This is a genomic window from Autumnicola psychrophila, from assembly GCF_031846645.1.
GTDB lineage: Bacteria > Bacteroidota > Bacteroidia > Flavobacteriales > Flavobacteriaceae > Autumnicola > Autumnicola psychrophila.
In genome coordinates this window covers 115,343-230,685 of the sequence record NZ_JAVRHN010000006.1, presented here as the reverse complement: position 1 = coordinate 230,685, position 115,343 = coordinate 115,343, and the positions used below count along the sequence as shown (strand labels likewise).

General features: G+C 37.8%; 107 protein-coding genes (2 of these 107 running past the window's edge). 81 read left to right on the top strand and 26 right to left on the bottom strand.

Annotation, left to right across the window (positions count from 1 at the left end; genetic code table 11):
• On the bottom strand, positions 1 to 19 hold the 5' end (the start) of the coding sequence (locus RM541_RS09805) for a SanA/YdcF family protein (protein ID WP_311499988.1). It extends 614 nt beyond the left edge of the window; only the first 19 of its 633 coding nucleotides appear in the window; it begins with the start codon at positions 17 to 19; its stop codon lies beyond the left edge, outside the window.
• A 132-nt stretch (positions 20 to 151) separates the two neighbouring features.
• Between RM541_RS09805 and RM541_RS09800 the strand changes: the two genes are divergently transcribed.
• Positions 152 to 784 carry an NAD(P)H-dependent oxidoreductase gene (locus RM541_RS09800; RefSeq protein ID WP_311499987.1) on the top strand — a complete coding sequence of 211 codons (633 nt, stop codon included), beginning with the start codon at positions 152 to 154 and terminating at the stop codon, positions 782 to 784.
• Here RM541_RS09800 and ribB read toward each other — a convergent pair.
• From ribB to RM541_RS09780, 4 genes are all read right to left on the bottom strand, one after another.
• A complete protein-coding gene (gene ribB, locus RM541_RS09795; RefSeq protein WP_311499986.1) occupies positions 781 to 1,929 on the bottom strand; it encodes a 3,4-dihydroxy-2-butanone-4-phosphate synthase in 1,149 nt (382 codons plus the stop codon). The genes RM541_RS09800 and ribB overlap by 4 nt on opposite strands.
• Positions 1,930 to 1,957: 28 nt before the next feature.
• Entirely contained in the window at positions 1,958 to 3,406 is a 1,449-nt protein-coding gene (locus tag RM541_RS09790) for an LptF/LptG family permease (protein WP_311499985.1), read from the bottom strand.
• A gap of 1 nt (position 3,407) precedes the next feature.
• Positions 3,408 to 4,049, bottom strand: a complete 642-nt coding sequence (gene lolA1 / locus RM541_RS09785) for an outer membrane lipoprotein periplasmic chaperone LolA1 (protein ID WP_311499984.1) — start codon at positions 4,047 to 4,049, stop codon at positions 3,408 to 3,410.
• Between the two features lie 61 nt (positions 4,050 to 4,110).
• Positions 4,111 to 6,486 carry a DNA translocase FtsK gene (locus tag RM541_RS09780; RefSeq protein ID WP_311499983.1) on the bottom strand — a complete coding sequence of 792 codons (2,376 nt, stop codon included), beginning with the start codon at positions 6,484 to 6,486 and terminating at the stop codon, positions 4,111 to 4,113.
• Between the two features lie 207 nt (positions 6,487 to 6,693).
• Here RM541_RS09780 and RM541_RS09775 point away from each other — a divergent pair, with 207 nt between their 5' ends.
• The gene (locus RM541_RS09775; protein WP_311499982.1) at positions 6,694 to 7,521 is read left to right on the top strand and encodes a universal stress protein; all 828 of its coding nucleotides are present in this window, start codon (positions 6,694 to 6,696) and stop codon (positions 7,519 to 7,521) included.
• Positions 7,522 to 7,772: 251 nt separating this feature from the next.
• Here the strand turns inward: RM541_RS09775 and RM541_RS09770 are convergent, their stop codons facing one another.
• From RM541_RS09770 to nhaC, 7 genes are all read right to left on the bottom strand, one after another.
• A complete protein-coding gene (locus RM541_RS09770) occupies positions 7,773 to 8,780 on the bottom strand; it encodes an alpha/beta fold hydrolase (protein ID WP_311499981.1) in 1,008 nt (335 codons plus the stop codon).
• A 25-nt stretch (positions 8,781 to 8,805) separates the two neighbouring features.
• Positions 8,806 to 9,171: a diacylglycerol kinase gene (locus tag RM541_RS09765; protein WP_311499980.1), complete on the bottom strand. Its 366-nt coding sequence runs from the start codon at positions 9,169 to 9,171 to the stop codon at positions 8,806 to 8,808.
• Positions 9,171 to 9,671 (bottom strand): thiol peroxidase, encoded by a 501-nt coding sequence (tpx, locus tag RM541_RS09760; protein ID WP_311499979.1) that lies wholly within the window; start codon positions 9,669 to 9,671, stop codon positions 9,171 to 9,173. Before tpx ends, RM541_RS09765 begins: the two co-directional genes overlap by 1 nt.
• Positions 9,672 to 9,803: 132 nt before the next feature.
• On the bottom strand, positions 9,804 to 10,052 hold the full coding sequence (locus tag RM541_RS09755; RefSeq protein WP_311499978.1) for a DUF6952 family protein: 249 nt from the start codon (positions 10,050 to 10,052) through the stop codon (positions 9,804 to 9,806).
• A complete protein-coding gene (locus tag RM541_RS09750) occupies positions 10,033 to 10,347 on the bottom strand; it encodes a thioredoxin family protein (RefSeq protein ID WP_311499977.1) in 315 nt (104 codons plus the stop codon). The genes RM541_RS09755 and RM541_RS09750 overlap by 20 nt, the downstream gene beginning before the upstream one ends.
• Before the next feature lie 16 nt (positions 10,348 to 10,363).
• Positions 10,364 to 11,002, bottom strand: a complete 639-nt coding sequence (locus RM541_RS09745; protein ID WP_311499976.1) for a peroxiredoxin — start codon at positions 11,000 to 11,002, stop codon at positions 10,364 to 10,366.
• Between the two features lie 194 nt (positions 11,003 to 11,196).
• Positions 11,197 to 12,678: a Na+/H+ antiporter NhaC gene (gene nhaC, locus RM541_RS09740; protein ID WP_311499975.1), complete on the bottom strand. Its 1,482-nt coding sequence runs from the start codon at positions 12,676 to 12,678 to the stop codon at positions 11,197 to 11,199.
• Positions 12,679 to 13,121: 443 nt separating this feature from the next.
• Between nhaC and lpdA the strand changes: the two genes are divergently transcribed.
• Positions 13,122 to 14,528, top strand: coding sequence for a dihydrolipoyl dehydrogenase (gene lpdA, locus RM541_RS09735; RefSeq protein WP_311499974.1), 1,407 nt, complete (start codon positions 13,122 to 13,124; stop codon positions 14,526 to 14,528).
• Between the two features lie 319 nt (positions 14,529 to 14,847).
• On the opposite strand, the gene RM541_RS09730 is transcribed toward lpdA, so the two are convergent.
• Positions 14,848 to 16,191 (bottom strand): DEAD/DEAH box helicase, encoded by a 1,344-nt coding sequence (locus RM541_RS09730; protein WP_311499973.1) that lies wholly within the window; start codon positions 16,189 to 16,191, stop codon positions 14,848 to 14,850.
• Positions 16,192 to 16,718: 527 nt separating this feature from the next.
• Positions 16,719 to 17,597 carry an aldose 1-epimerase family protein gene (locus RM541_RS09725; RefSeq protein ID WP_311499972.1) on the bottom strand — a complete coding sequence of 293 codons (879 nt, stop codon included), beginning with the start codon at positions 17,595 to 17,597 and terminating at the stop codon, positions 16,719 to 16,721.
• A gap of 104 nt (positions 17,598 to 17,701) precedes the next feature.
• On the opposite strand from RM541_RS09725, the gene RM541_RS09720 reads away from it, so the two are divergent.
• The 7 genes from RM541_RS09720 to RM541_RS09690 all read left to right on the top strand — a co-directional run bounded on the left by RM541_RS09720 (position 17,702) and on the right by RM541_RS09690 (position 27,583).
• Entirely contained in the window at positions 17,702 to 18,244 is a 543-nt protein-coding gene (locus RM541_RS09720; protein WP_311499971.1) for an NADPH-dependent FMN reductase, read from the top strand.
• A 125-nt stretch (positions 18,245 to 18,369) separates the two neighbouring features.
• Entirely contained in the window at positions 18,370 to 19,668 is a 1,299-nt protein-coding gene (gene pabB / locus RM541_RS09715; RefSeq protein WP_311499970.1) for an aminodeoxychorismate synthase component I, read from the top strand.
• A 76-nt stretch (positions 19,669 to 19,744) separates the two neighbouring features.
• Positions 19,745 to 21,070 (top strand): tRNA lysidine(34) synthetase TilS, encoded by a 1,326-nt coding sequence (gene tilS / locus RM541_RS09710; RefSeq protein ID WP_311499969.1) that lies wholly within the window; start codon positions 19,745 to 19,747, stop codon positions 21,068 to 21,070.
• Between the two features lie 70 nt (positions 21,071 to 21,140).
• The gene (locus tag RM541_RS09705) at positions 21,141 to 22,994 is read left to right on the top strand and encodes a CocE/NonD family hydrolase (RefSeq protein ID WP_311499968.1); all 1,854 of its coding nucleotides are present in this window, start codon (positions 21,141 to 21,143) and stop codon (positions 22,992 to 22,994) included.
• Positions 22,987 to 24,822: a DUF885 domain-containing protein gene (locus tag RM541_RS09700; RefSeq protein ID WP_311499967.1), complete on the top strand. Its 1,836-nt coding sequence runs from the start codon at positions 22,987 to 22,989 to the stop codon at positions 24,820 to 24,822. The genes RM541_RS09705 and RM541_RS09700 overlap by 8 nt, the downstream gene beginning before the upstream one ends.
• Positions 24,823 to 24,832: 10 nt before the next feature.
• Positions 24,833 to 25,831 carry an aldose epimerase family protein gene (locus RM541_RS09695; RefSeq protein ID WP_311499966.1) on the top strand — a complete coding sequence of 333 codons (999 nt, stop codon included), beginning with the start codon at positions 24,833 to 24,835 and terminating at the stop codon, positions 25,829 to 25,831.
• Between the two features lie 75 nt (positions 25,832 to 25,906).
• Positions 25,907 to 27,583, top strand: a complete 1,677-nt coding sequence (locus RM541_RS09690) for a sodium/sugar symporter (RefSeq protein ID WP_311499965.1) — start codon at positions 25,907 to 25,909, stop codon at positions 27,581 to 27,583.
• A gap of 79 nt (positions 27,584 to 27,662) precedes the next feature.
• On the opposite strand, the gene RM541_RS09685 is transcribed toward RM541_RS09690, so the two are convergent.
• Both RM541_RS09685 and galK read right to left on the bottom strand, forming a co-directional pair.
• Entirely contained in the window at positions 27,663 to 28,706 is a 1,044-nt protein-coding gene (locus RM541_RS09685) for a UDP-glucose--hexose-1-phosphate uridylyltransferase (RefSeq protein WP_311499964.1), read from the bottom strand.
• Between the two features lie 15 nt (positions 28,707 to 28,721).
• Positions 28,722 to 29,891 (bottom strand): galactokinase, encoded by a 1,170-nt coding sequence (gene galK / locus RM541_RS09680; protein WP_311499963.1) that lies wholly within the window; start codon positions 29,889 to 29,891, stop codon positions 28,722 to 28,724.
• Between the two features lie 110 nt (positions 29,892 to 30,001).
• On the opposite strand from galK, the gene RM541_RS09675 reads away from it, so the two are divergent.
• Both RM541_RS09675 and RM541_RS09670 read left to right on the top strand, forming a co-directional pair.
• The gene (locus RM541_RS09675) at positions 30,002 to 30,706 is read left to right on the top strand and encodes an NUDIX hydrolase (protein WP_311499962.1); all 705 of its coding nucleotides are present in this window, start codon (positions 30,002 to 30,004) and stop codon (positions 30,704 to 30,706) included.
• A gap of 90 nt (positions 30,707 to 30,796) precedes the next feature.
• Positions 30,797 to 31,696, top strand: a complete 900-nt coding sequence (locus RM541_RS09670; RefSeq protein ID WP_311499961.1) for a hydroxypyruvate isomerase family protein — start codon at positions 30,797 to 30,799, stop codon at positions 31,694 to 31,696.
• Between the two features lie 81 nt (positions 31,697 to 31,777).
• On the opposite strand, the gene RM541_RS09665 is transcribed toward RM541_RS09670, so the two are convergent.
• Positions 31,778 to 34,333 carry an adenosylcobalamin-dependent ribonucleoside-diphosphate reductase gene (locus RM541_RS09665; RefSeq protein ID WP_311499960.1) on the bottom strand — a complete coding sequence of 852 codons (2,556 nt, stop codon included), beginning with the start codon at positions 34,331 to 34,333 and terminating at the stop codon, positions 31,778 to 31,780.
• A 736-nt stretch (positions 34,334 to 35,069) separates the two neighbouring features.
• On the opposite strand from RM541_RS09665, the gene pfkA reads away from it, so the two are divergent.
• The 12 genes from pfkA to RM541_RS09605 all read left to right on the top strand — a co-directional run bounded on the left by pfkA (position 35,070) and on the right by RM541_RS09605 (position 48,665).
• Positions 35,070 to 36,056 (top strand): 6-phosphofructokinase, encoded by a 987-nt coding sequence (gene pfkA / locus RM541_RS09660; RefSeq protein ID WP_311499959.1) that lies wholly within the window; start codon positions 35,070 to 35,072, stop codon positions 36,054 to 36,056.
• Positions 36,057 to 36,072: 16 nt separating this feature from the next.
• Positions 36,073 to 37,071: a type I glyceraldehyde-3-phosphate dehydrogenase gene (gene gap / locus RM541_RS09655; RefSeq protein ID WP_311499958.1), complete on the top strand. Its 999-nt coding sequence runs from the start codon at positions 36,073 to 36,075 to the stop codon at positions 37,069 to 37,071.
• Positions 37,072 to 37,158: 87 nt separating this feature from the next.
• Positions 37,159 to 38,016: a BadF/BadG/BcrA/BcrD ATPase family protein gene (locus tag RM541_RS09650; RefSeq protein WP_311499957.1), complete on the top strand. Its 858-nt coding sequence runs from the start codon at positions 37,159 to 37,161 to the stop codon at positions 38,014 to 38,016.
• 251 nt (positions 38,017 to 38,267) lie between these two features.
• Positions 38,268 to 39,806, top strand: a complete 1,539-nt coding sequence (locus RM541_RS09645; protein ID WP_311499956.1) for a YifB family Mg chelatase-like AAA ATPase — start codon at positions 38,268 to 38,270, stop codon at positions 39,804 to 39,806.
• 70 nt (positions 39,807 to 39,876) lie between these two features.
• Positions 39,877 to 41,034, top strand: a complete 1,158-nt coding sequence (locus tag RM541_RS09640) for a DUF2891 domain-containing protein (RefSeq protein WP_311499955.1) — start codon at positions 39,877 to 39,879, stop codon at positions 41,032 to 41,034.
• Between the two features lie 437 nt (positions 41,035 to 41,471).
• Positions 41,472 to 42,209, top strand: coding sequence for a 5-oxoprolinase subunit PxpA (gene pxpA, locus RM541_RS09635; protein ID WP_311499954.1), 738 nt, complete (start codon positions 41,472 to 41,474; stop codon positions 42,207 to 42,209).
• On the top strand, positions 42,206 to 42,946 hold the full coding sequence (gene pxpB / locus RM541_RS09630; RefSeq protein ID WP_311499953.1) for a 5-oxoprolinase subunit PxpB: 741 nt from the start codon (positions 42,206 to 42,208) through the stop codon (positions 42,944 to 42,946). The genes pxpA and pxpB overlap by 4 nt, the downstream gene beginning before the upstream one ends.
• On the top strand, positions 42,933 to 43,790 hold the full coding sequence (locus RM541_RS09625) for a 5-oxoprolinase subunit C family protein (protein ID WP_311499952.1): 858 nt from the start codon (positions 42,933 to 42,935) through the stop codon (positions 43,788 to 43,790). Before pxpB ends, RM541_RS09625 begins: the two co-directional genes overlap by 14 nt.
• Positions 43,791 to 44,556: 766 nt before the next feature.
• The gene (locus RM541_RS09620) at positions 44,557 to 44,943 is read left to right on the top strand and encodes a hypothetical protein (RefSeq protein WP_311499951.1); all 387 of its coding nucleotides are present in this window, start codon (positions 44,557 to 44,559) and stop codon (positions 44,941 to 44,943) included.
• Between the two features lie 702 nt (positions 44,944 to 45,645).
• On the top strand, positions 45,646 to 46,428 hold the full coding sequence (locus RM541_RS09615; RefSeq protein WP_311499950.1) for a sensor histidine kinase: 783 nt from the start codon (positions 45,646 to 45,648) through the stop codon (positions 46,426 to 46,428).
• The gene (locus tag RM541_RS09610) at positions 46,421 to 47,053 is read left to right on the top strand and encodes a response regulator (protein WP_311499949.1); all 633 of its coding nucleotides are present in this window, start codon (positions 46,421 to 46,423) and stop codon (positions 47,051 to 47,053) included. Before RM541_RS09615 ends, RM541_RS09610 begins: the two co-directional genes overlap by 8 nt.
• A gap of 88 nt (positions 47,054 to 47,141) precedes the next feature.
• Complete coding sequence (locus RM541_RS09605; RefSeq protein ID WP_311499948.1) at positions 47,142 to 48,665, top strand: carbon-nitrogen hydrolase family protein; 1,524 nt, start codon at positions 47,142 to 47,144, stop codon at positions 48,663 to 48,665.
• A gap of 7 nt (positions 48,666 to 48,672) precedes the next feature.
• Here RM541_RS09605 and RM541_RS09600 read toward each other — a convergent pair whose 3' ends face one another.
• Positions 48,673 to 48,858: a hypothetical protein gene (locus tag RM541_RS09600; RefSeq protein WP_311499947.1), complete on the bottom strand. Its 186-nt coding sequence runs from the start codon at positions 48,856 to 48,858 to the stop codon at positions 48,673 to 48,675.
• A gap of 63 nt (positions 48,859 to 48,921) precedes the next feature.
• Between RM541_RS09600 and RM541_RS09595 the strand changes: the two genes are divergently transcribed.
• The 3 genes from RM541_RS09595 to RM541_RS09585 all read left to right on the top strand — a co-directional run bounded on the left by RM541_RS09595 (position 48,922) and on the right by RM541_RS09585 (position 52,910).
• Positions 48,922 to 50,241 (top strand): family 8 glycosyl hydrolase, encoded by a 1,320-nt coding sequence (locus RM541_RS09595; protein ID WP_311499946.1) that lies wholly within the window; start codon positions 48,922 to 48,924, stop codon positions 50,239 to 50,241.
• Between the two features lie 510 nt (positions 50,242 to 50,751).
• On the top strand, positions 50,752 to 51,732 hold the full coding sequence (moaA, locus tag RM541_RS09590; protein WP_311499945.1) for a GTP 3',8-cyclase MoaA: 981 nt from the start codon (positions 50,752 to 50,754) through the stop codon (positions 51,730 to 51,732).
• Positions 51,729 to 52,910: a molybdopterin molybdotransferase MoeA gene (locus RM541_RS09585; protein WP_311499944.1), complete on the top strand. Its 1,182-nt coding sequence runs from the start codon at positions 51,729 to 51,731 to the stop codon at positions 52,908 to 52,910. The genes moaA and RM541_RS09585 overlap by 4 nt, the downstream gene beginning before the upstream one ends.
• 64 nt (positions 52,911 to 52,974) lie before the next feature.
• On the opposite strand, the gene RM541_RS09580 is transcribed toward RM541_RS09585, so the two are convergent.
• A complete protein-coding gene (locus RM541_RS09580) occupies positions 52,975 to 54,903 on the bottom strand; it encodes an apiosidase-like domain-containing protein (RefSeq protein ID WP_311499943.1) in 1,929 nt (642 codons plus the stop codon).
• Positions 54,904 to 55,087: 184 nt separating this feature from the next.
• Between RM541_RS09580 and RM541_RS09575 the strand changes: the two genes are divergently transcribed.
• The 4 genes from RM541_RS09575 (at position 55,088) to RM541_RS09560 (ending at position 59,197) form a co-directional block, all read left to right on the top strand.
• A complete protein-coding gene (locus tag RM541_RS09575; RefSeq protein ID WP_311499942.1) occupies positions 55,088 to 56,296 on the top strand; it encodes a hypothetical protein in 1,209 nt (402 codons plus the stop codon).
• A gap of 303 nt (positions 56,297 to 56,599) precedes the next feature.
• On the top strand, positions 56,600 to 57,541 hold the full coding sequence (locus RM541_RS09570; RefSeq protein ID WP_311499941.1) for an alpha/beta hydrolase: 942 nt from the start codon (positions 56,600 to 56,602) through the stop codon (positions 57,539 to 57,541).
• Positions 57,542 to 57,717: 176 nt separating this feature from the next.
• Positions 57,718 to 57,984, top strand: coding sequence for a cryptochrome/photolyase family protein (locus RM541_RS09565; RefSeq protein WP_311499940.1), 267 nt, complete (start codon positions 57,718 to 57,720; stop codon positions 57,982 to 57,984).
• Positions 57,971 to 59,197: a cryptochrome/photolyase family protein gene (locus RM541_RS09560; RefSeq protein ID WP_311499939.1), complete on the top strand. Its 1,227-nt coding sequence runs from the start codon at positions 57,971 to 57,973 to the stop codon at positions 59,195 to 59,197. The genes RM541_RS09565 and RM541_RS09560 overlap by 14 nt, the downstream gene beginning before the upstream one ends.
• Before the next feature lie 70 nt (positions 59,198 to 59,267).
• Here the strand turns inward: RM541_RS09560 and RM541_RS09555 are convergent, their stop codons facing one another.
• Positions 59,268 to 59,615: a DUF3140 domain-containing protein gene (locus tag RM541_RS09555; RefSeq protein ID WP_311499938.1), complete on the bottom strand. Its 348-nt coding sequence runs from the start codon at positions 59,613 to 59,615 to the stop codon at positions 59,268 to 59,270.
• 376 nt (positions 59,616 to 59,991) lie between these two features.
• Between RM541_RS09555 and RM541_RS09550 the strand changes: the two genes are divergently transcribed.
• The 7 genes from RM541_RS09550 to RM541_RS09520 all read left to right on the top strand — a co-directional run bounded on the left by RM541_RS09550 (position 59,992) and on the right by RM541_RS09520 (position 64,855).
• Positions 59,992 to 60,729, top strand: coding sequence for a sulfite exporter TauE/SafE family protein (locus tag RM541_RS09550; RefSeq protein WP_311499937.1), 738 nt, complete (start codon positions 59,992 to 59,994; stop codon positions 60,727 to 60,729).
• Positions 60,726 to 61,316, top strand: a complete 591-nt coding sequence (mobA, locus tag RM541_RS09545; RefSeq protein WP_311499936.1) for a molybdenum cofactor guanylyltransferase — start codon at positions 60,726 to 60,728, stop codon at positions 61,314 to 61,316. Before RM541_RS09550 ends, mobA begins: the two co-directional genes overlap by 4 nt.
• Positions 61,298 to 61,534 carry a MoaD/ThiS family protein gene (locus RM541_RS09540; RefSeq protein ID WP_311499935.1) on the top strand — a complete coding sequence of 79 codons (237 nt, stop codon included), beginning with the start codon at positions 61,298 to 61,300 and terminating at the stop codon, positions 61,532 to 61,534. The genes mobA and RM541_RS09540 overlap by 19 nt, the downstream gene beginning before the upstream one ends.
• Positions 61,531 to 62,631, top strand: coding sequence for a HesA/MoeB/ThiF family protein (locus RM541_RS09535; protein WP_311499934.1), 1,101 nt, complete (start codon positions 61,531 to 61,533; stop codon positions 62,629 to 62,631). Before RM541_RS09540 ends, RM541_RS09535 begins: the two co-directional genes overlap by 4 nt.
• Positions 62,621 to 63,061, top strand: coding sequence for a molybdenum cofactor biosynthesis protein MoaE (locus RM541_RS09530; RefSeq protein WP_311499933.1), 441 nt, complete (start codon positions 62,621 to 62,623; stop codon positions 63,059 to 63,061). Before RM541_RS09535 ends, RM541_RS09530 begins: the two co-directional genes overlap by 11 nt.
• Positions 63,062 to 63,075: 14 nt before the next feature.
• Complete coding sequence (moaCB, locus tag RM541_RS09525; protein WP_311499932.1) at positions 63,076 to 63,990, top strand: bifunctional molybdenum cofactor biosynthesis protein MoaC/MoaB; 915 nt, start codon at positions 63,076 to 63,078, stop codon at positions 63,988 to 63,990.
• Positions 63,991 to 64,390: 400 nt separating this feature from the next.
• Positions 64,391 to 64,855 carry an ankyrin repeat domain-containing protein gene (locus RM541_RS09520; protein WP_311499931.1) on the top strand — a complete coding sequence of 155 codons (465 nt, stop codon included), beginning with the start codon at positions 64,391 to 64,393 and terminating at the stop codon, positions 64,853 to 64,855.
• 15 nt (positions 64,856 to 64,870) lie between these two features.
• Here the strand turns inward: RM541_RS09520 and RM541_RS09515 are convergent, their stop codons facing one another.
• On the bottom strand, positions 64,871 to 65,578 hold the full coding sequence (locus RM541_RS09515; RefSeq protein ID WP_311499930.1) for a M15 family metallopeptidase: 708 nt from the start codon (positions 65,576 to 65,578) through the stop codon (positions 64,871 to 64,873).
• Between the two features lie 17 nt (positions 65,579 to 65,595).
• The gene (locus RM541_RS09510; RefSeq protein ID WP_311499929.1) at positions 65,596 to 66,681 is read right to left on the bottom strand and encodes a Gfo/Idh/MocA family protein; all 1,086 of its coding nucleotides are present in this window, start codon (positions 66,679 to 66,681) and stop codon (positions 65,596 to 65,598) included.
• Between the two features lie 160 nt (positions 66,682 to 66,841).
• Here RM541_RS09510 and RM541_RS09505 point away from each other — a divergent pair, with 160 nt between their 5' ends.
• Together RM541_RS09505 and RM541_RS09500 are read left to right on the top strand one after the other, a co-directional pair.
• Positions 66,842 to 67,816, top strand: a complete 975-nt coding sequence (locus RM541_RS09505; RefSeq protein ID WP_311499928.1) for a L,D-transpeptidase — start codon at positions 66,842 to 66,844, stop codon at positions 67,814 to 67,816.
• 38 nt (positions 67,817 to 67,854) lie between these two features.
• Positions 67,855 to 68,613: a hypothetical protein gene (locus tag RM541_RS09500; protein ID WP_311499927.1), complete on the top strand. Its 759-nt coding sequence runs from the start codon at positions 67,855 to 67,857 to the stop codon at positions 68,611 to 68,613.
• Between the two features lie 87 nt (positions 68,614 to 68,700).
• Here RM541_RS09500 and RM541_RS09495 read toward each other — a convergent pair whose 3' ends face one another.
• On the bottom strand, positions 68,701 to 69,516 hold the full coding sequence (locus RM541_RS09495; protein ID WP_311499926.1) for an HAD family hydrolase: 816 nt from the start codon (positions 69,514 to 69,516) through the stop codon (positions 68,701 to 68,703).
• Between the two features lie 258 nt (positions 69,517 to 69,774).
• Here RM541_RS09495 and RM541_RS09490 point away from each other — a divergent pair, with 258 nt between their 5' ends.
• Positions 69,775 to 72,261 (top strand): TonB-dependent receptor, encoded by a 2,487-nt coding sequence (locus RM541_RS09490; RefSeq protein ID WP_311499925.1) that lies wholly within the window; start codon positions 69,775 to 69,777, stop codon positions 72,259 to 72,261.
• A gap of 132 nt (positions 72,262 to 72,393) precedes the next feature.
• Complete coding sequence (locus RM541_RS09485) at positions 72,394 to 73,536, top strand: PepSY-associated TM helix domain-containing protein (protein ID WP_311499924.1); 1,143 nt, start codon at positions 72,394 to 72,396, stop codon at positions 73,534 to 73,536.
• A gap of 372 nt (positions 73,537 to 73,908) precedes the next feature.
• Here RM541_RS09485 and RM541_RS09480 read toward each other — a convergent pair whose 3' ends face one another.
• The 3 genes from RM541_RS09480 to RM541_RS09470 all read right to left on the bottom strand — a co-directional run bounded on the left by RM541_RS09480 (position 73,909) and on the right by RM541_RS09470 (position 75,747).
• Entirely contained in the window at positions 73,909 to 74,814 is a 906-nt protein-coding gene (locus RM541_RS09480; RefSeq protein WP_311499923.1) for a mechanosensitive ion channel family protein, read from the bottom strand.
• Positions 74,815 to 74,836: 22 nt separating this feature from the next.
• Complete coding sequence (locus RM541_RS09475) at positions 74,837 to 75,328, bottom strand: Dps family protein (protein ID WP_311499922.1); 492 nt, start codon at positions 75,326 to 75,328, stop codon at positions 74,837 to 74,839.
• Positions 75,329 to 75,426: 98 nt separating this feature from the next.
• Positions 75,427 to 75,747, bottom strand: coding sequence for a phosphoribosylpyrophosphate synthetase (locus tag RM541_RS09470; protein WP_311499921.1), 321 nt, complete (start codon positions 75,745 to 75,747; stop codon positions 75,427 to 75,429).
• Between the two features lie 472 nt (positions 75,748 to 76,219).
• On the opposite strand from RM541_RS09470, the gene RM541_RS09465 reads away from it, so the two are divergent.
• From RM541_RS09465 to RM541_RS09275, 39 genes are all read left to right on the top strand, one after another.
• Positions 76,220 to 77,227, top strand: a complete 1,008-nt coding sequence (locus tag RM541_RS09465; RefSeq protein ID WP_311499920.1) for a LacI family DNA-binding transcriptional regulator — start codon at positions 76,220 to 76,222, stop codon at positions 77,225 to 77,227.
• A 322-nt stretch (positions 77,228 to 77,549) separates the two neighbouring features.
• Complete coding sequence (locus tag RM541_RS09460) at positions 77,550 to 78,548, top strand: SDR family oxidoreductase (protein ID WP_311499919.1); 999 nt, start codon at positions 77,550 to 77,552, stop codon at positions 78,546 to 78,548.
• Between the two features lie 29 nt (positions 78,549 to 78,577).
• Positions 78,578 to 79,861, top strand: a complete 1,284-nt coding sequence (locus RM541_RS09455; RefSeq protein WP_311499918.1) for a nucleotide sugar dehydrogenase — start codon at positions 78,578 to 78,580, stop codon at positions 79,859 to 79,861.
• A 126-nt stretch (positions 79,862 to 79,987) separates the two neighbouring features.
• The gene (locus RM541_RS09450) at positions 79,988 to 81,382 is read left to right on the top strand and encodes a nucleotide sugar dehydrogenase (RefSeq protein ID WP_311499917.1); all 1,395 of its coding nucleotides are present in this window, start codon (positions 79,988 to 79,990) and stop codon (positions 81,380 to 81,382) included.
• Between the two features lie 116 nt (positions 81,383 to 81,498).
• Positions 81,499 to 81,897 (top strand): DUF2061 domain-containing protein, encoded by a 399-nt coding sequence (locus RM541_RS09445; RefSeq protein ID WP_311499916.1) that lies wholly within the window; start codon positions 81,499 to 81,501, stop codon positions 81,895 to 81,897.
• 17 nt (positions 81,898 to 81,914) lie between these two features.
• On the top strand, positions 81,915 to 82,505 hold the full coding sequence (gene cysC / locus RM541_RS09440) for an adenylyl-sulfate kinase (protein ID WP_311499915.1): 591 nt from the start codon (positions 81,915 to 81,917) through the stop codon (positions 82,503 to 82,505).
• Positions 82,506 to 82,509: 4 nt separating this feature from the next.
• Positions 82,510 to 83,415 carry a sulfate adenylyltransferase subunit CysD gene (gene cysD / locus RM541_RS09435; protein WP_311499914.1) on the top strand — a complete coding sequence of 302 codons (906 nt, stop codon included), beginning with the start codon at positions 82,510 to 82,512 and terminating at the stop codon, positions 83,413 to 83,415.
• A gap of 88 nt (positions 83,416 to 83,503) precedes the next feature.
• Entirely contained in the window at positions 83,504 to 84,760 is a 1,257-nt protein-coding gene (locus tag RM541_RS09430) for a sulfate adenylyltransferase subunit 1 (protein WP_311499913.1), read from the top strand.
• Positions 84,761 to 84,771: 11 nt separating this feature from the next.
• Complete coding sequence (locus RM541_RS09425) at positions 84,772 to 85,566, top strand: sulfotransferase domain-containing protein (protein WP_311499912.1); 795 nt, start codon at positions 84,772 to 84,774, stop codon at positions 85,564 to 85,566.
• A gap of 167 nt (positions 85,567 to 85,733) precedes the next feature.
• On the top strand, positions 85,734 to 87,524 hold the full coding sequence (locus RM541_RS09420; RefSeq protein ID WP_311499911.1) for an ABC transporter ATP-binding protein: 1,791 nt from the start codon (positions 85,734 to 85,736) through the stop codon (positions 87,522 to 87,524).
• 82 nt (positions 87,525 to 87,606) lie between these two features.
• A complete protein-coding gene (locus RM541_RS09415) occupies positions 87,607 to 88,632 on the top strand; it encodes an NAD-dependent epimerase (protein ID WP_311499910.1) in 1,026 nt (341 codons plus the stop codon).
• An 8-nt stretch (positions 88,633 to 88,640) separates the two neighbouring features.
• Positions 88,641 to 89,687, top strand: coding sequence for a dTDP-glucose 4,6-dehydratase (gene rfbB, locus RM541_RS09410; RefSeq protein WP_311499908.1), 1,047 nt, complete (start codon positions 88,641 to 88,643; stop codon positions 89,685 to 89,687).
• 30 nt (positions 89,688 to 89,717) lie between these two features.
• Complete coding sequence (gene rfbA, locus RM541_RS09405; protein ID WP_311499907.1) at positions 89,718 to 90,578, top strand: glucose-1-phosphate thymidylyltransferase RfbA; 861 nt, start codon at positions 89,718 to 89,720, stop codon at positions 90,576 to 90,578.
• On the top strand, positions 90,575 to 90,937 hold the full coding sequence (locus RM541_RS09400; protein ID WP_311499906.1) for an EamA family transporter: 363 nt from the start codon (positions 90,575 to 90,577) through the stop codon (positions 90,935 to 90,937). The genes rfbA and RM541_RS09400 overlap by 4 nt, the downstream gene beginning before the upstream one ends.
• 2 nt (positions 90,938 to 90,939) lie before the next feature.
• Entirely contained in the window at positions 90,940 to 91,860 is a 921-nt protein-coding gene (locus RM541_RS09395; RefSeq protein WP_311499905.1) for a glycosyltransferase, read from the top strand.
• A complete protein-coding gene (locus RM541_RS09390) occupies positions 91,860 to 92,555 on the top strand; it encodes a GNAT family N-acetyltransferase (protein WP_311499904.1) in 696 nt (231 codons plus the stop codon). Before RM541_RS09395 ends, RM541_RS09390 begins: the two co-directional genes overlap by 1 nt.
• Positions 92,552 to 93,691, top strand: a complete 1,140-nt coding sequence (gene rffA, locus RM541_RS09385; RefSeq protein WP_311500050.1) for a dTDP-4-amino-4,6-dideoxygalactose transaminase — start codon at positions 92,552 to 92,554, stop codon at positions 93,689 to 93,691. The genes RM541_RS09390 and rffA overlap by 4 nt, the downstream gene beginning before the upstream one ends.
• 84 nt (positions 93,692 to 93,775) lie before the next feature.
• Positions 93,776 to 95,437, top strand: a complete 1,662-nt coding sequence (locus RM541_RS09380; protein WP_311499903.1) for an ArnT family glycosyltransferase — start codon at positions 93,776 to 93,778, stop codon at positions 95,435 to 95,437.
• Positions 95,438 to 95,755: 318 nt separating this feature from the next.
• On the top strand, positions 95,756 to 96,772 hold the full coding sequence (pseB, locus tag RM541_RS09375) for a UDP-N-acetylglucosamine 4,6-dehydratase (inverting) (RefSeq protein ID WP_311499902.1): 1,017 nt from the start codon (positions 95,756 to 95,758) through the stop codon (positions 96,770 to 96,772).
• Positions 96,773 to 96,784: 12 nt separating this feature from the next.
• The gene (pseC, locus tag RM541_RS09370; RefSeq protein ID WP_311499901.1) at positions 96,785 to 98,002 is read left to right on the top strand and encodes a UDP-4-amino-4,6-dideoxy-N-acetyl-beta-L-altrosamine transaminase; all 1,218 of its coding nucleotides are present in this window, start codon (positions 96,785 to 96,787) and stop codon (positions 98,000 to 98,002) included.
• Positions 97,989 to 98,825, top strand: coding sequence for an aldo/keto reductase (locus RM541_RS09365; protein WP_311499900.1), 837 nt, complete (start codon positions 97,989 to 97,991; stop codon positions 98,823 to 98,825). Before pseC ends, RM541_RS09365 begins: the two co-directional genes overlap by 14 nt.
• Positions 98,810 to 99,706 carry a Gfo/Idh/MocA family oxidoreductase gene (locus tag RM541_RS09360; RefSeq protein ID WP_311499899.1) on the top strand — a complete coding sequence of 299 codons (897 nt, stop codon included), beginning with the start codon at positions 98,810 to 98,812 and terminating at the stop codon, positions 99,704 to 99,706. The genes RM541_RS09365 and RM541_RS09360 overlap by 16 nt, the downstream gene beginning before the upstream one ends.
• Entirely contained in the window at positions 99,703 to 100,626 is a 924-nt protein-coding gene (locus RM541_RS09355; protein WP_311499898.1) for a Gfo/Idh/MocA family protein, read from the top strand. The genes RM541_RS09360 and RM541_RS09355 overlap by 4 nt, the downstream gene beginning before the upstream one ends.
• On the top strand, positions 100,613 to 101,305 hold the full coding sequence (locus RM541_RS09350) for an acylneuraminate cytidylyltransferase family protein (RefSeq protein ID WP_311499897.1): 693 nt from the start codon (positions 100,613 to 100,615) through the stop codon (positions 101,303 to 101,305). Before RM541_RS09355 ends, RM541_RS09350 begins: the two co-directional genes overlap by 14 nt.
• A gap of 17 nt (positions 101,306 to 101,322) precedes the next feature.
• The gene (locus RM541_RS09345; RefSeq protein WP_311499896.1) at positions 101,323 to 101,850 is read left to right on the top strand and encodes a GNAT family N-acetyltransferase; all 528 of its coding nucleotides are present in this window, start codon (positions 101,323 to 101,325) and stop codon (positions 101,848 to 101,850) included.
• Positions 101,847 to 102,812 (top strand): glycosyltransferase, encoded by a 966-nt coding sequence (locus RM541_RS09340; RefSeq protein ID WP_311499895.1) that lies wholly within the window; start codon positions 101,847 to 101,849, stop codon positions 102,810 to 102,812. The genes RM541_RS09345 and RM541_RS09340 overlap by 4 nt, the downstream gene beginning before the upstream one ends.
• Positions 102,813 to 102,877: 65 nt before the next feature.
• Positions 102,878 to 103,897 carry a pseudaminic acid synthase gene (gene pseI / locus RM541_RS09335; protein WP_311499894.1) on the top strand — a complete coding sequence of 340 codons (1,020 nt, stop codon included), beginning with the start codon at positions 102,878 to 102,880 and terminating at the stop codon, positions 103,895 to 103,897.
• Positions 103,898 to 104,008: 111 nt separating this feature from the next.
• Entirely contained in the window at positions 104,009 to 104,956 is a 948-nt protein-coding gene (locus RM541_RS09330; protein WP_311499893.1) for a sugar-transfer associated ATP-grasp domain-containing protein, read from the top strand.
• A gap of 67 nt (positions 104,957 to 105,023) precedes the next feature.
• Positions 105,024 to 105,704 (top strand): formyl transferase, encoded by a 681-nt coding sequence (locus RM541_RS09325; protein WP_311499892.1) that lies wholly within the window; start codon positions 105,024 to 105,026, stop codon positions 105,702 to 105,704.
• Entirely contained in the window at positions 105,682 to 106,392 is a 711-nt protein-coding gene (locus RM541_RS09320; protein WP_311499891.1) for a PIG-L deacetylase family protein, read from the top strand. The genes RM541_RS09325 and RM541_RS09320 overlap by 23 nt, the downstream gene beginning before the upstream one ends.
• Before the next feature lie 57 nt (positions 106,393 to 106,449).
• The gene (locus RM541_RS09315; RefSeq protein WP_311499890.1) at positions 106,450 to 107,469 is read left to right on the top strand and encodes a glycosyltransferase family 52; all 1,020 of its coding nucleotides are present in this window, start codon (positions 106,450 to 106,452) and stop codon (positions 107,467 to 107,469) included.
• Positions 107,466 to 108,341 carry a glycosyltransferase family A protein gene (locus RM541_RS09310; RefSeq protein ID WP_311499889.1) on the top strand — a complete coding sequence of 292 codons (876 nt, stop codon included), beginning with the start codon at positions 107,466 to 107,468 and terminating at the stop codon, positions 108,339 to 108,341. Before RM541_RS09315 ends, RM541_RS09310 begins: the two co-directional genes overlap by 4 nt.
• Positions 108,342 to 109,490, top strand: a complete 1,149-nt coding sequence (locus RM541_RS09305; RefSeq protein WP_311499888.1) for a glycosyltransferase family 4 protein — start codon at positions 108,342 to 108,344, stop codon at positions 109,488 to 109,490.
• Positions 109,491 to 109,497: 7 nt separating this feature from the next.
• Positions 109,498 to 110,361 carry a polysaccharide deacetylase family protein gene (locus RM541_RS09300; RefSeq protein ID WP_311499887.1) on the top strand — a complete coding sequence of 288 codons (864 nt, stop codon included), beginning with the start codon at positions 109,498 to 109,500 and terminating at the stop codon, positions 110,359 to 110,361.
• A 29-nt stretch (positions 110,362 to 110,390) separates the two neighbouring features.
• Positions 110,391 to 111,263: a GNAT family N-acetyltransferase gene (locus RM541_RS09295; protein WP_311499886.1), complete on the top strand. Its 873-nt coding sequence runs from the start codon at positions 110,391 to 110,393 to the stop codon at positions 111,261 to 111,263.
• An 11-nt stretch (positions 111,264 to 111,274) separates the two neighbouring features.
• The gene (locus RM541_RS09290; protein ID WP_311499885.1) at positions 111,275 to 112,387 is read left to right on the top strand and encodes a glycosyltransferase; all 1,113 of its coding nucleotides are present in this window, start codon (positions 111,275 to 111,277) and stop codon (positions 112,385 to 112,387) included.
• Between the two features lies 1 nt (position 112,388).
• A complete protein-coding gene (locus tag RM541_RS09285; protein ID WP_311499884.1) occupies positions 112,389 to 113,468 on the top strand; it encodes a glycosyltransferase family 4 protein in 1,080 nt (359 codons plus the stop codon).
• Between the two features lie 106 nt (positions 113,469 to 113,574).
• Positions 113,575 to 114,684, top strand: a complete 1,110-nt coding sequence (locus RM541_RS09280) for a glycosyltransferase (protein ID WP_311499883.1) — start codon at positions 113,575 to 113,577, stop codon at positions 114,682 to 114,684.
• A 126-nt stretch (positions 114,685 to 114,810) separates the two neighbouring features.
• On the top strand, positions 114,811 to 115,343 hold the 5' portion of the coding sequence (locus RM541_RS09275; RefSeq protein WP_311499882.1) for a GNAT family N-acetyltransferase. It continues 409 nt past the right edge of the window; 533 of the gene's 942 nt are visible here — the first part of the coding sequence; its start codon is at positions 114,811 to 114,813; its stop codon lies beyond the right edge, outside the window.

The window sequence follows — 115,343 nt, the reverse complement described above, 5'->3', positions numbered from 1 at the left end:
ATTTTTTTATCAGCCTCATTTAATCATGAAAATTAAAAACTGATTCGAATATAGTTAATAAAATTTGATGTATAGGTTTAATTTATTCTTATTGTAGGGTCATCCTTTTTTCATTCGCTAAATTAGCAATCTGATAATAAACCTGCTGACTATGGGAAATATTAAAGCGCTGGAGTGGCGTTACGCTACAAAAAAGTTTAATTCTGAAAAAATTCTTCCTTCTGAAAAAGTTGATATTTTAAAAAAAGCTTTTAATCTTACAGCGACATCTTACGGTCTGCAGCCAATAAAAATGGTAGTTGTAGAAAATAAGGAAATTCAGGAGAAGCTGAAGAGTTATAGTATGAATCAGCAGCAAGTAAGCACAGCTTCCCATATCCTGATTATTTGTATAGAAAAGGAAGTGGGTTCCGAATTTATTGAGGATTATTTTACGAGGGTTAAAAGCATCAGGAAGACTCCGGATGAGGTATTAACTCCTTTTAAAGAGTTCCTGGTAAACGATTTTAATTCAAAACCATACAATGAAATTGCGCTGTGGTCGGTTAATCAGGCATATCTCGCTTTGGGAACATTACTCACCGTTTGCGCAACTGAAGAAATTGATGCGTGCCCCATGGAAGGTTTTGAACCGGAAAAATATGATGAATATCTTAATCTGGGAGAACACAATTTAAAATCTGTACTCGTGCTTCCTGTAGGATACCGTGCAGAGGACGATCAATTCTCCAGCTTTAAGAAGGTAAGACGGCCTTTAGAGGACGTAATCATTGAGATTGGCTAATAACTTACATAATCGGTTATTTCAAGTCCATAACCTACCATTCCCACACGTTTTTTCTGTTGGGAATTAGATAATAATTTCATTTTATGTATTGCCAGATCGTGTAGAATTTGTGCCCCAATACCAAAATCTTTATTGTCCATATTAACAGGAGGAGCTTTCATTTCACCTTTCTTCTGTATATCCTTTAATTCTCCCAACCTATTAAGCAGGTTCAGCGATTGATTGGCAGGGTTAATAAAAACAATTGCTCCGCGTCCTTCTTCATTAACAGCACGAAACATTGTATCCAGTTTTTTATCAGCATCATTGGTGAGCGTTCCCAATATGTCGTTATTAACCAAAGTAGAATTCATGCGCACCAGAATTTCTTCGTTGGCACTCCAGGTGCCTTTGGTAAGCGCAATGTGTACCTGATTATTGGTAGTTTGCTTGTAAGCCCTTAACCTAAAAGTTCCAAACCTCGTTTCAATATCAAAATCTTCTTTTTTCTCAATTAAGGAATCATGTTGCATTCTGTAAGCAACAAGATCTTCTATAGAAACTATTTTAAGATCAAATTTACGTGCAACTTCCATAAGCTGAGGTAAGCGGGCCATGCTCCCATCCTCGTTCATAATTTCTACAATTACACCAGCCGGTGCATATCCCGCCAGTCTGGCAAAATCTATGGCAGCTTCAGTATGCCCGGTTCTTCTTAAAACGCCACCTTCCTTTGCTTTCAGCGGAAAAATATGTCCGGGGCGACTTAAATTATAAGGTTTTACTTCAGGATCAATTAAGGCCTGGATGGTTTTAGCTCTGTCTGATGCCGATATTCCTGTAGTTACACCTCGGCCTTTTAGATCTACAGAAATGGTAAAAGCAGTTTCCATAGGATCTGAATTAGTCCCAACCATCATGTCGAGTTGCAATTCCTTGCATCGGCGTTCAGTAATAGGAGCACAGATAAGTCCTCTCCCGTGTGTCGCCATAAAATTGATCATCTCAGGGGTCACTTTTTCTGCAGCGGCTGCAAAATCTCCTTCATTTTCCCTATCGATATCATCAACAACAATAATTACTTTTCCGTTGCGGATATCTTCAATAGCATCCTTTATGTTATCTAACTTTATTGGATTCAGATTGGCGTTAGTTTCTTGCATTATAATATATTTTCAGCTTCAAAGATATTTAATCTATTTTGTCTTTGCTCCTTATAATTCCAGCTTTTTTGAGGACCTTCTTAATGGGTTCAAAAAGATTATCAAAAGCAAAAAGGCCCTGATCTGTGGTAGCACGGTAAGTAAGAAACATTCCCAGCGGAAGCATAATAAAGGTGGGAAGCCAGGTGGCGATGAAAGGGCTGATACTGCCATCTTCAGCAGAATTTTTGGCAAATATTCCTATGAAATGATAAGTGAGAAATAATAATATTGCAACAACCATGGGTAATCCCATTCCTCCCTTTCTAATAATGGCACCCAACGGTGCACCCACAAAGAAGAGGACAAAACAAGCTGCAGCCAAAGCATACTTCTCATGCAAGGCTATTTCGAATTTATTGATCTGCCGGAAACTTACCTTAAATTCCTCCTTTTTCAATTTTAGATGAGATAATGCAGCTTCTGCCGAACTTGTAGCAAAACCGGCGATTTGAGCAGCTTGTTGCGTATTATAAAGATCTAACAGTGATTCTCCAATAGCTATTGTTGTGTCTGCAGGTCTGTAATTAAGCGCCATGGTAGCAGCACCAGAACGGGTAAACATGCTTTCCTTAAAAACTTTTACCTCCTTGTTATAATCTGTAGAAAAAGAGTCTATACTCTCTCTTAATTCAGAAGTGTTTAGCATACCTTGCGTGCTGTGGTAATTCTCATCTTCCAGGTCTACATTATTAAATTCTGAAAGGTCGATATTTATCGCATATTCTTCGAAATAGCTTTTCGCATAAGGTTTGCTTTTCCTTTTTGCAGCGTCGTTAGGTTGTACTTCATCATAGTAATTTCCATCTTTGAGGACGAGGGAAAGAACATTTGAATCTGAGCTGCCCACGAGTTCACCTTCCGTAGCTTTCATAACAGTATAATTTCCACTTCGGGGGCCTTTTTTATGGATAATGATATCGGTAAGATATTGATCGTTATCCCCGCTTTTTTCATCAACTTTAATATTTATATCGCCAACCTCATTAAAGATATCTTCACTAATAGCCATAGCCGGCTTTAGTTTAGCGATATTCCTTCTAAGATTAATAGATTTAAATTCTGCTGCGGGAATTACATTGTTTGAAAAAAAGAAAGCCGTAAGACTCACAAAAAATATAAAGATTGTAAGTCCGCTCATTGCTCTTTGCAGTGAAATACCAGAAGATTTCATTGCTGCGAATTCGTAATTTTCAGCAAAACTTCCAAATGTCATAATGGAAGTAAGAAGGATAGTGAGCGGCAGGACCAGAGGCACAAGTTTAGGAGAAAAGTAGAGTAGAAACTTGAAAATTATTTCTACGTCCAGGTCCTTTCCTGCAAGTTCACCTATGTAGAGCCAGATCGTCTGCAATACAAAAATGAACATAAGAATTATAAAAACAGTAAAGAAGGTTTTTAGAAAACTTAATAATATGTACCTGTCAAGTATCTTCAATTTAATCTAACCGATTAATATAATAGCTGGAATATCTATCTTCATCAAACGTAAACAAGCTTTGCGCAAGCGGCTGGTCTGTTTTAAAAGTTTTTACAGTAATTGTTATTTTGGTGCCGTTATCCTGTGTCTGGATAAGGTTATAAATATGTTTTGTTTGAGAGTCTATTCCTAAAAGTATATCTTTTACTTCGGCATTGCTGTCCTGCGGAATAAGTTTTATATATTGGATTTTTCTGCCTTTTACGTCCTGGGTAATATCCCATTTGTAGTTATAACCTTCTTCATAAAAAGAAAACATTTTTGAAGGCGTAATGTTATTACTATCTTCTTCTACATAAGTTGAAATATTGATTTCTTCATCCTCAGGAATTATCGTGTAGATTTTCTTACCGTCAAACATTTGGGTAGTTCCCATTAAATTTAGAACATATTTATCACCTTTAATGCTGACGTCTCCGCGGGTTTCCTGACTTACATTCTCAGCAGTATTTTCCAGTGCGTATTTAAAATCGATTACCATATTATCGTAACCTTTCACTTTAGAAGATACCTCGTTTAATAAAGCTTTTGCTTTGTCAGAATTTTGAGCATTTAAGCCTACACTGATTAAAATAGAAAATAAAAAGATTAATTTTTTCATTACACTTACATTTTTTCGGACAAAATTTATATTCTGTCCTTTTAACATGCCTAAAAAGGCTTTATTCGTTTAACAATTGGTCAAGTGCCGCAAGATCTGTAATCAATACCTGCCGTGCTTTGCTTCCTTCAAAGGGGCCAACAATTCCTGCTGCTTCCAGTTGATCAATAATTCTTCCTGCACGGTTGTAGCCAAGTTTCAATTTTCGCTGCAGCAAAGAAGCAGAACCTTGTTGCGCCGTAACGATAACCTCGGCAGCTTCCCGAAAGAGTTTGTCTCTCTCGCTCACATCTATATCAACTCCTGTGCCATTATCCTCCCCTTCGTAAGCTGGCAGAAGGTGAGCATCTGGATATGCTTTCTGTGAACCAATAAATTCTGTGATTTTATCAACTTCGGGAGTATCTACAAAAGCGCATTGCAAACGCTTCATTTCGCTACCCTGCGTGAAAAGCATATCCCCCCGGCCAATTAATTGATCTGCTCCCTGACTGTCCAGAATTGTACGTGAATCGATTTTTGAAGTTACGCGAAACGCTATTCTTGCTGGAAAATTCGCTTTAATGATACCCGTTATTACATTCACCGAAGGTCGTTGTGTGGCAATTATAAGATGGATTCCCACCGCACGGGCAAGTTGTGCCAGTCGGGCAATTGGAGTTTCCACCTCTTTTCCCGCGGTCATAATCAAATCTGCAAACTCATCTACCACGAGTACGATATATGGCAAAAAGTGATGCCCGTCTTCAGGATTAAGTTTTCTGTTTTTAAATTTTACATTGTACTCTTTAAGGTTACGAACCATTGCGTTTTTCAGCATTTCGTAACGATTATCCATTTCGGTACAAAGAGAATTTAAAGTATGGATAACTTTAGTATTGTCAGTAATAATAGCTTCTTCAGTATCGGGTAACTTGGCCAGATAATGTCTCTCGATTTTATTAAACAGCGTAAGTTCTACTTTCTTTGGGTCTACCAGTACAAACTTGACTTCTGCAGGATGTTTGCTGTATAAAAGCGAAGTTAAAATAGCATTTAGACCAACAGATTTACCCTGCCCCGTTGCACCTGCCATTAGCATGTGAGGCATTTTTGCAAGGTCTACTACAAAAGTTTCATTCGAAATTGTTTTTCCTAAAGCCATGGGAAGTTCCATCTCGGCATTCTGAAATTTAGGAGAGGCAATAACCGAACGCATAGATACAATTGTGGAATTTTTATTAGGTACTTCAATACCAATCGTTCCTTTACCCGGAATAGGAGCAATAATCCTTATGCCAAGTGCTGAAAGAGACAATGCAATATCATCTTCCAGGTTTTTAATTTTTGAAATCCTGATTCCTGCTTCGGGAACAATTTCGTATAAGGTCACTGTAGGACCTACCGTAGCTTTTATTTGGGCAATTTCTATCTTGTAATTGCGCAAAGTTTCTACAATACGATTTTTATTTTCTTCAAGTTCCTGCTGGTTTACAGTAATGCCTCCTCCATAATCTTTTAGCAAATCCAGCGTCGGGAATTTATAATTGCTTAGCTCCAGAGTAGGATCAAATTCACCAAAATCACTTACCAGCTTTTTGCTTAAATTATCTTCTACTTCATCTTCTTCAGGAGGTGTTTCGACCTCCATTTCTACCTCGTCGTTTTGCTCTTTCTTTGGAGCAGGAGTAACTGTTGGCGTAGCTTTCTTTTCTTCCGGTGTTACTGTTTCCAGTTTTATTTCTGAAGCAGATTCTTCTTCAGCTTTCTGCTTTTTAAGAATTACTTCTTCCTTCCAGTCTTTCTCTTCTTCTGTTTCTGAAATATCTCCGCCAGATTTCTTGTCAAATTCAGATTGAAAATCCTTTTTAGACTTCTTGACGTAACTTCCAATAAGCTCTGGAGTAACTTTTAATCGAAGGGTGAGATAGACCATAAACAGGAATGTCATGAGCAAAACAGTTCCAAAGAACCCCAAATAATCCTGAAGGTAATCGTTTATTTCATAACCAATTCTTCCTCCCAGCAAAGGATTTTCTTCCGCAAAGAATCCAAAGAATAAAGACAACCAAATCATTACGAGGACTCCCCAGAACCAGAATTTTTGAAGGTTACTTCTTTTAAAATTAAAGAAGAGGTAAACACCGGTAAGACCTATAAGAAAGGAAATAACAAAGGCGGCAATGCCAAAGCCCTGGTAAATAAAGAAGTCACTAATAACGGCTCCAAATTTACTAAGCCAGTTTTTTGATTCGATTTGCCGGTTTGCCAGGTGATCCAAAGAAGACTGGTCTGCCTGCCAATTGAACAAAAAAGAGATGAAAGCTACAAGTAAAGCCAATCCAAACAACATTAAAAAACTTCCAAGAACCACTTTCTGTTGCCTGTTCAGCTTAAAAGTGAATTTGGAGGTTTTATTTGCAGGATTTTTTCTGGTTTTAGCTTTCTTTTTAGCCATATATGATTTGGAGTATTTCGGCAAAAATACAAATTAGCCTCATCTAAAATAAGGAAAAGCTTTAGGTATTTAAAATTAACATTTTTTGTTCTGAAATTGGGCGGAGTATGATAATTGTCAGTTCATAGCTTCAGTGAAATTGTAAATTTGTTATAGGTTTAGGAACGTGAGATGATCAGTTTCTATTGCCTTATTAAACTTCTAGTTATGAAAACTATAATTGTTGCTACAGATTTTTCGCCGGAGTCAGAAAACGCTTTGGCTTATGCAGCCGGTTTTGCTCAAAAAACAGGAGCGAGGATTATCCTTTTCAATTCGTTCACAATTCCTCTTCATGTTGCAAATACAATGCTACCAGCGTCGGCTTTGGACCATCTAATCAAGGAAAACAAGCATTTGCTGAAGTCCAAATGTGAGGCTATAGGCAAAAAGTTCTCTATTGATATAAGATTTGAATCTGAATTAATGGTCGAGGTTTCTGAAGAACTGGAACGGCTTTATGAAAAATATGATGCAGATCTTATTGTGATGGGAATGGCAGGACAGTCTGTGGCTCAGGATATCTTTGGCAATACGACAACTTCAGCGATTATGAAACACAGCTATCCTGTGCTGGCAATTCCTCAAAAAGCGAAATTTGATGTGATAAAGAACATTCTTTTCGCCTATGACGAACTTAAAGAAGGAAAAAAGGAAATTTCGGATAAAGTGAAAGAGATAGCAGATTTCTTTAGTGCGAAAATTGAGGTTTTTCATGTGCTGTCTAAGACGGAGGAGAAATGTTCGAGGGATATTGAAAATGAATTCCAGGGAACGGAGTATGAGTTCAAAGAAATAAAGTCAGAAGAAATTATTAAAGAAATTGAAAGCGAGATCAACAAATTACCGGCAGATATGTTGGTAATGATTCCGCAGAAATATAACTTCTGGGAGTCTCTGGTTCACAGAAGTAAAACCCGGATGATGGCTTCCAGATCCTCGGTTCCTGTATTATCTATCCCACTTTTATCTCCGCAAGGGGAGGGAGGAGTGTAAGATGTTGGCGGAATTTTATTTTTTAGATAATCCAAAAGCGGATTAAGATGATAAAACGGTCTCTTTGCTGTTATGCAAAACGGGTGTTTAAAAATGCCAATTATCGGCCTTTCCTTTTATTATGATTTGGAAATAACTCACTTTTTGATTTTCGTAAATTAGTGGTAATTTTTAAATCGAAAGTAAACAGGAATAATAGGGCTGCGCTGTCAAAAACTAGGAAGGGCCTCTAAATGGCAATTTTCAGTACTCTAATTCTTCTGAAGATACTCCAAAAGCGGATTAATGAACCGGTCAAAAGCTTCAATATGTGGAAGGTGACCCACATCTTTGATTTCCACAAGTTTTGCGTTAGGAATTTTGTTCCTGGTTTCTTCCCCAAGCTGGTCATAAAGACCCATAGTGGCTTTTACCTCTTCTGAAACCAAGTTTTTTCCAAGTGCGGTGCGGTCACGGGTACCAATGATTAAAAGGGTGGGAACCTTTAATTCACTAAATTCATAGAACACGGGTTGGGTAAGGATCATGTCGTAAGTAAGCGCGGCATTCCATGCAATAATAGGATAATTTTCACTGAGTGTCCATCCTGCTAATAGTTTCGCCCATTCCGCATAATCTTCGTTCCAGTCTCCGGCATAATAATTTTCCTTCTGATAACTCTTTATTGCTTCGTAGTCCTTCTTAAGTTCCTGCTGATACCAGTCATTTACGCTCTGGTAAGGTATCTTCAGTTTCCAGTCTTCCAGGCCTATAGGATTGACGAGGATCAAATTTTTGGTGTTTTCAGGATACATTAAGGCAAAGCGAGTAGCAAGCATGCCGCCCATGGAATGCCCAAGCACATTCATTTTTTCTATATCTAATGATTCGGCAAGCTTCTTCGTGTTTAAGGCCAGTTGCTGAAAAGTATACTGGAAGTAATTTGGTTTACTGGATTTTCCAAAACCAATTTGGTCTGGAACCAAAACGTCAAATCCTTCAGCAGAAAGTGCTTCTATAGTCGTTTCCCAATAAGCGCCATTAAAGTTCTTTCCGTGGAGCAACATTATAGTTTCTCCATTAGGATTTTCGGCTTCAATAAACATATAAGCCATTTCATTTATTTCCTGCTGTGCGTTTACCTCAAAATAATCTACTGAATAAGGATATTCGTAACTTGTAAGCCGCAAATCCAGTTCCTGAAGATCTTCTGTTTCCTGGGAAATCACCGGGAAAAAAGTAATAACTGCAAAGAGGATAATGTAACATTTGTTCAGCATAACAAGTCATTTTAGTCACAAAAAACTACGGGAAGATGTAAGGAAAATAAATAAATCCTGCTATAATGACAGCAACAACAGCTGCGAAAAATACTCCTCCTGCAGCAACATCTTTAATATGTCCAATTTTACTATGGAAATCTGGATGCACAAAATCAGCCATAGCTTCTACAGCGGTATTTAGGCCTTCAGCACCCATTACAAGACCAATAGCAGTTATCTGAAAAAGCCATTCGGTTCTGGTAATATCAAAAACGAGTCCGGCAATAGTTACAGCAATAGCTATTACAAACTGCACCTGGATACTTGGTTCATGTCTTAATAACAACCAGGCACCCTTCATTGCATAGCCTCCTCCTCTAATACGTTTTCCGAGGAAACTGTCTCTCATTATAAAAGCGTTTTTAGCGCTGCGAGATAATCTGGTTCTTCAGCAATATCTGCTACCTGTTGGCTGTGGATAACATTACCATTTTCATCCAGAACAATTACAACCCGGGACAATAATCCTTCCAGAGGACCATCTAACATCTCAAGGCCATAATCTTTCCCGAAATTTCTCTCCCTAAAATCTGATAAATTGACAACGTTTTCCAGTCCTTCATCATTTACAAATCGTTTTTGAGCAAAAGGCAAATCTCTGGAAATACAGAGTACAACTGTGTTTTTTAAATCTGAAGCTCTTTGATTAAAATTCCGGACTGAAGTTGCGCAAACTCCTGTATCTATACTTGGAAAGATATTCATCACCACGCGTTTTCCTCTAAAATCATTTAAAGTAGCTGTGGAAAGATCTGTTTTAACGAGTTCAAAATGCGGTGCTCTTTCATCTTTTGCAGGAAGGTCACCATAAGTGGTGACTCTATTTCCCCTGAAAGTTATCTGTGACATAAGTAATTTTTTTTTGAAAGATAAATTTAGGATTTAACTGCTTGAGTAATACTAAAATTATCATAAAACAGAAAAGGCTGCTTTTAATTAAAAGCAGCCTTTTGCATTTTTATATTTTTGTAATAAAAGCAGTTATTTATCTATAGAACCTAAAACTTTTTTCACAAAATTATTTGCGGCGTCCATTTCAGAATCACCATTTTCTATCATTTTATGAACCTCAACAGCTCCACAAAGATTGGTAAGTAATTCTCCGATTACATCCATTTCCTCATCAGAAACAGATCTGTGCTCGGTGAAGTTTTCCAATACTTCAATGGTATTTTCGAGTTTTTCAACATCGTTGTTCCGTTGAAGGTGTTTAATTACTGGTAACTTCATTTACTAATTCTTTTAACGGTTCAAATTTATTGGTCTGAACCTGATTCACAAAAGTTCCGTTCTTAAAAGTTGCAAAAGTTGGAAGGTTATTCACATTTGCCATTTTTCTGGATTCTGGAAATTTTTCGGCATCTACCATTAAGAACCTGACATTCTCATTTTCTGAAGCCAGTTTTTTAAACTTAGGCTTCATCAATCGGCAGTTACCACACCAGCCGGCCATGTATTGCACAACAACCGTCTCGTTTTCAGCAACCAACTCGTTTAAATTATCTTGATCTATTTCATTTACCATAGCAGTCTTTGATTCTTTAGTTTACACTTAAGTAAGATGCAACGCCTTCTCTGTCTGCGTTCATTCCTTCTTTTCCTTCTTCCCAGTTTGCAGGGCAGACTTCTCCTTTTTCCTGTACGTGAGTATAAGCATCTATTAAACGAAGAAATTCTTTTACATTTCTACCAAGTGGCATGTGGTTAACACCTTCATGGAAGATTGTTCCTTCTTCGTCTATAAGGTAAGTCGCACGGTAAGTTACGTTATCACCTTCAACAGTTAAATCTCCTGTTTCGTCATCGTACGATTCGTTAGTAATGTCCAGGATACCTAACCTCGAGCTTAGATTTCTATTGGAATCTGCAAGAATAGGATAAGTAACACCTTCAATTCCACCATTATCTTTAGGAGTGTTTAACCATGCAAAGTGAACTTCAGGAGTATCACAGGACGCACCAATTACTATTACATTCCTTTTCTCAAATTCTTCTAACGCTTCTTGAAAAGCATGCAATTCTGTAGGGCAAACGAAGGTGAAATCCTTAGGATACCAAAAAAGAAGAACTTTTTTGTTATTCTTTTGAGCTTCTTCAAGAATATTAAGCTTGAAAGTATCGCCCATATCATTCATTGCGTTTACACTTAAATTTGGAAATTTTCTTCCTACTAATGACATATTATAATTAATTTTAAAGTTTGATTTTCGTTTCTAATTCTGGTGCAAATTTAGGGAATGAAGGCAGGAAATCTAAAGTTTTAAATTTTAAATCCTTATGTGTAAATAGTATTTATTTATAATTATGAAAAGAAAATATAGAAAAATTCTATTTATGTCGGAATCAACAATAAAATAAGGAGCTTTCCGATCTTTTAAGTAGTAGATTTATCCCTTAATTGCTTGATTTTAATGTTAAAAGCAGCAAAAATGAGCGTCATGAAGGGACTCAAATAATTGAAGAAAGCATAACCAAAATATGACATCACAGGAACTCCTAAAACACCGCTGTGATATGCACCGCAAGTATTCCAGGGAACAAGTACAGAGGTAACTGTTCCCGAATCTTCCAGAGAGCGGCTTAAATTTTCAGGAGCAAGACCTTTATCCTTATAAGCCTTAGCAAACATTTTTCCCGGCACAACAATAGCCAAATATTGATCTGAAGCAGTTAAGTTCAACGCAAGACAACTGAAAACGGTACTGGCAAACAATCCAAATACTGTGTTGAACATGTTTAAAAGTGCTTTACTTATTCTTGCCAGTGCTCCAATGGCTTCCATTATTCCACCAAAAACCATAGCACAGATTATCAGCCATATTGTTCCCAACATACCGGCCATACCACCGGAAGAGAAAAGATCATTTAAATTTTCATTGCTGGTTTCAACCGCAGTGTCCACAGTAATAGCTTGCATAATACCTCTATAACCACTAATAAGATCAAGACTTTCCGTACCCGCAATTTGCGCTATGATATCCGGCTGAAAGAAAAGCGCGGCAATAGCTCCAAGTAATGTTCCTATTAAAAGTGCAATTAAAGGGGAGGTCTTTTTTACAATAAGAGCAATAACTAATACCGGAACTAAAAAGAGCCAGGGAGAAATCCTGAAAGATTGTTCTATGGAATCTAAAATAGCAGAAGTATCGGTAGTTCCTGAAGTATCAATATTAAACCCTATAATCACAAAAACAATAAGCGTAATAATAATTGTTGGCACTGTGGTGAGGGTCATATACCGTATATGTGTAAACAAATCTGTTCCGGCCATGGCTGGTGCTAAATTGGTAGTATCACTCAACGGAGAAAGTTTGTCTCCAAAATAGGCTCCCGAAAGTATTGCCCCGGCAGTCATTCCTACCGATATTCCCAAAGCTTCGGCAATTCCTATTAAAGCGATCCCTACTGTAGCCGAAGTCGTCCAGCTACTTCCCGTAGCCACAGAGATAACAGCACAAATAATGACGCAGGCCGCCAGGAAAATTGTTGGATTAAGAATCTGGAGTCCGTAGTAAATCATGGTAGGAATAATCCCGCTCACCATCCAGGTCCCGGCAAGAGCTCCTACCATTAATAAAATTAAAATTGCTCCTGTGGTACTTTGTATATTCCCTGCTACTTCATCTATCATTTTATCGTAGTCTACTTTATTAAAGTAGCCCACGATAGCTGCAACAGCTCCACCAAGAAGGAGAATGAATTGATTTGAACCATCAAGTGCTGCATCTTTAAAAACAAAAACATTAAAAGCCAGCATAGCAATTAAGGCAAAGACGGGAATTAATGCTTCCCCAATACTCAGCTCCCTGTTTTCTTCAATTTTTTCATTTTTAAAGGAGGTGTTTTCGTTTTCCATTCAGCGTTTGTGGTTTCTTAAGGAATAGGCAGGGAAGAAGTCAGTATTAAATTATTTTCTCAAATTCAGGAGAATGTTCCGTTTAGCCAATATTCTTTCCCTTTGCCTGTTTAGCCTGTAATGTTACGATTTTAAACAAAATTTGACAAGTTTTAATCTATTTCTGCCGAATAACAGAAGTAAAACATTTACAATTTCAATTCGCTTTATTTTTTTATTCAGTCGTTTCAGGTTCTATTTATAAAAAAGCAGTAATGATAAATATTTTTTATCATATACTTATTTATATACGTATTTATTCTTAATTATATAATTACGTATTGTTCGTCAACTTTGTAGTACTTAAATTTTTACAAAGCCTCTTTTCAGCATTGGTCATTGAAGAGAATAGTCGTACTTTTGTTACTATTCGTTAAGAAATCAACATAAAAAAACATAGAATTATGAGTAAATATGATGTTGCGGTAATAGGTTCAGGTCCCGGAGGTTATGTGGCGGCCATACGCTGCGCACAATTGGGAATGAAAACTGCAATCATAGAAAAATATCCAACTTTGGGAGGTACATGTCTAAATGTAGGTTGTATTCCAAGTAAAGCTTTATTGGATTCTTCGCACTATTATCATGATGCTGTAGAGCACTTTGAAGAACACGGGATTGATATTCCAGGCGACATAAAAGTGAACCTGGAGCAAATGATGAAACGGAAATCTTCTGTAGTGAGCCAGACTTGCGACGGAGTGAAATTCCTGATGGATAAAAATAAAATTGATGTCATCCAGGGAGTAGGGTCTTTTAAAGATAAAACGCATATCAAAATTGAGAATTCTGAAGGCGAAACTCAGACTATTGAAGCTAAGAATATAATTATAGCCACAGGTTCCAAACCTTCAAATTTGCCATTTATCGAGCTTGATAAAGAGCGGGTGATCACTTCTACTGAAGCGCTTAAGCTGAAGGAAATTCCGAAGCACATGATTGTTATTGGTGGCGGAGTGATTGGTCTGGAACTAGGCCAGGTTTATAAGCGACTTGGTGCTGAAGTTTCCGTCGTGGAATTTATGGACAGTATTATTCCTACAATGGACAGCGCCCTTGCCAGAGAACTTACGAAGGTTCTTAAGAAACAAGGCGTTAAGTTTTATGTAAAGCATAAAGTAAAAGCAGTGGAGCGAAATGGTGATGAAGTTATTGTAAAAGCTGACGATAAAAAGGATCAGGAAGTGGAACTAAAAGGTGATTACTGTCTCGTTTCTGTTGGTCGTCGTCCTTTTACTGATGGGCTTAATGCTGAAGCTGCCGGAGTAGAACTTGATGATAAAGGCCGGGTAAAAGTGAATGATCATTTACAAACCAATACAGCAAATATTTACGCGATTGGTGATGTGGTGCGAGGTGCCATGCTGGCTCATAAAGCAGAGGAGGAGGGAACTTTTGTTGCTGAAACCATTGCCGGTCAAAAACCGCATATCAATTATAACTTAATCCCGGGTGTGGTTTATACCTGGCCTGAAGTTGCTGCTGTTGGAAAAACCGAAGAAGAACTGAAGGAAGCAGGAGTAAAGTATAAAGAAGGTAAGTTTCCTATGCGTGCTTTGGGACGTTCCAGGGCCAGCGGAGATATTGACGGATTCGTAAAAATCCTTGCTGATGAAAAGACCGATGAGGTGCTTGGAGTACATATGATTGGTGCCCGTACTGCAGATCTTATTGCTGAAGCGGTTACGGCAATGGAATATCGTGCTTCTGCAGAGGATATTTCAAGGATGAGCCATGCGCATCCAACTTTTGCTGAAGCAGTAAAAGAAGCAGCTCTTGCAGCAACAGATAATCGTCCATTGCATATTTAAGACTGTTAGAAATTAAAATTTACAGCCCGGAAGCATATGATTCCGGGCTTTTTTGTTATGGTGGGAGCTAACTATAAAAATTTGTAGGAATACTGAAAATTTCCAAATTTTGAATCGCTGAATTTCATACATTTACCCAATAATTCTAAAATTTTTAGAAACCATGGCAAAAGAAAAATCACCTTCAAAAAATTCGGCTAAGAAGGAGCCCGTGCTTAACCTAAAGGAAAAGCGTGCAGCGAAAGCAGCTAAGAAAAAGAACAGAACATAATCTTTATCTGATATCTTGTAAATAAATGGAGGCATTTCGCCTCCTTTTTTATTTTTTCTTTTTCCGATTGGCGTGTTTATCGCCACGGGTCTTAGGTTTTTTATACTTTTTTGCAATTTCCCTTCGATAAGAACCACCAAGATTCTCTTTACGATTCTTCTCCTTTTTCTCGTGAAAAGCGGGACCTGCTTCGTCTGCAGCTGTACCCGGATTGTTTATTTCTATGGCACGAGGGCGTTCTTCCGGAATTAATTCCGTAGAAACCTCTACTTCTTTGGGCAAATCGTATTGTGGCACCTGCAGCTTCATAAGTTGCTCGATACTTTCCAGGCTTTCCTGTTCCTTATCTGTAGTAAACAAAAAGGAAATACCCTGTTTTTCTGCACGGCCTGTTCTTCCAATCCTGTGCATATAATTTTCGGGATATGCAGGAGTGTCAAAATTCACAACATGGGAAACATTTTCAATATCGAGTCCGCGGGCCATTACATCTGTAGCGATTAGAATTCTGCAGAATCCGTCACCAAATTGGCGTACACTTCTCAATCTGTAGTTCTGGCCTTTTCCGGTATGGACAATAGTAGCTTCTTCCGGAAATTCTTTATCGATAATTTCAAACAACCTGTCGGCGATACGTTTGTTGCCTAAAAAAATCAATACTTTGCTGAAATTTTCCCTGTCTTGCAGTAAGTGCTTCAGCAAATTTGCTTTTGTGTTAAAATTTGGAATCTTAAATCCCCGTTGCTCAATATTCTCTAACGGAGTCCCGCTAACGGCAACCGAAATTTTTTCCGGAGCTTTAAAATTAACATCGATGAGTTCTTCCACAGTTTCCGTCATGGTTGCAGAAAACATAATGCTCTGTCGGTTCTGCGGCAGTAATTCCAGGATATTGTTGATTTGAAATTTGAATCCAAGATCCAACATTACGTCAACTTCATCTATCACCAGCTTCTGAATAGATTTTAACAGCACCGCTCTTCTTAGAACCAGATCGTACAATCTACGCGGAGTTGCCACCAGGATATCCTGTCCTTGCAGCAAACTCTCGTGCTGAGTGTTAATATTTACTCCGCCATAAACACCCGAAACCCGAACATTAATATATTTTGCCAACTTCTCAATCTCTTCCACCACCTGTACTACCAATTCTCTGGTAGGCACCATTATAAGTATCCTCGGATTCTTTTGTTCAGAATATTTCAGCATTTTCAGCAGCGGGAGGAGGTAAGCAAAAGTTTTTCCGGTTCCCGTTTGCGCTATCCCCACTACATCTCTTCCAGACATGATTGAAGAAAATGCCTGTTCCTGGATTGGAGTGGGCGTTTGGAAGTTTAAATCTTCCAGTGCATTGCGTAAGGGTGTATTTAGATTTAGATCCTGAAAAGTCAAAGTATAAATTTTAATTTGCGGCAAAGGTAAGCTATGATAGCCAAATTAAAAGATAAAAGTCTGATGGAAAATAAGATGTAGTATCACGTGTTTTTTCCCTCCTGAAATCCTAATATTTAACCCAGTAGGTAAACCACATTATCCATGTAGCATAAAAAACGAATGGACAAAGAATAGAGTTGGCTAATAATAGTAATGCAAATGATTTCTTTACAAAGTAGAGTATAAGTCCGAGAATCAAATTTATTCCGAATAAGAATAAAACAATTTTTAAAGTTTCAAGCGCAGAGTTTAATTCGGGCTTTGTCCAGTAATACCAAAGTCCCATCAGTAAGAATTCAATGAGAAAAATTCCAATACCGAATTTTACTAGTTTACGATGTTCCATGGTTTCTTTATTACTTCTATACCATTTTCAATACTATTTCAGAAGGTAAGTTTCTTAGTAGTTCGGGAGGACTTATTCCTTATTTTTCGAGCTTATATTTGATGATTTAGCTACACCTAATATACTGTTATTTATTAACTTACTCAATTTTAATTGTATAAGCAGCCTCAAATTTTTTCCCTGCTTCCAGTTTCAAAATATCTTCCTTGGTTTCCAGATTTTGATCTGTCCCTTCCAAATCTGCAATTCCCAGCCACGGCTCGATACAAACATAAGGTGCGCCGGGTTTTGCCCAAACACCAAGATTTTTAAAATCGGAATACTCAAGAGTCAATATAGTACCCGATAATTGGCTTTTTAGAGCCACCTCTTTAGAAGGGATATTTTTAAAAATCAGCGCATCATCATCAAAAAGATGCTCATGAAGCTGAATTTTTTTCTCATTTTGAAGAATTTTCTTCGTGTTTAGACTTACTAAACCTTCATTATTCAGGATGTGCGTGCTCAAATCCATATTTTGGTCAAATTCCAGGTAATAATCTTTATATTTTTCATCATTATTAATAGGAGTATTAAAAGCGGGATGACCTCCAAGAGAGAAAAACATAATTTTGCTATCCAGATTAGTAATTTTGTGACTGACTTTAAGTTTTTTGCCCTTCAGCTTAAAAATAATCTGGAAATTGAACTTAAAGGGATACGTTTTTAGACTTTCTTCAGAATAAATCAGCTCAAAAACGAGTTTATTTTCTGCTTTTTCTTTTACCCTGATGTCTTCATTGTGCCGCAGCATTCCGTGCTTAGGCATTTCATAAGTTTTACCTTTATAAAAATATTGTCCACCCTTTAAAATGCCAATTATCGGGAATAAGTTAGGCGCATGGCTGCTCCAGATTTCAGGATTGGCCTGCCAGATATGTTCTTTTTCGGTTTTAAGATTTTTGATGCTGCAAAGTTCAGCTCCTTTTTCAAGCACTGAAATGCTGAGGTGCTCATTCTGAATAGTAAATTTTTTCAAAACTGAAGGTTTTATGTTCCGGAATTAAAGTTACAATCATTATTTCTCTTTTATTCGGAGGACAAGATGTTTTAGTTACTTTTGAATTCAGATAAAATCTAAAAATGAAGAAAATTCTCGCTTTTGCCGGTTCTAACAGCAGTACTTCTATTAACCACCGTTTGCTTAAACATATTTCCGAAAGGATCCAGGGGCACGAAATGAAGTTGATCAAACTTACCGAATATGACTTCCCTATGTATAGTGCAGATCTCGAAAAGGAAAGAGGAATTCCCATGGATGTAAAGATTGTAAAAAATATAATTGCCGAACATGATGCTCTTATTATTGCCGTTAATGAGCATAATGGCACAGTTTCTTCTTATTTCAAGAATTGCATCGACTGGCTTTCCCGTGCTGATAGAAATTTTCTGAAGGATAAAAAGATCCTGCTTATAAGTACTTCCAACGGTGCACGTGGTGCTGCAAGTGCCTTGGAATTTACAAAAAGTGTCCTACCCAGGTTTGGCGGGCAGGTTATCGAAAGTTTCAGTTTTCCTTCGTATGCAGATAATTTTCAGGATAACAAAGTACATAATGAAGTTCTGGATATGGGAATTGAAGATGTTTTGACCACATTTTCTCATGAGGTGGAGGAATCAAAATGAATGTCCGGAAAAAGTTAAAAAATCAATAATCTTTTTCTTGCTTCTTGCTTCTTGCAGCGGAGCGATCTTTCATCTTTATTCAAAATTTTCTTTCCTTACCTTTGCACCTCAAATTGAAATTTTAAGTGCGTACCACCAAATCCTATCCTTTAGATAATCCGGAACAATTTAAAAAACAGTTATTCGCCTGGAGCCGGCAGTTTGATGAAATTACCTGGCTGGACAGTAATAATTATCAGCAGGAAAACAGCAGTTTTGACGCTCTCCTGGCGGTGCAGGCATTTACAGCTTTAAAAACAGATTATCACCAGGCTTTTGATCAACTTCAGGAGTACCAGGAAACCACTAAAGACTGGATTTTCGGCTACCTTTCCTACGAGCTCAAAAATGATGTGGAGCGGCTGACTTCAAAGAATTTCGACGGACTCCGTTTTCCGGATCTTTACTTTTTTCAGCCTCAAAAAATTATTCAGGTTAAAGGAAACACTGCAGAATTCCATTATTTGCGGATGGTAGATGATGAAATGGATGGGGATTTTGCAGAAGTACTTGATTTGGAAGAGAGAGGAGAGAGTAAAGAGGAAGGACTAAGAAATGAAAAAATTTCACCACGCATTTCAAAAAAAGAATACCTTCAAAAAGTTCACAACATGCTGGAGCACATTCAGCGGGGAGATATTTATGAAGCTAACTTTTGTCAGGAATTCTATGCCGAAAATTGCCAAATTCAGCCATCGGCTGTTTTTTCCAGGCTGAATGAAATTTCGGGTTCTCCGTTTGCCACTTTTTTAAAATTGGAGCAGCACTATCTGCTCTGCGCCTCTCCGGAGCGTTATTTAAAGAAAACCGGAAGCAAAATTTTGTCCCAACCAATTAAAGGAACGGCCAGAAGGGCAGAAAATAAGGAAGAAGACCTCGAAATTAGCCAGGCATTAGCAAATGACCCGAAGGAAATTTCCGAAAATGTGATGATTGTCGACCTGGTAAGGAACGATTTGTCGAAAATTGCCAAAAAAGGCAGTGTAAATGTGGATGAGCTTTGCAAAGTCTATACCTTTAAACAGGTGCACCAGTTAATTTCAACAATTTCGGCACAACTTGAAGATGGAATTCCTGCTGTAGAAACCCTGCGCGCCACATTCCCGATGGGAAGCATGACCGGAGCTCCAAAAATTTCGGCAATGAAAATTATTGAGGAACTGGAAGAAACCAAACGCGGACTTTATAGCGGCGCCGTGGGTTACTTTACGCCAAACGGTGATTTTGATTTTAATGTGGTAATCCGCAGTATTCTTTATAATGCTGAAGATCGATATTTGTCATTTTCTGTTGGTGGCGCTATTACCGCACAATCTAATCCTGAAAAGGAATATGAAGAATGCCTGCTCAAAGCAAAGGCGATGCATGATGCCCTGTCTAATTAAAGTTTTATTCAGGCACTGGAAAATTGACATTTTCGCAGGTGTTAGAAGAGGCGTCTTTTTGTATATTTGAGTATCTATGGAGAAATCTTTTAAAAATACCCTCAAATCCAGGTTTCCCTTCTTATGCGGAAAAAATCTTCTGCTGGCAGTCAGCGGGGGACTGGACAGTGTAGCTCTGGCGTATCTTTGTAAAGCTGCGAAATTAGAATTTTCCATAGCACATTGCAATTTTAATCTTAGGGGCGAAGAAAGCGACGGGGACGAAGATTTTGTGATTGATCTGGCAGATGAGCTGGAAGTTGAAGTTTTTGTTCAGAATTTTGATACCGAAGCTTTTGCTGAAGAAGCAAAAATTTCTATACAAATGGCAGCGCGTGAATTGCGCTATAACTGGTTTCAGGAATTATCAGATACTTTAAAATTTGAATATATTCTCACGGCTCACCACGCCAACGACAATCTGGAAACTTTCCTTATCAACCTGGTGCGTGGCACCGGACTGGAAGGTTTAAGCGGAATTTTAATTGAAAACGATAGAATTATTCGGCCAATGCTGGATTTTTCCCGGAAAGAAATAGAAACTTATGCCCGCGATAACAGCATCAAGTGGAGGGAAGACAGTAGTAATGCTTCTACAAAATATCTTCGGAATAAAATTCGGCACGATGTAGTTCCTATGCTGGAAGAATTGAATCCGCAGTTATTGCAAAGTTTTTCTCAAACTCAGGCGCATTTAAAAGAAAGTGAAGCGTTAATTGACGATTATATAAGCCTGATTTATCCTAAAGTGGTGAAATTTGGCAAATTTGGCTATACGCTGGATGTTGAATATCTTAAGAAATTGCCAAATACAAAAGCAATAATTTATCAGCTGCTGAAATCTTTTGGTTTCAGAGAATGGAATGATGTTTACAATCTCCTGGATGCACAGCCCGGGAAGATCGTTTATTCTGAGGATTACCGGCTTATAAAAGATCGTGATACCTTAATTTTAACCGAAATAAATCATTCTGAAGATAAAGTTTATACTATTGCTGAAGAGGAAGATTTGGTAATGTTGCCGCTGGGCAGGATTGCTTTTCGAAACGTAGAGGAAATTGACAAAAACAGGGATAACACAAGAATTTTTGTTGCGAGGGAAAAACTTCAGTTTCCGCTGAAAATCAGGAAGTGGAAAAAAGGTGATTATTTCTATCCTTTCGGGATGAAAGGCAGAAAGAAACTCAGTGACTTTTTTAAGGACCAAAAAATGTCCATTCCGGAAAAGGAAAATACCTGGTTGTTATGTTCCGGAGAAGACATTGTGTGGGTAATAAACCACAGGGCAGACGATCGTTTTGCAGTAACTTCAGAAAAGCAGGAAATACTAAAAATTTCGTGCTGCCTTCAATCCTTCAGCTAAAGCTAAAACAATAAAATTTATACGGTTTATTCGGTAATTTCTATCTTTAGGCACTTTTAAAACCCACGGAATGAAATTATTCAGAATTACTTTACTTTTAAACCTATTCTTCTTTATTGGAGCTCAGTCTTTTGCCCAGTTACAGGAGGATTACAACGTAGAAGAAAATTATACAAAGATGGAAGTGGATATCCCGATGAGGGACGGTACAAATCTCCATACCACTATTTATTCACCTATTGATACCTCTACAGAATACCCAATTTTAATGCAACGTACGCCTTACAGCTCACGGCCTTATGGAGAAGACCAGTTCCGTTCCAAAATTGGTCCAAACGAATATTTAATGCAGCAAGGAAATATCATCGTGTACCAGGACGTTCGTGGCAGATGGATGAGTGAAGGGGAGTACGACAATATGCGAGCTTTTATTCCAAATAAAACAGGAGAACAGTTTGATGAGGCCAGCGATACTTACGATACCATTGAGTGGCTGATAAATAATGTGGAAAATAATAATGGCAGGGTTGGCACCTGGGGGATTTCCTATCCCGGTTTTTATGCTACATATTCACTTTTAAGTGATCACCCGGCGTTAAAGGCGGCTTCCCCGCAGGCCAGTATAGGCGATTTCTTTTTTGACGATTTCCATCATAATGGAGCTTATCTTCTAAGTTACTGGCGGGCAACTGCGCTTTTCGGTTACCAGAAAGATGGCCCTACAGATGAGGCCTGGTACAACCTTCCGGAACTTGGAACTCAGGATCAATACCAGTTTTTTCTGGATGCAGGTCCGTTGAGCAATCTCGATAAATACTATGGAGAGGATAATATTTTCTGGCAGCAATTAAAGGAGCATCCAAACTATGACGAATTCTGGCAATCCCGCGGAATCGTGCAGCATATGAAAGACATTAAGCCGGCGGTGATGATCGTGGGCGGACTTTTTGATGCTGAAGATCTTTACGGACCGTTCAATATTTATAAAAGTATCGAAAAGCACAGCGATAATTATAATTCAATAGTTTTTGGTCCCTGGAGCCACGGAGATTGGGCCAGGAATGAAGAAAGACAGGCAGTAGGAAATGTTTATTTTGGAGATAATATTTCTGAAGATTTTCAGCAGAACTATGAGACCGTATTCTTTAATCATTTTCTAAAAGGAGAAGCAGATGGAAATACCGGACTTGCAGAAGCTCATATGTACGACACCGGCGAAAGGAAATGGGATAACTATGAAGCCTGGCCACCAAAAGCAGTAGAAAAAAGATCATTCTACCTTGGCGAAAATGAGAACTTAATAGATAATCCTTCAGATTCTAAGGAAGAATTTATCAGCGATCCAAAAAAACCTGTTTCCTATAATAATGAAATTAAAATGGTTTTTACTCCGCGGGAATATATGACCGGCGACCAACGATTTGCGGCCAGGAGACCAGATGTACTAGTTTTCGAAACCGAAGTTTTAGAGGAAGACCTGAAAATGGCCGGACCTATAGAAGCGCGTCTACAAGTTGCTACCACCGGAACTTCAGCAGATTGGGTGGTGAAAGTAATCGATGTTTATCCTCCCGATGCCGAAGATTATGAAGAGACTCCGGCACATCTTAAAATGAGCAATTATCATATGATGGTGCGCAGTGAAGTCATGCGCGGAAGGTTTAGAAACGGATTTGAAAATCCGGAGCCTTTTGAGCCAAATAAAAAAACTGCTGTTAACATCAATTTACAGGATATTAATCATACTTTTAAAAAAGGGCATAAGTTGCAAATTCAGGTTCAAAGTACCTGGTTTCCACTAATAGATCTTAATCCGCAGACTTATATTCCTAATATTTTTGAAGCCGAAGAAGAAAATTTTCAGAAGCAAACACATACCGTTTACGGAGATTCGGCTGTGATATTTTCAGTTTTAAATGAATAGAGAATTTATGAATTTCAGTTATAAAAAGCTACTTCCGTTATTGTTAATTCTAGCTGTTGCTTCCTGTAAACAGGAGGGAAAGGCTGTTTCAGAAGTTGATATTGAACAAAATTCCGCAGCGTTAAACGAGTATTTTGACGAGCAGTTTCAAAAGGAAGTAGCGGAATCACCAATGCTTCAAACACGCTTGGGAATAAAGGAGGATTACGGTAAATGGGACAACTTTTCTACAGAGAAATATGCTGAAGACCTTAATCAGGCAAAAACCAGACTGGATTATATAGACGATATAGATCCTGCAAATCTGAATGAAGACGTACGGCTTAGTTATGCGTTGTACAGGCATGGACTGGAAAATGAAATTGAGGATTATAATTATAGATTCTATGATTACCCGGTAAACCAGATGTTTGGCTACCACTCTCAGTTGCCTGCTTTTCTTATAAACATGCACAGCATAGATTCTATAAGCGATGCTAAAGCCTATATTTCGAGGCTTAAGGGATTTCCTGAAGCTTTTAAAGAAATTATTGAAGGATTAAGAATAAGGGAGCAGAACCAGATTATGCCACCGCGGTTTGTTTTTAATAAAGTATTGGATGACTCCCGGAACGTTATTACCGGAAGACCATTTGAGAAATCTACTGACGCAAGTACATTACTCGCAGATTTTAAATCCAAAGTAGAGGCCCTGGATATTTCTGAAGAAGAAGAGCAGCAATTAATTTCAGAAGCCGAAACTGCACTTGTAGAGCAGGTGAAACCGGCTTATACGGAGCTAATTGCTTTTCTGGAAAATCAACAGAAGCGGGCAACGTCTGAAGCCGGGGTATGGAAATTTCCTAAAGGTGAGGAGTATTTTAACAATGCTTTAAAAAGGACAACCACTACAGATTTAACTGCAGATGAAATTCATGAAATCGGGTTAAATGAAGTTGCGCGCATCCACAGGGAAATGGAAGAGATTATGAAGGAAGTGGAATTTGAAGGTTCGCTTCAGGATTTCTTTAACTTCATGAGGACAGATGAACAATTTTTTTATGAAGATAGCGAAGAAGGACGGGCAAAATACCTTGCTGATGCTAAAGAGATTATAGACCAGATGCGGGAAAAGCTTCCTGATTTATTTCTTACACTTCCTGAAGCCAAAATCGTGGTGAAAGCTGTGGAACCTTTCAGGGAAAAAAGTGCAGGAAAAGCATTTTATCAACAGCCAGCTATAGACGGTTCACGTCCAGGAACATTTTATGCCAATCTTTATGATATACGTGCTATGCCCACTTACCAGCTGGACGCGCTGGCTTATCACGAGGGTATTCCGGGACATCATATGCAAATAGCAATCGCTCAGGAACTGGAAGAGGTTCCCGATTTCAGAAAATTCGGTTTTTATACAGCTTATGTTGAAGGCTGGGGATTGTATAGTGAGTTGCTTCCGAAAGAAATAGGTTTTTATGAAGATCCTTATTCAGATTTTGGCCGATTGGCCATGGAGCTATGGAGAGCCTGCAGGTTAGTGGTAGATACTGGAATTCATGCTAAAAAATGGACTCGTGAAGAGGGAATCGACTATTATAAACAAAACACACCCAATGCAGAAAGTGATGCCATTAAAATGGTGGAGAGGCATATTGTAATGCCAGGTCAGGCAACAGCTTACAAAATTGGAATGAATAAGATTCTTGAGCTGCGGGAAAGAGCCAGGTCACAATTAGGAGAAAATTTTGATATACGTGAATTTCATGATGTAGTTTTGCTCAACGGAGCGATACCTTTAAACATCCTGGAACAAAAGGTTAATGATTGGATCGCAGAGAATAAAAGTTAAACACTAACAATTGGAGCAAATAGAGCAAAAGGATCTTAAGTTGATAAAGCTTAGGAACAACAATCAGACTGAAGTGGGAATTCTTAATTTGGGAGCTACACTTTTTAGTATTAAAATGGATGATTCATCTGGTAAAAGGGTAAATGTGATAGTTTCTCCAAAACGACCTGAAGATTTTCTCACCGCCAGCTATAAGGATCATAATAAATTATTCGGGGCTTCTATAGGCCGTTTTGCGGGTAGAATTAGTAAAGGAGAATTTAGTATTGGAAATGAAAAGTATGAGCTTCCACAACAAAATGGAGAGCATTTGCATGGGGGAGCTGAGGGATTCCAGTATAAATTATGGCATGTAGAAGAAGAAACTTCAGGAAAAAATCCATCGGTTACTTTGTCTTACCTTAGTAACGACGGAGAAGAAGGATATCCGGGAAATTTAAAAGTTCAGGTTAACTATACGCTTTCTGAAGATGATAAACTTAGTATAACCTATACAGCAGAAACTGACAGGAACACCATCGTTAACCTCACCAATCATGCTTATTTTAATTTAAATGGAGAAGGTAGTGTGAGTGATCATTTCCTTTTTATTAATGCCGATAAAATTCTGAAGATCGATGAGAAAAATCTTCCCACGGGCGACCTCGTGAATTTACCGAAAAATCCCAAGAACTTTGGTAGCAATAAATTAATAGGGAACCGGGTTTTAAATGATGCTTATGTACTAAATTCTGACGACCAGGAGGTTTCTGCGAGATTGTTCTCCCCAATGACGGGAATAAAAATGGAAATGCGCACTAATCAAAGTGCGATTATAGCTTATGCTCCTGAAGAATTGCCGTCCTCTCTAAGTTACCAGACCTCCATTTCAAAGGAATATCCTTCCATCTGTCTTGAGGCACAGAATTTTCCTGATGCTCCACACTTCCGGAATTTTCCTTCCAGCCAGCTGGCGCCTGGAGAAAAGTACATTAATGAGATCTCGTTAAGTTTTTCAGTAAAGAAATAATATTAATTAATTTTAAATGTAATTTTTACGTTTAAAATTTAAAATTATATATTTAACAAAATTTTAAATTGACCTATGGAATTTGAATTACTGGATCAAATTGTTTTCGCAGCATATGCATTATTAATCATTGGGATAGGTTTATGGGTTTCCAGAGGAAAGGGAGAATCTTCAGAAGATTATTTTCTTGCCAGTAAATCTTTACCGTGGTGGGCGATAGGTACTTCCCTGATCGCAGCAAATATTTCCGCAGAGCAGTTTATAGGGATGTCTGGTTCTGGTTTTGCAATAGGTCTCGCCATAGCATCTTATGAGTGGATGGCAGCAATTACATTGCTGGTAGTGGGAAAATTCTTTTTACCCATATTTATTGAAAAGAAACTTTATACGATTCCGGAATTTGTGGAAGTACGTTATGGGACGAACCTTAAGACGATATTGGCCATTTTCTGGATTGCACTTTTTATTTTCGTTAACCTTACTTCGGTTCTTTATCTGGGTGCCACAGCTCTCGATACTATTATTGGTGTTGGAGATGGTTCCATATTTATGTATTCTATAGTAGGTCTTGCGCTCTTTGCGGCTGCGTACTCGCTTTATGGCGGACTTGCTGCTGTGGCATGGACAGATGTTGTGCAGGTGGTTCTTCTTATCGCTGGTGGTTTGATCACCACTTACATTGGCCTTACTCATGTGGCAGAAGATGGAGGAGTGATATCGGGTATGGTTTCTATCTACGAACAGGTACCAGAGAAGTTTTCTATGATCCTGGAGAAGGGAGAGATAATGACACCTAATGGAAAAGATGCCTGGTGGGATTTACCGGGATTAGCCGTGTTACTTGGAGGAATGTGGGTTGCGAATCTCTACTACTGGGGATTCAATCAATACATTATCCAAAGGACACTGGCTGCAAAAAGTCTTCGTGAATCGCAGAAGGGAATTATCCTGGCCGGATTTCTTAAACTACTTATTCCGTTAATAGTGGTTATTCCCGGAATCATAGCTTATGTGATGAACACCGGGCCTAACGGAGAGATATCTTCAGCATTTACAGATCCTTCTTTTATTGGTGAAAGCGGAACCATTATCAATGACAACGCCTTTCCATGGCTTATAAAAGAATTTATTCCTGTGGGTCTTAAGGGCCTTGTATTGGCTGCTCTGGCCGCGGCTATCGTGTCTTCCATTGCATCAATGCTGAACTCTACAGCAACCATTTTTACCATGGATATCTATAAACCATATTTTAGTAAAGGACGTTCTGATAAAAACCTGGTTACGGTAGGAAGGCTTTCTGCTACAATTGCTCTTATTATAGCTGTAATTCTTGCTCCGCAACTGGCAAACCTGGGTCAGGTATTCCAGTATATCCAGGAATATACGGGTATTGTGAGTCCGGGTATCCTGGCGGTATTTATGCTTGGTTTATTTTACAAAAAGACTACTAACAAAGCAGCAATTTGGGGAGTTTTGTTATCTATTCCAATAGCGCTTTATTTTAAAGTTGGTCCAAATGGATGGGTAGATAGTCCACTTTTTGTGGAGTTGCCTTTCATGCACCAAATGTTCATCACCTGGATATTAACGATGCTCATTATGGTTGGGATAAGTTATGCTGAAACAAAAGGAAGAGACCATGAAAGAGCCATTATTATTTCTAAAAAGTTATTTAAAACAGGTCCTGTTTTTAATATATGTGGTTTTGCAATTTTATTAATTGTTGCAATGCTATATGCTTTATTCTGGTAGAAAAAATAAGATAAACTGAAGCATAAAAAAGGCTGCGGAATATTTTCCGCAGCCTTTTTTATAGAAGAAGGAAAGTTAATTAGACTTCCTTCGTATAATGTTTTTCAGGAAGTTGTTTAAGAGTATTCGCAGCCATTTCTGCTGTAATATCACGCTGTGGCCCCGCAAACATTTCATAACCCACCATAAACTTTTTTACTGTTGCAGACCTTAGGAGCGGCGGGTAGAAAGACATGTGGAAATGCCACTCCGGATATTCTTTTCCATTTGTAGGAATTTGATGGATTCCTGAAGAATATGGAAAAGAAGTCTCAAAAAGATTGTCATACATGATCGTCAATTTCTTAATGATCTCAGCAAAAGACTGTTCTTCTTCCTCGTTTAGCTGACCAATATGTTGATGATGTTCCCGCGGAATTATCATCGCTTCATAAGGCCAAACCGCCCAGTAGGGAATGAGTGCTACAAAATGCTCATTTTGGACCAGGATGCGTTCATCCAGTTCAAGTTCCTGCTTTAAGTAATCTGCCAGCAGGCTGCGCTTATTTTCCTGCCAATACTCTTTAAAGTGTTTCGATTTCTTCTGAATTTCTGTTGGGATTGAAGATTGCGACCAGATTTGCCCATGCGGGTGCGGATTGCTACATCCCATAACAGCACCTTTATTTTCAAAAATCTGTACGTAATTGATGTTTTCTCTGCTTCCCAAATCTGCATATTCTCTTTTCCACATTTTCACCACCTTTTTAATGTCGCCGGTCTTCATCAAAGGAAGTGTAAGTGAGTGATCTGGAGAAAAACAGACTACTTTACAGATTCCCTTTTCTGCTTCGGCTTTTAACAGGCCGTCGTTCAGCTTTTTTTCCGGAGTATCAGGTAATAATGCTGAAAAATCGTTTGTAAAAGCAAATGGTTCGGTATAATCGGGATTGGTTTCTCCACTGGTACGGGTATTTCCGGGGCATAAATAACAGGAAGGATCATAATCTGGTCCTTTTTCAGAATTATGTTTCTCGGTCTTTCCCTGCCATGGCCTTTTTGTACGATGTGGGGAAACCAGGATCCATTCTCCGGTTAAAATATTATAGCGTCTATGTGGATTGTTGTTTAATTCGTTGCTCATAATTTGGATTTTTAGCTATGCCTTAAATTCGTCAATTATCGTCCCTTCCCCGGCTGATACTGAAATTACATCCATTTTTCTGTTGAATTTTTTAAAATATGCTTCAGAAATTTCTTCAGAATATTCCTCAATTTTATCAGCTTCGATTAAATTGATCGTGCAGCCGCCAAAACCACCGCCCATCATTCTGGAACCGTAGATAAAATCCTTATTTCTGGAAAATTCGACCATAAAATCCAGTTCGGGGCAGCTCACTTCGTAATTATGCTGAAGACCTTCGTGGGATTGGTACATCAGCTCTCCAAATTCCTTCAATTCTCCACTTTTCATGGCTTCCGAAGCTTTTTCAACCCTTGCATTCTCCTTTAGGACATAAATGCAACGCTGATAGGTCTTTTTTGGTAATTCAGATTTAAATTCTTCCAGCATGTTAAAATTTACTTCCCTTAAAGAAGTTGCTTCAGGGTATTTTTGCTGAATTTTTCTTACTGCTTCTTCACATTCAGCACGCCTGGTGTTATATTCACTATCTGCAATGCTGTGGGACACGTTGGTATTCAGCAGTAATAATTTACAATTTTTAAAATCGGCAGGAATATATTCGGTTTCAAGAGTTTTGCAGTCTAAAAGAATAATATGATCTTTTTTGCTCATTACTGAAGCAAACTGGTCCATAATTCCGCAGTTGGAGCCTACAAAGTTGTTCTCTGCACGTTGCGAAAGTTCCACAATGTCTTGTTTGGACAAATTCAGATTAAAAAGCTGGTTTAAACCGCCTGCAAATCCGCATTCCAGCGCCGCTGAAGAACTTATTCCGGCACCTATGGGGAGTTCGCTTTTAATAATACAGTCGAATCCCTTCAGGTTTTTTCCAAGTTTCTGAATTTCATCAATTACTCCCAGCAAATAGTTTTTCCAGGAATCTTCAGCTTTAGAAAAATCGTTCAGATTAAATTCAAAATAACTGTCGAAGGTGAGACTGTAAATATGGCAATTATCGTCCGACTCATTTTTTCTGAAGTCAAAAAATATCTTCTTATCAATTGCAGTGGGCATTACCAACCCATTGTTATAATCTGTATGTTCCCCAATAAGGTTGATCCTTCCCGGGGAAGCCACCTTTACTTCAGAATTGAAGTCTGAGAACTTTTCCGGATACAATTTTTTGTTGGTTGAATTTTCCAAAGATTCTTCTTTTTAGTGAATTATCTTGTAAAGATAATAAATGTAAAATGTACGTTAATTATATTTATTAATTATTTCTATATCTTTATTCCAAATGGAAATTAAAACCAATGGCAAATTTAGAAACGGATCTTTACAGTGTAAAGGACAAAATGTATGCAGCGGCAGATTGTATAATCTTTGGTTTTGATTCGGGAAAATTAAAGCTACTCATTTTTAGAAGAAGAGTAGAACCTTTAAAAGGGGAGTGGTCACTAATAGGAAGTTTCGTGCGGCTGGAAGAAGATGTAACAGAAGCGGCAAAACGGGTTTTAAAAGAAATTACCGGTTTGGAAAACGTTTTTATGGAACAGCTTAAAACTTATGGCAAAGCAGACAGAGACCCCGGGTTTAGATGTTTGTCTATTGCGCAGTATGCTTTAATAAGAATAGATGAATATGATGAAGAGCTTGTAGAGAAACATGGAGCTCACTGGTACAATATTGATGCTGTGCCAGGTTTGGTATTGGACCATAATAAAATGGTACAGGACGCCCTGGAGCGGCTAAGGCAAAAGGCAAGATATCAGCCAATAGGGCTCAACCTTTTACCCGAAAAATTTACCATTCCCCAATTGCAGCAATTATATGAAGTAATCTACCAGAAGGAGCTGGACTCCAGAAATTTTCGGAAAAAATTGCTTTCCCTAAAAGTGCTGATAAAACTTGATGAAAAGGATAAAACCAATTCCAGAAGAGGAGCCTTTCTTTATAAATTTGATTATAAGACCTATCACGAACTTGAGAAAATTGGCTATAATTTTGAAATTTCTTAGTTAAAGTATTTTTAGGTTTAATTATAAATAAATTACTTTCAGAAATTGTATTGTTGAAAAAACTTTAGTAACTACATTTAAAAGGTCAGGATGAAAAATAAGTTCAATAGAAGAGAAGTAATAAAAAATCTGGCCCTGGGAACGGGAGCTCTTAGCCTTGGTGGTGTCAGTAGTGCCTTCAATATTCCAGAATCACTTGCTAAAGAGGATTTGAACACTTCAAGGTTAAAAGGAAATATTAACCATTCCGTCTGCCGGTGGTGTTATGGTGATATTCCTTTGGATAAATTTGCCCGGGAATCGGCTGAGATGGGTTTAAAAGCTATAGATCTTTTAAAACCTTCAGAATGGGACACTGTAGAAAAATACGGACTAACCTGCTCCATGGCTACAGATGATTTTGCTAATATTGGAGAAGGTTTTAACGATCCTGCCAATCACGAGAAGTTGCAAACCTTATATAAACCACTAATTGATAAAGCCTCAGACCAAGGAATTAAAAATGTGATTTGTTTTTCTGGAAATCGTGACGGCCTCGGCGATGAAAAAGGTCTGGAAAATTGTGCTGTGGGGTTAACTCCATTACTAAAATATGCTGAAGAACGGGAAGTTAACCTTGTGATGGAACTTTTAAACAGCAAAGTGAACCATCCAGATTATCAATGCGACCATACCAGCTGGGGTGCTGCGTTATGTGAAAAGATAGGATTATCTAATTTTAAACTACTTTACGACATTTATCACATGCAAATTATGGAAGGAGACATTATGAGAACCATTAAAGATAATCATCAGTATATCAATCACTATCATACAGCGGGGAATCCTGGTAGGAACGAAATTAATGAAACTCAGGAATTATATTATCCAGCTATAGTAAGAACCATTCTAGAAACAGGTTTTGACGGATACCTAGCCCAGGAATTTGTTCCTACTTATGAGGATAAAATGGCGGCTTTAAAAGAGGGTGTTCTAATCTGTGATGTTTAATTTCTGTAAGAAAAACATAACATTAAAAAATGGCCTTCAATTTTGAAGGCCATTTTTATTCAACTTAAAATTAAACAAACATTATCCACATTTTGAAGAGCCGCAGTCTTTGCAGGTAAGACATCCTTCCTGATAGATGAGGCTTGTGGAATTACAATTATTACATTTTTCTTTTCTGGCCACTGTGCCATCAGCAATATAACGTTTTAAGGCACGTGCCACTCCGTTTTTCCAGGTGTTTATAGATTCTGTATCTAATTGAAGACTGGCAATAAGGTCTACAACTTTTTCTATAGACATTCCGTGGCGAAGCGTACTGGAGATAAGTTTCGCATAGTTCCAGAATTCAGGATTAAATTTATGCGAAAGACCTTCAATAGTGGTTTTGTAACCTCTTTTATTCTCGTATTGGAAATCATATCTTGAAGTGCCATCCTCATTTCTGTTTTTGATGATAAGCCCCTCATTTACCCAACGCGGAATAAGAATTCCGTCCTCATCATCAGCAAAACCTGTGAAAATTTCATAAGGACGACCATCTATAAGGCCGATAAATGCAATCCATTTATCCTTACTATTCTGAAATCTTACAACGTCTGCCTGTAGAACCTGTGGGCGTTTCGTTGGAAACGTAGAATATCCTTCTTCCTTGCTTTTATCCTTTTTCCCCTCATTCGAAATTAGTACTCCCGAGCGGGAACCATCTCTATAAACTGTTACGCCTTTACAACCGGCCTGCCATGCTTCCAGATAAAGTTGTCCTACAAGCTCTTCTGTAGCATCATTAGGTAAGTTTATGGTTACACTAATAGAATGGTCTACCCATTTTTGAACCGCTCCCTGCATTTTTACCTTACTTAGCCAATCCACATCGTTAGAAGTGGCCTGGTAATAAGGTGAAGTTTTTACAAGTTTATCCAGTTCTTCCTGACTGTAGTTTTTAGTGGTGTCATGGCCGTTAACCTGCATCCACTGCTTGAAGCGGTGGTGAAAAACCACGTATTCCTCCCAGGAATCTCCAACTTCATCTACAAAATCTACGCGGGAATCTTTATCATTAGGGTTAACTTTTCTCCTTCTTTTGTAAACCGGAAGAAAAACGGGCTCAATTCCAGAAGAAGTTTGCGTCATCAAACTGGTTGTTCCTGTAGGGGCAATGGTAAGCAAAGCAATATTTCTTCGTCCATACTCCAGCATGTCGTAATAAAGCTTCTCATCAGCTTCACGCAATCTTTGAATAAACGGATTATCTTTTTCCCTGTCGGAATCAAAAATGGCAAAAGCACCGCGCTCTTTTGCTGCAGTAACAGAGGCTTTATAAGCTTCAATGGCAATTCTTTTATGGATATCTACAGAAAAGTCCACGCCTTCCTTGCTTCCATATTTTATACCTAAACCTGCGAGCATATCGCCTTCTGCAGTAATCCCAATTCCGGTTCTTCTACCTTCCTGTGCCTTTTTCTTGATATTTAGCCAGAGATTTCTCTCCACCCCTTTGATGTCCTGATTTTCGGGATCGGCATCAATTTTTCCAAGAATGCCATCGATTTTCTCCAGTTCCAAGTCAATAATGTCGTCCATTATTCGCTGTGCAGCCGCAATATGTTTGCTGAAAAGTTCGTAGTTAAAAGATGCCTTTTCAGTAAACGGATCTTCAACGTAAGAAAATAAATTAATTGCCAGCAGTCGGCAGGAATCGTAAGGACAGAGAGGAATTTCACCACAAGGATTTGTAGAAACAGTTTTATATCCAAGATCGGCATAAGCATCAGGGACAGATTCATTTATTACGGTGTCCCAGAACAATATTCCCGGCTCTGCAGATTTCCACGCGTTATGGACAATTTTCTTCCATAACTTTTCTGCTTCAATTTCTTTAGTATTTTTTGGCTCGTCGCTGTGGATGGGATACTTCTGAACATAAGAAGTGTTATCTTTTACAGCTTTCATAAAAGCATCGTCTATTCTAACCGATACATTTGCCCCGGTCACTTTTCCCTGCTGCATCTTGGCATCAATAAAATCCTCTGCATCGGGATGGTTAATAGAAACCGAAAGCATTAGCGCTCCCCTTCTTCCATCCTGCGCAACCTCACGAGTAGAATTGGAATACCTCTCCATAAAAGGAACAATTCCTGTTGAAGTTAACGCTGAATTTTTTACCGGTGAGCCTTTTGGGCGGATGTGGGAAAGATCATGTCCAACACCACCACGACGTTTCATAAGCTGCACTTGCTCCTGATCTATTTTCATAATCCCCCCGTAGGAATCTGAATCTCCATCGTTGCCAATTACAAAACAGTTGGAAAGGGACGCAATCTGGTAAGGATTGCCAATTCCGGCCATTGGGCTTCCCTGCGGCACTATATACTTAAAGTCTTTGATAAGGTTAAAAACTTCATCTTCGCTCATCGGGTTTGGATACCGCTGCTCTACCCGGGAAATTTCTTTGGAAATTCTCCTGTGCATATCATCAGGAGTAAGTTCATAAATATGGCCATAAGAATCTTTTAGAGCATATTTATTTACCCAAACACGGGCAGCTAGGTCATCACCTTTAAAATATTTTAAAGAAGCCTGAAATGCTTCTTCCTGAGTGTAAGTTTTAGGAGCTGTTGGTTTTGCTTGTACTGGCATACAATTGAGATTTTTGGGATTAGTAATTTGCGATCAAAGCGAATGTAAATGTAGTTAAGAAAAAGAGATATTTCGAAAATTATTTTTGTAAAGTTATCAAGATATATATGTTAGTAAGTTGATTTTCAATTAATTAATGATTTATCAACATAAAAAAGTTGACAAATTTTATAACTTTATTTTTGAGAAAGGAAAGTACTGAAAGCGTGAGGTTTCAGTGGGATTAAAGATTTAAAGAAGAAAGAAAGCCGTAAATAAAGAATGAAAATTGGCAAAAAAAGAGGCTGATTGAAAACTCAATCAGCCTTCCTTGAATTAACACCTATGAAAATCCAAAATAAAACCTTTATTCTGTTGATGACCAATTTTTAGATCAACGCCCCATATTTTCATCGGAGGTAGGGAATATTTTTTAAATAAGTTGATTTATATAATGAACTAAGATAAGGAAATTTTTAAGAGGAGCTTAAAAATTTAAAATTTTAATCCCTGGACGCTGGGGGAAAACATTACGAAATTGTGATAATTACTTCAGGGGTTAGATTTTTCGTTTTTGCTGAACCTGGAAAGAGAAAGCAGGCATGGCAATAGAAAATGTTGAGATTTTGTGATTTTAAATCATAAAACTTTAAAAAAGCCACCTATAATGGGGGGCATTTTATGAGTTATTAACCGAAAACGATTTAGTTTCTTGCTAAATTAGGTTATATTGTTCAAATAAAATAGATTTGACGTAATGTCAAAGAAAATAACAAAAATAGGAGTGTTAACTTCCGGTGGAGATGCACCTGGAATGAACGCCGCAATTAGGGCCGTAGTACGCGCCTGTTCCTACTACCATCTGGAATGTGTAGGAGTTTACAGAGGTTATCAGGGGCTTATAGAAGGTGATTTTGAAAAACTGGACGCCAGGTCGGTCAGAAATGTGATCAACAGGGGTGGGACTTTTCTTAAATCTACGCGTTCTCTGGAATTTAAAACCAAAGAAGGTCGTAAAAAGGCACATGATCAATTATCAGAAGCCGGTGTGGATGCACTGGTTGTAATTGGCGGGGACGGAACTTTTACAGGAGGTGTTTTTTTTAGTGATGAGTTTAATTTTCCCATTGTTGGAATTCCGGCAACCATTGATAATGATATTCATGGTACGGATTATACACTGGGTTATGATACAGCATTGAACACTGTTGTAGAGGCTATAGATAAAATTCGGGACACCGCAAGTTCTCATAACAGGCTTTTCCTTGTTGAAGTAATGGGGCGTGACGCCGGGGATATCGCTTTAAACAGCGGAATAGGTGCGGGAGCTGAAGAGATCCTTATTCCCGAAGAAAGTGCGGGCGTAGAGAGGATGCTGGAATCTTTAAAGAAGAGCAAGGCATCTGGCAAAACATCCAGTATTATCGTTGTGGCAGAAGGGGAAAGAAGCGGAAAGAATATATTTCAGCTTGCTGACTTTATTCATGAACAGGATGAGAGCTACGATATAAGAGTGTCAGTTCTTGGTCACATCCAGCGAGGAGGATCTCCAAGTTGTTTTGATCGCGTTTTGGCCAGCAAATTAGGTGTTGGGGCAGTAGAAGCTGTTATAGATGGTAAAACTAAGGTGATGATAGGTATCCATCATCAAAATGTAGTAACTGTTCCATTAGAGACTGCAATTAAAGGAGAAGCAAAAGTAGATAAAGAGTTAAGAAGGGTGGCAGACATCACTTCGGTTTAATTTTAAAAATAGAGAAATGAGTACAAAAATTGGAATTAACGGTTTTGGCCGTATCGGAAGAATAGCTTTCAGGATCGCGGCTGAAAACGACAATGTTGAAGTAGTAGCAATTAATGATTTACTGGAAGTAGATCATTTGGCATATTTGCTGGCTCACGATTCAGTACATGGGAAATTCAAAGGTGACGTATCAGTAGAAGGTGGTAATCTGGTAGTAAATGGAAAAACTATTAGAGTAACAGCAGAGCGTAATCCCGAAGACTTGAAATGGGACGAGGCAGGAGCTGAAGTCATTCTGGAATGTACAGGTATCTTTACTTTAAAAGATAAAGCTGAAGCTCACCTAAAAGCAGGTGCTAAAAAAGTGGTAATTTCTGCACCTTCAAAAGACGCTCCAATGTTTGTAATGGGAGTTAATCATAAGGAGGTTAAAGCAGAAGATAAAGTTGTTTCTGGTGCTTCATGTACTACAAACTGTCTTGCTCCTCTTGCTAAAGTTATAGAAGACGAATTTGGTATTGTTGAAGGTCTAATGACGACTGTACATGCAACTACTTCTACTCAATTTACCGTTGATTCTCCTTCAAAAAAGAATTTTAGATTAGGAAGAAGCGCTATGGCGAATATTATTCCTAGTTCCACTGGTGCAGCGGTTGCGGTAACTAAAGTTATCCCGGCATTAAAAGGAAAGCTTACAGGAATGGCATTTAGGGTTCCTACCACAGATGTTTCTGTAGTGGATCTTACTGTAAGAACTGAGAAGTCTGTTTCTTACGACGATATTAAAGCTGCTTTCAAAAAAGCTGCTGAAGGTGACTTTAAAGGAGTTATTTCTTATACTGAAGAAATGGTAGTTTCTCAGGACTACGTTTCAGATCCTCACACATGTAACTTTGATGCTGAAGCAGGTATCGCACTAAACGACAACTTCTTTAAGTTGATCGCATGGTATGACAACGAGTACGGTTATTCCGCAAAACTTGTTGATCTGGCTGCACACGTTGCTTCTCTTTAATATTTATACAACCTGAAAATGCAGCAGCTTAAGAGATCAGAGGCTGTATTTTCAGGTTTTTTGTATCTACTAATCAAATAACTACTCATGATTTTAATAACAGATGGGGGATCTACCAAGTGCGACTGGATCCTGTTGGATCATCAGGGAGAGCAGGTTTTTAAAACCCGTACAAAAGGACTAAACCCTGCAGTATTTCCAGAACTTGTTCTGGAGCAACGCATAGAGGAAAATCCGGAACTTAGGGAAGTAAGGGATAAGATAGAGAAAGTCCACTTTTTTGGAGCGGGATGTGGTACAGAAACGCCTAAAAAGCTTCTGGAGGATATCATAAGTAATTTTTTCACGAATGCTGAGGAGGTGATTGTGAGGGAAGACACTGTTGCAGCGGTTTATGCGACAGGTACAGAACCTGGAATTGTTTGTATTCTTGGAACAGGTTCAAATAGTAGTTATTATGATGGCGAAGAAATTCACCAAACCATAGCTTCACTGGGATATATTCTTATGGACGAAGCCAGCGGAAATTATTTTGGGAAAAGGCTAATCCGGGATTATTATTATAAAAGAATGCCGCCGGAATTAGTAATAAAATTTGAAGAAAAGTTCAATCTGGATTCAGACGAAATAAAGAAAAATCTTTACAGGAGAGAAAATCCAAATACGTATCTCGCGTCTTTCGCTGAGTTTATTTTTACCAATGAGAGAAATGGCTACTTCTATAAATTGGTATATGAAGGTATTCACGATTTTGTTCAAAGCAGGGTGTTGTGCTATAAGCAGGCGCAGAGTGTGCCAATTCACTTTATTGGAAGTATCGCCTATTTTAGTGAAGATATAATACGCGCTGTTTTACAGCCTTACGGGCTTGAAATTGGTAATATCGTGCGCCGACCTATAGACGGATTAATTGCGCATTATCAAAAGAATTTTTTTAATAAATAATTTCTTTTTCTATAAAGCATTAAGATAATGTTCCTGTGTCTTTTTCGCATTGGAAACTTTAGAAAAGTAAGGCCGATTCACTCAAGGATCCGGCCTTTTTCTTTTTTTATCGCAAACAAGAGAGATAAATTTTCAAAAAAATATTACACTGCTCCTCAAAAAAATAAATAAGATAATTTTTTTCAAGGATCAAATCCCGGACGAACATTCTTTAAAAAAAATCAGTACATTTAAAAAATTAAATGTTTTAGATGCTTGTTAAGGTTTACGGTAGTGCTGTATTTGGAGTAGAGGCAACCACAATTACTGTAGAGGTTAACGTGGCAACCGGAATAGGTTATCATCTTGTTGGATTGCCGGACAATGCTGTTAAAGAAAGTAGTTTTAGAATAGCGGCTGCCCTTCAGAACAACGGCTATAAATTTCCCGGAAAAAAAATTATCGTAAACATGGCGCCGGCTGATCTTCGGAAAGAAGGTTCTGCTTACGATCTCACCTTTGCACTCGGTATTTTAGCAGCTTCAGATCAAATTAAGGCTGAAAATATTTCAGATTATTTAATAATGGGAGAGCTTTCACTTGATGGAAGTTTACAGCCTATAAGAGGAGCACTTCCAATTGCTATTAAGGCTAAAGAGGAAGGTTTTAAAGGCTTTATCCTGCCTGTGCAGAATGCTAAAGAAGCCGCAATTGTTAAAGGACTTGACGTATATGGCGTAGATAATATCGTTCAGGTAATTAACTTCTTTAATGAAGGTGCAGCACTGGAAAAGACAATTATCGATACAAGGGAGGAGTTTTATAAAAATCTTGATCACCTGGAGCACGATTTTGCCGATGTAAAAGGGCAGGAATCGATTAAGCGTTGTATGGAAATTGCTGCAGCCGGCGGTCATAATATTATTCTTATAGGCCCACCGGGAGCAGGGAAAACAATGCTTGCCAAGCGTTTGCCCAGTATCTTACCTCCCATGACATTGCATGAGGCTCTTGAAACCACCAAAATTCACAGTGTGGTTGGACGAATAAAAGATCATGTTGGATTAATGTCCCAACGTCCGTTTAGAAGTCCGCACCACACCATTTCAGATGTGGCATTAGTGGGAGGAGGAGCCTATCCGCAACCGGGAGAGATTTCCCTTTCCCACAATGGTGTTTTATTCCTGGATGAACTTCCGGAATTTAAAAGAGGTGTGCTGGAAGTAATGCGGCAACCATTGGAGGATCGTGAAGTGACAATTTCCAGAGCAAAATTTACAGTGACCTATCCATCAAGTTTTATGTTGGTGGCAAGTATGAATCCCAGCCCCAGTGGATTTTTTAATGATCCTGGTGGGCCGGCTTCGTCTTCTCCTGGTGAGATGCAGCGTTATCTAAGTAAAATTAGTGGACCTCTTCTGGATCGTATAGATATTCATATAGAAGTTACTCCTGTACCTTTCGATAAGCTTAGCGAAGAGAGAAAAGGGGAAAGCAGTATGGAAATTAGAGAGCGGGTAACTAAAGCGAGGCAACTGCAGACTAAAAGATTTGAAAGTTTTGAAAACACCCACTATAACGCTCAAATGAGCGTAAAACACATAAGGCAATTCTGTGAACTTTCTGATTCTTCAAAAACACTGCTGAAAACTGCCATGGAACGCCTTAATCTTTCGGCAAGAGCGTATGATAGAATTCTAAAAGTATCACGTACTATTGCAGACATAGAGGCTTCAGAAAACATTAAAGATCATCACATAAGTGAAGCTATTCAGTACAGGAGCCTGGACAGGGAAGGATGGCTGGGGTAATAAAAAGATGATTTACAGATATCAGATAACTTTAAACAGAAAATTTCTTTTTGAAAATACTATGGGGGAAATGAAAAAAATTATAAGCTTGATATTTATTATTTTATTTATTGGTTGTAAAGGAGATAAAACCAGGGAGATGGAGGAAGTTTCTGCTTCAGAAAAGGACAGTTTATCTGATGAGAATTTCATTTCCGAATCTATTTTAGGTGAAGAAGCAGTAGAATTTAATCTTGAAAAAGCGAATAGACTTGCAGACTTGCCACTTGGTTGCATAGAAATAGAATATCCGAATAAATTGGGTCAGACCTTAGAAAACAAGGAAGCCTTGGGAACGCCACAGGAACTTCATCCGGCTTTTTATGGATGTTTTGACTGGCACTCTTCTGTTCATGCACATTGGTCCATGGTTAGTCTTCTTAAGCAATTTCCGGATTTGGAAAAGGAAGAAGAAATCCGGGAAAAATTGAAAAAATCTCTTTCTGCGGAAAATATTATGGGTGAAGTAGAGTACTTTCAAAGGGCGCAGAGTGATTCTTACGAACGTACCTATGGCTGGGCATGGTTGCTAAAACTTGCAGAAGAACTTAAAACCTGGGAGGATCCCCTGGCTAAAGAACTTGATGCTAATTTGCAGCCTCTTACAGATTTGATAGTTCAGCGCTATGTTGATTTTCTGCCTAAATTAAATTATCCGGTTAGGGTAGGGGAACATTCCAATACTGCCTTTGGAATGAGTTTCGCGTATGATTTTGCCAATAGTACGGCTAACCAGGAACTGATGGATGCAATTTCTAAGCGTGCCCGGGATTTCTACTTAAATGATGATGATTGTCCCGTTAGCTGGGAGCCGGGAGGGTATGATTTTCTTTCTCCATGCCTGCAGGAGGTGGATATTATGTTGCGTATCCTGCCAAGAAATGCGTTTAATCTTTGGATTGAAGATTTTATGCCAGACCTGAAAAACGAAGATTTCACAATGGAAGTTGGGGAAGTATCAGATCGATCTGACGGTAAACTGGTACATCTGGATGGCCTGAACTTTAGCAGGGGATGGGTTTTTTACCATTTAGCAAATACGTATCCTGAAGATTATGGTCATTTAAGAACTTTGGCCAATGAGCATGTTTCTTATTCCTTTCCAAATTTGGTAGGGGATAGTTATGAGGGTGGTCATTGGTTGGGAAGTTTTGCTTTATATGCTTTACAAGCCGCCTCTAGAGAATAGTTTTAAGAGAAATTTTCTAAAATATCCTCATGCAGGATCTTTCCGGTTACCTGCACCGGCGCAAGATTGTCGTAAAAACAGCTGCTGTGACAGGCTATGTGGTTGCTGCTCTCCCTTACCTTGATATTCAGCTACAGAAGAAACCCTGGAGAGGACTCAAGTAATTACCAGCATTTAAGGACGATAATTGTCAAAAAATGCGGGTACCTTTTTTAATCGAATACTTTGTCTGTTCTGGGTTTGTTACTATTGTGACCTTCTGAAGTAAAATCGACATAAATAGTTCGGGTTTTATGAGATTGCTGCTATAATTCTTCTTCCGGTAATCGCTATTTTCTTATTTTGAGGGGGTGAAGAAGTTTCCGTTTTGGAAATTATAATTCGTTGTTGTTTTTCGACGGATTTCTATTCGCGGCGTAATAAGAACCAGATAAGTAATGAAGAAAATACATATTAACTGCGATTTAGGAGAAGGGGGAGCTTATGACGATAAGCTGATGCCATTTATATCTGCCTGCAATATAGCTTGCGGAGGTCACGCTGGAAATCTGGAGACCATTAGTAGAACGATAGATCTCGCTATTGAGAATAATGTGGAAATTGGTGCTCACCCTTCTTATCCCAATAAAGAAAACTTCGGAAGAAAATCAATGCTGATTTCAGAAGAAGAACTGGAGGAGTCAATTATAAATCAGGTGCAATTAGTGCAGAGAATTGCCGCTGAAAAAGGAGCTGAAATTATCCATATAAAACCACATGGAGCACTTTACAATGATGCCGCAAAAGATGAAAAAGTCGCTAAAATTGTTCTGAATTCTCTGGGTAAAATTAATGGGAATTATGCTCTTTATGCACCCTTTAATTCAGTGATTTCGAAGCTGGCAAGAGGGAAGATAAAAGTCAATTTTGAAGCCTTTGCAGATCGCAATTATAATGAAGATTTTAGCCTTGTTTCAAGGTCAGATCCACAAGCTGTTTTGCATCAAAAAGAAGCTGTTTTTCAGCATGTTTTTTATATGTTTTCTGAAGAAAAAGTTGCCACTTTAAGAGGTGCGAAAAAGAGCTTTAAAGCCGATACATTTTGCCTGCATAGTGACACTAAAAATGCTGTTGAAATCCTTCATTATTTACAACAAAAACTGAAAGATAAAGATATCCAAATCAAGAAAAGATGAAGCAAGATTTTCCGATACTCAGACCCATGGGAGAGCGGGCAATTCTAATAGAATTTGAACCAGATATTAATAAAGAAATCCTTCAGAAGTTACTTTCTGTCAAATTTTTAGTTGAGGATTTTTACGTTAAAGAAAAGGTTGAAGTAACCAATGCATACAACTCGTTATTAATAGTTTATGTTTCGGGTATAGAAGATGTCTATGGTGAGTTATCTAAGTTGGAAAGTCTTATAAATGCTGCTAAGATAGGAAATAAAATTTATGGTAAAACCTATTACCTTCCTGTTTGCTATAGTAAAGAATTAGGTCTTGATCTGGAGTTAATTTCAGAAGAAAATCAGCTGAGTGTTGAGGAGATAGTCGGCCTACATACAGCGCCTTTTTATACTGTTTATTTTATGGGATTTTTGCCGGGATTTTTATACCTCGGAGGACTGGATAAAAAGCTTCATATTTCCAGGAAAAAAGAACCCAGGATGAAGATCGAAAAAGGTGCCGTGGGAATAGGGGAAAAGCAGACAGGAATTTATCCTCAATCCAGCCCCGGAGGATGGCAAATTATAGGTAATTGTCCGGTGAATTTTTTCGATAAAAACAGCCTTCCTCCCTCTAAAATTTTTTCCGGGGATATGATTAAATTTTATGCTGTTTCAAAAGAAGAATACACGGCAATTTTAGAAGAAGTAAAAGCTGGAAATTATGAATTAAAGGTAAAAGATAACCATGGCGAAAATTGACGTTTTACAACCCGGACTTTTTTCTACTATTCAGGATATGGGCAGGTTCGGATTTTTAAATTTCGGAGTTCCACAAAGTGGTGCTATGGATTTTTATGCGGCCAAGATTGCAAATCTTATTTTGAGAAATAAAGGTAATAATGCTGTTCTTGAAATTACACAGATGGGTCCAAAATTACAGTTTTCGGCTTCTACTGAAATTGCCGTTACCGGAGCAGATCTTTCGCCAAAAATTAATAATGATCAGGTTGAAAATAATGCTGTTTTAAAAATAAGTGCCGGAGATACTCTTTCTTTTGGAAGGAGGAAAAATGGTTGTCGTGCTTATTTGGCTATTAAGGATGGTTTTGACACGGAATATCTTATGAATAGTAGAAGCTGGTATACAGGATTAACTGAAAAATATAAACTTGAAAAAGGTATGGCTCTGCCTTATAACCCTTTTGCGAAGAGGGAGCCGGTGACCCATTCTTCTGTAAAGTTTTTTTCAGAATACATAAAATCAAAAGATATCGAAGCTTATCCCGGGCCTGAATATTTTAAACTTTGTGAAGCACAGAGAGCGCTGTTAATGGAAACCAAATATGGCATTGGAAGAGATAATAACCGCATGGCGATCCAAATGGTGGAGCCGCTGGTTAATGATTTAGATCCCATTTTAACCGGACCTGTTTTACCCGGAACTGTGCAACTAACGCCTTCCGGTAGATTAATTGTGCTTATGCGGGACAGCCAGACTACGGGAGGGTATCCCAGAATTTCGCAATTGAGTGAGAAGGGCATTAGTTGTCTTGCGCAAAAAGTAGCAGGAGAAAAAGTGAAATTTACAATTAAAAGCAGGTAAATAAAAAAGTGCTGCGTTAGCGATAAAGAAATAATAGTGACCCTACTCAATATTATTTTACGCTTCAACAGCACTTTTTTGTCCCCAAAACACTTTAGCTTTACTAAAATGATATTGTAAATTTATCCGAAACTTATATTCTCTACAAGGGGAAAAAACCCCTTTTTAAACCTATCATCTTCAATAGAGAATAGGAATTAGGTTGCATTAATTCGGAAACCCGAAGAAAAACAAAGGGTAAAAGGTGCAGATACTAATGCCCTAATTTCAATTAGTGAACTATGTATGCCAGAAAATAAATTGGTACATGAAGAACAGTGGGTTGTAAGATTGCTGGTGAGCATAAAAAAAGTGCTATATCGGCGCTAAAGAAATAACATTGACCCTACTCAGTGTTATTCTACGCTTCAACAGCACTTTTGTTCCCCAATTCACTTTAGCTTTACTAAATTGATACTGTAAAAGTACCCGGAAGTTACCTTTACTACAAGGGGAAAAATACCCTTTTTTATAAAAATCCACTTTGATGATTTCATGATGCATCGATAGTATGAAATACACCGTACGGAAAATTTTTAGGGCGATAATTGGCATTTTTAGCATCTCATTTTCTAAAAAACAACAAGCTCTATACAAAACTGACAACAGAGAATTAATGAAAGACTTGGTAAAAAGAATATTTCTCTTAAATTTACATTAACAAAAAATTAATAGTCAAGGATTTTTGTATTTCAGGTAATTAAAGGAATTACATTTTCGTGAATATATGGAAAGACCAAAAAAATGTATTAGCGTTGAAAAAGCGCGCAAAGAACAGGACGAATGGGTGCGTACCCGTGGAAAAGATATAAGAGAATGTGAAGGTTACGAAGATACCCGCGAGTTCTGGTATAGCCTGGATGAATTACAGGAATACCTGGATTATGTAAGGGAAAAATCTAAGGAACAGGGAGTTAAGAAACCGGGAATCAGGTTTTATTTAGGTGCGTATCCAACCACTAAAGAGGAAAAAGGATATTCTACTATTTTCCTGTCACCTACCAAAGAAGCCCGGGGAGAAACTGAAGGTGCAAACGCAAACTCTGATCCCAATAATTACGATATTGAGCCAATGAATACGATTACCTCAGGCTGGCCTCCAAGAAATTATTAATGGAGACTCTTAGGTTTCTCGTAATATTGCTAGAAGGTGTCGCTGCAATCTCCGGCTTATACTATTACCAGAGAAACCCAGCTGATAAAGCGGTTGGATTTTTTTCGTATTTTTTGTTGCTTACATTTTTTGTTGAAACCATAGGATCAATTCCGTCGATAATTTATTATAATCAGTTTTTGCATTTTCTTAAAAACACCTTTTGGTACAGTAATTTTTGGCTCTTTAATCCTTATCTTATTATCAGCTTTACGGTTTATATCCTATATTTTAATTGGAGTATTTCGAATGAAAAAATAAGGAAATTTATAAATCTGGGGTTAATACTTTACGTGATAGTATGTATTGTAAATCTATTATTTTCAGATGTTTTTCTCAAGAGTAATTCAATTGTCACTTATTTAAGCGGCGCTTTATTTCTGCTAGGAGTAATTTTCTATTATTATTTTGAAATCCTGCTGAGTAATAAAATCCTGAGTATAAAAAGGGAGATCAGTTTTTATATCTCTTTTCCAGCAATTTTATATTTTTTAACCACCACTCCTATTTTTATCTATTTCACGTATTTTACAATGAAAAGCCCTGAATTCGTGGAAGTAAGTACTTTAATTTTAGTTGTTATGAATATTTTTATGTACAGTTCTTATAGTCTCGCCTTTTTATTCCTGGCCAACAAGAAGAACTCCGTAAGAACTTAAAGAAATGCTTTCTAAAGAAGAAATCTTACTCATCATCTATTTTGTGTTAGTGATCTTGCTGCTAACGGCTTTTGTGATCATTTTTTTTATCACCTACCAAAGACGGAAAAACAAACTTCTGGAGGAAAAATTTGAGGCAGAAAAACGTTATGAGCAGGAAATTGTACAGTCCAGGATAGAAATTCAGGAGCAAACCCTTAAAAATGTTAGCTGGGAGTTGCACGATAATATCGGTCAGCTGCTTTCTGTGGCTAATCTTCAATTAAATATTCTTTCCAAAACCTTACCTGAAAAGGAAGAGGTTCTGGAGATAAAGGAAGTGGTGGCTGCTTCTTTACAGGAAGTCCGCGCTCTGTCAAAATCCCTAAATAACGAAGTTGTGGAATATGCCGGGCTAATGGCTTCTGTGGAAAATGAACTTAATAGATTCGAACGGCTTAATATCCTTCAGGTGGAATTCAAAATAGAAGGTGAAAAATTCGAGATTGATAAAAAAGACGAAATAATCCTTTTTCGTATTCTTCAGGAATTTTTCTCGAATGTAATTAAGCACGCAAAAGCTCCAAATTTAATGGTTAAATTTTCGTATTTGCCTGATAATTTGAAAATTGAAGTTCAGGATGATGGCATTGGTTTTAATCCTGAAGAGGTTAACAAAAGTTCAGGATTACTAAATATGAAGAGCAGGGCGGCACTTATTAAAACAGACTTCCGTCTAAGTTCTTCAGAAAACAAAGGAACTTTTCTATCTTTATCCTATCCTTCTAACCCTGGAAAAAATGAATAAAACGATTATAATCGTTGATGATCACACTCTCTTTGCTAAATCCCTTCACGGACTTTTAAAAACCTATGATGATTTTGAGGTTGTGGAGATTTTCAAAAACGGACAGGAATTGGTTGACTATTTCAACACAGGCAAACCTAAGCCCGATATTGTTCTTCTGGATATAAAAATGCCGGTGAAAGACGGCCTGGAGACTATGGAATGGTTAAAGGAAAACTATCCTGAACAAAAGGCTCTTGCTTTAACCATGGAGCATGATGAAAATTATATCATCAAAATGATTAGAAATGGCTGCAGGGGATATTTGCTGAAAGATATTGAGCCAGATGAGTTTCTTTATGCGCTACAATCAGTTCTAAACAGCGGGTATTACTACAGCGATGAAGTTTCAGAAGCGATGATAAAGGGTAAGCCCGGGAAGAAATTTGAAAACCTCACACGGCGTGAACTGGAATTTTTAAACCATGCCTGTTCTGAAATGACCTATAAAGAAGTAGCGGGAGAAATGAATCTAAGCCCAAAAACAATTGACGGCTACAGGGAAAGCCTCTTCGAAAAGCTTGAAGTAAAGAGCAGGATTGGCCTGGTGCTTTTTGCTATTAAAAATGATCTTTACCAGGTTTAAGACTTCAGAAATTTTCTGTTCACTTTCTTTTATTTCAGAATCACTTATTTAGGCAGTATCTTTGCAACCAAATATTTAAAAAATAAGAGTGATCGATTCAGCAAAAATTGAGTTAAGGAATTTACGGGTTAAGGATTATGAAGAGTTGAAGGTTTCCATGATAAAAAGTTATCATGCGATGCCCGATGAATATTGGACCAAAGGTGAAATTAAGACGCTTGTCAATAAATTTCCTGAAGGCCAGTTGTGTATTATTATAGATAATAGAATTGCCGGCTGTGCACTTTCCATTATTGTAGACTATGATAATTTTGACGATAATCACAACTATGAAGAAATTCTTGGTGGTGAAAATTTTTCTACACATACCAAAAACGGAAATGTTCTCTACGGAATAGATGTTTTTATTCACCCGGAATTCCGGGGCATGAGATTGGGAAGAAGACTTTATGAAGCAAGGAAAGAACTTTGCGAGCACCTTAATCTAAAATCGATCATTTTTGGAGGGCGAATACCAAATTATTCAAAATATGCCGATGAGTTAACGCCTAAAAAATATATTGATAAAGTCAAACTTCAGGAAATTCACGATCCTGTGTTGTCTTTCCAGCTATCCAACGATTTTCACGTTAAAAAGGTGATTAAAGGATATCTATCAGGCGACCATGAAAGTAAAGAATTTGCCACTTTAATGGAGTGGAATAACATCTATTACACAAAACCTCAAAAGCTTGTAAATACTACAAAAACAGTTGTAAGATTGGGCCTCGTACAATGGCAAATGAGGCTGTTCAAGGATTATGAAGCGCTGGTGTCCCAGATTGAATTTTTTGTAGATGCGGTAAGCAATTACCAGAGCGACTTTATTCTTTTTCCTGAATTGTTTAATGCTCCTTTAATGGCGCAATTCAATCATCTTTCAGAACCTGAAGCAATTCGCGGACTTTCAGGGTATACAGATCGTCTCCTGGAAACTTTCAGTGAGTTTGCAATTAACTATAACATCAATATTATTACCGGAAGCATGCCGCAGGCTATTGGTGAGCACATGTATAATGTTGGTTACCTGTGCCGAAGAGATGGAAGTTATGAACGTTATGAAAAACTCCATATTACTCCGGCAGAAGAATCTGCCTGGGGAATGAAGGGCGGTAATAAACTGGAAACTTTTGATACAGATTGTGGTAAGATTGGAGTTTTAATTTGTTACGATGTGGAATTTCCTGAAGTTTCCAGGATTTTGGCAGAAGAAGGGATGAATATTCTTTTTGTTCCTTTTATGACAGATACTCAAAACGGCTATTCCCGTGTGAAAATCTGTGCACAGGCGAGGGCGGTGGAGAATGAATGTTATGTAGCTATCGCTGGTTCTGTAGGGAATTTGCCTAAGGTCAACAATATGGATATTCAGTATGCACAAAGCGCAGTTTTAACTCCGTCTGACTTTGCATTCCCGGTAAACGGAATTAAAGCTGAAGCTACGCCGAATACAGAAAGTACGCTGCTGGTAGATGTAGATCTGGATTTATTGAAAGAGTTGCACAACTTCGGAAGTGTAAGAAATATGAAAGATAGAAGGAAAGATTTATATTCTCTGAAAAAGAAGCGATAGGATATAGTTAATTCGTAAAGTGGGTAATTGGGCGCAAATTAGGTGAAAAGTCCATAAACTCCTCGGTGGGATTGTCCCAACAGGATCCAAAAGGAAGATAACCATCTGTATAGATATTATTAAAAGTAGCTGTGGCTATAACCCTAAAATTACTATCTTGAAAGATCTTAATAAGACGAGAAATTGATGACATCAAAACCATTCTTTTCAGATGGCCTTTATTAAATATTAAATTACTAAAGCTACTACTACTAAAATGAAGAAAAATCAATTATTAAGCACAATTGCCTTTTTGGTGATTGTTCTTATTTCAATAGCAGGATGTTCATCTGCTAAACAGCGTGAATCAAAAGATAATGTTACAGATTCTCGCGGAAATTTAGAACCATGGGAAAAAGGAGCTGCCGAAACAGGCAAATATCGTAATGTGTTTTTAGAGGCCGGTTATTCGCAGGAAGCCATTGACGCAAAACTGAAGAAAGCATATCATGATCTTTTTGAAGGACCAGAACGTGTTTATTTTGAGGTTAATGATTCTATGGCTTACGTTTCCGATATTAAAAATAAGGATGCGAGAACAGAAGGGCTTTCATACGGCATGATGGTGGCCGTGCAGCTGGATAAAAAAGATGTTTTTGATAAACTCTGGCGTTGGACGAAAGAAAATATGCAGCACCAGGGCGGCCCGCGTGATGCCTATTTTGCCTGGAGCGTAGATCCCAAAACCGGAAAACATAATGCCGAAGGTTCAGCTTCAGACGGGGAGCTGTATTTTGTTACCGATCTTTTATTTGCCTCAAACCGTTGGGGGAATGATACCGGTATAGATTACTATGCAGAAGCAAGAAGAATTCTTGACGCGATGTATAGTAAAGACGGTACTATGGGTATTAAAAATGTGATTAATACAGAGCATAAAATGATAAATTTCGTACCAGACGAAAGTGGTTACGACTGGACAGACCCATCTTACCATTTGTCCGCATTTTACGAAGTCTGGGCAGATTATGCCAATGATGGGCGGGAAGAATTGTACAGGGAATATGCCGATACTGCCCGCGCTTTTCTTCATCGCGCTACTCATCCCGTCACGGCTTTAACACCAGATTATTCTGAATTTAGCGGTGAGCCGCATAGCAGGGGTAAAATGGGTGATGCCTTCAGGTATGACTCCTGGCGGGTTCCTATGAATGTTGCGATGGACTATAGCTGGTATGCAAAAGACAAGGAGTGGCAGCAGGATTATGCCAAACGTTTTCAGAATTTCCTGTATGAGCAGGGAATGGATACTTACGTAGATCAATATAACATAGATGGAACAACTCCAGACTGGATCCTGCCTGCGGGAGGTTACCAGAAGTTAAGACATTCGCTGGGATTAGTCTCTACCGCGGCTACTACTGCTATTATGAGTCCCCAGGAGAAAAGTCGGGAATTTGTGGATGCAATCTGGAATGCCAAACTGGAACCTTATCCAGACGCGTATTTTGATCCTTACTTTGATGGCCTTATGTACCTCTTTAGCCTGATGCATTTAAGCGGAAATTATCAAATTATTACTCCTGAAATGAATTAAAAGTAGGATTGAAACATTTAAAAATAAATCAGAGGAGCAGATTCATTTGCTCCTCTTTTTTTTTCTGAAATCGCTAAAATTGAGCTGAATTTTAGCCATTTGCCATTATTCAGGTCGATAATTGCCAAATTTGAAGGCTGTCCTTCTACCTATTTTCTTCGGAAGAAAAAATTTACAATGCAAAAAGTAAAAAAGTAGCTGATTTTAACCTTTTTCTGAATTCAAGCTGAAATAATCTGCATTTTTTGGTCTTTCTGGGGAATAAAGATCGAAAATTGGCAAATTCCGGGCTTGACTTTTTTCTTTTCTTCAGAAAAAGAGGTTGTAAATAACATATCCGTAGTATACTGCTTTGGGGCAAGCCCACGAAGAATTAAGAAGAAATGATTTTCGATTTCGAGGCAAGCCTCGGAGCATTAAATCTCGATTATCGAGTAAAAATTAAAAAGGCTCGTAGACTTTGGTTTCTGTAATTCTTATTCCTTAAATTTAGAATTCTAAAAATGTATAATGCTTCAGGATACTCATCAAAGAATTCACGATTACCTTAGGATTTCTCTTACAGACAGCTGTAACTTCAGGTGCCAGTATTGTATGCCAGATGAGAATATCCAGTGTTTGCCTAACAAGCACCTTATGCAGGTGGAAGAAATTGTGCAAATTGCGAAAACTTTTGTAGATCTGGGCGTTAATAAAATCAGGTTAACCGGGGGCGAGCCGATGGTTCGAAAAGAATTTTCGGAAATCCTTCAAAAGCTTTCAAATTTACCCGTAGAGATAAGCCTTACCACCAACGCTGTACTCGGTCATAAATATATTCCGCAGTTGAAGGCAGCCGGAGTAAAATCCCTGAATGTGAGCCTGGATACTTTAGATTCCGAAACTTTTAAAAAGATTACCAAAAGAGATCAGTTTCAGCTGGTATGGAATAATATTTTGTTGCTTTTAGACGAAGGTTTCAGGGTCAAAATCAATGCCGTAGCAATAGAAGGAGTCATAGAAAAAGAGATTCTTGATTTTGTGGCGATTACCAAAGATTTACCGTTACACGTGCGAATGATTGAGTTTATGCCTTTTGAAGGTAATCACTGGAACAGCAAAAAAGTCATTACGGCCACGCAAATGCTTAAGTGGGTAGAGGAAGAATATGATATGGTGAAACTGAAAGATAGACCTCATGCAACCGCCAAAAAATATAAAGCCATAGGGCATGAAGGTACGTTTGCTTTTATTACCACAATGACCGAACATTTTTGCGGAGACTGTAACCGGATGCGCCTAACCGCAGACGGAAAGATGAAAAACTGCCTCTTTGGAAGTGAAGAAATGGATATCTTGGGAACTCTTAGAAAAGGAGAGGATATAATTCCGCTGATTAAAACTTCAGTGCGAAGAAAACATGCGGTGATGGGCGGACAGTTTGCCAAATCCTATAAAGATGCAGAAGCTTCTGCAATTAAGAACCGTAGTATGATTAAAATAGGCGGATGATTTCAGTAAATGAAGCCAGGAAAATTCTTTCAGAGAATTGTACAAGAGGAAAAATTGAGGCGGTACCGCTTGGCCAAAGCCTTGACTCTATAGTAGCTGAAGATATAAATTCCCCCATAGATGTTCCCTCATTTAATAATTCGGCTATGGACGGTTATGCTCTGAAGTTTGACGTAAAACTTCAGCGCTGGAAAGTGAATACCATTGTTCAGGCAGGAGATACATCAGCATATAAAATAGAAAGGGGAGAGGCCGCACGCATTTTTACCGGGGCTAAAATTCCGGAAGGAACAGATACGGTTATTCCGCAGGAATTAATAGCCAAAAATGAAGTTTCAGGTGAAATATATTATCAGCAGGATAAAATAAGTAGCGGGAGCAACGTGCGCTTAAAAGGCTCGCAATGTAAACGTGGCGATTTGATTCTGAAAAGAGGAACAGTAATTTCTCCCGGCATTATTGGGCTGTTGGCTTCTGTTGGCCTGGCTGAGGTTAAAATCTATAAAGCACCTTCTGTGGCTTATATCATTACCGGAGATGAATTAAAAGAACCGGGATCTCCCCTAAAATCAGGCGAAATTTATAATTCCAACGGACCCATGCTCGAAGCTTTGCTGAAAAAGACCGGAGTAACAGAAATTTTTCCCAGAAAAGCATCAGATAAAAAAGAGGAGCTTCAGAAAATAATTGATGAAGCCCTGGAGCAACAGGATGTGCTTATTTTAAGCGGAGGTATTTCTGTGGGCGATTATGATTTTGTAAAGGAATGCCTGGAAAATGCAGGAGTGAAGGAGCTTTTCTACAAAATAAAACAACGGCCGGGAAAACCAATGTTCGCTGGTAAAAAGGAAGAAAAATGGATTTTTGCACTTCCGGGGAATCCTGCTTCGGTTTTAAGTTGTTTTAATCAGTATGTAAAGCCCTGTCTCTATTACTTTAAAGGTCGGAATAATGTCTGGAATGCTGATAGCGAGCTGATTTTAGCCGAAGTTCATAAGAAAAAGCCGGGTCTGACCTTTTTCGTAAAAGCCAAAACCAATGGAGCCGAAGTAGAAGTTTTAGGCGCACAACAGTCCTTCAATCTGCAGGCGTTTAGTACTGCGAATTGCCTTGTGGAGTTAGAAGAAGATAAAGAAGAGGTTAAAGCCGGAACTTTGGTAAAGATTTACAACTTATAAATAGAAGTTGACTTCTCTATAGGTCGATAATTGCCAAATTTGAGGCCTTCTTAAAATCGCTGTTTTATTCCGTTTGCAGAATTTTGGCTGCCCAGTCCTTAGAAGATGGATTTGAACCATCAGGAAAGTTGGAAAGCTTCAAATTTCCCTTCCGATCAGATTTAATTACTTCAGGTTCATGCCATTCCCCGTTCCTGGGATTATACCATTCAAAGGAATAAGAAGTATTTTTCTTTAATCCGCTTATGGTTGGCAGCTCTGCCTTATTTTCAATATACAACAAAGAGAAATCCTTTTCCGGAGTCATCATCATGAGTGTCCAACCGTCCAAACCGCGTAACTTGCTGGTTTCGGATTTATGCGGATGGAGGCGTTGATGACTGGGTTTCAGTTGTTGATAACGATCACCTTCAGAAAGCATAAACGATCTAAGGTGCTGCATTTGATTTCCGGATTCATATTTCAGTGCATCCCAAATTTGAGGGCGGGCTCCGGCGGGCTCTCCGGTAGTGGTAATATCATAAGCTGCTGTCCCATGAACGTGGCCTGCTAAGCCTCCTGAAAGCACAGACCCGTACATTTGTGCGCGTGCAAAATAATTATCCCTATCGGAATTGGCTACTGGAGTTTCCCCACCAGGTTTGTTGATTTCATGATCCCAGCCTGTATAATAAGGCTCAAAATTAATGGCAGGATACGGAGGTTCTAAATGAAATAAAGTGTCCATAGCCCCGTAAAATCCGTGGTCCCTCGGTTTGTTCCCTACGCTGTGCATATCCAGCCAGGGCACTTCCTCCCCGTGGCCAAAGGTTGTATACGTGGAGCGGTCTATTAGACTTGTATGCGGCTGCCCAAAAGGTGGCGGCCCATAGGTATTTAAGTGGTAGGTGAGGGCCTCGTTAAACTGCTCTGCTGTAAGACTGAAATCTTCCGGAATCCAGTCAAGGTGAATTCCGCTGAACAAAAAGTTCTGCGCTCCGTAACGGGAAATCAGGTACTGCACATAGCGGGCAAAGGATTCCTTAAAGTTGAAATAAGCATTCCATGAAGGTCCTGCATCCCGCCGAATAGTTTCCAGCAAAGGCACAAATCCTTCTTTCGACATATATTGCATTTTCTTGTCGAGACTCTGAAAGTATTCCGGATTGATATTGTTGAAATTTGAGACTCCTTTATGTTCAGCAGACATAGAAAAGGGCAAGTTCCCATATTCATCCCGCATATTTTTTGCGGTAAAAGTTCCCCAGTAACTTTCGCCGCCCGAAGCGTCTATTCCTTCATCACTGGCAACATCATAGCCAAACTTTTCCCAGGCATTACGCACAAAAATTCCGTTTTCATCGGCATAAGTGCTGGGGTTATTATCGGCTTCCCAGTTTGGAAAGGCTGCAATCATACTAACGGAATTAAAGCCCTGGTTCCGGCGGTAATTTAGCGCATCCTCAAAACCAATTCCCGGTCCCGGACTATATTCGTCTGATGTGGAAGCACTGCGAAACGGCAGCCGCCAGGTGCTACCGGCAAGCCAGGTATCGCCAACCATGAAATACGGAGTGCCATCTGCATATTGCAGGGCGTGTCCGTTTGGTGTGGCCTGTACAAAGCCCCGTCGGTTAGGATTTTCCTGCTTTTCCTGTTCTGTCCATTCTACAGCTGTAAATTTACCTGACTTCTGTTTTAATCCAGAATCTTCAGAAGTAGATCCGCTGGTCCATTCCCATTCACCTGGCGCTGTTGCCACCAGCCTTACTCTAAAAATATTGTCACCATCCCAAAATCCGTAGATACGTTTTGAAAAACCGGGACCTTTTAAATCTACCCATACCTTAACATCTGTGTAATAATTATCATAAGTGTTTTCAGCTTCAAAAGTTAATTCCTGCATTTCCCATACGTGAATGTCTTCAGGGGAGGAAGTTTGGAAAGCAGCTGCTTTGTTGGTGTATGTAAAAAAAAACCACAGGCAAAAGAATTGAAATAAGTAGTGTTTCATGTTCATCAATAAAAGATTACCGGTTTAGGTGCATATAAATATATTGTATTATAGAAATTATAGAAAATAAAAAAGCAGGAAATAAGTGGCAGCTTTTCCAATTCGTTTATAATATTTATCATTCCTGGTCATTAAATGTGTAAATAAAGATTTAGTTTTAGGTCTATTTTAAATAAATACACAGATGTTCAGGAAAAAAGGCTTAGCTGTTTTTATTGCATTGTTTCTTATTTCGCGTTTTTGCAGCGCCCAGTTTATTGATGATTTTGAAAAAGAGGAATTGGAAGACTGGCTTTATTTTACGGGAGATGGAAATGCGGAAATAGATTTTGTACAGGAAAAAGAGAGTTTTGCCACTATTTATATAGATGCCACCAACGATCAACATAATGTCTGGTATGCCATTACCAAACGAAATGTTGCTCCTTATCTAAACCTGAAAAAGTTAAAAGGACCAGATTCCGAACTGCGGGTGGAAGCACGGGTACGGATTAAAAATCCGCCTAAGCGGGTGAATATCATGGTCAACACCCAAAGAACAACCGAATTTCATCATGATTTAATGGAGTTTGAACTGCAAGACCAGGACTGGCATGTAATAAGTATGACCACAAATAATCTTGATGCTATTCCCGGGGATTCTCTGTTTATTCAATTTAATGTGACAGATTTTGGTCCGGGTAAATATGAGGTGGATGTCGATTATATAAAGGCAGACATCATCAACACCAAAAAAGCCGGACCCGATAAAGGAATTCAAATACCTTACCATCCGGCAATTCCCCAGCTCAGCAGCTTTTCGAATAAAGCAGAGGTCGCCCACGACGCCTTGATCAATAAAGAATATCCTGAACTAAATTTAAATGACTGGCATGTTCGGGAGAAAGAAGGTGTTTTCCGGGTTTTAACGGTCAATGGAAATCAATGGGCAATTTTGCGTTGGGATCTGGAAAATTTCAAAGATTCTGAAGCCAAAGGAGCCGGTATTCTCGAGATTACCACCCAGTCGGTCGCCACGGGAGGAAATTATGTAGAAGTTTATGAAGATCAACTTGCAGAGGAATTTCCGCGGGTAAGGGTGATAGAGATTTTTGACGGACAGGAGGCATGGGAGCAGGAAGAGGTTACGCATAACAGTTTTATACAGGGAAAGCCGTATCAGGAAGTTTTTAATACACAAATGATATATGATTTTGAAGTAGATAAAATTCCCGGCGGCAAAAATTTTATTACCATTTCCCAACCCGTCATGCAGCGTCTGCTTAATGGTACCACAAAAGGATTGCTCATAAAGCCACTTGGAGCAATTGATGCGTCTTTTTATGCTTCTGAAAATACTAAACAGGCAGGGAAAATGAAACCGAAGTTGTATTTTAATACTGTAGAAGAATAAGGACTCAACAAAAAAGTTTTATCCAGTATTCAACCTGAAATTTTTTATACTTCTTATTTTGAGATGCTGTTCCCTTCGGAAGAAAAAGATTTTCGATAAAGCTGAAGCAGAAGGTCGATAATTGGCAAATTCGGCACCAAATCTTTGGGATTTCACTCCGAAGGAACAATTTATTGTACGACAGCTGTGGTCCGTCATTAAAAATGGAAAAGTCATTTTTACTTAAGAATGAAAAGCAAAGCATAAAAAAATCAGGATATAAATGTATACATTTAGAATTATTAGAAAATTAACTAACTTATAATGAATCATTCACTCACTAATTTTGCGAAAACAACTGTTTGTGCATTTCTGTTTATCTTTTCTATATCGGGAATGGCACAGGATGGTACAATTTATCCACTCGATAACCCTGAAGAACCGAATGCCATTCCTTTGGAAACTGGCGGTGTTGAAAATCAGCCTGCCGGGGAAACCTGGTTCCGCCAGTGGGGAGATCCCATGGCACGAAATATCACTGAAGCTACACTTACTCCATTCCTGCCCGATCCGGACAAGGCGACTGGTACCACAATTATTGTGGCACCCGGCGGTGGTTTTCGATGGCTTTCTATGGGTAACGAAGGCTGGGAAGTTGCAGAAGCGCTCGCAGAAAAAGGAATTGCAGCGTTCGTACTTAAATACCGACTACACCCAACACCCGAGTCACTTGACGATTTTAGAACCTCGATGAATCCTCCTGCCACGCCTCCGGCTGGATCTTCAGATGATGGGGAAGCCAGAAGACCGGAACGTCCACGTTCAAATTTGTCTAATCAGCTTGAAGATGCCGAGGCTGCTTATGCTATGATTGTTGATCGTGCTGAAGAGTGGGGTGTTGATCCTAACAATATAGGTATGATTGGCTTCTCGGCCGGTGCGGGTCTTACCATGCATTCAACGCTGAATTCCAGGACTATGGAATTGGCTTTTATTGGTCCAATTTATGGTGGCATGAACGCCGTAGAAGTGCCAGAGAACGCTCCTCCAATGTTTAATGTTATTGCCTCTGATGATTTTCTGTTCAATGGAGAGTTTGGTTTAATAGAGTCCTGGTATAAGGCTAATGTGCCTGTTGAGTTTCATCTCTACCAGAACGGCGGACATGGTTTTGGCCTTGGAAATCCAGACCGTACCAGTAATGGTTGGTTCGACGCTTTTATTTATTGGCTGGAAGTAAACAATTTCCTTCCAAAATCTGAATAATAAAATTCTGGATCCTCTGCTAATAGAAAGCAGGATATTCAGGAAAGAATCATACAAAGAGCAATCTTATGAAATTTATTTTCCTGCAGGTCGATAATTGTCAAATCTGGAGGCTGATCTGGGAAGAACTGATTTCATAGTGATATAAGAATGCAGAAGAAATAGAAATTCGGAAAATGAGTACCGCAAAATTAATTTTTCCAAATCAATTATTTAAATCAAATCCACTCTTTTCCATAGAAGGGGATTTTTATTTGATAGAAGAAAATCTATTCTTCAAACAATTTAAATTCCACAAACAAAAAATTGCCTTTCATAGAGCAACTATAAAATTTTATCAGGATTTTTTGCTGGAAAAAGACTTTTCAGTTAAGTATTTTGAATCTCAGCAACAGGAAGCAGATATTAGGCAGCTAATTGTGCATTTAAATGGTTGGAGTTAAATCCATAGCCGTTGTCGATCCTGTTGACGATTGGTTAACCAGAAGATTGAAGACAAGTTGCGAAAAACTGAAAATTGAGCTTAATATTTTAGAATCTCCGATGTTCCTGAATACCAACGAAGATCTGAAAGAGTTCTTCAAATCTGAAAAGAAGAAGTTTTTTCAAACTGAATTTTATAAACAGGAAAGAATAAAGAGAAGGATATTAATAGATAAAACCGGAGGTCCCGAAGGTGGTAAATGGTCTTTTGATGAAGAGAATCGCAAAAAGTATCCAAAAACAAAACCGATAATCAAAACCACATTTCCGCTTGCCAATCAATATTCTCAGGAAGCCCACGCTTATACAAATCAGTATTTTTCGGAAAATGCCGGATTTCTTAGCGCAGAGGTAAATTATCCCACGACCTATTCAGAAAGTGAAGAATGGCTAAATCAATTTCTGGATTTTCGAATGGTAGAGTTTGGAGATTATGAGGATGCCATTGTGCACAAAGAAATGTTGCTAAATCACAGTCTGCTCACGCCCATGCTAAATATTGGTTTGCTTACCCCGCATCAAATCATTGAGCAGGCCCTAGAATTTGACTCATACAATGCTATTCCAATAAATTCGCTGGAAGGATTTATCCGCCAAATTGTTGGATGGCGGGAATTTATAAGAGGGGTTTACGTAGCAAAGGGTAGGGAAGAACGAACCAGGAATTATTGGGGCTTTACCAGAAAAATTCCGAAAAGCTTTTACGATGGCTCCACCGGAATTGTTCCCGTAGATGAGACCATCAAAAAGGTGCTGAAAACAGGCTACTGCCACCATATAGAGCGATTGATGGTGCTGGGTAACTTTATGTTGCTTTGCGAATTTGATCCCGACGAGGTTTACCGGTGGTTTATGGAGTTGTTTATAGATGCGTATGATTGGGTGATGGTGCCCAATGTTTATGGCATGAGCCAGTTTGCAGATGGAGGGATGATGTCTACTAAACCCTACATAAGCGGAAGCAATTATCTTATGAAAATGAGCGACTATCCCAAAGGCGACTGGCAGGAAGTCTGGGATGCCTTATTCTGGCGATTTATGGACAACCATCGTACTTTTTTTCTGAAAAATCCAAGGCTCAGAATGCTGATGGGAACCTTCGACAAATGGGACAATAACAAACAAATCTCCATACATCAAAAAGCAGATGGATTTTTAGTGAGCCTGGAATAAGTTTTACTTAAGATCGAAAATTGACAAATTTCGAACCTGTCTTTTTTCACTCTTCGGAAGATGCTATTTTCTAGCACCCGTCATCTTTACAGGGATCATGGCCCCAGTTCATTAGAGAATACCTCCACGGGGAATCTTTTCTATCTGAAGAAGGACCTTGTGCAGTATGCCTGCTCACATAGCTGTTCACCTTCTTCATATGCTCATAATCTGATTTGGTTAATTGATCTTTATTTTTGTTTTTAATCGCAATGATTTTCTTTCCAGATTTATGCCCGATGGATTCGCCGTTCCCGCTGTCCTGGCCTACAGATTTAGATTCTTCTGTTTTTAGCCACTCTTCCAGCTCTTTGGGAGCCATATTCACATTATCGTAAAATTCATTTCTTATCGACTTTTGTTCTTCTTCTTTATCCATAATCTTATGCTTTTCAGAGGAATTTAGAAAAAAATCCTGAAAATTCATAGTATTTGCATTTGGTTCAATTTAATACAGAAACCATCACACAACCAGGATATCGAAAATTGCCAAATTTGATACCTTACTTTTTTCATACATTTCGCTGACTCTTTTGTCATATCTTTGAAGATTCTTAAGAATCTGATTTTCAAGATCATTATCACCTTTATTTAAATGAAACATATAGCAACAATGGGAGATTTTTTCAATAAGGAAAACAAGAAGATTACCGGCCTTAGCCTGGCAATCATTCTTTTTACCTTAATTATTTTAAAGGTATTATTTTAGACTACTTAATGGATTTGCTATTTTTAGAGCATCTAATTCTTTTTTAATGTCCGCAGACATAATTTTTTATTTAATCCTTTTATTACCGGTGGCGGCTTTTTTCTATGCTTCGGTGGGACATGGTGGTGCGAGCAGTTATTTGATGATTTTGGCGCTAGCAGGGTTTGCACCAGAGGAAATAAGGCCCACTGCGCTTTTAATGAATATCATAATTTCATTTATCGCTTTTCTAAACCACCGCAAAACCTGCGAATTTCCACAGAAACTATTTCTACAACTGGTGATATTTTCGATGCCCGCAGCTTTTGTAGGGGGAATGGTGATGGTAGACACAGCACTCTATATGAAAATCCTGGGGGTACTCTTGTTATTTCCCGTTTTTAGGTTTCTCGGGGTTTTTCCTCAAAATGAATCCAGAACTGTAGCAAACAATTTTTGGTTGCCGCCACTTATTGGAATTTTAATCGGTTTCTTTTCGGGGTTAATAGGAATTGGCGGTGGAATTATTCTTTCTCCGCTCGTACTCATGCTGGGCTGGACAAACATCAGGCAAACAGCAGCTTTAAGCGCTTTATTCATATTTGTGAACTCTGTGGCGGGATATATTGGCACGCTTGGTTTCAGTTTTTCTTTTGACAAATCGCTCTGGATCTTCATTCCGCCTACCGTGGTGGCAGGAATGCTGGGCAGCTATTATGGCTCTCACCGCTTTAATGTACAATTAGTGAAAAACCTGCTCACTTTTGTCCTAGCGGGAGCAGCAATTAAACTGATTCTGTCATGAACCCTGAAATAAAAATAGAAGCTTTCGTACTTGCGGGGGGAAAAAGCAGCCGTATGGGACGCGATAAGGGATTGATGCTGATGGAGGGGAAACCTATGATATCTTATGTGCTAAAAACTTTAAAAAAAGCAGGTTTATCTGTGAAAATTATTGCCAATAATCCGGAGTATAATCAATTTGGAGTTTCAGTATTTCCAGATGTGGTAAAGGAAAAAGGCCCAATGGGCGGTCTTCTTTCGGCCTTACAAAACACTACAGCAGATGTTGTTTTCATAATAAGTTGCGACATGCCTTTTCTAACAGAAGAGGGAGTGAAAAATCTTACTTCGGAAGCAGATCTAGAGGAAATTATTGCGCCCCTGGTAGGGCAAAGGATTAATCCATTGTTTGCCCTTTATCCCGTAATACTGAAGAAAACCGTGGAGGATGCTATTACTGCTGAAGAATTAAAAATGACAGATTTCATTTTAAAAAACAAGCACACTTTAGTATCTTCCGGGTTCAGCAAAACAGCTGAATATTTCCGGAATATCAATACGCAGCAAGAACTTAGAGAAGCAGAGAAAAGATGGAACAACTCAATATAAAAGCCTTTGGGATGCTTGCAGAAAAGCTTGAGGCTTCAGAATTTCAATTTCCTTATTACCAGAATACCAAAGAACTTCTGGATAGATTAAAAGCAAAATATCCTCAACTGGACTCCCAGAACTTTTCGCTGGCTGTAAATCAGCAGATAGTTCGGGAAAATACCGCCCTTAACGGAAATGAGGAAATAGCCTTGTTACCACCATTTTCAGGAGGATGAGCAGGTTCGACAGGCAAACCATATTACCCGATTTTGGAATCCAGGGGCAGGAAAAATTGTCCGGAGCAAAAGTGCTCGTAGTTGGAGCAGGAGGACTTGGTTGTCCGGCTTTGCTACATATTGCCGCGGCCGGTGTAGGAACGATAGGGATTGCAGATGGAGATACCATAAGCGAATCCAATCTTAACCGACAAACCCTGTACGGACAAGCCGACGTTGGGAAACCTAAAGCTCAAACAGCAGCTTCTGTTTTACAACAAAAATATCCTGATGTTGCTTTTAGAATTATTCCACAATTTCTTACTCCCGAAAATGCCCTGGAGGTGATTTCAGAATATGATCTGGTATTGGACGGGACAGACAATTTTGGGACAAGATACATGATAAACGATGCCTGCTTTTTACTAGGTAAACCATTAATAATGGGTGCGATTTATCAATATGAAGGTCAGCTTGCGGTTTTTAATTATGGAGAGGATCCTATAAACTATCGGGATGTATACCCAAATCCGCCTTCATCAAACGAAATACCAAATTGCAGTGAAACGGGAGTACTCGGAGTGCTACCCGGACTTATTGGAACTTTACAGGCCACTGAAGCTATTAAATTACTATCGGGAGTGGGGACGGTGCTTTCCAATAAGATATTGTTTTACAACCTGAAAACCACTTCTTTCTTTGAAATCAAGGCAGAAGCAAATCCGGAGGCCCGTAAAAAGATTCCGGTGAGTAAAGAAGCTTTTAAAGCGGCTAATTATGAAATTAACTGTGGTGTAGCGGAAAGCATCAGCTGGGAAAAGGCTTTCGACTGGACACGAAATTTGAAAAATTCTGTGTTAATAGATATTCGGGAATTAAATGAAGAACCGGGAGTAGAGAATTCAGAAATAGAAAAAATCCCAATGTCTGTTCTGGTAAAGGATCAGACGCAGATAGCGACTTTTGAAAATATTCTGTTGTTCTGTAAATCGGGTGCAAGAAGTCAAAAAATGGCTGAAGAGCTGAAGATTCAATTTCCGGAGAAAAATATTTTTTCCGTAGAAGGAGGAATATTACATCCTTCTTCACCTTTAAAAAAAGAAAACCATGGCGCGTAAACCTAAAAATATATTCGTAGAGGGACCAATTTCCAGTGAGAAAATAGCGACCTCTATTCAGAATCACAGCACAAAAACCAATATTGGTGGACATTCAATTTTCCTTGGTCAGGTAAGGGCAGACGAGATAGACGGTAGCGCCGTAAAGGCAATAAAATACACCTGCTACGAAGAAATGGCACTGCAAAAGGCTTTTGAAATACGGGAAGATATCTTTGAAAAGTATGATCTTACCTGTATGCACATCTATCATAGCCTGGGAGAAGTAAAAACCGGCGAAATTTGCCTTTTTGTCTTTACCTCTTCCAGGCACCGCCGGCCCGCAATGGACGCCTGTGATGAGCTGGTAGAGCGAATAAAAAAAGAATTGCCGGTATGGGGAAAAGAGATCCTTGAAAGCAGTGAAGAATCCTGGAAAGTAAACAAATAGAAGCAAGAAAGGCAATGGTTAATATAACGCATAAAACAAATACGCTTAGAAAAGCTATGGCGCAGGCGATTGTTCGGGTGAGTAGTCCCGATACAATTGAAGCCATTGAACAGAAAAAAGTTCCTAAAGGAGATGTTTTTGAAATGGCAAAAACTGCCGGACTCTTTGCTGCAAAGCGCACCAGCGATATGATTCCCGATTGTCATCCATTGCCTATCGAGTACACAGGAATAACCTACGAAATTGAAGAGCTTACAGTTAAAATTAAAGTAGAAATCCACACCATTTATAAAACGGGGGTAGAGGTAGAGGCAATGCACGCCGCTTCTGTGGTTGCAATTACCATGTACGATATGCTTAAGCCGATAGATAAAGGAATTAGCATAGAAAATATTAAGCTTCTCGAAAAAAAGGGAGGCAAAACAGATTATCGGAAAGTTGTTGAAGAAAATAAAATTTCGGCGAGTATAATTGTTTGTTCAGATTCTATTTCTGCCGGGGAAAAAGAAGACCGTGCCGGAATGGCAATTATCGATAAACTGAAAACCTATCAGGTAGAAATTGAAGATTATGTTATCATACCCGATGAGACAGACGAAATTCAGAAGCTGGTAAAGCAGAAATGTAATGACAAAGTGAGCCTGGTTATCCTTACCGGCGGCACCGGACTTTCTCCACGTGATGTCACGCCGGAAGCTGTTAGACCGCTATTAGAGCGGCCGGTGCCGGGAATAGAAGAGGCTATTAGAGCTTACGGTCAGGACAGGACGCCGTACTCGATGCTTTCCCGCTCTGTATCCGGATTAATTGGAAATACTCTGGTGCTTGCGCTGCCCGGTTCTACAAAAGGAGCAGAGGAGTCTATAGACGCTGTCTTTCCTGCTATTATGCATATCTTCAGGGTGATTGCCGCTTTTAAACACGATTAAATTTAGCATAAATCATCTAAGACAAGTAATTTTAAACAAGGGGTAAGTCTTTTATCCACCTAGCATTCGATTTGTTACTTCAGAAAAGTAAACCCGAAACCAGGATTTTTCCATGACCGTTTAATATAAAAGTGCTCCGCTGAAGAATTCTACTGGAAATCAGTTATTAATAACTAATAGCTATAGTTTAAAACTGCCGTTATAAACATGTTTTATAGATAGATTAAATAAGAATATTAAGCAGTAGCTGCTTTCTCTCCACAATCTTTTAATTTGGTCTGGAAAACAAGATCATTTTATTAATAAAGAGAGGTCGTCAAAAAGTACATTTTCAGTATATCTGAAGTATGGATGCTAAGACGATAATTGCCATTTTATGGAAACCTCTTAACTAATCTATATGTATATGAATTTTTATGACAGTATCCGTTCAGGAAACAAAGAAGAAGTGAAAAACATGGTTGCCGAAAATCCGGCTTTACTGGAAGAAAAGGACTCTAAAGGATTTTCACCTCTTGTCTTAGCCAGCTATAACGAGCAGTATGAAATCACAGAACTTCTTTTAGATTCGGGCGCAGATGTAAACGCACTTGATGCTGCCGGAAATACTGCGCTTATGGGGGTTTGCTTTAAAGGTCACATCCAAATCGCCAATCTTCTTATTCAGAAAGGTGCAGACGTTAATATCCAGAATAATAATGGAGCTACCGCCCTTATTTTTGCGGCAACTTTTAATCAGGAGAAAATGGCAGAGCTGCTTTTGCAAAATGGCGCAGATAAATCTTTGAAAGACAGCCACGGAAAAACTGCATATAATCATGCAAAAATGCAAAATCTTGCATCGTTAGCAGAAAAACTGGAGTAGTAAACCTATAAAATCTTATTCAACAGGAAAGTCAAAGTAGGTGTCCGGATATGGTTCATTTCTTAGAGTATAATGCCACCATTCTTCAGGATAAGGTCTAAAGCCATTTTTCATCATCAGGTGTTTCAACATCAGGCGATTCTCTTTTTGCTCTTTAGAAATTTCTGTTGAATTATGGCTGGATATGCTTCCGAAGAAATCATAAGGGCTACCCATATCCAGCTCTTGCCCGGTTTCGGCATCAATAATAGTGAGATCTACGGTGCTTCCGCGGGAATGACCAGACCTGGAAGCGATATAACCAAGAGCGAACAGGTTTTTCTTGTCTATTTCAGGATAAAAATTGTTTTTGTTAATGGTGTCCGCTTCATCTTTTGCCCATTTCACAAATTGATTGACTGCAGACTGCGGTCGGTAAGCATCAAAGATTTTTAGTCGGTAACCCTTACTTTTCAGCTCCTGCTGAACCTGAATTAATGCTTGTGCTGCAGGTTTGGTCAAAATTGCAACAGATTTCCAGTAGGCATCTACTGGTTTGCCCATAAAATTGTTAGCACCACAGTAACGTATCTCGAGTGCAATATCCGGAACAACTTTGTGCACGTAAATAAAATCTTTTGGCAATTTATGCTCTTGTGCGGCAGTAAAATTTACACCTAAAAGCAGGCTTATCGCAAGGAAAAAATAATTTAACTGTTCGAAAAAACTTATTTGCTTATTCATAAGGTAGCAATAACTCCTTATTGTAAGCTTAACCTTTTTCCGCCGTTAGCGGCAGATTCAAATATTTTCTCTACGATTATAATATCTTTTAAGCCTTCTTCCCCGGGAACCATTACCGGTTTATTATTTATAATAGCCAATGCGTCATCATCCATTTGAACCGCCTGTTGGTTTTTACCAAAAGGTTCTAAAACGGTTCCATCACTAGCTTTTCCTTTTACGCCGGAGTAAGATTGGAAGGGCTTAAGATAATAACCTCCTTTACTACAATCTATGTCCAGAATATTCATGCTTTCTCCAAAACTTGTACGGCATGCAGCCGTAGCTCCATTCGGAAATTCAAGGTCGAAAATTGTCGTTTCGTCTACTTCATTAAACATCTGTGGCCGGTTGGTAGTATGTGTGGCACTAACAGCAATGGGCTCCATTCCTGAAGCATATCTTGCACCGTTTAAAGAATACACGCCCATATCATACATTGCACCGCCGCCCAATTCTTTATCCAGTTTCCAGGGAGTTATATTATCACTGTAAAAACCTGCTTCGGCCTTTAGATTCTCAATTTCACCAAAAGGTTTGGTTTTTGCCCATTTCATAATCGTTTGGGTGTTTGCCTCGTGCTGCATACGGTATCCAATAGAGAGCTTTACATTATTTTTATTGCAAGCCTCAATCATCTGCCGGCATTCTTTTGCAGTTGTCGCCATTGGCTTTTCACACCATACATGTTTTCCTGCATTAGCCGCTTTTACTACATATTCTGCGTGCATGGAATTCGGTAAAACAATGTAGATAACATCAATATCATCATTATTGGCGATGCTCTCCATGTTTTCGTAATTGTAGACATTGGCATCTTTAATTCCATATTTACTTTGCCACTGCGGAATTTTTTCAGGGCTGCCGGTTACGATTCCCCGTAATTCACAATGATCTGTCAACTGGAGTGCAGGTGCTAATAAATCTGTGCTGTAATATCCCAATCCTACTAGAGCAACACCCAGTTTCCTGGCAGGTTTAGCTGAAAAAAGATACGGGAAAGGCAAGGTAGAGGCAGCCAGGAAAAGTCCTGATTTTTTGATAAAGTCGCGACGATTATTCATGAGCTTCTGATTTTATTCCAGTAAGTTAAAAAATTTTCAGGAAACCCGGGCGATTTAACTAATTCTTGGCAGTTCATAAAGAGCTCTGAAAGTAATTTAGCACAGTTATTGAATATCAATAGCTCAAACCTAGAAAAATTTGAAAAAAACTACATCAATTTTGAAAAAAGCTACATCTATAAAAATTAATATGCTGTTTTTCTTAGCCCTGGGTTTTGGCCTGCTGCTAATATCCTGTACTGAAGATACTTCAGAAAAAGAATTTTCGAATCCGCCGGAGTCTTTAGAATCTTCCTTAGATACGCTTCCGGAGAATAAGCAAACAAAAGAGGAAGAGCCGGAGGTTAAACGTTTGCAGGTAAAATACAGTATTGATTCTTTAACAACTAAGGCAGATGTTGACAGTTTGTCTTCAAGGTATAGTGAAAGTCAGAGAAAGACAATTTATGCCCTAAACAGGATCGAAGAATATCGGGTACAACCTAATATTCCGATAATTATTCCAGATACTATTTCTGAAGATATTAATCTTTATAGTCCATTTCCGAAGGAATTGCAGATTTTAGATTCTATTCCAAAAGCGGTGCTTATCGCTCAAAGGATTCAGGGTTTTGCACTTTATGAAAACGGTAGGCTCTTGAAATGGGGGCCGGTAAGTTCCGGTAAGCAAACCACGCCCACTCCTAATGGTCTGCACTATGGAAATTACAAGGCAAAACGAAAAGTGAGTACTGTGAACAGTGACTGGATCCTGCCGTATTATTTCAATTTCATGAATTTTGAAGGTGTTGGTGTCCATCAATATAATTTGCCTGGCTTCCCCGCCAGCCACGCCTGTGTGAGGCTTTATATGGAAGATTCCAAATTTATTTATGATTGGGCGAGCATGTGGGAGTTAGAAGACGACGTTATCGTACAGAACGGGACACCATTTATGGTTTTTGGAGAATATAATTATGATGGTCCTGTGCCGTGGCTGGCTTTGTCCCGTGATATGGGAACAAACGATCTCAATGAAGAGGAGTTGCAGACGCTTAAAAGCTATGTTTCCGAATATAAAAAAGATCCGCGTAATTTCCGAGAGGAAGAAGCCGGAGAGGAGGAGAATATACTAGCTGAAAATTCTTCAATATGAAATTCTTATATTAGAGAAATTACCAAATTTAAAATGTCATGAAAATTACTTCAGTAAGATTCTTTTTTCTCCTATTTATTTTTGTTTATACCGGCTTAAATGCACAGCAAACCTCGGTGATGGTAAGAGCTAAAGCAAAAGACGCCAAATTTATTGGCAGCTCTATTGGGGGAGCTAAAATCTACATTAAAAATGCTGAAACCGGAGAAATTCTTGTTGAAGGTCTTACGACAGGCAGTACAGGAAATACCGAAAAAATAATGAATAATCCCTGGAAACGTAATCAGGATTTATCTGAAGAAGGTACAGCTGGTTTTTTGGCAAATATCGACCTGGAAGAGCCGGTTTTTGTAACAGTAGAAGCACATGCACCCATCAACAAAAAACAGGCAACGGTTGTTTCCAGTACGCAGCTTTGGTTAATTCCCGGTAAGGACATAAGCGGTGACGGGATTGTTCTGGAGGTTCCCGGCTTTGTGGTTGATATTCTGTCTCCCCAAACGCACGAAAGAATTCCCGAAACTAATGAGGTACAAATAATGGCAAATATCGTCCTGATGTGTGGATGCCCTGTTACCGAAGGTGGTATTTGGGATGCAAGTCAATACGAAGTAAAAGCATTAATAAGTAGCGATGGTGAGCAGGTGAAAGAGCTTGATATGAAGGTAGGGGAGAAGCCAAGTACCTTTTCTGTTAACACCAATCTGGAAGCCGGGCTTTATGGCATTACGGTTTATGCATTTGATCCTGCAACCGGAAATACAGGCGTGGATAAAACCAATATAATCATAAATTAAGCCCAGAAGTTATTCTCGGTTTTCAAGAAAAACAATCACGCTGCCCAAAGTGGTAAGTTTACTTACTGCAGGTCAATAATTGTCATTTTAAGAACCTGTCTTTACTTCTTCTTCACTAAGCAGCCCCAGTTCTTCAATAGTTTTTAGTACTCCGTTGTCGTTATTATCGAAGCTGGTGATAAATTTGCTGGCGCTAATTATATCAGAATGTGCATTTTTCATTGCATAGCTGTATTTCGCGTTTTCCATCATTTCCAGGTCGTTGAGGTAATCTCCAAACACGAGTGTTTCTTCAGGAGAAATATTTAGCTCTTTTTGCACTCTTTTTATGGCATTTCCTTTATTGGCCGTCGCCGAGGTGATGTCCAGAAATATCCTTGCGGCAACTGCAACTTTATAATCTCCCTGAAACTTTTTAAAATGCGGGAAAGTATGCTCTTCAACTCCTTTGAAGTCGCAAATGGTAACCTTCAAAATCGTATCTTCAACGTCATCCAGGTTTTCTACAAGTTTTAAACGCTTATAATATTGCTGAATTTCATTTATAAATTCTTCATCATCACATTCCACATAGGCTGAAGTTTTTCCGCAGAGAACAAGCTGTGCACCTTCAATTTTACGCCCAATTTCAATAAAATTTTTAGCAGCTTCGCGATTTAACTGATTGACGTAGATTTCTTCACCATTACGCACTACATGGGTTCCGTTTTCAGCAAAGAACAACATCCTGTCTTTAATTCTTTCAAATTTTGATTCAAGATTATAGAATTGCCGGCCACTTGCCACAGAAAAGATGATCCCTTTTTCTGTAAGAGCTTGTTCCATTTTCCAAAAATCGGGATGCAGCTCATGCTGGTCGTTAAGCAAAGTCCCATCCATGTCTGTCACAATCAGTTTTATCATATCAAAAATTAAAGACGCAAAGATAACTAATGGAAGTCCACTGGTGTTAATTCTGGATCAAATTTATATGTAGTATTATAATTATTTACAATAGATAGAATTAAGGACCATCCCGGAACATGCTGATTTCCTGAAGCTTTTACAAAAGCCTAAAATTTTTATTTGTATTAAGTCTAATTAAGCTTTTATTTCTCGCTTCTTCATTCTACATTTGCTTCATTATTTAAAACAAGTCTAAATAAAAACACTACTACAATCATGAATCAAAAAATCATTCTGTTGAGCATTTTCCTGGTGATATTCCAGTTTAGTTTTGCACAATCTACGGGAAGCATACAGGGAAATATTATCAATAACAGCGGCAATCCTGTTTCAGATGCCAATATAGATATAAAAGGAACCAGCATTGGGACACAATCCAACCGCAACGGAAACTTTGAGCTTAGAGGAGTTCCTTCAGGAAATTTTACACTTAGAATTTCTTATGTTGGTTATCAAACCAAAGAATTAGCGGTTTCTGTTCAGGCAAACCAAACTACTACCGTGTCAAGTATTATTTTTAGAAGTAAAGAAGAGCAACTTGGGGAAGTTGTGTTAAGAGCAAATGGAAATGTAAATGAATTTACACGCACAAAAAGCGACTATGTCGCTAAACTTCCGCTAAGAGATATTGAGAATCCGCAGGTCTATAATACCATTACTGCCGAATTAATGCAGGAACAAGTAGTTACCAGCTTTGACGATGCAATTAAAAATGCTCCCGGAATTTCAAAACTTTGGGAATCTACCGGAAGGGGAAATGACGGTGCAGGTTACTTTGCCATAAGAGGTTTTGCGGTGCAGCCAACACTTACAAACGGACTTCCCGGTATTACCAATGGCAGTCCAGATCCTGCAAATATTGAGAGAATAGAAATTGCCAAGGGACCTTCAGGAACACTCTATGGCAGCAGCCTTATTTCTTATGGCGGACTTATTAATATCGTCACAAAAAGGCCATACAATTACTTTGGCGGAAATATTTCCTACACAATGGGCAGCTTCGGTCTGAACCGAATCACTGCAGATGTTAATACTCCGCTTGATGAAACGGGCGATGTCGCTTTACGTGTAAATACAGCATATCATACTCAGAACAGTTTTCAGGATGCCGGTTTTCAGAAATCGCTTTTTGTGGCACCGTCCCTTAGCTATAAAGTAAACGACAGGCTTTCTTTTCTAATTAATACGGAATTTTATCAAGGTGAAAGCACCAATCCAACGATGTTATTTGTAGATCGTGGTGCGCCGCTAAGAGTGACAAATATTGAAGAACTGGGATATGATCCTGAACGTTCTTACACCAGTAACGACCTTACCCTTAAAAATCCAAATTTCAGCCTGCAGGGGCAGATGAATTATAAACTTTCCGATTCCTGGACTTCTCAAACAGCTGTTTCCAGAGGTTCAGCGAAAGCAATGGGGCATTATTCCTATTTATATGAAACCACACAGTATGAGCAGGGACTGGAGGAAGTTCCCGGCGAAGTGACAAATCTCGATGAAGGAGTAGTCTTTACACGTTATCTTAACGACCAGAATTCTACTACATTAACTACAGATCTTCAGCAAAATTTTATTGGCGATTTCAAAATTGGCGATTTTAGGAATCGTATGGTGGTGGGACTGGATTATTTTAATAGAAAAGTGATTGACAACGGCTCTGGTTACGTTGCCAACGGGAAAGTATATATAGGTGACGCCAGCCTTCAGAATGTTAATGAAAGCGTCTTCGGAATTTATGATCCTGAAGCTTACATTACAGATAACGACAGCGGAATTCTTTCTGCAGCGGCGACAAACGATCTTTTGGCAGGTGTAAACAGGAACAGCACGATCACCAAAGAAGATGTTTACAGCGCTTATATTTCTGATGTTTTTAACTTCACCCCGCAACTTTCTGCCATGGCCAGTTTAAGAATTGATCAGTTTGAGAATGAAAGCAACAGCCAGACGGCACTTTCGCCAAAATTTGGAGTAGTCTATCAGCCGGTGTTGGACAAGGTGTCGATATTTGCCAATTATATGGATGGATTTAGTAATGTGGCGCCACAAGAAGTAGTGGACAGGGCAAGTGGAGAGAGCAGAACGATCATTTTCGATCCTGAAACAGCCAGGCAATTTGAAGTTGGTACCAAATTAAACTTACTAAATAACAGGGTGGCAGCAACTTTTAGTTACTACGACATAGAGGTTGGTAATATCGTTGCCATTTCTGCTGAAAATCCTTTCTCGACAGATTTGCAGGGTGGGCAGCAATACAGCCGCGGATTTGAAGCCAGTGTAACTGCTGCACCTTTTGATGGTCTAAATCTTATTGCCGGTTACAGCTATAACGACAGCGAAGTGACAGAGTCTACTGCAAGTGACGATTTCCTCGGAAGAAGGCCGGAATCTGCAGGTCCAGAAAATCAGGCGAATTTTTGGGCAAGTTACAGGTTTCAGTATGGGAATCTTGATGGTTTCGGAATTGGTTTTGGTGGAAACTATGCCAGCGAAAATATGATTTTTAACCGGCAGCTGGGAGGAGTGTTTACTCTTCCTTCCTACACCGTTTTTAATGCTTCTTTATTCTACAGTGTAGAGAAATTTGCAATTAATCTGAAGCTTAATAACCTTACAGATGAAGAATATTACAACGGGTGGTCTACAATAAACCCGCAGACGCCAAGAAATTTTGCAGCCAGCTTTACCTATAAATTTTAGTTGAGTTAGTTAGTTAATTAGTTATGGCCGTCCGGAGAAATCCGGACGGTTTTTAAGTACACAACCGGACCATTGGATCACATCAGAAAAACCTTCAATAGTTTAAATTTAACGAATAATAAAACAGCATAAATGCCGAAGCGGAAAAAACATACTACCTTCAGGAAATGGATTGGAAAAATCCATCTATGGCTGGGACTCGCTTCCGGGATTATTGTTTTTATCGTTGCAATTACCGGGTGCATTTATGTTTTTCATGATGAACTTAAAGACCTTACGCAGCCCTGGAGAAAGGTAGCTGTTCAGGAAAAAGAGTTTGTGGCGCCCTCTATCCTTCAGCAGAAGGTGGAACTACGCTACCCGGATTCGGAGCCGGGAATGGTGGTCTACCAGGGAAGGGAAAGACCTGCCTTTGTGTATAGCCTTATTGAAGATGCCGGGTACAATATATACTTTAATCCGTATTCCGCAGAACTTATTCACAGTCAGAAAATTGAAGATGAATTTTTCGCCATTATAGAAAACCTGCATATGTACCTCCTTTTGCCTGAGGAAATAGGTAGGCAGGTGGTGGGAATTTCTACCATTGTTTTTATTGTAATGCTTATAAGCGGAATTATACTTTGGTGGCCGAAAAAAAGAAAGAATTTAAAAAGCCGGCTAAAAATAAAATTTGATGCTAAATGGCGAAGGGTGAATTATGACTGGCACAACGTTACCGGGTTATATATTTCTCTGCTTGCATTAATAATTGCTATAACCGGGCTTAGCTTTTCATATGAATGGATGCATGAAAGCTTCTACGTAATTGGCAATTTTGGAAAGGAATATCCAGAAGAAACGACACCGCCGGTAATTAATACCGACCTACAGGCAAATACTTCAATTCCTGCAATAGATGTTGCCATGGAGAAGACATTTGAGCTCCTTCCCGGTGCCGGAATGCATTTTGTATGGGAACAGGGTACTGATTCGCCCATTCTCACAGGTTCCTATCCCGAAACTTTAGATTATGATCACCAATCCAACTTCTATTTTCACCCTGAAACAGGTGAACTCCTGGAAAAACATCTGTACATTGATAAAAGTGCCGGTTTAAAGCTCCAGGAAATGAATTACGGACTACACACTGGTCAATATTTTGGTCTTACAGGTAAGATAATTGCCTTCTTTGGCAGCTTGTTTGTTGCCGGCCTTCCGATTAGCGGTTTTATGATCTGGTGGGGCAGAAAAAATAAGAAAAAGAAGGTAAACTCAGCTGTTAGAAAGGAATAAGTTATTTCAGAAGGAGCGGTTTTACTTCCGGTTAAAGCAAAAAAGTAGAGGTCGAAAATTGGCAATTTTCAGCTTGCCGCCATAAAATAGACTGGATTAATATTCCATTATTTTCTAAATAACCCGGTAATAAAAGATTTATATCCTTTAAGTTGAGGGAAAAACGGCACTATTAGATCACATATTTACTACTTCTTCATTTAAATTTTCAAATCATACTCTACTTTATTTGTAGAGAAATATCTGAAAGCTGAGATAAAGTAGCAAGAAAAACAAGCCAAGAAACAGCAATTATCAACCTGTAAATTTCCGTAATCCCAAATAGTTGATTTTTAATAATTGCATGAAAGTATTGCTTCAATAACCTTTACCTTACTCTGTAGCTTTTTCTTCTAGGTTATTTGTTTTTTCAATGGAAAGATTATTAGTGAAATCGATCGTTCTGATAGGGAATGGGATATTAATTCCATTTTTATCAAAAGCTTTTTTAATTTCAATAATTGCTATATTCTTTGCTAAAAGAATATCCCTGTTTTTGGAGACATCTGTCCAGAATCGGACAACAAAATTTATAGAACTGTCACCAAATTCTTCATACATAAATTCAACTTCTTCATTAGTACGCGGCGGGAAAGCTTTCGCTATAGTTTCTGTGGTAAGCTTTTGAACAAATTCAAGATCGGAACTATAACCAACGCCGCAATTGAGCATCACCCTGGAACGCATGGTTCTTGTGTAGTTCTTAAATGGTTCCTCGATTATTTTTCCATTTGGAATTACAACATAATTATTATCTGATTGCTTGATAACGATATTTCGAAGATTAATCTCTGTCACTGCACCGGCAAAGCCATTTGTTTCAATCCAGTCACCAATTTGTAGCTCCGGAAGAAAACTCAGTATCAGTCCTGAAAATGTGTTGGTTAAGGTTCCCTGGAGGGCCAGACCTATAGCTAAACCTACTACACCGGCACCCGCAAGTACAGAAGTTAATACAGTGTCTAAATTAAGAAGCCCCAGAGCTATAAAAAAACCGATAAGTACAATGATAACCTTCAGTACTTTTACGGACATTTCTCTTATGGAAGCTTGTTTTACTTTTCCCTTAAGAAGTTTATTGATCAAATTACCAACATACTTGGCGATAAAAATAAAAACAATAAAGACCAGTACGGCCATAATAAAATTGGGCAAATTTAGGATTATACTATCCAGCCATTCGCCCAATTTTGTTCCAATTTTATCTATGGAATTTCTGAAACTAAAGTTTTCCAACATTTAGTAATATGTATTTTTAAAATTAAATTTGTTTATGGTTATCACTGGTTTTCATTTTCCAGGCATCTAACATCCAACTGGTCTTTTCCAGTTCTCTAATATAAGCTCCAATTAAATCTATAGTTCCTTCATCTCCTCCTGCTTCGGCAACTTCTATCACCTTTCGCATCTGGTTGAGCAGAACACGATGATCCTTCAGAAGTATTTCAATCATTTCAGAATCTGATATTTTACTACCTGATTCTTCAATATTGGACATTTTAAGATAGTCGCTTAAATTACTGGTTGGCTGATGACGGAGCGTGAGAATTCGTTCTGCGATCTCGTCCACCTTTAACTTCGCCTCGTCGTATAACTCTTCAAATTTCTCATGAAGATCAAAAAAGTTTTTACCAATTACATTCCAGTGAAAATTTCTAAGTTTCTGGTAATATAAATGATAATCGGCTAAAAGTGTGTTTAATTCTTTTACAGTTTTTTCTGTTTTTGTATTATCTAAACCTAAGTAGCTCATAGTTTTTATTGATTGTTTTTTACAAATTACATACAAAAATATGATAATGATCCTCCGTGTGCAACCTTAGTTTCTGAATTAATAGAAGTTTAACTAAGCTAGTTTAGAGGACGATTTTCCTTGAGATCTAATTTCTTTAACATTTCCTTGGACATCTGGCCGCCTGAAATTCCATAGCCATCAACAAGAACCCCTTTTTTGCCATTTTTAGTTGTAATAGCATAAAGAATAGCATTATCATCGGGATTGCTCATCCCTTCAAATCTTAAAACTTTGTCTACATCAAAATCCTCTACTCCGTATGATTCCTTTAGGGATTCAATTTGTATTTTTTCATCCATAAGATTAAAATCAAATTCATATCCTTCTTCCAGTTTCAACTTATTTAGTGCCTGGGATAATGTTCCGTAATCTTTCATTTTTTTTGTTTGATTGATTGTAGTTTCAAAGTACTGCTCAAGCCCCATATTTGCAAATTGTTCGGAGGCTTTAGGATAAGTTTAACGGGTGTAGTATCCAGCACATTTTTGGAAAATAGATTAAATTTACTCATCTTTTTTTCCGGAGCGAAAGAAGCCGAATGGGATAACCAGAAAAATAAAAAAATACCATCCGGTAATAAGTCCTACAATTGTGATGATGGCAGCTATAATATAAAACCAGTAAGAATTAAAAAATCTCATGAAGTTATTTTTTTCGGAAGACATTTGCAGTTTCTAATTTAATCAATCTCAAATTTTTCAGTTTAATAAGGATGTTTTAAAATATTTCGGAAAAGGAAAGGTGGATAATTTGCATTTGTAACGCTGTAATTTATTTACCTCTGCCAAATCCTGAAAAATATAACCAAATATCTTAAATTTGTTGAATTATTCTTGGTCTCTTTAATTTATGAAAAATAAAATCACCCTTAAAGAACTGGCAAAACTTTTAAACGTTTCCATTTCAACAGTATCTAAAGCACTTAATGACAGTTCCGAAATTAGCCCTAAGACTGTGGAGAGGGTGAAAGAATTGGCTGCTCTGCATAAATATCGGCCCAATCCTGTAGCTGTAAATTTAAAGAGTAGTAAAAGTGGTACGATTGGAGTCGTTATTCCGAATATTTCAAATACTTATTTTGCGCAGGTATTGTCAGGTATAGAAGCAAAAGCACAGAAAGAAGGGCTGCAGGTAATTACATATATTTCCAACGAATCTTTTGAACGGGAAAAGCAGATTGCTGATATGCTTACATCCGGTTTTGTGGATGGGGTGTTAATTGCAATTTCGGAAGCTACTCACCGGGCAAGAAATTATGACCATATTTTTAATATACTGGAATATGAAATTCCGGTTGTACTATACGACCGTACCAACATAGATATTCCTGTGGATAAAGTAGGTATTGATGATGAGAAAAGTTTTGAAGATGCTACACGCTTACTTATTTCTAAGGGAATAAAAAAGATTGGCCTGGCTTCAGCGATTCATCATCTGGGTGTGGGTAAGTTGAGAATAAAAGGATACCAGAAAGCACTTTCTGAAGGTATGGAACAGTTAGTTACTGCATCTTCAAGGCATCAGGTACTTGTAGATGGTATTAAAGATCTTCTGGTAAATAAAAAAGTAGAAGCTATGCTTTGTACAGATTTTGTTAGTGCAATGCTTGTGTACAGGATGGCTTATGAAAATGAGGTTGAGATACCGAAAGATCTCAAAATGATAGGTTTTTTAAATAAAGATGTAGCGCAATATCTTACGCCGTCCATAAGTTATATCGAGCAATTTCCTGAGGAAGTAGGAAAAAATGCAATGGAGATGCTCATTAAGCGTATGAATGGCATGCTTAAGCCTGAAAAGAACACGCACAAAGTTATCAATACGGAGCTGATTCATCTGGAATCTACTCTTTTTTAATTAATATCTTCTATTAAATCCTCGAGGATGAGAAGGATAAATTTAGATATACTGATGGATACCATTTGTACAAAACTTCGGGGGCTGCGGTTTCAAGACAATTGGCTGAATGGATAAAGGAACAGGAATAATTCGATTGACATTTGCTCTTTACTGCAATTTTATTAATTTTTCCAATTCATTATTTAATTTCTTTTAGAGATTTGGGTACGAAATAATCCACAATTTTAACATTTCACATTTCTTTAAGACACTTAAGACTTTAGCTTATAAAGGAAGTCCTATATTTGCTGTTTCAAAATCTAAAAAAGATAATTACTAAATGGAGGAAGAGCAATTTACTAAATTACAATCTGCAAAAATATTAGTTACTGGGGGAGCCGGTTTTATAGGCTCTAACCTATGTGAACGATTGCTGGAATTAGAGGCAAAAGTTACATGTCTTGATAACTTCTCCACCGGGCATAAACATAATTTAAATGCTTTAATAAAAAATCCCAATTTTACTTTAATAGAGGGAGATATTCGCGATGCTTCTACTTGTCAAAAAGCATGTGAAAGTATGGATTTTGTTTTGCATGAAGCAGCATTAGGATCAGTTCCACGTTCCTTAAGAGATCCTGTCACCAGTAACGAAGTTAACGTAACGGGTTTTTTAAATATGTTGGTAGCAGCAAGAGATGCTGATGTGAAAAGGTTTGTTTATGCCGCCAGTTCTTCGACTTATGGCGATTCTGAAAACCTCCCTAAAGTGGAAGATAAAATAGGGAAACCCCTTTCTCCTTATGCCATTACAAAATACGTGAACGAGCTTTATGCAGACATTTTTCAGGATGCTTACGGTTTGGATACCATAGGACTTCGTTATTTCAATGTTTTCGGTAGGAAACAGGATCCTAATGGGGCGTATGCAGCTGTCATTCCGAAATTTGTAATGCAATTTATGGAGCATGAAAGTCCGGTGATTAATGGGGATGGAACTTATTCAAGAGATTTCACCTATATTGATAATGTTGTTCAAATGAATTTACTGGCATTGACAGTAGAAGATAAAAAGGCCGTGAACGAAGTCTACAACACGGCTGTTGGTGATCGCACTAATTTAGTAGAGCTCACGCAATATTTAAAGGAGTTTCTTTCTAACTATGATCCTGAAATCATAAATGTGGAGGTAAAGCATGGGCCAAATCGCCCCGGTGATATTCCTCATTCTTTAGCTTCAGTAGAAAAAGCAAAAGATCTTTTAGGTTATAATCCGCAATACGATATTAGGTCTGGCTTAAAAGAAGCTGTGGAATGGTATTGGAATAACTTAAGATAATCTTCTTTATAAATTATAATTTTTAACAAATGAACAACAATACAAATATTGCCGTGATTGGTCTGGGATATGTGGGTCTTCCTTTGGCCCGGCTCTTTGCCGAGAAATTTCCTGTTATTGGATTTGATATTAATCAAAAAAGAGTAAACGAATTATTGACTGGCGTGGATGCTACTTTAGAGGTAGAGAATGATGTGCTCCAGTCGGTACTGAAGCAGGAGCGTTCAGGAGCAAAAGGTCTTTACTGTACTGCAAATTTAGATGAGCTTTTAGATTGTAATTATTATATAATTACTGTACCCACCCCCGTAGACAAGAATAACCGCCCAGATCTTACTCCTCTTTATAAGAGTAGTGAAACTGTAGGGAAGGTCTTGAAGAAAGGAGATATAGTAATATATGAATCTACTGTGTATCCCGGGGTTACAGAGGATGAATGCGTACCTGTTCTGGAGAAACATAGCGGGCTGAAATATAATGAAGATTTCTTTGTAGGGTATTCTCCAGAGCGTATTAATCCGGGAGATAAGGAGCACACCGTGGATAAGATCCTTAAAGTAACGGCAGGATCTACACCTGAAGTTGGAAAAAGGGTAAATGACTTGTATGCGTCAGTAATTACTGCAGGAACGCATCTAGCTCCAACTATTAAGGTTGCTGAAGCAGCAAAAGTTATAGAGAACTCTCAGAGGGATATTAATATAGCCTTTGTAAATGAGTTGGCTAAAATATTCAACTTGATGGGTATTGATACTCAGGATGTGTTGGAAGCGGCAGGTACAAAATGGAATTTTCTGCCTTTTAAGCCAGGTTTAGTTGGAGGGCATTGTATTGGTGTGGATCCTTATTATCTTGCTCAAAAAGCTCAAGAGATAGGTTATCATCCAGAAATAATTCTGGCGGGGAGAAGGATGAATGACTCTATGGGGCAATATGTGGCAGGAGAAGTTGTGAAACTGATGCTTCAGAACGACCAGAAAGTAAAAGGTTCAAAAGTTCTTGTTCTAGGGGTTACTTTTAAAGAGAACTGTCCGGATGTTAGAAATACTAAGGTAATTGATGTTATAAAAAACTTGAGGGAGTATGGAGTGGAAGTAACAGTTTACGATCCATTAGCTGATCCCGATGAAGTGAAGTATGAATATAATCTGGATACGGTAAAAAATTTACCTTCAGGTAAATACGAAGCAATTGTATTGGCAGTAGCGCATAATGAATTTCTTGAATTAGATTTCGACCCTTTAAAAGGAGAAAATGCTGTTGTATATGATGTAAAGGGAGTGTTGGGAGATAAGTGTGATAAGAAGTTGTAAGTCCCTAGCCCCCCATAATAGGGGAATAGCTTTCAAATAATTATTGAAACATTTTAAAAATTATTAAATATTATTCTCAGCTCCCTCTCTAGTGGAGATGGTGGGAGAGAGGCTTAATTTAACTATATGAAGATAAAAAACATCTGCTGCATCGGTGCAGGTTACGTAGGAGGGCCAACAATGGCTGTTATCGCTCAAAAATGTCCAAACTTGGATGTTACAGTTGTTGATATTAATGAGAAAAGAATAGCAGCCTGGAATGATCCCGATGTGGAAAATATTCCTATTTATGAACCTGGTTTATCTGAAATAGTGAAAGAAGCAAGGGGTAGAAATCTGTTCTTTTCTACAGATGTAGATACAGCCATTGACAAAGCTGATATGATATTTATTTCGGTAAATACACCAACCAAAACCTACGGAATAGGAAAAGGTATGGCAGCTGATCTTAAATGGATCGAATTATGTGCCCGACAAATCGCTGAAGTAGCTAAGAATGATAAAATTATTGTTGAAAAATCGACACTTCCGGTACGTACAGCTGCTGCATTAAAAGATATACTCGATAATACAGGAAATGGTGTGAAATTCCAGATCCTTTCTAATCCGGAATTTCTTGCTGAAGGAACTGCCGTAGAGGATTTGGAAAAGCCGGATAGGGTGCTAATTGGTGGTGATATAGATACTCCGGAAGGGAAAGAGGCTATGGAGGCATTAGTTAGTATCTACGCTTCCTGGGTGCCTAAAGAAAATATTTTAACCACAAATGTATGGTCTTCGGAATTATCTAAGCTTACTGCGAACGCCTTTCTTGCACAGCGGGTTTCCAGTATTAACGCGATGTCGGAACTTTGTGAAAAAACTGGCGCTGATGTCAACGAAGTTGCAAAAGCGGTAGGAATGGACAGCAGGGTAGGCCCTAAATTTTTGAAAGCTTCTGTGGGGTTTGGGGGATCATGTTTTCAGAAGGATATTCTGAACCTGGTTTATATTGCTAAGACTTTTGGGCTAAATGAAGTGGCTGATTACTGGGAACAGGTAATCATTATGAATGACCACCAAAAAAGAAGATTTGCTGCCAATATTGTAAAAACTCTCTATAATACTGTTTCCGGGAAGAAAATTGCCATTTTGGGATGGGCATTTAAAAAAGACACAAATGACACAAGGGAATCAGCGGCTATTTATGTTACCGATTATTTGTTAAATGAGCAGGCAGAGATTCTGGTTTACGATCCTAAAGTAAAACCGGAACAGGTCTATGCAGATCTGGAATATTTATGCACCCATAGCAATGAAGAAATTCGCGAAAGGGTAAAAGTGGTGACAAGTGCAGAAGAAGCCTGTAAAGACGCTCATGCAATAGCTGTTTTAACAGAATGGGATGAATTTAAAGAGCTGGATTGGAAAGAAGTTTATGAAAATATGCTAAAACCAGCATTTTTGTTCGATGGAAGAAGGCTGTTAAATAGAAAAGTTATGGAAAATATAGGTTTTGAATTTTATACTATTGGAAACTAAAAAAATATTATCGCTAAAGGTGGAGTGTATTATTGTTTGGGATTAGAAGTCCTTTCTGGATTTTTTCATTCTTTTTAATTTTGAGTGAATCGTATAAAAGACATTTAGCAAAGACTATGACCTGGAGAATGGTGGGTACCATAGATACTATTTTGTTATCTTGGTTAATATCAGGAAACCCATATACAGGATTGAAAATTGGTTTTGCAGAAGTTGTAACTAAAATGCTTCTTTATTATGTACATGAAAGGATATGGTACAATATTAGGGCAGGAGTCACAAAAAAGGGGGATAGCAAAAAAAGGCATATTGTAAAATCCCTTACTTGGAGAATAATTGGGACTGTAGACACCATTATTCTTGCGTGGATAATTTCAGGAGATCCTCTGGTAGGTCTCCAGGTGGGAGGGGCTGAGGTGGTTACAAAAATGATCTTGTACTATTTTCACGAACGAGCCTGGTATAAACTGGATTATGGCTTAGAGAACCGGAGAAGCAAAAATTTGAAAAACTAAATTCTAATTGAGCAGAAATGAAGAATATTATTCAGCATAGTTTTAACATAAATAAGGCTGACAGGAACAAAATGAATGATCATCTGTCTTTTGTTATCTGGTTTACAGGTTTATCAGGATCAGGAAAATCTACTCTCGCTAATTTAGTGGAAAAGGAGCTATTTAATCAGAATATTAGAACATTTGCTCTTGATGGTGACAACATAAGGAGCGGAATCAATAAAGATTTGCAATTTACCCCGGAGGAAAGGGAAGAGAATCTTCGTAGAGTAGCTGAGATCAGTAAACTCTTTATAAATTCCGGAAATGTAGTAATCGCTTCTTTTATTTCTCCTCTTCGAAAAGATAGGGAGTATGTAAAAAAGATAATAGGAGAAGAAAATTTTATTGAAGTATTTGTCAATACTTCTCTCCAGGAATGTGAGCGACGGGATGTGAAAGGCTTATATGATAAAGCCCGCAAAGGGGAGATAAAAAATTTTACAGGAATAGACGCTCCTTACGAAGCTCCTGAAGCTCCTGATTTTGAAGTAAAAACTGAATTGGAGGATTTAGAAAAAGCTGTAAAAAGAATAGTTGGACAGCTTCAGAAGAAGCTTGAAATATAACATTATGAGTAAATATTATTTAAATTATTTGGACGAATTAGAATCAGAAGCCATTTATATTTTGAGGGAGGTCTGGGCGCAGTTTGAGAACCCAGTAATCCTTTTCTCTGGAGGTAAAGACTCTATTTTGGTAACTCATTTGGCGAAAAAAGCTTTTCATCCCGCCACAATTCCTTTTGCTTTAATGCATGTCGATACAGGGCACAATTTTCCCGAGACAATAAAATTCAGGGATGATCTTGTTAAAAACTTAGATGTAAAGTTAATTGTTGGATCAGTTCAGGATTCCATAGATAATGGGAGAGTAGCTGAGGAACGAGGTAAAAATGCCACTAGAAATGCGCTTCAGATAACTACCTTGCTTGATGCTATTGAAAGTAATAAAGTTGATTGTGCTATTGGTGGAGGGAGAAGAGATGAAGAAAAAGCACGTGCAAAAGAACGCTTCTTTAGCCATCGGGATGATTTTGGACAATGGGACCCCAAGAATCAACGACCAGAATTGTGGAATCTTTTGAATGGAAGTCATTTTTCGGGAGAACATTTCAGGGCCTTTCCAATTAGTAACTGGACTGAAATGGATGTTTGGAATTATATTAAGAGGGAGAATATTAGCATTCCATCGCTTTATTTTGCCCATGAGAGAGAAGTGGTATTTAGGAGCAACTCCTGGATTCCTGTTTCAGAATTCTTAAAATTGGAGGAAGGGGAGAATGTGGAGAGAAAAAAAATAAGGTTCAGAACATTGGGTGATATAACTATTACTGGTGGAATAGAATCTGAAGCCGATACTCTTGCAAAGATAGTGCAGGAAGTTTCCGCTATGAGAAAAACAGAACGGGGGGATCGTTCAGATGATAAGCGAAGTGAAACAGCTATGGAGGACAGGAAAAAATTAGGATATTTTTAGGTTCTTTTAATTTAAAGTAAATAGTACTAATAATATAAAATTGTTCTATCCTTTCTATAATGGGGCGAAAGGGGAACGAAATAAACTTATGGAAATTAACAACAACCAATTACTACGATTTACAACTGCAGGAAGTGTAGATGACGGGAAGAGTACACTTATTGGAAGGCTTTTGTTCGATTCTAAATCTATTTTCGAAGATCAACTGGATGCGGTGAGCAATACCAGTAAAAAGAAAGGTTATGATGGTGTTGATCTTGCACTTTTCACTGATGGGTTAAAGGATGAAAGGGAGCAAGGGATAACCATAGACGTTGCTTACCGTTATTTTACCACTCCTAAGCGAAAGTTTATAATAGCAGATACTCCAGGCCATATACAGTATACAAGGAATATGGTTACTGGTGCATCTACTGCAAATGCTGCGGTAATTTTAATAGATGCCCGCCATGGGGTTATCGAACAAACCAAGCGTCATTCTTTTATTGCTTCTTTGTTAAATATACCCCATTTAATAGTTTGTATCAACAAAATGGATTTAGTTGGTTTTTCTGAAGATGTTTATAATAAAATCATCAATCAATTTGAAGAGTTTTCTTCAAAATTATTGATGAAAGATGTAAGATTTATACCTATTAGTGCCCTATTGGGGGATAATGTGGTTAATCGATCGAAAAATATGGATTGGTATCAGGAGGGTACTTTGCTTAGCACGCTTGAAACTCTTCATATTAGTAGTGATATTAATAAAATAGACGCTCGTTTTCCTGTTCAAACGGTGCTAAGACCTCAAAGTAAAGTATACAGGGATTATAGAGGCTATGCCGGAAGAGTAGCTAGTGGAATCTATCGTATACAAGATGAAGTAGCGGTTTTACCTTCAGGTTTTACCTCTAGGATAAAATCGATAAATTCAGGAGAACAGGAAGTAGAGGAAGCTTATGCCCCCATGTCGATTTCGATGACACTTGAGGATGATATTGATATTAGTCGCGGTGATATGATTGTCAAAAAGAATAATCAGCCGGAGATGGCGCAGGAGTTTGATGTGATGCTATGTTGGTTAAATAACGATTCCGCAAAGCCAAGGGCAAAATATAAAATAATTCATACTTCAAAAGAAGAGCGTGCCATAATTAAAGAAGTAGTCTATAAAATGGACATAAACCTTTTCGAGCGTGATAGCGAAGACAAAAATCTGGACATGAATGATATTGCGCGTGTTAAGATAAGGACTACTCGAAGATTGATGCTGGATACATACAGGGATAACCGTAATACCGGAAGTATTATTTTAATTGATGAGAACACTAACGAAACGGTGGCGGCCGGTATGGTTATATAATAATATATAAAATGGAGAAAAACATAAAATTAATTTCTATAATGGGCTATGCCAGAAGTGGAACTACATTTTTGGGTACATATGCCAGCCATTGTGGTGAAAAAGTTTTTTTTGCAGGGGAGATTGATAAGGGAATAGAGAAATATCTGGCAAATAGGCCTTCCCTTTGTAGTTGCGGCGAATCTTATCAGGAATGTCCAGTATGGAGCAAGATCCTTCCTGAAATAAGTAAGGAAAACCTGAATTTAGAATTTATTTTTGAGAAAATTCACGAATTAACGGGAGCAACTATAATTATAGATTCGTCTAAAAACCTTGAGTATATAAAGAAGTTTAAAAAGATTTTCGGATCTAATTTTTATACAATTCATTTAAAACGTAATCCAAAGGGGGTAATCTTATCTAGGATGAATAATAGGATGAGGAGAATAAAAGCAGGTAAACATCCTAAGCCCCAGTTGGCCAGTAAATATACATTAATGGCCTTGTATGATAGTTTAGAATGGAGTTACCATAATTATTGGATGGAGAAAGTCAAGGAGAAAGAAAGAAACTTAAATTTAACCTATGATTCCTTTGAGACGGAACTTCCTGAAAAAATCAATTCCTTTTTTGATGATATGGATGTTTCCAAAGGAGATGACTTTTTAGAAAACCATGTTGTCTATGGAGCTAATGGAAGGCTAAATTACAGTAAGGAAATAAAAGTAAATAAAAGCTGGAGGAAAAAATTGTCTGGTTATCAAAAAGGCTTAGTAAACATTTCTACTTTGCCCATACGGTCCTTATATGGTTATAAATTTTAAACTGGTATTTAAAAAGAGGATTAGAAACATCTCAAATGGATGGCGACATTACTTAAGTTAAGTTTTTATTCTTTTACATAATGGATTGTATGAATGGATTTTATAATATTCCAGAATAAGGTTAAAGGCAGAAGGTAAAAATATATAGAACAATAAAACACGTAAAGTTGATTAAAAAATTAATAAAAAAAAATTTTGGAAGTTTTGCTTATTTCTATGCTAATCTAAGGTATAGGATTTTCATTGTTTTCGGCTTAAGTGTATTGATTGGAGTTCTGGATGGTTTGGGTCTTACAATGTTTTTGCCGTTACTGCAGATGATGAGTGATTCCGGTGAGACAGAGTCAGAAGACCTCGGAAGGATTGAGTATTTAGTGAATTTTTTAAATTTGATTGGTCTGGAGTTGAATCTTCTAACAATTCTCCTGTTCATGGTTTTCTTTTTCCTGGCAAAAGGAGTAGTACAGTATATTGCTGCTATTTACAAGGTTCATGTGCAACAAAATTTTATTACTAAATTAAGGAATAAAACCTTAAAAGGTCTCAACAGGTTATCCTACAAGTATTTTGTAATGTCAGATGCAGGTAGGATCCAGAACACTTTAACAGGGGAAATTGGAAGGGTTTCTAATGCTTATAATAATTATTTATTGTCTTTCCAGCAGGGGGTATTGGTGGTGGTTTATATGGCTTTTGCATTTTATGTTGATGCGCAATTTGCTGTTTTAGTAAGTGTGGGAGGGGTATTGACGAATTTCCTTTATAAAAATTTGTACAAGAACACCAAAGGAGCTTCCCGTAAGTTGACTGGGGAATCAAATTTTTTTCAAAGTTTGATAATACAAAATGTGGCCAACTACAAATATCTTAAAGCTACTGGTTCCCTTAAAAAGTATGGTGAAAAATTATCTTCTTCTATCAGGCAAATTGAAAAGAACAACAAAAGGATTGGCAAATTAAGTGCAATAATGACATCCGCCAGAGAGCCTATTCTGGTTATCGTTGTTGTGAGTGTAATCTATATTCAAGTTTCACTTTTGGGTTCTGAATTAGGACCGATTCTCATGAGTCTTCTCTTCTTTTATAGGGCTCTCACCTATCTTATGCAGATGCAGGTAAGTTGGAATAAATTTTTAGGATTTGCTGGTTCTTTGGAAAATGTAATGGATTTTGAAAATGAACTGAAGGAAAACAAAGAAAATACAGGGAAAAAAGAGTTTCAAAAATCTGTTGAAGAATTAACACTATCAAATGTTGAGTTTATATATGGGAAAACTCTTGTCCTGGACAAAATAGATCTTTCCGTATCCCGGCATGAAACTGTAGCTTTTGTAGGGGAGAGCGGAAGTGGGAAAACCACGCTCGTAAATATCCTTGCAGGTTTGTTACCCGTTGAAAAAGGAAATTTCTATATTAATGGTGTGAAAAGTGGAAACTGGAATATACCTAGTTTTCAAAATAAAGTAGGATATATTACTCAGGATTCGGTAATTTTTAATGATACAGTGTATAACAATGTCACCTTTTGGGCAGAACGGACTGAATCTAATATGCAGCGCTTTAAAGAAGCAATTGATAAAGCTGAAATTTCCACATTTGTAGAGTCTTTCCCGGAAAAGGAGGATACCACTCTAGAAAATAATGGAATTAATCTAAGTGGGGGGCAGAAACAGCGTATTTCCATAGCAAGGGAATTGTTTAAGGAGGTGGAAATACTAATTCTTGATGAAGCTACTTCTGCATTAGATTCGGAGACAGAAAGAGCTATTCAGGAGAACATAGATGCTTTAAAAGGGGAATATACTATTTTAATTGTGGCACATAGGATAGCCACTATTAAAAATGCGGATAGGATTGTGGTTATGCAAAATGGGAAAATCTCAAGCATTGGATCCTTTTCAGAATTATTGGTTGAATCACCATATTTTAAAAAACTGGTGGAATTACAAGAAGTGTAATCAAAGCCAATTTGAATTTTTGATATGATCAGATCCATTTTAAAGGCTTAGGATCCTATTTGAGTATTAAGATAAAATTAAAATGAAGGATAAAATACTGATTACCGGTGCAGCCGGATTTATAGGTTTTCACTTGGCAAAAAAGTTGGTGCAAGAAGGCTATGAAGTAATCGGTTTGGACAATATCAATGACTATTATGATGCTGGTTTGAAATATGATAGACTGGAGCATCTAGGCATTGGTAAAGATGGGGCGTCCAAATATAACTCATTCAACAAAAGTGATACATTTCCTAATTTCAAATTCATAAGGATAAATTTGGAAGACAGGGAAAACCTTCCAAGATTGTTTGTAAGTGAAAAATTCAATTTGGTTTGCAACTTAGCGGCGCAAGCAGGTGTGCGTTACAGCCTGGAAAACCCCGAGGTTTATGTAGACAGCAATGTAGTAGGCTTTTTGAACTTATTGGAATGTTGTAGGCACCACAATATAAAGCGCTTGGTTTATGCTAGCAGCTCGAGTGTGTATGGGCAAAATTCAAAGGTGCCTTTTTCCACAGACGATCAAGTTGACCATCCCATTAGCCTTTATGCGGCTACGAAAAAAAGCAATGAATTGATGGCTTATACCTATAGCCATTTATATGATATTCAAACTGTGGGGCTGCGGTTTTTCACGGTATATGGTCCCTGGGGCAGGCCAGATATGGCGATGTTCCTGTTTACAGATGCCATAAGTAGGGAGCAACCTATAAAGGTTTTTAATAATGGTAATTTGGAGAGGGATTTTACCTATATTGATGATATTGTTGATGGTATCACAGCGGTTATAAAAAAGGAAACTATACAAAACCATGACAAGTATTCTTTATTCAATATTGGCAACAGTAAACCTGTCAAGCTATTGGACTTTATTCATCAAATAGAGAAAGAATTGGGCAAAGCAGCAAAAAAACAAATGCTGCCAATGCAACCAGGCGATGTCGATAGGACATGGGCCGATGTAAGCTCCTTAAAAGAAGAGTTTGACTACAATCCTTCAACCTCAATAGAAGAGGGTGTGGGTAGTTTTGTTAAATGGTTCAAGTCTTATTACGATCAAAAATAATGAAAGCAATGAATGTTTTGATAACAGGTGGTGCGGGTTTTATTGGATCCCATGTTGTTCGGCTTTTCGTCAAAAAATATCCTAAATACAGGATATTCAATTTAGACGCCCTTACTTATGCCGGTAACCTGGAGAACTTAAAAGATATTGAAGATGAGGAGAACTATACTTTTCTAAAAGCAGACATCAACAATATAGAAGAAGTAGAGGGTCTTTTTAAAAAGTACAATTTTGATCAAGTGATCCATTTGGCTGCGGAATCACATGTGGATCGTTCAATACACGATCCTTTATCTTTTGTAAGGACAAATGTTATAGGGACCATGAACCTTTTGAACGCGGCAAAGGAAACCTGGAAAGATAATTTGCTGGATAAATTATTCTATCATATTAGTACAGATGAAGTTTATGGAACATTGGGTGAAACGGGATTGTTTACAGAGACAACTTCCTATGACCCCAATTCACCATATTCTGCTTCCAAAGCAAGTTCAGATCATTTTGTGAGGGCATATGGGGAGACCTACGGTATGCCTTATATCATTTCGAATTGTTCCAATAATTACGGTCCAAATCAATTTCCGGAGAAATTAATCCCACTGTTTATCAATAACATTGTAGATCAAAAGCCTCTTCCCGTATATGGCGATGGGAACTACACCAGGGATTGGTTATATGTCATTGACCATGCAAAAGCCATAGACTTAGCTTTCCATAAGGGCAACAATAAATCTACATACAATATTGGAGGGTTCAATGAATGGAAAAATATTGACCTTATAAAAGTGTTATGCAGAATAATGGACAAGAAACTAGATAGATCCCCTGGTAGTTCAGAGAAATTAATCACCTACGTCAAAGATCGTCCAGGCCATGATAAGAGGTATGCTATAGATGCTTCAAAAATCAATGCAGAACTTGGTTGGAAACCTTCGGTGACTTTTGAGGAAGGGCTGGGAAAAACAGTTGAATGGTACCTTGAAAATGATGTTTGGCTGAAAAATGTGACTTCTGGGGCTTATCAGCAGTATTATGAGAAGCAATATGAAGATTGACACAGGTGATTTAACTTAAAATAAACACACATGAAAGGAATCATTTTAGCAGGAGGTACAGGAACAAGGTTATTTCCTATTACTATTTCGGTAAGCAAGCAACTTTTACCAGTATACGATAAACCTATGATTTATTATCCGCTTTCAGTTTTAATGTTGGTAGGGATAAAAGAGATTTTATTTATAACCACCCCACAGGATCAAAAAGCTTTTCAGAAATTATTGGGTGATGGTTCACAGGTAGGTTGTAAGTTTGAATATACCATTCAAGAAGAGCCAAAAGGCCTTGCTGAAGCTTTTACCATAGGCGAAGAATTTATTGGAAATGACAAGGTAGCTTTGGTTTTAGGTGATAATATTTTCCACGGAAATGGTTTCGGAAGCCTGTTAAGGAGCAAAGTTGACGTAAATGGAGCATCTATTTTTGCCTATCCTGTGAAAGATCCTGAAAGATATGGAGTGGTCGAATTTGATGAAAACAACAAGGTCTTGAGCATTGAAGAAAAACCAAAAGTCCCAAAATCCAAATATGCTATTCCTGGGCTATACTTTTATGATAATAAAGTAGTGGAATATGCAAAACAGGTGAAACCTTCTGCTAGGGGTGAAAAAGAAATTTCCACCATTAACCAAATGTACCTGGAAGCCGGGGAATTGGAAGTAGGGGTGATGACACGTGGGATGAGCTGGTTTGACACAGGTACTGTAGAATCCCTGGATGATGCGACAGAATTTATTAGGGTGTTGCAGAACCGGCAAAGTACCATGATTGGATGTATAGAGGAGGTGGCATTTATTCATAAGTTTATTGGAAGGGACAAGATTGAAAGTGCTATAGATAAATATGAAAAGAGCAAGTATGGTGAATATTTGCGAAACCTTTTGAAATGAATTACCTATATATCTTTGCCACCATTTTATTTACCATCTACGGACAAATTATTTTAAAGTGGAGGTTGAACCAATTAGGTAGCCTTCCTGAAACCTTAATGGGAAAAATATCTTTCCTGGGTTCAGCATTACTTGATATTTATATTATTTCCGGGTTTGCTAGTGCTTTTGTTGCTTCCGTTTTTTGGATGGCAGCCATGACAAAATTTGAAATTACCGTAGCTTATCCTTTTATGAGCTTGTCACCTGCACTGGTTTTCTTGATTGGAGTCTTTTTCCTTGGGGAAACTTTTACCTGGGGAAAAGTAGTGGGTTTGATGTTGATTGTCATAGGAACAGTTGTAACCGTTAAATTTTAGTTATGCCCCACATTTCTATTGTTAGTCCTGTTTACAGAGCTGAGAGAACTATCCCGGTCTTAATTGAACGTATTGAAAAAAGTGTTCAAAAGATTACGAATGATTATGAAATCATCCTTGTTGAAGATGGAGGTCCCGATGATAGTTGGAAAGTCATTCAGGAATACGCTGAAAAAAATGATAAAATAATTGGGATTGAATTGAGTAGGAATTTTGGGCAACATTATGCCATTACTGCTGGTTTGGATTACGCCAAGGGTGACTGGGTGGTGGTAATGGATTGTGACTTACAGGACCAACCTGAAGAAATTCTAAAGTTGTACAATAAGGCACAAGAGGGTTTTGATGTGGTATTGGCGAGAAGGTTTGAAAGGAAAGACCATTTTTTCAAGCGATTTTTTTCCAAAGTATTCTACAGGTCTTTAGGTTACCTCACAGGATCTGAGCAAGATGAGAGTGTAGCCAATTTTGGGATCTACCATAGAAAAGTGGTGGATGCTGTTTGCTCTATGAGGGAATCTATAAGGTATTTCCCAACCATGGTAAAATGGGTAGGGTTTAGGACCACTAAAGTGAACGTGGACCATGATAATCGTTTAGAAGGGGAATCCAGTTATAATTTCAAGAGGTTGATAAACCTGGCAATGGATATCATTCTTGCTTTTTCAGATAAGCCTATACGCCTTTTGATCAAATTCGGTTTGATAATTTCAGTTTTGTCTGTTATTGTAGCTTTTATATATTTGGTAAAGTGGTTAACTGGCGGTGTGGTTGTTTTGGGGTACACAAGTCTTATTGTCTCCGTCTGGCTACTTTCGGGGGTTATTATTTCAACATTGGGCATTATTGGTTTGTATGTGGGGAAGACTTTTGAAGGGGTGAAACAACGTCCTATTTATATTGTAAAGAAAAAAATAAATTAATGGTTCAAAAAGCTGAATGGGATTCTAATTTTTTCGGTTTTCCTGTGGGAAAAGTAAATTTGAAGTCCGTTGATAATTTTGAAGAGGTAATACTAGCTTCTGAAAAATTTAAATTAGTATACGTGTTTTCTGATGTTGAAATAAATGAGCCATCACTTGATCTTGTTGATAAAAAAATCATTTATAAGAAAGCTCTGGAGGCAAATAAAGAAATAAATCCAGTTGAAGGAAACGGAGATCTTACTTCCTTTGATCCAAAAATCCATTCTTATGATCATTTACTGGAACTGGCACATTTAAGTGGTACCTATTCGAGGTTCAAATTAGATAGTAATATTCCAGGCTCCCGTTTTTTGGAAATGTATAAATTATGGCTGGATAATAGCATAAACAAGAAAATAGCCTTTGAAACTTTGGTTAGCATTACCGAAGGGAATATTTCTGGTTTTGTTACTTTGGGAAAAAAAGATTCAGATTGTTCACAAATAGGCTTAATAGCAGTGAATGGCGATTATCAGGGAAGGAGCATAGGATCGAGGTTAATTTCGGAATGTGAAATTTTAAGCCAGGGAAAAGGATTTTCCTCAATAGAAGTGACTACCCAAGGTGAGAATAAAGCTGCATGTGGGCTTTATGAAAAGAATAATTTTAATATCAAAAGCGCCCAATATATCTATCACTTATGGAACAAATGATACCCTTCAACAAACCTTATCTTACAGGAAAAGAAGCACATTACATGTATGATGCTGTGCATACCGGAAAATTATCAGGTAACGGAAAATACACTGGATTATGCCATGAATTTTTAAAGAAAAAATATGGGTTTGGAAAGTGCCTTTTAACAACCTCCTGTACAGATGCGCTTGAAATGGCTGCCTTGTTACTCGATATTAAGGCGGGGGATGAAGTGATTATGCCTTCTTATACTTTTGTGAGCACAGCAAATGCATTTGTATTGAGGGGCGCGCACTTGGTTTTTGTTGATAGTAGGGAAGATCATCCTGGAATGGATGAAGATAAAATAGAAGAATTAATTACTGAAAAAACAAAAGCTATTGTACCTGTGCATTATGCAGGTGTGGCTTGTGATATTGATAAAATAATGACCCTAGCCACTAAATACAATCTATATGTGGTAGAGGATGCAGCACAGGCTATTGAAAGCTTTTACACGGGAAAAGATGGTGTTAAACGAGCTTTGGGTTCTATAGGGCATCTAGCGGCTTTTTCTTTTCATGAAACAAAGAACATTATTTCAGGGGAAGGGGGAATGCTGGCAATTAATGATCCACAGTTTATGGAACGGGCTGAAATCCTATGGGAAAAAGGAACCAACCGTTCGGCATTTTTTAGGGGAGAGGTAGATAAATATGGATGGGTAGATGTGGGAAGTTCTTTTTTGCCTTCAGAGATTATAGCTGCTTTTTTATGGGCTCAATTGGAAAATTTGCAAGGTATTCAGGAGAAAAGACTGGAGCATTGGAACCAATACTATGAAGGATTGAACGATTGGGGTGCTGGAAAAATCTTGGACCTACCACATATACCGGAATTCGCCACCAACAATGCACACATGTTTTATTTGGTCTGCAAAGAAGCCGATCAACGAGATCGGATTATTGAAAAATTAAAAGAACATAAGGTGCATGCTGTTTTTCATTATTTAAGCCTTCATAAAAGTCCGTTTTATAAAGATAAACATGGTGATCGTACTTTAGAACACGCTGATGATTATTCTGAATGCTTGTTGAGATTGCCCTTATTTTACGAATTAAAAGGGGAGGGAATTGATAGGATAATCAACATTTTAAAGGATGCCGAATTATAAATTAATATTGTCCTCCTCAATTTTAATTGGCAGTCTTTTCGAGAAACCTTTAGTAAACCCGTAAAAGATAAAATTACTTAATTCATGAGGTCAAATAATTTTTTGAGAACTAAGGGGGTTTTTTTACTGGGGCTACTTATAATGTTGCTAAAGCTTTTCATTATAGATATGGATCCCCCTGTTTGGAAAGAGACTTTATATCAACCTATTGATGAACCATATTATGTGTATCCGGCATATAATTATTTTGAAACAGGTGATCTTTTTATGGCAGATAATGCTGTGGTATTTGGCAATTCTATCTTATTGAATGTTATTACCTACTTTTCTTTGGATATTTTCGGGGACAACTATATGGGCTTAAGGTTCAGTTCAATACTATTTGGTATTATCGCCCTCTTTTTCTTCGTTTTGCTGTTAATCAGTGTAACCAGTAATGTTAAGCTACGGTATGCAGTGGTATTGTGTTTTGTGCTGAATTTTTCATTTACTACAGCTAATATCATTTTAGAACCAACTATGGTAAGAATGATGGCGGCAATTTTCTGTTTATGGTTGGTGGTGCGGTGGAAGGAAAAGCAAGCAGAAGTTGGTAAAAGCTTGATCTGGAAATCTGCTTTAATCTGTCTTTTATTTTTGTTTTCTTATCCTACGAATGCGTTCTTGGTATTGGCAGCTTATATTGCACTTGTTTTAACCAAAACTCCCTGGCAGCAAGAGAATGTGAAATGGATCAACTTCAATGATTTTTGGAAAGGGAGTATTTATTTTGGGATTGGTGGTTTGATCTCTTTATTCATTTATTTCTTGATCAACTTATCTCTGGATGTGGATATGCTTTCAGATATTTTTGATAGGGGCTCAAAATATGAAGGTAGGACAGGCTTTAATCCCAGGGGCCTTGTAGTTAATTTCTTTAAGCTTGTTCTGGCAAACTCTTTTAGGTTTAATCCCTTATGGCTTGTAGTTTCGGTATTGGCAATTGCTGGTGTTTTTCTTTCTAAGTGGAAACGGTTTAGTTTTACTGTTTTTGCCACTTTGCTATTTGTAGGCAGTTTTATGCTGCAAACAATTTTCGTCAATGACTTTCCGTGGCGAAAATTAATAATCCTTCTCCCTTTCCTGTTGCTTCTAGTAGCCAATGGATGTGAGGCTATCTGGGATAACAGAAATAATATAAATAAAAAGCGATTAATTTCAATTACTGCATCAAGCCTTTTAGTGCTAATGCTACTTATATATTGGGAGCAGGTTTTTTTCAACTCCCATCTGGTTCCATTGGTTACCACTGCACTGGGTATAATTTTAATTTTCTATGCCATTGTTAGGAAGGTGAATAGTAAAACCGTGCCAGTTGTTCTATTTGTATTATTACTTCTTCCAGAAATTTATTATACAATGCAGCATTATTTAATTAACCCCACCTATCACTACAAAAATATGTATAAGTCCCTCTCTAAATATGACGGTTACAATTTTATTGGAGGTAGTTCAATGGGGTTTCGGGTATATAATCAAACGGTTCCACTATTAAGCAAGTACCTCTATTACGATAGGATGGATGAATATTGGAATGACACCGAAAAACTTTCCCATAATGGTCAAAAAGACTATTCCATTGATTATGATTTTCTAGAAGAAGAATATAGGAAAATAGGTTTTAAACCAGTTAAATTATTAATGCCTGCTGAAAATTCGGTGTCTGATAAAGATATCATCCTATACGAGGAAATAGAGGTTAAGTAATGGATTAAATGATCAACTTTTTCTTTTAAAGAATAATTAAAGTACTCAGTCTATTCTTTATAAAATTAAAAAAGGAATTTCCGGTATCTTCTACTATTCTTCATGTTTATTTTCGGCGACAAATAAAGAAGCTTTTTTAGAGAGTTTTCTGTTGAGTGCCAATCTAAAAGGGTATAACAATTACTAGTGAAATAATATTCCTTAGGACTCCATTTACCCGTTTGTTACTTGTTAAAGTATAATTAAAATAAAGGCAGTTGCCCTTCTAGCCCCTTTAAAGTTTTTATCTTTAACAATTCTAAAAAATTAAACTCATATATGTTGGATTTATCTGGTAAATCTGTCCTAATTACGGGCGGAACAGGATCATTGGGAAAAGCTTTAACTGCACATATTTTAAAACAATCCCCTCAAATCAAAAGGCTGGTAATTTTTTCCAGGGATGAGCAGAAACAATTTGAAATGGCTCAGGATTACCCTTCCTCAAAATTCCCTCAACTTCGTTTTTTTATTGGTGATGTGAGGGATTACGAAAGGGTGAAAAGGGCTTTTCGAGGGGTGGATTATGTAATTCATGCCGCAGCCATGAAGCATGTTCCAATTGCAGAATATAACCCAATGGAATGTGTGAAAACAAACATTCTGGGGGCAGAAAATATCATCAATGCTTGTACAGATACTGGTGTGACAAGTGTGGTGGCTTTGTCTACAGATAAAGCAGCTGCGCCTGTGAACCTATATGGAGCCACCAAGCTGGCTTCAGATAAATTATTTGTCGCTGCAAACAATATTGTGGGTTCCAATCCTATTCGTTTTTCAGTGGTTAGATATGGAAATGTAATGGGATCCAACGGTTCAGTAATTCCATTTTTCCTGAAAAAGAAGAAAGAGGGGGTTTTGCCAATTACAGATCCAACTATGACAAGGTTCAATATTTCCTTACAGGGAGGTGTGGATATGGTGATGCATGCACTTGAGAATGCTTGGGGAGGAGAAATTTTTGTTCCGAAGATACCTTCTTATAAAATCACAGATGTAGCTGAAGCTATAGGACCTGAGTGTGAAAAACCTGTGGTTGGGATCCGTCCTGGTGAGAAGATCCATGAGGAAATGATCACTTCTTCCGATTCTTTTTATACCTATGACCTTGGTAAATATTATGTTATAGTTCCCACCACCCATCGTTGGAAAGTAGAGGATTTCGTAAAGGAATTTAAGGCTGAAAAAGTTGCAATGGGCTTTAAATATAATTCTGGTGAAAATACCGAATGGGAATCAGTGGACAGGCTAAGGGAACTCATCAAAGAACATGTAGATCCTTCTTTTGAAGCATAACAACCAGGTACTATGAAAAATATTATACCATACGGAAGGCAGAATATTACAGATGAGGATATAATTGCCGTAGTAGAAACCTTAAAATCTGATTTCCTTACCCAAGGTCCAAGGATTGCGGAATTTGAAGAAGCTTTTGCTGATTATTGTGGGAGCAAATACGCAGTGGCCGTTTCCAACGGTACGGCGGCTTTGCACTTATGTGTGCTTGCTTTAGATGTGAAAAAAGGTGATAAGGTAATTACGACCCCAATCACTTTTGCAGCTTCTGCCAATTGTGTGAGGTACTGCGGGGGCGAAGTGGTCTTTGCCGATATAGATTCTGAAACATATCTTCTTGATATCAATAATGTTCGCAACCTGCTGGAACGTTCCCCAAAAGGCACTTACAAGGGTATTATTCCTGTAGATTTTGCCGGAAGAGCTGTAGATCTTGAAGCTTTTAGAAAGCTGGCAAATGAGTATGATCTTTGGATTATAGAGGACTCCTGCCATGCGCCCGGAGGTTCTTTTGAAGATTCCAATGGTGAAAAACAAATTTGCGGCAATGGGAAATTTGCCGAACTTTCCATATTTTCTTTTCACCCGGTGAAGCACATTGCCAGCGGCGAAGGCGGAATGATCACTACAGATGATAAAGATCTTTATGAAAAATTACTTCAGCTAAGAACCCACGGAATTGTAAAAGGCGATGAGAAATACCAAAACTCCATAGAATTTGCCCAAGGTGTTGAAGAATCTCAAATCTCAAATCTCAAATCTCAAGTCTATCCAGGTTGGTATATGGAAATGCAGGATTTGGGCTATAATTACCGAATCACCGATTTTCAGGCTGCGTTAGGTTCCAGCCAGTTAAAGAGGGCAGATGAAGGCCTGGAGCGACGAAGGGAGCTGGCTTCCCAGTATTATGAAGCTTTTAAAAATTCAGAGTTTATAAAAGGTCAATCGGGTGAAATTGATGGCCATGCCTATCACCTTTATATCATTGAAGTTGATGATCGCCTTGGGTTATACAACTTTTTGAGGGAGCAAAATATTTATGCCCAAATTCATTATATCCCCTGCCATTTAATGCCTTATTACAGAGATAGAGGCTGGAAAGAAGGTGATTTGCCATATTCTGAAGAATATTATAAACATTGTATTAGTCTACCTATGTTTCCTACCCTTAGCAATGAAGAACAATCTTTTGTAATTGAAAAGATAAATTCATTCTATGCAGGTTCGTGATAAATTAGGATTAGGTACAGTTCAATTTGGTTTATCGTATGGAATCTCAAATAAAGCTGGGAAAACATCTGATGAGGAAGTACAAAAAATATTAAAAACTGCTGAGCAGAAGGGAATCAATGTTCTTGATTCTGCATCTGCCTATGGAAATGCAGAAGAAGTTTTAGGTCAAAACGATATTTCCGGTTTTAAACTGGTGTCAAAATTTTTACCTCCTTCAGAAGGGAAAATGGTTATAAGCCAGCTTAAGCAAAGTTTAAAAAACCTTCGGCTTAATTATTTATACGGCTATCTTGCTCACCGCCCAATGGAGCTTTTAATTCATCCGGAACAGTGGGGGGAATTGCTGGATTTTAAGGCTGAAGGGATAGTGGAAAAAATTGGTTTTTCACTTAATGAACCCGAAGAACTTGAAAAACTTTTAGAAAAGGGCTTTGTTCCAGATTTAATACAGGTTCCCTACAATTATTTTGACCGCAGGTTTGAATCAGCTATTATTAATTTGAAAGATAAAGGCTGTGAGGTCCATACAAGATCGGCTTTTTTGCAAGGTTTGTTTTTTATGGATCCTAATGAACTTCAGGATCATTTTGCTGAAGTAAAACCTCTTTTAGAGCAACTTCAGGAAATAAAACCGCTTAATGGTGCTTTGTTAAAGTTTGTTCTTGAAAGACCGTTTATAGATAAAGTGATAACCGGGGTAGAGAATGAAGCGCAATTAATGCAGAATATCGACAGTATTGAAATAGCAGCTACTTTACCAGAACTTGAAAAAACCATATCGAACGATATTCTAATACCTTCCAGATGGTCAAAAAGTTAAAAATAGGAGTGATAGGAATGAGCGAAGGAAATGGGCACCCCTATTCCTGGAGTGCCATTTTTAATGGCTACGATCCCGAAGCAATGAAAGATTGTCCTTTCCATGTGATTCCTGAATACCTTTCCAAACAAAATTTTCCTGAGGATAGCCTTAGCGAATATGGAGAGGTAACGCATATTTGGACGCAAGATAAAGAGGTGTCCAAACATATTGCTGCAGCTGCCAAAATCGAGAATGTAGTAGAGAATATTGAAGATATGATAGGGGAGGTAGATGCAGTTCTACTGGCCAGAGATGATGCTGAAAACCATCCTGAGATGTCCCGACCATTTCTTGAAGCCGGTCTCCCGGTCTTTATTGATAAACCTTTTGCATTAAGCATGAAAGATGCACAAGAAATGCTGTCCTGGAGCACTTTCGAATCGCAAATTTATACCTGTTCTGCCATTCGTTTTGCAGAGGAAATGAAACTTGATGACGAGGAAAAAAAAGAATTGGGCAGTATACACTATATTGAAGCTTCTATAGGTAAATATTGGGATACCTATGCCATACACCTGTTAGATCCCATTGTAACAATGTTTCCTGAAAGGGGCGACCTTCTGGAAGTAAAAGCTGTTAAGAATGGGGAAATTCATTTAACGCTCATTAAATGGAAGAATTTAAGTGCCTATATTAAGGTGACAGGAACTGTAAAATCTCCTTTCGCAATAACTTTTTATGGAACCGAAAAAAGCATTACGAAAAAATTTAGCAGTACCTATTCCTCATTTAAAAGATCTTTATATGAATTTGTTCAGCAGGTAAATACTAAAAAACAGCTTATTCCAACAGGGCAAACTTTGGAACTGGTAAAAATAATTGAAATGGGCAGGGTATGAAAATTTTATTAATAGGTTTGGGTTCTATTGGTCGCAGGCATTTGAGCCATCTTCAACAAATAGGAGGTTTGGATCTTGCTGCACTTCGAACTCAAAAAGGGCAAATAAAAAAAGAAGGAGATATCACCGAATTTTACAATTTGGAGGATGCTCTTAATTTCAAACCAGATGGTGTTATTATTTCTAACCCCACATCTTTACACGTAGAATCTGCTATCCCTTTTTTGGAAAAGGGTATTAAAGTACTTATTGAAAAACCAATTGATACCTCTGTGAAAAACGCAGAGCTGCTAGAAAAGTACAGCGATTTGATAAGGATAGCATACTGTATGCGATTTTATCCTGTAAATCCATTTTTGAAACAACGTTTTAAAGATGAACCCCCCTTTAAAGTTGGTTTTAAAAGGTCATTTTATTTACCAAAATGGCATCCGTATGCCGATTATAAAAAGGAATATACTGCCTTGAAATCCCTTGGCGGAGGTGTAATAAGAACCCTTAGCCATGAGATTGACCTTTCCCTGGATTGGTTTGGAGAACCACAGGAAATTGCAGGTGTTGTAGATAAAGTTTCCTTTTTGGAAATAGATACAGATGATTATGCTTTTTTTACTACCAAATCTGGAAATACCAGGATAAATTTTGAACTTGACTTCTTTTCTCCTGTTAATGTGAAAGTTTTTGAAGCTTACACAGCAAAGGGTAAATATGAATGGGGAGCCAATGCGGTTTTCTTTACGGCGTATGATAGTGATTCTAAAGAAATATTGTTTACTGCTTCTGCAGAAGCTTATACGCAAATGTACCAGGATCAAATGGAAGATTTCTGTAATTTCATTTCATCTGGAAATAGCCTTAATGCATCATTTGAAGATGGGATTAACGTATTAAAAATAATAGAGAAAGTTGAAAAAAGATAAAAGAGTAGTAGCAATAATTCCGGCAAGGGGCGGTTCCAAAAGGATTCCGAAAAAGAACATTATAGATTTTAATGGAAAACCCTTAATTGCCTGGACCATTGAAGCTGCAAAAAAATCAGGATTGTTTGAAAAAATAATTGTTAGTACAGACTCTGAAGAAATTGCAGAAGTAGCTCGAGAATATGGAGCTGAAGTTCCTTTCCTGAGAGATACCGCTGCAGATGATCATAGCCCTGTAAGTGAAGCCACTTTAAGGACTATTTTACAATTGGAAGAAACAGGGGAAACTTATGATGAAGTGGTGCAGTTATTTGCGGTGTGTCCTTTGCGTGATGATGTAGATATTGTCAACAGCTATACATACTTCCGTGAGAAAGAAGTGCCATTTGTTTTATCCTGCTATAAATATGTTTGGATGAACCCCTGGTGGGCTGTAACCTTAAACGAAAAAAATGAACCCAACTGGATTTTAAAAGATACACGTAAAAGGTCCCAGGACCTGCCAGATCTTTTTTCACCTACCGGTGCAATCTGGATAGCTAATATAGAAGCTCTTAAAAGGGATAAAACCTTTTATGGGAAAGATCACATTTTCTGGGAGATGGACTGGAAAAAGGCTGTAGATGTTGATAACTATGAAGATCTTGAACTGGCTACTGCTTTAAAAACCTTACTATAAAATCTTATTTGGTGCCTATGGAAACAAAAAAAGAATTCATTAGGAGGCTTAGGGAGTTGGAAGCTCCAGAAGGATTTTCGTGGGAGCTTATAAATAAAGACTATGCTCCAACTATTGTGAAATGGAGAAATGATCCGGCAATTCTCTCCTTTATGGAAATGGATAAAAAGATAAAACTTGAGGATCAACTTGCATTTTTAAACAGATACGATTCTTTTGAAAGGGTGGATGTTGTGCTCTCTTCAGAAAAACCTGTTGGAGTCTTTAACATCAAAAATTTTGAAACCCAACCAGAGTACGGTGCAATTATAGGAGAAGCAGATTATAGAGGAAAAGGATTAGGCTCCCGTGTGAAACTGCTTCTATTTAAATACTGGTTTCAAACCTTGAATAAGGAGGAGATCTTTGTAAAGAATAAAGTTTCAAATGAAAAGATCATAAGATCTAATGAAGCCTGGGGCTTTAAGAAGTTTAAAGAGGAGCAGGGTGTTATCACCCTTAGGTTGGAAAAGCAGGATTTTCTTGATAAAAAAATAAATAAATGAAGATTTATTTCTTAACTGAATATTCAAAAAATATAGGTTTTGGGCATTTAAGCAGATGTTCTTCCCTTGCTGATGCTTTTACAGAAGCAGGATATGATGTTACTTTTTTTATTAGGGAGTGGGAAAATGAAGAGCTGAAACTTGATCACAAAAAAGAGAAAGTCGAATGGATCAATATAGAGCATTTAAGAAACCTTATATCTTCTGAAGATATTATCGTTTTTGATACGTACAGGGTTTCAAAAAACGATCTTGATTTAATAGCTTCAGAATATAAACATATTGTTTCCATTGCAGATTCTAACCTGAATTATGCAAGTCGGGGTGTGGTTGCATTAGGCAGCATTTATGGAAAGGAGTTAAATTTAAGCTCCGGCTCAATCACTTTTTTAGCCGGACCGGAATACCTTTTGTTCCGGAAAATATTTTGGGATCTCCCGAAACGGGAAATTAAGGAAAATGTTCAGCAAATTCTAATAAGTTTAGGAGGACATATAAATAAAGAGGTTTTGGAAATTGCTATTTCTTCATTATCTCTTTGTTTCAGCAAAAGCAAAGTGAAAGTTCTGGGCAATTCAGAAATTGAAACTTCGGGTAATGTAGAATTTATGGGTTTTCTAGATCCTTCAGACTTAATAAAAGAATATCAACAAGCAGACCTGGTGATTACCAATGGTGGGCAAACACTTAATGAAGTAATCTTATTGGGAATTCCTGCAATAGGTGTTGTGGTGGCAAATAACCAGGAAAGAAATGTACAGGCCTGGAATAAGCTGGGGGTGCTTCAAAAAAACCTTCAGGCAAATTCAGGTGATTTTCAGGGTAATTTGGAAGAAGTACTTGGTGAGATAAAAAAATTTGAAAGGAGAATTGAAATAACTACCAAAGGGAATACCTTAATTGATTCACGTGGTGCCCGGCGTGTTGTAGAACATATTGGGAAGAGTTGGATCAAAAATTAGGATATTCACATTCCAAGTGGTACCTTATTATTAATGGTTAACAATAATTAGAAAGAAAAAGAAAGATGAAAGATAGTGGATTATATATTATAGCAGAGTTGTCTGCAAATCATAACAATGATTTTGATTTAGCTGTAAAGACAATAGAAGCTATGGCAAAAACAGGTGCCGATGCTGTTAAAATACAAACGTATACGGCAGATTCTATGACCATAGATGTAAAGGATGAAAACAACCCTTACTTCCAGCCTAAAGATTCCGGTCTTTGGAAAGGCTACAGGCTCTATGATCTTTATACAGAAGCTTCCATGCCTTATGAGTGGCAGCCTAAATTGAAAAAGATCTCTGAAGACCTGGGAATGGAATTCTTTAGTTCTCCTTTTGATATAGATGCAGTGGAATTTCTTGAAACCATGGATGTGCCTATTTATAAAATTGCATCTTTTGAAATTACAGACATCCCATTGATAAAACATGCTGCTTCAAAAAATAAGCCTATGATCATTTCAACGGGTCTCGCCGATATGGAAGATATTGAACTGGCCGTTAATGCCTGTCGCGAAGTAGGAAATAACGATATTACCTTATTAAAATGTACTTCTCAATATCCCGCTACGGTAGAGGATGCAAATTTAATTTCGATACCAGAACTTAAAAAAAGATTTGGGGTCAAAGTTGGAGTGTCAGATCATACAATGGGTAGTACCGTTCCGGTGGTAGCAGTGAGTTTGGGTGCAAAAGTAATTGAAAAGCATTTTATTTTAGATAGATCCCTGGGCGGGGCAGATTCTGCTTTTTCTATGGAACCAGATGAATTTGCAGCCATGGTCACTGCAGCCAGGGAGGCAGAAAAGGCTATTGGTGAGGTGGTTTTTGAGGTTACAGAACCAAATAAACTTAGAAGAAGATCCTTATTTGTGGTCCAGGATATCAAACAGGGAGACGTTTTTACTGAAGATAATATTCGTTCCATACGACCTGGTCACGGGTTGGCTCCTAAATATTATGATACTCTAATTGGTAAAACCGCGAGTCGTGATCTAAAGAGGGGGGCGCCACTTTCTATCAATGATATAAAGCACTAAAGAAATAATATGGAATTAAGTGTAACCAGTTTTTCAGAAACAGATTTCTATAGAAAGAATTTTCTTGATAAAGAAGTTCCGAATATAGATGTCTCAGAATGGATCTTCTTATTGAAAAAAGGGTTTGATACGGAAAGTATTATTCTTTACTCACTTAATAAGGACAATTTCAGACATTATCTACCGGATTCTATACGTTATAAAATTTCTCTGCAGTCGAACCGTGGGTATTGGCCAGTTCTACATGATAAACTGATTTTTTATAGATATATTAAGAATTTACTGCCGACACCTGAGCTCATTGCGACTGTTTTTGATGGAAATGTGACCTACTTAAATACAGGTTATGGAGATACTAATTTTTTAGACGTGATTATAAATGCAGGTGGAGTAGTTTTAAAACATTTGCAAGGGGCAAAAGGAAAGGGAATTTTTTTTCTCCTCTATTGTAATGATCATTTTATTCTTCAGGGGAAGCCCATCAAAAAATCAGATGTAAAACTTATTTTAAAAGAATTGGACTGCTACGGCATTTTTCAATATCAACAGCAACATGAATTTTTTTCTAAAATATTTTCCGGTGTTGCAAATACTATCAGATTAGTGACTTTTTACGATAATGAAGAGAATGAATCTTTTATTTTTGCAGCTGTCCTCCGAATGGGAAACTCATCTTCAGATTCTATTGTTGATAATTTTTCCCAAGGTGGCTTAATTTCAATGATTGATCTTTCTACTGGCGAACTCTCCGGTTGGAAAAGAAAGGGGGAAAATGGGAAAGTTTTGGAAGGAACTGCTCATCCTGATACTGGTACAATAATACAAGGAAAAAGGGTGCCACACTGGTCTATGATCAAGGAGGAATTCCTGAACATGTTATCAAAAGAACCTATTTTTGATTATGTAGGATGGGATGTCATGGTAACTGCTGAAGGTTTTACAGTTATAGAAGGTAATCATAATCCTGATTTAAATTTGATACAGTTATTCCAACCTTATCTGCAGGATCGTAGGACAATGAATTATTTTTCAAGATTAGGTATTTTTAAAGCTTTTTAATCTCCTAGTTCCTATATGAGTGAGTATTCAATGAAGTATTTCTTATAAATTGATCAAAATAATTAGCATGAAAACTTTTATAGTTTTATCAGAGAAGAGCTGGCATAGGAATCTCTTTGAGTCTCTTAATAAAAATCTGGCTGAGTATCATTGGGTTTTAATAGATGAAAAAGAAAAGTTTGTTTTGGGTTTATTAGAAGAACTTCAACCTGACAAAATATTCATTCCTCATTGGTCCTATATTATTCCCGCTTCTATTTATGAAAAGTTTGATTGTGTGGTGTTTCATGAAACAGATCTACCTTTTGGAAGAGGTGGAAGTCCTATTCAAAATTTAATTGCCAGGGGTTTTCAGGATACTCAAATATCGGCTTTAAAAGCAGGAAAAGGTCTTGATACAGGTCCTGTTTATTTAAAAAAGGATTTGAATCTCAATGGGACCACTAAAGAAATTTTTCTAAGATGTTCAAATATTATTGAGGAGATGATCGATGAGATCATCGAAAAAGATATAGAACCGGTTCCTCAAAAAGGAGATGTTGTTGAATTCAAAAGAAGAAAACCAGAAGACGGTGATCTTGGTGATCTTATAGATGTAGAAAAAGTTTTTGATTATATAAGGATGCTTGATTGTGAAGGTTATCCTGCAGCTTTTATAGAAAATGAACATTTTAGATTTGAATTTACAAGGGCATCATTAAAATCAGAAAAAGAAATTATAGCAGATGTTAGAATCATTAAGAAATAAAAAAATATTAATTGTTGTAGCACATCCCGATGATGAACTTTTGGGTTTGGGAGCTACAATGTACCAGTTAAATAAAGATTATTCCTGTGAAACCAGGGTGGTCATCCTCGGGGAAGGAATCACTTCACGGGCAGAAGTGAGGGATCCTGAAAAATGGGAGAAAGAGCTAAAAATACATAGAGAGAATATAAAAAATGCTCAGGAAGCAATAGGGTATGGCTCTGTAGGTATTTATGACTTTCCCGATAATCGTTTTGATACTGTTTCTTTGTTGGACATCATTAAAGTTATTGAAAAGGAAAAGCAGGATTTTGATCCTGAAGTTATTTTTACGCACCACGGTGGGGATGTAAATGTTGATCATCAACGCACTTTTGAAGCTGTTGTTACAGCCATAAGACCTATGAAAGATGAGCGGGTAAAAACGCTGATAACCTTTGAAACCCCATCAGGAACCGAATGGAGAGCGGCTACAGATCCGCGGCATTTTGTGCCAAATATGTACGTAAGTGTGAGCGAAGAGGCAATTGAAGCAAAAATAAAGGGAATGGAAAGCTACGAATTTGAGAAAAGGCAGTATCCGCACCCACGTTCTCCCGAAGCTTTAAAAATCCAGGCACAGCGGTGGGGAATTGCTGTGGGAAAAGATTTTGCAGAAGCGTTTACCCTTGTAAGAAATATAAGTTAAAAATTAAGCCTCAATTTTTGAAGAGATTATCTTAGCTTCTGTAAAAATTCACCTCTAATGACATCGAAAAGAAAGAATCTTTTTTTGATAACTAACACTACCCATTATCTTGCTGTCAAAACATATATTGATACGCATTCTGATGCAGAAAATTTTATGGTATTAAACATTAGAAGGTTTCCTGGCCATGAAGATTTTTGCAATAAAATAAAACAGGATCCCGAGATTGAACTATTGGATGTTATCTATGTAGACCAACAAAGAAAACCTCCGTTTCATTATCTCGATATCTTTTCGACAATGTTTAATGTGAAACAAATTAAGGGGAAGCAAAAATCTTTTGATAATGTCTTTTTCTCGAATTACAATTCCTGGATTCAGCATTACATTTTAAAGCAGTACAACCCAAGGAAAACAATTTTGATTAGTGATGGTAGTGGGATCATACCTATTGCTTCATTGAGGAAAGAAGATAAAACCATTCCATTTAAAGGCAGTAAGTTTTTCATCAACAAAATTCTTGGTTTATCGCCTGTAGAACAGTTGCATTTTTATTCGCCCTGGGAACTGGATGTTGCAGCATCAGATTCTGTAGAGGTTTTTAATTTTAAGTCTTCCGCTACTACAAAAATCAAGAAAGATAAAATCTATTTTGTAGGGAGTCCGCTTGTAGAACTTGGTTATCTTGATAAAGAAAAACACCTTGCTTATCTAAAAAATATTAAGAGTCGGTTTCCAGAAGGGGAATTCTCCTACTTTTCCCATCGCCGGGAAAAAGATGGAAATTTGAAAGATTATGAATTCTTCGGAAAAATTGTTCGTGACAACATCCCTTTTGAGGAGAGAATGGAGGTGGAAGAAGAATTGCCAGGCACGGTGATTTCTTACATCTCTTCAGTATTGATAAACCTGCCGCAGGTATACCCACAATTGGAGTTTCACTACCTTTCCTTAGGTGAAGGAGATATTCCTGAAGGTACCAACTTCAAAGAACGTTATGATACATTGGAAGGAAATTTCAAAAAAATGGAAAGGGATAATTTCAAGGAATTAAAAATTAAACAAATAAATTTATGAAGGATTTTTCAGTTATAATACCTACTTACAATAATGCAGTTACAGTAATTACCTCTATCAAGTGTGTTATTGATCAGACATTTACTAATTGGGAATTAGTTATTGTAGATGATGGTTCGACGGACGATACAGAAAAGCAAATTGCTCCATTTTTAGAAGATCAAAGGATAAAATATGTAAAACAGAAGAATCAGGGAGATACTGTAGCCAGGAATCACGGAGCTTCTTTGACTACGGGAGAGTTCATTTGTTTTCTCGATAGCGATGACAAAGTTACTAATAATTGGTTACAAGATTTTTATGATTTAAAGAAGCCCAATACAGGATATATAAGTTGTGGCTGGATTGCCAGGGGAAAAAAATCTTTTCCAGCACTAAAAGACAAAATTTCAAAAAATAAATATTCATCTTTATCAGGCACATTTTCGGTAAGACGGGATATTTTTAGGGAAGTAGGCGGGTATGATCCACTATTAATTCAAAGTACTAACTGGGAATTTACTGCTCGGGCTATTAAATGCTGTGAAAAACACAATCTTAGTATCGATTACACAAATAACTGCAATTTTGAGTACACTATACATAGTGATCCTTCTAAGATATCTATGCGAGATGGAAAAAGAGCAGAGGCTACTCTATATATGCATAATAAGTATAAAGATTCCGGAGTTCTTCATTTCAGGAAAAATGGTTTTTTAAACTCTTCAGCAATAAACTATGTGAGGGTAGGTGAAATAAAAAAGAGTCGAAAGGTTTTCCACAAGTTATTAAAAGAAGATTTTTCATTGAAAAATATTGCAAATGTAATAGCTTTCGAAATTCCGTTTGTAAGAAGAAAATTGTGGGGGAGAAAACTTCCTAAAAAAAAATAAATGAAAGTATTATTTGTAATTGATACCATAAATGGATCGGGTGCAGAAAGAAGCCTTGTAGAAATTTCCCAGCACTTTACCAATTACACCCCTGTCTTCGTGCACCTTTACAAAGGTGACCAACTAAGGCCAAACTTGGAAGATGCAGGTATAAAAGTGTATTCCTTGGAAAATCCGGGGCCCAGGAATTTTTCAAAGGCAGCAAAGGAACTGGGAAAAATCTATGAAAAGGAGAAGCCAGATATTATTCATTCTACTTTATTTAGATCTGATGCTGTGACACGTAAGCTAAAATCGAAGTATGACATTCCTTTGATAAGCAGTTTTGTAAATAATTCTTACAATAGACTGCGTTTTCAAAATCAGCCGCTTTCCATGCAACTTAAATTGAAGATGGTTCAGTTATACGATACCTATACTTCAAGAAAAGTGGATTATTTTATCTCAAATTCTGAAACTATAAAACAATCAAAGGCGAAATCTACGCTGGTGAATTTAGATAAAGTAAAAGTGATCTACAGGGGAAGGGATGTCGATAAGTTTGCGAACGTAGGAAAGTCGGAAGAGTTGGTAGGATTAAAAAGATCCCTTGGTATAACCAATCAAAAAGTACTTTTAAATGTAAGTAGGCTTATTGAAAGAAAGGGGCAGTTGGACATGGTAAATGCGATGCCGGCTATTTTGAAAAAATTTCCAGATACGGTACTACTAATCGCTGGGCATGGAGTTTTTGAAGAAAAATTGAATAAACGGGCAAAGGAACTTGGTATTGAAGATAAAATCAAGGTATTGGGCAGACGACCCGACGTGCCACAACTACTGGCTATTGCAGATATTTTTTTGTACCCCAGTTATTTTGAAGGTTTGCCTGGTGCTTTGATTGAGGCAATGTTAACCGAAAAAATCATTGTTTGCTCCGATATTCCTGAAAATATGGAATGTGTAGATGAAAATTCTGCCGCTATATTTAAGAGGGGGGACATAAAAGAACTCACCGAAAAAGTATTGGCTGTAATGGGGGGTGAGCAAAAGTTTAAAGCATTGGGAAAAAATGCCAGAGAGATTGCTGTAGCAAAATTTGATATCAATCAAATAGCAATGGAATATGAAAAGACTTACGACCAATTGATAGCATCAAAAAGACGTTAAATAGGGTATGAGAGGTAAAGTTTATTCAGCATTAAGCAGCTTCCATTTCTTTTTTAAAAAGAAATATGCCAACAGGTTGAGGGTTCTCGCCTATCATACAGTGCCAGATGAAATGGCATTTGAGAAGCAGGTAATTTATCTCAAATCCCAGTACAATATTATTAGTATAGAGAATTTGCAGTTGCATTTCCGCAAAAACATGCCATTACCTAAAAATCCGTTATTGATCACTTTTGATGATGGGGATGTTACTGTTCTTAAAAAGGGCTTGCCTGTATTAAAGAAACATAGCCTTAGTAGCTGTTTGTTCATCATCACGGGATTGATAAATACCTCAAAAGACGTTTGGATCAAAAGGATCGAAGCCAAGGAAATGAAAGAAGGTAAATCCTACCTTCAGGCAAGGGGAGTGGTAAAAAATTTTAAACAAATTTCCAATCTTGAACGTGTTGGGAGAATGGAAGAATATCCCGAAGTGTATAAGCCACAATTGACCATCGAAGATTTGAAGGAAATGAGCCAAAGTGGGATGTTTATAGCAAACCATACCCACAGCCATCCCATGCTCGATAAATGTACTCCTGAAGAAATTTCAGAAGAACTAACGCAAGCAAAAGAAGTTTTTGATGGTTTGCAGCTCCCAGGGTTTTATGTGTTTGCTTATCCAAATGGAAATGCCGATGAACAAACCACTAAAATATTAAAAAATTTCAGGATGGAACTTGTGTTTCTGTTTGACCACAAGATCAATAAAAAAAACATGGATCCGCTTAATATTTCACGCATTAGGGTTGATAGCGATACTGAAATGACAGAATTTAAAGCTAAAGTTTCCGGGGCACATCCATTTTTGTTCCATCTGAAAAAGTAAAACGATCAATTTAATCAACATCTGTAAATATGCTGAAGTTTAGAAAAATAGATTACGATAAAGATGTCGATGAAATCATCAAACTTTTAAACGCAAATTTTGAAACCGATCATGCAAAAGAAGCCTTTCTTTGGAAACATTTTGCCAATCCTTTCGGGCAATCATATGGCTTGCTTGCAGTAGATAATCATAAAATTGTTGCGTTAAGGATGTTTATGAGGTGGGAATTTATCTGTGACAATAAAATCATAAAAGCTATTCGTCCTGTAGATACCTGTACAGATCATGCGTATAGGGGAAGAGGACTGTTTAAGAAAATCACACTTCAGGGGCTGGAAAATATCAGGGATGAATATGAACTTATATTTAACACGCCAAATGAGAACAGCAAACCTGGCTATTTGAAAATGGGATGGAAACCCATAGATGGCAACTTTAGCTATAAAGTCGGACTAATAAACTTTTTGAAAAGAGCAGAAAAATTTGAGGAAATTCCTTCTAGCAAAATAGTCTTTGATAAATTATGGGTGGAAGAGTTTCCCTGCCAAACAAATATTTCCAGGGCATACCTGGAATGGAGGTATGCAGACGAAGCTTACAGAATAGCAAAATTTGATGATGGTGGGATTGTTGTCTACAAGCTAACAAAGTTGAAAGGGATCAAAAGCATTATTTTAGTGGATTCCTTTGGGGACAAACAAAGAAGTACCCAAAGACTCATTTCTGTTTGTTCAAAAAATAAAGCAAAAGCAGTTTATTTCTTGGAAAACCAGAAAAACAAACACCTTAAATTCCTATTGAAGTTAGATCGGGGCACGCAAGCAGTGGTCAGCAAAGATGATGAATTTGGAATTAGTGGTAAAATTGCTTTTTCTGTAGGGGATTTAGAAGGTAGAATATAAAAAAGGAGTAAATGAAAATTCTTCAGTTAGTAACAAAGAGACAATATAGGGGAGCAGAAGTTTTTGCCGCAAACCTAAGCACCGAACTTCTCAAGTTGGGGCATAAAATAGTATTTGCTGGTTTATACAAAAATGAAAAAGATGTATTGGAAGTAGAGGGTGCAGAGAACCTGGATCTAAGCCTGATGAAAAACGTTGCTTTTTCCCCAGCCCTTGTCCAAAAAATAGTCCAACTAGTAAAAAAGTCAAAACCCGACGTCATTCAGTGTAACGGATCTGATACATTAAAATATATGGTCGCAGCTTCTTTTTTTATTCCCCGAACCCCTTTGGTTTACCGCAATATTAGTATTATTAGTGAATGGTTGTCCAACACCCCAAAAAAGCTACTTTACAAAAAAATTTTTTCCAGGATCGATCATGTTTCTTCTGTTGGGGAAGAGGCAATAGAAGATTTTATCCGGACTTTTGATTATCCCGAAAATCAAACTTCAGTAATTAGAAGGGGGATTCCTATTAAAGAAGTCATCTCTTTGTCCCGGCAGAGTTTAAAAGAAGGACTAAATATTGGTAAAGAAGATAAAATTGCAATGCATATAGGAAATTTCAGCCCTGAGAAAAACCATCTGTTTTTACTGGATATTTTTTCAGAATTGAAAACAGAACAGCCTGAAGTAAAATTGGTATGTGTTGGAAACGGTGTCCTTTTTGAAAAAATCAAAAATGATATTGAAGAAAGGGGCTTGGAAAATACGGTCTATCTCCTTGGGTTTAGGAAAGACATTCCAGAACTCCTTTCTGAAGCAGAGTGTTTTGTATTAGCAAGCAAAGTAGAGGGTGTTCCTGGGGTTATTTTGGAAGCAGCTGCCCAGAGTGTACCATCTGTTGCCACAAATGTGGGCGGTGTATTTGAAGTACTTAAAGATGGCGAAACTGGATTCATGATAGATAATTTTGATAAAAAACAATTTAAAGAAAGCTTGTTAAGCATAATGAACGATTCCCATTTGCGGGAAGAAATGGGCAAGAAAGCCTATGACCTAGTGCAGGAAAGTTTCAATCCTGTCAAAAATGCTTTACGCTTTGAGTCTCTTTATAAACAATTGGATACAAAAAAAGCTTAAGTTGAGAGTACTTCAATTAATACAAAAAAAGCAATACAGGGGGGCAGAAGTGTTTTGTTGTCAACTCTCCAATCATTTAATAAGTCTTGGGCATGAAGTTGAGGTATACAGTATCTATGATGGTAAAGCTTCGCTGCCACTTCATCATAAACAAGTAAAAACCCTTGCCCGACCTAAAAGCAGAAGGTGGATTGATTATAAAGGGTGGATTGATTTGGCACACATTATTGAGGAGTTCCAACCAGATATTGTTCAGGCAAATGCTGCAGATACCCTGAAATATGCAGTTCTGTCCAAGTTCTTTTTTAATTGGAAAAATCCTTTAATATATAGGAATGCAAGTGCTTCCAGTTTTTATGTGAAAACCCCATTTTCAAGAAAAATAAATGAATTCCTATTGAAAAGAGTAGATGCAATAATATCGGTATCTAAAGCTTCCAAGAATGATTTAAACAAGTTGTTTCCTTTTACTACCACGATGACTTCTGTTGTTCCTGTAGGAGTGGAAGAGAATAGTTTTTTTGGGGAAAATCCTTTTAAACCAGAATCCCAGAATAAGAAAAAACTGCTCCATATTGGATCTTTTACCAAAGAAAAAAACCATTATGGAATAGTGGATATTTTTCAGCAGATAATAAAGAAGGAACCGTCAACAGAGCTCCATTTAATTGGCGAGGGGGTACTAAAGGACAAAATTCGACAAAGGGTAACTGCTTTAAACCTTCAAACTTCTGTTTTTTTTCATGGGGAAGTGGAGGACCCCACTGCATATCTCCAATCTTCCGATTTGCTTATGTTGCCTAGTTTAATAGAAGGGCTTCCGGCTGTTGTTGTTGAAGCTATGTACTTAAAATTACCAGTGGTGGCTTATAATGTGGGTGGTATTTCTGAAATATTAGGCAAGGATACAGGTTATTTGATCAAAAAAAACGATGAAAATTCTTTTGCAAGCGCAGTTCTAAAAGAACTGGAACATCCTGATAAAATGAAAGTTGAAACAGCATATAAGGTAGTATCAAAGCATTTCAAGAACAGGGAGATTGCCAAAGAATTTTTAAAAATCTATAAGGAAATCCGTTAGTGGTCAACTTACCTTCTCTTTTTACAATATGGGCTGTTAATTTATATTAAAAGCTTGTTGGCCACCTGCAATAAAGTAAATTTGTGGAAGAATAATCCAATCTTAAATGCGCAAAATCAAAATCCTTCATATCATTAAATCATTGGGAAGGGGAGGGGCAGAAATGTTGCTCCCAGAGACCCTTAAAATCCACGACACAAATAAATTTGAATTTCATTATATTTATTTTTTGCCATGGAAGGATCAAATGGTAAGTGCGCTGGAAGATGCGGGGGGGGAGGTGACTTGTATGGATGCCAAAAACAACATATATCTTTTTTTGCGTTACAACAAGGTTATTGATTATTGTAAAAGGGAAAAAATTGATTTAATACATTGCCACCTTCCCTGGGCCGGATTTTTAGGTCGGTTGGTGTTCAAAAAAACCGGTATCCCTGTCCTTTATACCGAACATAATATGCAGGAACGTTACCATGTGATTACAAAGAAAATCAATAAATCTACTTTTAACCATCAAAGTATGGCTTTTGGTGTTTCTGAAGATGTAACAAATTCCATAAAAAACAACATACACCCATCTATTCCTGTAAAAACACTTCTCAATGGTGTAAATACAGATTTCTTTACTAGAAAAGGGGACACATCTATACGGAAGGAATTGGAAATCCCAACAGAAGCAATTGTACTAGGCAATGTGGCTGTATTCCGGTTCCAAAAACGATTGAAAGAATGGCTCCAGGTTTTTGCCAAAGTCCAGGCATCCAATCCAAATGTATATGGGATTATTGTTGGGGCGGGACCTCTGGAAAATGAAATTAAAGAAGTATTCAATAATTTAAATTTAGAAGGAAAGGTTTTCTTTCCCGGACTTCAAACCGAAGTGAAGCCTTTTTTCGAAGCCATGGATATTTTTATGATGAGTTCCTCATTTGAAGGCTTGCCTATTGCACTTCTGGAAGCTATGAGTATGGAGTGTGCTGTTATTGCTACTGATGCGGGAGGAATCAAGGAAGTTGTTATCAATGGGGAAACTGGGCTCACTTGTAAGGTAGAAGCTTGGGAAAAATTGAATGAGCTGGTTCAGGTTTTGCTGGATGACCCCGCAAAACTTAAAAAATATAAAATTGCTGCGAGAAAGAGGGTTATTGAGGCTTTCAGCCTAAAAACAATGGTAGGAGAACTGGAAAGCCATTACAATTCAGTTTTGGAAAGTTAATCCAATGAAAATGGTAGGCTTATAAAATTCAGGAAAAACTTTAAAAATGTACTTCCTGAGCATTATGTCCGAAAACCTGTTTTACCAGATATCATTTAGTTAAATATTTAAATTATTAGTCAAAAGATGGAGATAAGGGAAGGGACAGAGAAAGATATTCCTGAAATTTTAAAAGTACTCAAGGCAAGTTTGGGTGAGACTTCTTCAAAAAAAACAGAAGAAGTTTGGAGGTTCAAGCATATTGACAATCCTTTTGGCAAATCATTGACCTTGGTAGCTATTGAAGCTGGGGAAATGATAGGGGTAAGGGCTTTTATGCGGTGGCAATGGCAAAAGGGGGACAAACTCCACACCACTTTTCGGGCTGTAGATACTGCCACGCATCCCAAACATCAAGGTAAAGGGGTTTTTAAAAAACTTACCTTACAAGCAATAGAGTTGGCAAAACAAGAAGGGGGCCATTTTATATTCAACACCCCAAATCAACAAAGTCTACCTGGCTACCTAAAAATGGGATGGGAAAAGGTAGATAAACTCAGGGTTCAAATCCAACCTACTTTTCCGTTAAATTGGTTGTCCAATAAGACAACTGATTATATTACAGAAATTGCAACTCCTTCTCAAAATATAAATACATTGTGCTCTAATACCAATGAAGA

Bases quoted from the DNA above. Each gene is read 5' to 3' on its own strand.
- RM541_RS09685 (WP_311499964.1), bottom strand. From the start codon at position 28,706: ATGAGCAACGAATTAAACAACAATCCACATAGACGCTATAATATTTTA.
- rfbA (WP_311499907.1), top strand. From the start codon at position 89,718: ATGAAAGGAATCATTTTAGCAGGAGGTACAGGAACAAGGTTATTTCCT.
- lolA1 (WP_311499984.1), bottom strand. From the start codon at position 4,049: ATGAAAAAATTAATCTTTTTATTTTCTATTTTAATCAGTGTAGGCTTA.
- rffA (WP_311500050.1), top strand. From the start codon at position 92,552: ATGATACCCTTCAACAAACCTTATCTTACAGGAAAAGAAGCACATTAC.
- pseB (WP_311499902.1), top strand. From the start codon at position 95,756: ATGTTGGATTTATCTGGTAAATCTGTCCTAATTACGGGCGGAACAGGA.
- rfbB (WP_311499908.1), top strand. From the start codon at position 88,641: ATGAATGTTTTGATAACAGGTGGTGCGGGTTTTATTGGATCCCATGTT.
- pfkA (WP_311499959.1), top strand. From the start codon at position 35,070: ATGTCAAAGAAAATAACAAAAATAGGAGTGTTAACTTCCGGTGGAGAT.
- RM541_RS09480 (WP_311499923.1), bottom strand. From the start codon at position 74,814: ATGTTGGAAAACTTTAGTTTCAGAAATTCCATAGATAAAATTGGAACA.
- pseI (WP_311499894.1), top strand. From the start codon at position 102,878: ATGAAAGATAGTGGATTATATATTATAGCAGAGTTGTCTGCAAATCAT.
- RM541_RS09355 (WP_311499898.1), top strand. From the start codon at position 99,703: ATGAAAATTTTATTAATAGGTTTGGGTTCTATTGGTCGCAGGCATTTG.
- RM541_RS09460 (WP_311499919.1), top strand. From the start codon at position 77,550: ATGGAGGAAGAGCAATTTACTAAATTACAATCTGCAAAAATATTAGTT.
- RM541_RS09665 (WP_311499960.1), bottom strand. From the start codon at position 34,333: ATGCCAGTACAAGCAAAACCAACAGCTCCTAAAACTTACACTCAGGAA.
- RM541_RS09670 (WP_311499961.1), top strand. From the start codon at position 30,797: ATGAAAAATAAGTTCAATAGAAGAGAAGTAATAAAAAATCTGGCCCTG.
- RM541_RS09565 (WP_311499940.1), top strand. From the start codon at position 57,718: ATGAGTACCGCAAAATTAATTTTTCCAAATCAATTATTTAAATCAAAT.
- RM541_RS09475 (WP_311499922.1), bottom strand. From the start codon at position 75,328: ATGAGCTACTTAGGTTTAGATAATACAAAAACAGAAAAAACTGTAAAA.
- RM541_RS09305 (WP_311499888.1), top strand. From the start codon at position 108,342: ATGAAAGTATTATTTGTAATTGATACCATAAATGGATCGGGTGCAGAA.
- RM541_RS09445 (WP_311499916.1), top strand. From the start codon at position 81,499: ATGACCTGGAGAATGGTGGGTACCATAGATACTATTTTGTTATCTTGG.
- RM541_RS09495 (WP_311499926.1), bottom strand. From the start codon at position 69,516: ATGATAAAACTGATTGTGACAGACATGGATGGGACTTTGCTTAACGAC.
- RM541_RS09530 (WP_311499933.1), top strand. From the start codon at position 62,621: ATGGCGCGTAAACCTAAAAATATATTCGTAGAGGGACCAATTTCCAGT.
- RM541_RS09300 (WP_311499887.1), top strand. From the start codon at position 109,498: ATGAGAGGTAAAGTTTATTCAGCATTAAGCAGCTTCCATTTCTTTTTT.
- RM541_RS09360 (WP_311499899.1), top strand. From the start codon at position 98,810: ATGGTCAAAAAGTTAAAAATAGGAGTGATAGGAATGAGCGAAGGAAAT.
- pxpA (WP_311499954.1), top strand. From the start codon at position 41,472: ATGAAGAAAATACATATTAACTGCGATTTAGGAGAAGGGGGAGCTTAT.
- moaCB (WP_311499932.1), top strand. From the start codon at position 63,076: ATGGTTAATATAACGCATAAAACAAATACGCTTAGAAAAGCTATGGCG.
- RM541_RS09705 (WP_311499968.1), top strand. From the start codon at position 21,141: ATGAAATTATTCAGAATTACTTTACTTTTAAACCTATTCTTCTTTATT.
- RM541_RS09500 (WP_311499927.1), top strand. From the start codon at position 67,855: ATGAAAATTACTTCAGTAAGATTCTTTTTTCTCCTATTTATTTTTGTT.
- RM541_RS09585 (WP_311499944.1), top strand. From the start codon at position 51,729: ATGATTTCAGTAAATGAAGCCAGGAAAATTCTTTCAGAGAATTGTACA.
- RM541_RS09615 (WP_311499950.1), top strand. From the start codon at position 45,646: ATGCTTTCTAAAGAAGAAATCTTACTCATCATCTATTTTGTGTTAGTG.
- RM541_RS09365 (WP_311499900.1), top strand. From the start codon at position 97,989: ATGCAGGTTCGTGATAAATTAGGATTAGGTACAGTTCAATTTGGTTTA.
- RM541_RS09775 (WP_311499982.1), top strand. From the start codon at position 6,694: ATGAAAACTATAATTGTTGCTACAGATTTTTCGCCGGAGTCAGAAAAC.
- pseC (WP_311499901.1), top strand. From the start codon at position 96,785: ATGAAAAATATTATACCATACGGAAGGCAGAATATTACAGATGAGGAT.
- lpdA (WP_311499974.1), top strand. From the start codon at position 13,122: ATGAGTAAATATGATGTTGCGGTAATAGGTTCAGGTCCCGGAGGTTAT.
- RM541_RS09395 (WP_311499905.1), top strand. From the start codon at position 90,940: ATGCCCCACATTTCTATTGTTAGTCCTGTTTACAGAGCTGAGAGAACT.
- RM541_RS09755 (WP_311499978.1), bottom strand. From the start codon at position 10,052: ATGAAGTTACCAGTAATTAAACACCTTCAACGGAACAACGATGTTGAA.
- RM541_RS09425 (WP_311499912.1), top strand. From the start codon at position 84,772: ATGGAGAAAAACATAAAATTAATTTCTATAATGGGCTATGCCAGAAGT.
- mobA (WP_311499936.1), top strand. From the start codon at position 60,726: ATGAACCCTGAAATAAAAATAGAAGCTTTCGTACTTGCGGGGGGAAAA.
- RM541_RS09600 (WP_311499947.1), bottom strand. From the start codon at position 48,858: ATGTCATCAATTTCTCGTCTTATTAAGATCTTTCAAGATAGTAATTTT.
- RM541_RS09650 (WP_311499957.1), top strand. From the start codon at position 37,159: ATGATTTTAATAACAGATGGGGGATCTACCAAGTGCGACTGGATCCTG.
- ribB (WP_311499986.1), bottom strand. From the start codon at position 1,929: ATGCAAGAAACTAACGCCAATCTGAATCCAATAAAGTTAGATAACATA.
- RM541_RS09400 (WP_311499906.1), top strand. From the start codon at position 90,575: ATGAATTACCTATATATCTTTGCCACCATTTTATTTACCATCTACGGA.
- RM541_RS09645 (WP_311499956.1), top strand. From the start codon at position 38,268: ATGCTTGTTAAGGTTTACGGTAGTGCTGTATTTGGAGTAGAGGCAACC.
- RM541_RS09580 (WP_311499943.1), bottom strand. From the start codon at position 54,903: ATGAAACACTACTTATTTCAATTCTTTTGCCTGTGGTTTTTTTTTACA.
- RM541_RS09720 (WP_311499971.1), top strand. From the start codon at position 17,702: ATGAAGAAAATTCTCGCTTTTGCCGGTTCTAACAGCAGTACTTCTATT.
- RM541_RS09535 (WP_311499934.1), top strand. From the start codon at position 61,531: ATGAGCAGGTTCGACAGGCAAACCATATTACCCGATTTTGGAATCCAG.
- RM541_RS09380 (WP_311499903.1), top strand. From the start codon at position 93,776: ATGAGGTCAAATAATTTTTTGAGAACTAAGGGGGTTTTTTTACTGGGG.
- RM541_RS09415 (WP_311499910.1), top strand. From the start codon at position 87,607: ATGAAGGATAAAATACTGATTACCGGTGCAGCCGGATTTATAGGTTTT.
- nhaC (WP_311499975.1), bottom strand. From the start codon at position 12,678: ATGGAAAACGAAAACACCTCCTTTAAAAATGAAAAAATTGAAGAAAAC.
- RM541_RS09510 (WP_311499929.1), bottom strand. From the start codon at position 66,681: ATGAATAATCGTCGCGACTTTATCAAAAAATCAGGACTTTTCCTGGCT.
- RM541_RS09515 (WP_311499930.1), bottom strand. From the start codon at position 65,578: ATGAATAAGCAAATAAGTTTTTTCGAACAGTTAAATTATTTTTTCCTT.
- RM541_RS09575 (WP_311499942.1), top strand. From the start codon at position 55,088: ATGTTCAGGAAAAAAGGCTTAGCTGTTTTTATTGCATTGTTTCTTATT.
- RM541_RS09520 (WP_311499931.1), top strand. From the start codon at position 64,391: ATGTATATGAATTTTTATGACAGTATCCGTTCAGGAAACAAAGAAGAA.
- RM541_RS09290 (WP_311499885.1), top strand. From the start codon at position 111,275: ATGAAAATTCTTCAGTTAGTAACAAAGAGACAATATAGGGGAGCAGAA.
- cysC (WP_311499915.1), top strand. From the start codon at position 81,915: ATGAAGAATATTATTCAGCATAGTTTTAACATAAATAAGGCTGACAGG.
- RM541_RS09780 (WP_311499983.1), bottom strand. From the start codon at position 6,486: ATGGCTAAAAAGAAAGCTAAAACCAGAAAAAATCCTGCAAATAAAACC.
- gap (WP_311499958.1), top strand. From the start codon at position 36,073: ATGAGTACAAAAATTGGAATTAACGGTTTTGGCCGTATCGGAAGAATA.
- RM541_RS09485 (WP_311499924.1), top strand. From the start codon at position 72,394: ATGCCGAAGCGGAAAAAACATACTACCTTCAGGAAATGGATTGGAAAA.
- RM541_RS09625 (WP_311499952.1), top strand. From the start codon at position 42,933: ATGGCGAAAATTGACGTTTTACAACCCGGACTTTTTTCTACTATTCAG.
- RM541_RS09315 (WP_311499890.1), top strand. From the start codon at position 106,450: ATGACATCGAAAAGAAAGAATCTTTTTTTGATAACTAACACTACCCAT.
- RM541_RS09345 (WP_311499896.1), top strand. From the start codon at position 101,323: ATGGAAACAAAAAAAGAATTCATTAGGAGGCTTAGGGAGTTGGAAGCT.
- RM541_RS09490 (WP_311499925.1), top strand. From the start codon at position 69,775: ATGAATCAAAAAATCATTCTGTTGAGCATTTTCCTGGTGATATTCCAG.
- RM541_RS09770 (WP_311499981.1), bottom strand. From the start codon at position 8,780: ATGCTGAACAAATGTTACATTATCCTCTTTGCAGTTATTACTTTTTTC.
- RM541_RS09540 (WP_311499935.1), top strand. From the start codon at position 61,298: ATGGAACAACTCAATATAAAAGCCTTTGGGATGCTTGCAGAAAAGCTT.
- RM541_RS09570 (WP_311499941.1), top strand. From the start codon at position 56,600: ATGAATCATTCACTCACTAATTTTGCGAAAACAACTGTTTGTGCATTT.
- RM541_RS09310 (WP_311499889.1), top strand. From the start codon at position 107,466: ATGAAGGATTTTTCAGTTATAATACCTACTTACAATAATGCAGTTACA.
- RM541_RS09675 (WP_311499962.1), top strand. From the start codon at position 30,002: ATGGCAAATTTAGAAACGGATCTTTACAGTGTAAAGGACAAAATGTAT.
- cysD (WP_311499914.1), top strand. From the start codon at position 82,510: ATGAGTAAATATTATTTAAATTATTTGGACGAATTAGAATCAGAAGCC.
- RM541_RS09430 (WP_311499913.1), top strand. From the start codon at position 83,504: ATGGAAATTAACAACAACCAATTACTACGATTTACAACTGCAGGAAGT.
- tilS (WP_311499969.1), top strand. From the start codon at position 19,745: ATGGAGAAATCTTTTAAAAATACCCTCAAATCCAGGTTTCCCTTCTTA.
- pxpB (WP_311499953.1), top strand. From the start codon at position 42,206: ATGAAGCAAGATTTTCCGATACTCAGACCCATGGGAGAGCGGGCAATT.
- RM541_RS09640 (WP_311499955.1), top strand. From the start codon at position 39,877: ATGAAAAAAATTATAAGCTTGATATTTATTATTTTATTTATTGGTTGT.
- RM541_RS09325 (WP_311499892.1), top strand. From the start codon at position 105,024: ATGAAAACTTTTATAGTTTTATCAGAGAAGAGCTGGCATAGGAATCTC.
- RM541_RS09745 (WP_311499976.1), bottom strand. From the start codon at position 11,002: ATGTCATTAGTAGGAAGAAAATTTCCAAATTTAAGTGTAAACGCAATG.
- RM541_RS09750 (WP_311499977.1), bottom strand. From the start codon at position 10,347: ATGGTAAATGAAATAGATCAAGATAATTTAAACGAGTTGGTTGCTGAA.
- moaA (WP_311499945.1), top strand. From the start codon at position 50,752: ATGCTTCAGGATACTCATCAAAGAATTCACGATTACCTTAGGATTTCT.
- RM541_RS09450 (WP_311499917.1), top strand. From the start codon at position 79,988: ATGAAGATAAAAAACATCTGCTGCATCGGTGCAGGTTACGTAGGAGGG.
- RM541_RS09620 (WP_311499951.1), top strand. From the start codon at position 44,557: ATGGAAAGACCAAAAAAATGTATTAGCGTTGAAAAAGCGCGCAAAGAA.
- RM541_RS09700 (WP_311499967.1), top strand. From the start codon at position 22,987: ATGAATAGAGAATTTATGAATTTCAGTTATAAAAAGCTACTTCCGTTA.
- RM541_RS09280 (WP_311499883.1), top strand. From the start codon at position 113,575: ATGCGCAAAATCAAAATCCTTCATATCATTAAATCATTGGGAAGGGGA.
- RM541_RS09595 (WP_311499946.1), top strand. From the start codon at position 48,922: ATGAAGAAAAATCAATTATTAAGCACAATTGCCTTTTTGGTGATTGTT.
- RM541_RS09465 (WP_311499920.1), top strand. From the start codon at position 76,220: ATGAAAAATAAAATCACCCTTAAAGAACTGGCAAAACTTTTAAACGTT.
- RM541_RS09295 (WP_311499886.1), top strand. From the start codon at position 110,391: ATGCTGAAGTTTAGAAAAATAGATTACGATAAAGATGTCGATGAAATC.
- RM541_RS09765 (WP_311499980.1), bottom strand. From the start codon at position 9,171: ATGAGAGACAGTTTCCTCGGAAAACGTATTAGAGGAGGAGGCTATGCA.
- RM541_RS09610 (WP_311499949.1), top strand. From the start codon at position 46,421: ATGAATAAAACGATTATAATCGTTGATGATCACACTCTCTTTGCTAAA.
- RM541_RS09390 (WP_311499904.1), top strand. From the start codon at position 91,860: ATGGTTCAAAAAGCTGAATGGGATTCTAATTTTTTCGGTTTTCCTGTG.
- RM541_RS09470 (WP_311499921.1), bottom strand. From the start codon at position 75,747: ATGAAAGATTACGGAACATTATCCCAGGCACTAAATAAGTTGAAACTG.
- RM541_RS09555 (WP_311499938.1), bottom strand. From the start codon at position 59,615: ATGGATAAAGAAGAAGAACAAAAGTCGATAAGAAATGAATTTTACGAT.
- RM541_RS09550 (WP_311499937.1), top strand. From the start codon at position 59,992: ATGTCCGCAGACATAATTTTTTATTTAATCCTTTTATTACCGGTGGCG.
- RM541_RS09340 (WP_311499895.1), top strand. From the start codon at position 101,847: ATGAAGATTTATTTCTTAACTGAATATTCAAAAAATATAGGTTTTGGG.
- RM541_RS09320 (WP_311499891.1), top strand. From the start codon at position 105,682: ATGTTAGAATCATTAAGAAATAAAAAAATATTAATTGTTGTAGCACAT.
- RM541_RS09560 (WP_311499939.1), top strand. From the start codon at position 57,971: ATGGTTGGAGTTAAATCCATAGCCGTTGTCGATCCTGTTGACGATTGG.
- RM541_RS09455 (WP_311499918.1), top strand. From the start codon at position 78,578: ATGAACAACAATACAAATATTGCCGTGATTGGTCTGGGATATGTGGGT.
- RM541_RS09800 (WP_311499987.1), top strand. From the start codon at position 152: ATGGGAAATATTAAAGCGCTGGAGTGGCGTTACGCTACAAAAAAGTTT.
- tpx (WP_311499979.1), bottom strand. From the start codon at position 9,671: ATGTCACAGATAACTTTCAGGGGAAATAGAGTCACCACTTATGGTGAC.
- RM541_RS09690 (WP_311499965.1), top strand. From the start codon at position 25,907: ATGGAATTTGAATTACTGGATCAAATTGTTTTCGCAGCATATGCATTA.